At 32.7% G+C, this 95846-nt stretch carries 93 protein-coding genes, 5 tRNA genes, 2 rRNA genes and 1 pseudogene (2 of these 101 only partly in view); 35 read left to right on the forward strand and 66 right to left on the reverse strand.

Annotated elements, in window-relative coordinates:
• The 19 genes from panD to flgB form a co-directional block, all read right to left on the reverse strand.
• Positions 1-303: the 5' portion of an aspartate 1-decarboxylase gene (gene panD, locus C3L23_RS08705; protein WP_127681832.1), read on the reverse strand. It extends 72 nt beyond the left edge of the window; only the first 303 of its 375 coding nucleotides appear in the window; its start codon is at positions 301-303; its stop codon lies off the left edge, out of view.
• A 9-nt stretch (positions 304-312) separates the two neighbouring features.
• Positions 313-648 (reverse strand): ferredoxin, encoded by a 336-nt coding sequence (locus tag C3L23_RS08710; RefSeq protein ID WP_127681834.1) that lies wholly within the window; start codon positions 646-648, stop codon positions 313-315.
• Positions 649-696: 48 nt separating this feature from the next.
• Positions 697-1944: a UDP-N-acetylmuramoyl-L-alanyl-D-glutamate--2,6-diaminopimelate ligase gene (locus tag C3L23_RS08715; RefSeq protein ID WP_127681836.1), complete on the reverse strand. Its 1248-nt coding sequence runs from the start codon at positions 1942-1944 to the stop codon at positions 697-699.
• A gap of 18 nt (positions 1945-1962) precedes the next feature.
• Positions 1963-2331, reverse strand: a complete 369-nt coding sequence (locus C3L23_RS08720) for a hypothetical protein (protein WP_246831063.1) — start codon at positions 2329-2331, stop codon at positions 1963-1965.
• The gene (locus C3L23_RS08725; RefSeq protein WP_127681838.1) at positions 2306-2602 is read right to left on the reverse strand and encodes a NifU family protein; all 297 of its coding nucleotides are present in this window, start codon (positions 2600-2602) and stop codon (positions 2306-2308) included. The genes C3L23_RS08720 and C3L23_RS08725 overlap by 26 nt, the downstream gene beginning before the upstream one ends.
• A 1-nt stretch (position 2603) precedes the next feature.
• Positions 2604-2972, reverse strand: a complete 369-nt coding sequence (gene rplQ / locus C3L23_RS08730) for a 50S ribosomal protein L17 (protein WP_127681840.1) — start codon at positions 2970-2972, stop codon at positions 2604-2606.
• Positions 2972-3964, reverse strand: coding sequence for a DNA-directed RNA polymerase subunit alpha (locus C3L23_RS08735; protein ID WP_127681842.1), 993 nt, complete (start codon positions 3962-3964; stop codon positions 2972-2974). The genes rplQ and C3L23_RS08735 overlap by 1 nt, the downstream gene beginning before the upstream one ends.
• 13 nt (positions 3965-3977) lie before the next feature.
• Entirely contained in the window at positions 3978-4604 is a 627-nt protein-coding gene (gene rpsD / locus C3L23_RS08740; RefSeq protein ID WP_127681844.1) for a 30S ribosomal protein S4, read from the reverse strand.
• A 2-nt stretch (positions 4605-4606) separates the two neighbouring features.
• Positions 4607-4999 carry a 30S ribosomal protein S11 gene (rpsK, locus tag C3L23_RS08745; RefSeq protein ID WP_012663886.1) on the reverse strand — a complete coding sequence of 131 codons (393 nt, stop codon included), beginning with the start codon at positions 4997-4999 and terminating at the stop codon, positions 4607-4609.
• Positions 5000-5009: 10 nt separating this feature from the next.
• Positions 5010-5378: a 30S ribosomal protein S13 gene (rpsM, locus tag C3L23_RS08750; RefSeq protein WP_127681846.1), complete on the reverse strand. Its 369-nt coding sequence runs from the start codon at positions 5376-5378 to the stop codon at positions 5010-5012.
• 3 nt (positions 5379-5381) lie between these two features.
• Positions 5382-5495, reverse strand: coding sequence for a 50S ribosomal protein L36 (gene rpmJ / locus C3L23_RS08755; RefSeq protein WP_041361679.1), 114 nt, complete (start codon positions 5493-5495; stop codon positions 5382-5384).
• Positions 5496-5775: 280 nt separating this feature from the next.
• Positions 5776-7062 (reverse strand): NCS2 family permease, encoded by a 1287-nt coding sequence (locus C3L23_RS08760; protein ID WP_127681848.1) that lies wholly within the window; start codon positions 7060-7062, stop codon positions 5776-5778.
• A 123-nt stretch (positions 7063-7185) separates the two neighbouring features.
• Complete coding sequence (locus tag C3L23_RS08765) at positions 7186-7608, reverse strand: Hsp20/alpha crystallin family protein (RefSeq protein WP_127681850.1); 423 nt, start codon at positions 7606-7608, stop codon at positions 7186-7188.
• 73 nt (positions 7609-7681) lie between these two features.
• Positions 7682-9025, reverse strand: a complete 1344-nt coding sequence (locus C3L23_RS08770; protein ID WP_127681852.1) for a hypothetical protein — start codon at positions 9023-9025, stop codon at positions 7682-7684.
• Positions 9018-9971, reverse strand: a complete 954-nt coding sequence (locus C3L23_RS08775) for a mechanosensitive ion channel family protein (protein ID WP_246831064.1) — start codon at positions 9969-9971, stop codon at positions 9018-9020. Before C3L23_RS08775 ends, C3L23_RS08770 begins: the two co-directional genes overlap by 8 nt.
• 139 nt (positions 9972-10110) lie before the next feature.
• Complete coding sequence (locus C3L23_RS08780) at positions 10111-11766, reverse strand: penicillin-binding protein 2 (RefSeq protein WP_246831065.1); 1656 nt, start codon at positions 11764-11766, stop codon at positions 10111-10113.
• 50 nt (positions 11767-11816) lie between these two features.
• Complete coding sequence (fliE, locus tag C3L23_RS08785) at positions 11817-12107, reverse strand: flagellar hook-basal body complex protein FliE (RefSeq protein ID WP_127681858.1); 291 nt, start codon at positions 12105-12107, stop codon at positions 11817-11819.
• Between the two features lie 9 nt (positions 12108-12116).
• Positions 12117-12614: a flagellar basal body rod protein FlgC gene (gene flgC, locus C3L23_RS08790; protein ID WP_127681860.1), complete on the reverse strand. Its 498-nt coding sequence runs from the start codon at positions 12612-12614 to the stop codon at positions 12117-12119.
• 10 nt (positions 12615-12624) lie between these two features.
• Positions 12625-13059 (reverse strand): flagellar basal body rod protein FlgB, encoded by a 435-nt coding sequence (gene flgB, locus C3L23_RS08795; protein ID WP_127681862.1) that lies wholly within the window; start codon positions 13057-13059, stop codon positions 12625-12627.
• Between the two features lie 120 nt (positions 13060-13179).
• On the opposite strand from flgB, the gene C3L23_RS08800 reads away from it, so the two are divergent.
• Together C3L23_RS08800 and murG are read left to right on the forward strand one after the other, a co-directional pair.
• The gene (locus C3L23_RS08800; protein ID WP_246831120.1) at positions 13180-14316 is read left to right on the forward strand and encodes an FtsW/RodA/SpoVE family cell cycle protein; all 1137 of its coding nucleotides are present in this window, start codon (positions 13180-13182) and stop codon (positions 14314-14316) included.
• A gap of 30 nt (positions 14317-14346) precedes the next feature.
• Complete coding sequence (gene murG, locus C3L23_RS08805) at positions 14347-15366, forward strand: undecaprenyldiphospho-muramoylpentapeptide beta-N-acetylglucosaminyltransferase (protein WP_371264364.1); 1020 nt, start codon at positions 14347-14349, stop codon at positions 15364-15366.
• On the opposite strand, the gene gmhA is transcribed toward murG, so the two are convergent.
• The 16 genes from gmhA to C3L23_RS08885 are packed head-to-tail and all read right to left on the reverse strand — an operon-like array spanning position 15346 to position 29583.
• Complete coding sequence (gmhA, locus tag C3L23_RS08810) at positions 15346-15903, reverse strand: D-sedoheptulose 7-phosphate isomerase (RefSeq protein WP_127681866.1); 558 nt, start codon at positions 15901-15903, stop codon at positions 15346-15348. The two genes, murG and gmhA, sit on opposite strands and share 21 nt — an antisense overlap.
• Positions 15904-15918: 15 nt before the next feature.
• A complete protein-coding gene (rfaE1, locus tag C3L23_RS08815; RefSeq protein ID WP_127681868.1) occupies positions 15919-17349 on the reverse strand; it encodes a D-glycero-beta-D-manno-heptose-7-phosphate kinase in 1431 nt (476 codons plus the stop codon).
• Positions 17342-17773, reverse strand: coding sequence for a four helix bundle protein (locus tag C3L23_RS08820; RefSeq protein WP_246831067.1), 432 nt, complete (start codon positions 17771-17773; stop codon positions 17342-17344). Before C3L23_RS08820 ends, rfaE1 begins: the two co-directional genes overlap by 8 nt.
• A gap of 5 nt (positions 17774-17778) precedes the next feature.
• Positions 17779-18774, reverse strand: coding sequence for an ADP-glyceromanno-heptose 6-epimerase (rfaD, locus tag C3L23_RS08825; RefSeq protein WP_127681870.1), 996 nt, complete (start codon positions 18772-18774; stop codon positions 17779-17781).
• The gene (gene gmhB, locus C3L23_RS08830) at positions 18771-19259 is read right to left on the reverse strand and encodes a D-glycero-beta-D-manno-heptose 1,7-bisphosphate 7-phosphatase (protein WP_127681872.1); all 489 of its coding nucleotides are present in this window, start codon (positions 19257-19259) and stop codon (positions 18771-18773) included. Before gmhB ends, rfaD begins: the two co-directional genes overlap by 4 nt.
• Positions 19256-20137 (reverse strand): lipopolysaccharide heptosyltransferase II, encoded by an 882-nt coding sequence (gene waaF / locus C3L23_RS08835; protein ID WP_127681874.1) that lies wholly within the window; start codon positions 20135-20137, stop codon positions 19256-19258. The genes gmhB and waaF overlap by 4 nt, the downstream gene beginning before the upstream one ends.
• Positions 20121-21125 (reverse strand): glycosyltransferase family 4 protein, encoded by a 1005-nt coding sequence (locus C3L23_RS08840; RefSeq protein ID WP_127681876.1) that lies wholly within the window; start codon positions 21123-21125, stop codon positions 20121-20123. The genes waaF and C3L23_RS08840 overlap by 17 nt, the downstream gene beginning before the upstream one ends.
• The gene (locus C3L23_RS08845) at positions 21106-22374 is read right to left on the reverse strand and encodes an O-antigen ligase (RefSeq protein ID WP_127681878.1); all 1269 of its coding nucleotides are present in this window, start codon (positions 22372-22374) and stop codon (positions 21106-21108) included. Before C3L23_RS08845 ends, C3L23_RS08840 begins: the two co-directional genes overlap by 20 nt.
• A gap of 1 nt (position 22375) precedes the next feature.
• A complete protein-coding gene (locus C3L23_RS08850) occupies positions 22376-23458 on the reverse strand; it encodes a glycosyltransferase family 9 protein (protein WP_127681880.1) in 1083 nt (360 codons plus the stop codon).
• A 10-nt stretch (positions 23459-23468) separates the two neighbouring features.
• Positions 23469-24050: a DapH/DapD/GlmU-related protein gene (locus C3L23_RS08855; RefSeq protein WP_127681882.1), complete on the reverse strand. Its 582-nt coding sequence runs from the start codon at positions 24048-24050 to the stop codon at positions 23469-23471.
• Positions 24051-24058: 8 nt separating this feature from the next.
• Positions 24059-24991 (reverse strand): glycosyltransferase family 9 protein, encoded by a 933-nt coding sequence (locus tag C3L23_RS08860; RefSeq protein ID WP_127681884.1) that lies wholly within the window; start codon positions 24989-24991, stop codon positions 24059-24061.
• Positions 24988-26055, reverse strand: a complete 1068-nt coding sequence (locus tag C3L23_RS08865) for a glycosyltransferase family 4 protein (protein ID WP_127681886.1) — start codon at positions 26053-26055, stop codon at positions 24988-24990. Before C3L23_RS08865 ends, C3L23_RS08860 begins: the two co-directional genes overlap by 4 nt.
• Positions 26052-27110 (reverse strand): putative lipopolysaccharide heptosyltransferase III, encoded by a 1059-nt coding sequence (gene rfaQ / locus C3L23_RS08870; RefSeq protein ID WP_127681888.1) that lies wholly within the window; start codon positions 27108-27110, stop codon positions 26052-26054. The genes C3L23_RS08865 and rfaQ overlap by 4 nt, the downstream gene beginning before the upstream one ends.
• A complete protein-coding gene (locus C3L23_RS08875; RefSeq protein ID WP_127681890.1) occupies positions 27107-27814 on the reverse strand; it encodes a glycosyltransferase family 2 protein in 708 nt (235 codons plus the stop codon). Before C3L23_RS08875 ends, rfaQ begins: the two co-directional genes overlap by 4 nt.
• Entirely contained in the window at positions 27807-28676 is an 870-nt protein-coding gene (locus C3L23_RS08880) for a lipid A biosynthesis lauroyl acyltransferase (protein ID WP_127681892.1), read from the reverse strand. Before C3L23_RS08880 ends, C3L23_RS08875 begins: the two co-directional genes overlap by 8 nt.
• On the reverse strand, positions 28666-29583 hold the full coding sequence (locus tag C3L23_RS08885; RefSeq protein WP_168175736.1) for a glycosyltransferase family 9 protein: 918 nt from the start codon (positions 29581-29583) through the stop codon (positions 28666-28668). The genes C3L23_RS08880 and C3L23_RS08885 overlap by 11 nt, the downstream gene beginning before the upstream one ends.
• 57 nt (positions 29584-29640) lie before the next feature.
• On the opposite strand from C3L23_RS08885, the gene C3L23_RS08890 reads away from it, so the two are divergent.
• The gene (locus tag C3L23_RS08890; protein WP_127681896.1) at positions 29641-31341 is read left to right on the forward strand and encodes an ABC transporter ATP-binding protein; all 1701 of its coding nucleotides are present in this window, start codon (positions 29641-29643) and stop codon (positions 31339-31341) included.
• On the opposite strand, the gene C3L23_RS08895 is transcribed toward C3L23_RS08890, so the two are convergent.
• From C3L23_RS08895 to tig, 9 genes are all read right to left on the reverse strand, one after another.
• Positions 31333-32712, reverse strand: coding sequence for an NAD(P)H-hydrate dehydratase (locus C3L23_RS08895; protein WP_127681898.1), 1380 nt, complete (start codon positions 32710-32712; stop codon positions 31333-31335). The two genes, C3L23_RS08890 and C3L23_RS08895, sit on opposite strands and share 9 nt — an antisense overlap.
• A gap of 71 nt (positions 32713-32783) precedes the next feature.
• Positions 32784-33422, reverse strand: a complete 639-nt coding sequence (locus C3L23_RS08900) for a metallophosphoesterase family protein (RefSeq protein WP_127681900.1) — start codon at positions 33420-33422, stop codon at positions 32784-32786.
• Positions 33419-34129, reverse strand: coding sequence for a protein-tyrosine phosphatase family protein (locus C3L23_RS08905; protein WP_127681902.1), 711 nt, complete (start codon positions 34127-34129; stop codon positions 33419-33421). Before C3L23_RS08905 ends, C3L23_RS08900 begins: the two co-directional genes overlap by 4 nt.
• Before the next feature lie 2 nt (positions 34130-34131).
• The gene (locus C3L23_RS08910; RefSeq protein ID WP_168175737.1) at positions 34132-34944 is read right to left on the reverse strand and encodes a metallophosphoesterase; all 813 of its coding nucleotides are present in this window, start codon (positions 34942-34944) and stop codon (positions 34132-34134) included.
• Positions 34945-35043: 99 nt separating this feature from the next.
• Positions 35044-36519 (reverse strand): YifB family Mg chelatase-like AAA ATPase, encoded by a 1476-nt coding sequence (locus C3L23_RS08915; protein WP_127681906.1) that lies wholly within the window; start codon positions 36517-36519, stop codon positions 35044-35046.
• Positions 36483-37007, reverse strand: a complete 525-nt coding sequence (def, locus tag C3L23_RS08920) for a peptide deformylase (protein WP_127681908.1) — start codon at positions 37005-37007, stop codon at positions 36483-36485. Before def ends, C3L23_RS08915 begins: the two co-directional genes overlap by 37 nt.
• A complete protein-coding gene (locus C3L23_RS08925; RefSeq protein WP_127681910.1) occupies positions 37007-38017 on the reverse strand; it encodes a diguanylate cyclase domain-containing protein in 1011 nt (336 codons plus the stop codon). The genes def and C3L23_RS08925 overlap by 1 nt, the downstream gene beginning before the upstream one ends.
• Positions 38017-38607 carry an ATP-dependent Clp endopeptidase proteolytic subunit ClpP gene (gene clpP, locus C3L23_RS08930; protein WP_127681912.1) on the reverse strand — a complete coding sequence of 197 codons (591 nt, stop codon included), beginning with the start codon at positions 38605-38607 and terminating at the stop codon, positions 38017-38019. Before clpP ends, C3L23_RS08925 begins: the two co-directional genes overlap by 1 nt.
• Positions 38607-39893, reverse strand: coding sequence for a trigger factor (tig, locus tag C3L23_RS08935; protein WP_127681914.1), 1287 nt, complete (start codon positions 39891-39893; stop codon positions 38607-38609). Before tig ends, clpP begins: the two co-directional genes overlap by 1 nt.
• 50 nt (positions 39894-39943) lie before the next feature.
• Between tig and folE the strand changes: the two genes are divergently transcribed.
• From folE to C3L23_RS08975, 8 genes are all read left to right on the forward strand, one after another.
• Entirely contained in the window at positions 39944-40522 is a 579-nt protein-coding gene (gene folE, locus C3L23_RS08940) for a GTP cyclohydrolase I FolE (RefSeq protein ID WP_127681916.1), read from the forward strand.
• A 48-nt stretch (positions 40523-40570) separates the two neighbouring features.
• Positions 40571-41869 (forward strand): flagellar protein export ATPase FliI, encoded by a 1299-nt coding sequence (gene fliI, locus C3L23_RS08945; protein WP_127681918.1) that lies wholly within the window; start codon positions 40571-40573, stop codon positions 41867-41869.
• Positions 41870-41899: 30 nt separating this feature from the next.
• Complete coding sequence (locus tag C3L23_RS08950; RefSeq protein ID WP_127681920.1) at positions 41900-44380, forward strand: EAL domain-containing protein; 2481 nt, start codon at positions 41900-41902, stop codon at positions 44378-44380.
• Positions 44381-44424: 44 nt separating this feature from the next.
• Positions 44425-44502, forward strand: a tRNA-Pro gene (locus tag C3L23_RS08955).
• A 44-nt stretch (positions 44503-44546) separates the two neighbouring features.
• Positions 44547-44623 (forward strand) — tRNA-His (locus C3L23_RS08960).
• A 17-nt stretch (positions 44624-44640) separates the two neighbouring features.
• Positions 44641-44717 (forward strand) — tRNA-Arg (locus C3L23_RS08965).
• 25 nt (positions 44718-44742) lie between these two features.
• A tRNA-Arg gene (locus C3L23_RS08970) sits at positions 44743-44819 on the forward strand.
• Between the two features lie 11 nt (positions 44820-44830).
• Positions 44831-44915 (forward strand) — tRNA-Leu (locus C3L23_RS08975).
• A gap of 202 nt (positions 44916-45117) precedes the next feature.
• Here the strand turns inward: C3L23_RS08975 and C3L23_RS08980 are convergent.
• Together C3L23_RS08980 and C3L23_RS08985 are read right to left on the reverse strand one after the other, a co-directional pair.
• Positions 45118-45981 (reverse strand): BspA family leucine-rich repeat surface protein, encoded by an 864-nt coding sequence (locus tag C3L23_RS08980; protein WP_168175738.1) that lies wholly within the window; start codon positions 45979-45981, stop codon positions 45118-45120.
• Positions 45982-46107: 126 nt separating this feature from the next.
• On the reverse strand, positions 46108-46683 hold the full coding sequence (locus C3L23_RS08985; protein WP_168175739.1) for a hypothetical protein: 576 nt from the start codon (positions 46681-46683) through the stop codon (positions 46108-46110).
• Here C3L23_RS08985 and C3L23_RS08990 point away from each other — a divergent pair.
• From C3L23_RS08990 to C3L23_RS09045, 13 genes and pseudogenes are all read left to right on the forward strand, one after another.
• Entirely contained in the window at positions 46631-48232 is a 1602-nt protein-coding gene (locus C3L23_RS08990) for a type IV secretory system conjugative DNA transfer family protein (RefSeq protein WP_127681926.1), read from the forward strand. The two genes, C3L23_RS08985 and C3L23_RS08990, sit on opposite strands and share 53 nt — an antisense overlap.
• Positions 48219-48617, forward strand: a complete 399-nt coding sequence (locus C3L23_RS08995; protein WP_127681928.1) for a hypothetical protein — start codon at positions 48219-48221, stop codon at positions 48615-48617. Before C3L23_RS08990 ends, C3L23_RS08995 begins: the two co-directional genes overlap by 14 nt.
• A 9-nt stretch (positions 48618-48626) precedes the next feature.
• A complete protein-coding gene (locus C3L23_RS09000; RefSeq protein ID WP_127681930.1) occupies positions 48627-49181 on the forward strand; it encodes a metallophosphoesterase in 555 nt (184 codons plus the stop codon).
• Complete coding sequence (locus C3L23_RS09455) at positions 49138-49437, forward strand: hypothetical protein (RefSeq protein WP_145962128.1); 300 nt, start codon at positions 49138-49140, stop codon at positions 49435-49437. Before C3L23_RS09000 ends, C3L23_RS09455 begins: the two co-directional genes overlap by 44 nt.
• A gap of 15 nt (positions 49438-49452) precedes the next feature.
• Positions 49453-50919, forward strand: a complete 1467-nt coding sequence (locus C3L23_RS09005) for a DUF2779 domain-containing protein (protein ID WP_127681932.1) — start codon at positions 49453-49455, stop codon at positions 50917-50919.
• A 42-nt stretch (positions 50920-50961) separates the two neighbouring features.
• Positions 50962-52197 carry a hypothetical protein gene (locus C3L23_RS09010; RefSeq protein WP_127681934.1) on the forward strand — a complete coding sequence of 412 codons (1236 nt, stop codon included), beginning with the start codon at positions 50962-50964 and terminating at the stop codon, positions 52195-52197.
• Positions 52198-52370: 173 nt separating this feature from the next.
• Positions 52371-54083: a DUF262 domain-containing protein gene (locus tag C3L23_RS09015; RefSeq protein WP_127681936.1), complete on the forward strand. Its 1713-nt coding sequence runs from the start codon at positions 52371-52373 to the stop codon at positions 54081-54083.
• 77 nt (positions 54084-54160) lie between these two features.
• Entirely contained in the window at positions 54161-54529 is a 369-nt protein-coding gene (locus C3L23_RS09020; protein ID WP_127681938.1) for a hypothetical protein, read from the forward strand.
• Between the two features lie 76 nt (positions 54530-54605).
• A complete protein-coding gene (locus C3L23_RS09025) occupies positions 54606-56132 on the forward strand; it encodes a hypothetical protein (protein WP_127681940.1) in 1527 nt (508 codons plus the stop codon).
• Positions 56129-58243 (forward strand): ATP-binding protein, encoded by a 2115-nt coding sequence (locus C3L23_RS09030; protein ID WP_127681942.1) that lies wholly within the window; start codon positions 56129-56131, stop codon positions 58241-58243. The genes C3L23_RS09025 and C3L23_RS09030 overlap by 4 nt, the downstream gene beginning before the upstream one ends.
• Positions 58240-59169, forward strand: a complete 930-nt coding sequence (locus C3L23_RS09035) for a hypothetical protein (protein WP_127681944.1) — start codon at positions 58240-58242, stop codon at positions 59167-59169. The genes C3L23_RS09030 and C3L23_RS09035 overlap by 4 nt, the downstream gene beginning before the upstream one ends.
• Positions 59162-62860, forward strand: coding sequence for a hypothetical protein (locus tag C3L23_RS09040; RefSeq protein ID WP_127681946.1), 3699 nt, complete (start codon positions 59162-59164; stop codon positions 62858-62860). Before C3L23_RS09035 ends, C3L23_RS09040 begins: the two co-directional genes overlap by 8 nt.
• An 85-nt stretch (positions 62861-62945) precedes the next feature.
• Positions 62946-64149 (forward strand): annotated as a pseudogene (locus C3L23_RS09045) (IS256 family transposase).
• Positions 64150-64190: 41 nt separating this feature from the next.
• Here C3L23_RS09045 and C3L23_RS09050 read toward each other — a convergent pair.
• The 5 genes from C3L23_RS09050 to C3L23_RS09070 all read right to left on the reverse strand — a co-directional run bounded on the left by C3L23_RS09050 (position 64191) and on the right by C3L23_RS09070 (position 68567).
• Positions 64191-64445, reverse strand: coding sequence for a hypothetical protein (locus C3L23_RS09050; RefSeq protein WP_127681948.1), 255 nt, complete (start codon positions 64443-64445; stop codon positions 64191-64193).
• Positions 64446-64737: 292 nt separating this feature from the next.
• Positions 64738-65607 carry a phosphoadenosine phosphosulfate reductase family protein gene (locus C3L23_RS09055; RefSeq protein ID WP_168175741.1) on the reverse strand — a complete coding sequence of 290 codons (870 nt, stop codon included), beginning with the start codon at positions 65605-65607 and terminating at the stop codon, positions 64738-64740.
• A gap of 780 nt (positions 65608-66387) precedes the next feature.
• Positions 66388-67209, reverse strand: coding sequence for a hypothetical protein (locus C3L23_RS09060; RefSeq protein ID WP_127681951.1), 822 nt, complete (start codon positions 67207-67209; stop codon positions 66388-66390).
• Positions 67196-68155, reverse strand: a complete 960-nt coding sequence (locus tag C3L23_RS09065) for an AAA family ATPase (RefSeq protein WP_127681953.1) — start codon at positions 68153-68155, stop codon at positions 67196-67198. Before C3L23_RS09065 ends, C3L23_RS09060 begins: the two co-directional genes overlap by 14 nt.
• A gap of 10 nt (positions 68156-68165) precedes the next feature.
• Complete coding sequence (locus C3L23_RS09070; protein ID WP_168175742.1) at positions 68166-68567, reverse strand: hypothetical protein; 402 nt, start codon at positions 68565-68567, stop codon at positions 68166-68168.
• 285 nt (positions 68568-68852) lie between these two features.
• Between C3L23_RS09070 and C3L23_RS09075 the strand changes: the two genes are divergently transcribed.
• Together C3L23_RS09075 and C3L23_RS09080 are read left to right on the forward strand one after the other, a co-directional pair.
• Positions 68853-69956 (forward strand): toprim domain-containing protein, encoded by a 1104-nt coding sequence (locus C3L23_RS09075; protein WP_127681957.1) that lies wholly within the window; start codon positions 68853-68855, stop codon positions 69954-69956.
• A gap of 210 nt (positions 69957-70166) precedes the next feature.
• Positions 70167-71375, forward strand: a complete 1209-nt coding sequence (locus tag C3L23_RS09080) for an ATP-binding protein (protein ID WP_127681959.1) — start codon at positions 70167-70169, stop codon at positions 71373-71375.
• On the opposite strand, the gene C3L23_RS09085 is transcribed toward C3L23_RS09080, so the two are convergent.
• Both C3L23_RS09085 and C3L23_RS09090 read right to left on the reverse strand, forming a co-directional pair.
• Positions 71372-72667: a site-specific integrase gene (locus C3L23_RS09085; RefSeq protein ID WP_127681961.1), complete on the reverse strand. Its 1296-nt coding sequence runs from the start codon at positions 72665-72667 to the stop codon at positions 71372-71374. The two genes, C3L23_RS09080 and C3L23_RS09085, sit on opposite strands and share 4 nt — an antisense overlap.
• 323 nt (positions 72668-72990) lie before the next feature.
• Positions 72991-73365, reverse strand: coding sequence for a rhodanese-like domain-containing protein (locus tag C3L23_RS09090; RefSeq protein WP_168175743.1), 375 nt, complete (start codon positions 73363-73365; stop codon positions 72991-72993).
• Between the two features lie 21 nt (positions 73366-73386).
• On the opposite strand from C3L23_RS09090, the gene C3L23_RS09095 reads away from it, so the two are divergent.
• Positions 73387-75090, forward strand: coding sequence for an ABC transporter ATP-binding protein (locus C3L23_RS09095; RefSeq protein ID WP_127681965.1), 1704 nt, complete (start codon positions 73387-73389; stop codon positions 75088-75090).
• On the opposite strand, the gene C3L23_RS09100 is transcribed toward C3L23_RS09095, so the two are convergent.
• Entirely contained in the window at positions 75068-76165 is a 1098-nt protein-coding gene (locus C3L23_RS09100; RefSeq protein ID WP_127681967.1) for a hypothetical protein, read from the reverse strand. The two genes, C3L23_RS09095 and C3L23_RS09100, sit on opposite strands and share 23 nt — an antisense overlap.
• A gap of 59 nt (positions 76166-76224) precedes the next feature.
• Here C3L23_RS09100 and C3L23_RS09105 point away from each other — a divergent pair, with 59 nt between their 5' ends.
• The 6 genes from C3L23_RS09105 (at position 76225) to C3L23_RS09120 (ending at position 81674) form a co-directional block, all read left to right on the forward strand.
• On the forward strand, positions 76225-76869 hold the full coding sequence (locus C3L23_RS09105; protein WP_127681969.1) for an ABC transporter permease: 645 nt from the start codon (positions 76225-76227) through the stop codon (positions 76867-76869).
• Between the two features lie 142 nt (positions 76870-77011).
• Complete coding sequence (locus tag C3L23_RS09660) at positions 77012-77143, forward strand: hypothetical protein (RefSeq protein WP_256385442.1); 132 nt, start codon at positions 77012-77014, stop codon at positions 77141-77143.
• 62 nt (positions 77144-77205) lie between these two features.
• Complete coding sequence (locus tag C3L23_RS09520) at positions 77206-77346, forward strand: hypothetical protein (protein WP_168175744.1); 141 nt, start codon at positions 77206-77208, stop codon at positions 77344-77346.
• Positions 77347-77435: 89 nt separating this feature from the next.
• Positions 77436-79124 (forward strand): dihydroxy-acid dehydratase, encoded by a 1689-nt coding sequence (gene ilvD / locus C3L23_RS09110; RefSeq protein WP_127681971.1) that lies wholly within the window; start codon positions 77436-77438, stop codon positions 79122-79124.
• A 32-nt stretch (positions 79125-79156) separates the two neighbouring features.
• Entirely contained in the window at positions 79157-80740 is a 1584-nt protein-coding gene (locus tag C3L23_RS09115) for a GGDEF domain-containing protein (protein ID WP_127681973.1), read from the forward strand.
• Positions 80741-80834: 94 nt separating this feature from the next.
• The gene (locus tag C3L23_RS09120) at positions 80835-81674 is read left to right on the forward strand and encodes a nucleoside recognition protein (protein WP_127681975.1); all 840 of its coding nucleotides are present in this window, start codon (positions 80835-80837) and stop codon (positions 81672-81674) included.
• On the opposite strand, the gene C3L23_RS09125 is transcribed toward C3L23_RS09120, so the two are convergent.
• The 5 genes from C3L23_RS09125 to C3L23_RS09145 all read right to left on the reverse strand — a co-directional run bounded on the left by C3L23_RS09125 (position 81671) and on the right by C3L23_RS09145 (position 83904).
• On the reverse strand, positions 81671-82174 hold the full coding sequence (locus C3L23_RS09125) for an ATP/GTP-binding protein (RefSeq protein ID WP_127681977.1): 504 nt from the start codon (positions 82172-82174) through the stop codon (positions 81671-81673). The two genes, C3L23_RS09120 and C3L23_RS09125, sit on opposite strands and share 4 nt — an antisense overlap.
• Positions 82175-82341: 167 nt before the next feature.
• Positions 82342-82914: an AmmeMemoRadiSam system protein A gene (gene amrA, locus C3L23_RS09130; protein ID WP_127681979.1), complete on the reverse strand. Its 573-nt coding sequence runs from the start codon at positions 82912-82914 to the stop codon at positions 82342-82344.
• A gap of 57 nt (positions 82915-82971) precedes the next feature.
• Positions 82972-83253 (reverse strand): EscU/YscU/HrcU family type III secretion system export apparatus switch protein, encoded by a 282-nt coding sequence (locus tag C3L23_RS09135; protein ID WP_246831068.1) that lies wholly within the window; start codon positions 83251-83253, stop codon positions 82972-82974.
• Entirely contained in the window at positions 83228-83698 is a 471-nt protein-coding gene (thpR, locus tag C3L23_RS09140; protein WP_127681981.1) for an RNA 2',3'-cyclic phosphodiesterase, read from the reverse strand. The genes C3L23_RS09135 and thpR overlap by 26 nt, the downstream gene beginning before the upstream one ends.
• Positions 83695-83904 carry a DUF2905 family protein gene (locus C3L23_RS09145; protein ID WP_127681983.1) on the reverse strand — a complete coding sequence of 70 codons (210 nt, stop codon included), beginning with the start codon at positions 83902-83904 and terminating at the stop codon, positions 83695-83697. The genes thpR and C3L23_RS09145 overlap by 4 nt, the downstream gene beginning before the upstream one ends.
• A 104-nt stretch (positions 83905-84008) precedes the next feature.
• Here C3L23_RS09145 and leuC point away from each other — a divergent pair, with 104 nt between their 5' ends.
• Positions 84009-85286, forward strand: coding sequence for a 3-isopropylmalate dehydratase large subunit (gene leuC, locus C3L23_RS09150; RefSeq protein ID WP_127681985.1), 1278 nt, complete (start codon positions 84009-84011; stop codon positions 85284-85286).
• On the opposite strand, the gene pgaD is transcribed toward leuC, so the two are convergent.
• The 5 genes from pgaD to C3L23_RS09175 form a co-directional block, all read right to left on the reverse strand.
• A complete protein-coding gene (gene pgaD, locus C3L23_RS09155; RefSeq protein WP_127681987.1) occupies positions 85283-85747 on the reverse strand; it encodes a poly-beta-1,6-N-acetyl-D-glucosamine biosynthesis protein PgaD in 465 nt (154 codons plus the stop codon). The genes leuC and pgaD overlap by 4 nt on opposite strands.
• Position 85748: 1 nt before the next feature.
• Positions 85749-87014, reverse strand: a complete 1266-nt coding sequence (gene pgaC, locus C3L23_RS09160) for a poly-beta-1,6-N-acetyl-D-glucosamine synthase (RefSeq protein ID WP_127681989.1) — start codon at positions 87012-87014, stop codon at positions 85749-85751.
• A 1-nt stretch (position 87015) separates the two neighbouring features.
• Positions 87016-88935 (reverse strand): poly-beta-1,6-N-acetyl-D-glucosamine N-deacetylase PgaB, encoded by a 1920-nt coding sequence (gene pgaB, locus C3L23_RS09165; RefSeq protein ID WP_127681991.1) that lies wholly within the window; start codon positions 88933-88935, stop codon positions 87016-87018.
• Positions 88936-91137, reverse strand: coding sequence for a poly-beta-1,6 N-acetyl-D-glucosamine export porin PgaA (gene pgaA, locus C3L23_RS09170; protein WP_127681993.1), 2202 nt, complete (start codon positions 91135-91137; stop codon positions 88936-88938). It abuts the gene before it with no gap.
• 139 nt (positions 91138-91276) lie between these two features.
• Positions 91277-91750 carry a rhodanese-like domain-containing protein gene (locus C3L23_RS09175; RefSeq protein WP_127681995.1) on the reverse strand — a complete coding sequence of 158 codons (474 nt, stop codon included), beginning with the start codon at positions 91748-91750 and terminating at the stop codon, positions 91277-91279.
• 98 nt (positions 91751-91848) lie between these two features.
• On the opposite strand from C3L23_RS09175, the gene C3L23_RS09180 reads away from it, so the two are divergent.
• On the forward strand, positions 91849-92808 hold the full coding sequence (locus tag C3L23_RS09180) for an agmatine deiminase family protein (protein ID WP_127681997.1): 960 nt from the start codon (positions 91849-91851) through the stop codon (positions 92806-92808).
• 694 nt (positions 92809-93502) lie between these two features.
• Here C3L23_RS09180 and rrf read toward each other — a convergent pair.
• A 5S ribosomal RNA gene (gene rrf, locus C3L23_RS09185) occupies positions 93503-93618 on the reverse strand.
• A 50-nt stretch (positions 93619-93668) separates the two neighbouring features.
• Positions 93669-95846, reverse strand: a 23S ribosomal RNA gene (locus C3L23_RS09190) (it continues 731 nt past the right edge of the window).

Consider the following 95846-nt stretch of genomic DNA (forward strand, 5'->3'; position numbering starts at 1 on the left):
GAATTCTTTGGCTTCATCGGGCGTCATTGAGGCGTAAGCGATTATAATGATTTTATCTCCGGGATGCACTTTTCTCGCAGCTGCGCCGTTTAGACATATATCTCTTTTGCCTCTTTCGCCTTTAATGACATACGTTGAAAATCTTTCTCCGTTATTGATATTCACTATATCGACTTTTTGTCCAACAAGAAGATTCGCTTCTTCCATAAGCTCTTCATCAATCGTAATGGAACCGACATAATTAAGGTTTGCATCGGTTACCGTCGCTCTGTGAATTTTAGAATAAAGCATTTCTATTGTCATAGCTATTCCTTATGCCCAGAATTCCTCCGGAATTAAATATTCTTTTACTGGATTACCTTCAATTATATGTTCTTTTAATATTCTGTCTATTTTTTCTTTGTCAAGATCAACATACATATACTGACCCGGCTCTACCAGCATTACAGGTCCGAAATTACATCTGTTAAGACATCCTGTAGGTACAATCCAGTTCACCATAGGGTCAATCCCTAGTTCCATCATTTTTTGTTGCGTATACGGAAAAAGATCTTCCTTCCCTTCTCTTACACAGCTAGGTTTTGGAAAACTAGGCGGTCTTTTTACCTGACACATATATATTATATTTTTTGGTTTTGGCATTTGCATATTACGCTCCTTAAATTTTTTGCGACTTATATCATATTTTTCTTTATTTTACAAATTTTTTATTAAACTTTTTATAACTTCCCTGTCGCTGTAATCTACTTTTTTATTGCAATACTGGATGTAATTTTCATCGCCTTTGCCTAAAACCATTAAAATATACCCTTTTTCTTTAGCTAGCTCTACAGCCCTCTTAACAGCTTCTTTTCTATCGGTAATAATCTCAAACGGTTTGCTTTTTATACCCTTTGCGATTTCTTTACATATATCTTCCGCTTTTTCACATCTTGGATTATCTTCCGTAATAATTATATAATCGGCATATTTATCGGCAACCTCGCCCATTAAAGGCCGTTTATCTTTATCCCTGTCTCCTCCCGCTCCGAAAACAACTATTTTTTTGCCTTCTACGGCGCTTAGCACTTTTTCCATTCCGTCCGGCGTATGTGCAAAGTCAACAATTGACATAGGATTTTTCGACACTATTTCCATTCTGCCGGGGACACCCTTGAAATCTTTTAATTGAGAATTGAGAATTGAGAATTGAGAATTAGTTAAAATTTCCGCTGTTTTTAAAGCAAGAGAAAAATTCATTTTATTGAATTCTCCTGCCATTGGAATATCATCAACTATAGGTTTGTCTAAAACATATAAATTGTTTGCATTAACTTTAAACTCATAACCACCTACATCTACTAATGAAAAATTTGAATTCTCAATTCTCAATTCTTCATTCTCCATTCTCAATTTTCCATTAACCACTTTCAGAGCATCATCTTTTAAAAAGCTCTCTTTAACTTTTTTATATTCTTCCATTGTTTTATGAAAATCAAGATGGTCTTGTGAAAACGAAGTCAGTATTTTAGCCGTAAACTCAATGCCCTCAGTCCTTTGCTGAACTATTGCATGCGAGCTTACTTCCATAATGTAAAAGTCCGGTTCGTATTGTACGGCTCTTTTGAGAGTTGTGATTATAGGAGGAGTTGTAAGTGTTTTGATTTCTTTTTTTTCACCGTTTAAATAAAATCCTTCGGTTCCCTGTATTCCTACACTGTAACCCAGCTGATGTAACAGATACCCTAAAACGAATGCGGTAGTTGTTTTACCATTTGTTCCTGTAATGCCGATAAATTTGGTTTTAAGATTTAATGATTTTATAAATTCTGCAGGTGTTAGAAAATTTTGAATATTAACAGCGTATTTACTGTTTTGAGCGGTTTTTAAAAATATTTTACTATCATCAAGGTCCTGTGTGTTATCTGTAATCAATCCGTTTAATAACAGTTTTTTATAATCCATACCAAATTATATCACACATTACTGCAGCAGTGTATTGAAACCTTCGATTAATTCATAATCGCTTATTTTTGAAAGCATATCTTCAAAATAGCTTATTGCGCTGTCTTTGTAGCCGTAATTTAAAAGCATTTCAAAAAATTCCAATAAGTCCTCTTTTGTTTCAAAAACAACTTTTGTAGATAATAAAATATTTTCCAAATCTTCTTTTGTTTTGACAATCTGTTTGACATCGCTAAAAAGTATACCGTTAATTTCTTCAGAATTAAAAGGAGAAGAAGAATCAGTTACGAGCTTTTCCATAAGCTTCATAACTTTTTCATACTCCTTTTTTTCTATTGCAGATTTAAGGAGTTCTTTTAAATCAAAATGAATATTTGACAAGCTCATCCAATTTATCCTCATATCCATGAGGTACGTTCATAACTACAAGTTCAGGGTGTATTTTTTCTTTCAATGCTTTTTCGATACCGTATTTAAGTGTTGCACCGGCACTTGCACATCCTACACAGCCACCCTGAAGCTGTACAAAAACTACAGGTTTTCTAACATCAATAAGCGTTACATCGCCGCCGTCCATCTGAAGCATAGGTCTGACTTCATCAAGTACGCCAGCCACTGCTTCTTTCAGTTCTTCGTTAGAAAAAGGAATATCAGCCATATTATTCTCCAACGAATTCGATTATACACATTTCAGCTGCGTCACCTCTTCTGAATCTTGTTTTAATAATTCTAGTATATCCACCGTTTCTGTTTTCAAACTTAGGAGCAATTTCTTCAATAACTTTTCTAGTAGCCGCTTTTGCTCTTTCGTTTGATCCTAGTTTTGAATATACATGTCTGTGTGTATTAAAATCAGCTTTTTTAGCTCTTGTGATAATTCTTTCGATATATTTTCTAAGTTCTTTTGCTTTTGGAACTGTTGTTTCAATTTTTTCATTTTCGATTAAATCGCATGCCAAGTTTTTAAGAAGCGCAAGTCTGTGCTCACTAACACGACCAAGCTTTCTGTATCCGTGTTTATGTCTCATTAATTCTCCTTAAGTTGTGATAATTTATCTTCGATTGCTTTTTTAATATCAAGCGGCAATGTTTTGTTTAACGGGAATCCGATTTCTTCAAGTTTGTCAAAAATCTCTTCTAAAGATTTAGTTCCAAGATTTTTAATATTTGAAATTTTTTCTTTACCCATAAGTACAAGCTCACCTACAAATCTGATACCTGCTCTGTCAAGAGCATTAAAGCTTCTGCTTCTTAAGTTCAGATTTTCAATAGGTTCAAAAAGTACATTGTAAACTTCGTCAAGCTCTACGCTTTGTGATGTTTTCTGTTCTAATTTAAACTCTTTAGAAAATACGCTGAATTGATTTAAATAATTATTAACGGCATTTTTGAATGCTTCAATCGGACTTATCTGTCCGTCAGTTACTACTTCAAAAATTACCTTTTCAAAATTAGGATCATCTTCAACAAGAATATTTTCAATATTATAAACTACTTTTTTTACAGGGCTGAAATATGCGTCAAGACCTATAAATCCTTCAGGAATTTCATCTCTGAAGTTTTCAACGGCAACAAATCCCATACCTTTTCTGATAATTAAAGTTAATTTAAGCTCTGCCTCTTCATTTAATGTTGCAATATATTCATCAGGTGTAACAACGTCTACTAAATCATTAGCAAGATCGCTGCCTTTAATTTCTTTAGGACCTACAAATACATAATCAACTACTGCTTCATCGCCCTCTTTTATTTTAAATCTGATGTTTTTAAGGTTAATAATAAAACTTGCAACATCTTCAAGCATACCTTTCAGTGAATCAAACTCGTGTTTTACACCTTCTATTTTAAGTGCGATAGGTGCAAAACCGGGAGTTGATGCGATAAGCGTTCTTCTGATCGGATGAGCAACGCTAACGCCGAACCCGGCTTCGAAAGGATATACTTCGATTGTAGCTTTGTTTCCTTCTTCTTTGAAAGAAACATCGCTTGGAATTAAAACTTCTGTTTTTATTTTATTCATTTTTTAGCCCCTATTATTTAGAGTACAACTCAACTACTAGTCTTTCTTCTACCGGAATATTTACTTCTTCTCTTTCTGGAACTCTTTGGAATACACCAACTAGTTTTTCTCTGTCTACGTCAACCCATGGTGCTATACCAGTTTGCTGTGACAGTTCAAGAGCTCTTTGAATTTGTACGTTATTTTTTGATTTTTCTCTAATTTCGATTCTGTCGCCTTCTTTTACTAAATAAGAAGGAATGTTTACTTTTTTACCGTTTACTAAAACGTGCCCGTGTGTTACAAGCTGTCTTGCAAATCTTCTAGTAGATGCAAATCCCATTCTGTAAACTACGTTGTCAAGTCTTCTTTCAAGTAACTTAATTAGGTTTTCCCCTGTGTTACCTTCTTGTCTGTTTGCTTCTTTAAAGAATTTTCTAAATTGTTTTTCTAATACACCGTAATAGAATTTAATTTTTTGTTTTTCTCTAAGCTGTAGGCCGTATTCAGAAATTTTAGTTCTTCTTTGTCCATGCTGTCCTGGTGCATAAGGTCTTTTGTCAAGCGCTGATTTTCCAGCTAATCTTCTTTCACCTTTAAGTTCAAGTGAAACACCTAATCTTCTTTCAATTTTTTCAACTGGTCCTGTATATCTTGCCATCGTTACACCCTTCTTCTTTTTCTTGGTCTACATCCGTTGTGAGGTAACGGAGTTACGTCTTTCATCCAAAGTACTTTAATACCTTCAATAGCACCAACAGTTTTTACTGCAGTTTCTCTACCTCCACCAGGTCCTTGTACTTTAATACCTACTTCTTTAATTCCGTATTCTTTGGCTTTAGCCATTACGTCTTCTACTGCCTGCTGTGCTGCGAAAGGTGTAGATTTTTTACTACCTTTGAATCCAAGCGCACCCGCACTGCTCCAGCATAATGCGTTACCCATTTCATCAGTTACAGTAATCATTGTGTTGTTGAATGTCGCTGAAATATAAACAACCCCGCGACCAACCTGTTTTTTAATTTTTTTCTTTTTAGTTACTTTTCTTTTAGCCATCTCTCACCCTTTATTTAGCTTTTGCGCCAACAGTTTTCTTTTTACCTTTTCTAGTACGTGCATTGGTTTTAGTTCTCTGACCTCTAACAGGAAGTCCTCTTCTGTGTCTTAAACCTCTGTAGCACCCAAGGTCCATAAGTTCTTTAATGTTAAGCTGAACGATTTTTCTTAGTTCACCTTCAACAATATAATTTGACTGAATTTCTTTATTTAATGTAGAAACTTCGTCTTCAGTAAGTTCGTAAACTCTTTTTTCAGGATCAATTCCTGTGTCTTTTAAAATTTTTCTGCTTGTTGTAAGTCCGATTCCGTAAATATACGGAAGTGCATACTCGATTTTTTTCTTTTTAGGTAAGTCTATCCCTGCAATTCTTGCCATGTTTTATCCTTGTCTTTGTTTATGTCTAGGATTTTCACAAATAACTCTTACAATCCCTTTTCTTTTTACCACTTTACATTTAGGGCAAATTTTCTTAACTGATGCTCTAACTTTCATAACTTCTCCTTAAATTTTAGGAAAATACGTTTTCCGTTTAAACGCCCCTTAGGTACAAAGACCAGCTCTTGCAATTAGTCAGCTGCGATTTTGCAAAGTTTGTGAAACAGCTTCACAACTTCACAACCCCACAACTAAACTACTTACTAATTGCAAAACCTCTTTTACGTTCAGGGGGATGGAATTATACCATATAAATATGTTTGAAAGTAAAAAGTAAAAAGTGAAAAGTGAAAAAGAGAAGAAAAAATAGTTCTATTATTTCCTTAATTAAAGGAAATTAAGGATGAACTATAAACATTAAGAGTCCGATTATAGCAATAGAAAGCGTTCCGAGTGTAAGTTTTTCTTTTTCTCCTCTGCATAAAGCCAATATGAAATAAGCTACAAACCCTGCGCTTAATCCTATAGTAATTGAAAAAGTTAAAGGCATTAAAAGTACTGTAATAAATACGCTCACAGCCGTTGTAGTATCAGAAAAATTAATATTTTTAAGCTCACCGAACATTAAAACACCGACCATTACAAGAATAGGATAAATTGCGTTATCAGGAATAGCTTTATATATTGGAAGGAAAAACAGAGTTGTTACAAACAGTAATCCGGTAACTATAGCAGTAAGACCCGTTCTTCCCCCTTCTTCAACTCCTGCTGCGCTTTCAATAAAAGAAGTTGTAGTAGATGTACCGAGAGTCGCACCGATAACTGTGGCAGCAGCGTCTGCCTGAAGAGTTTTCTCAAGTTCTACAGGTTCTTTAAAAAGTCCGGCTCTCATACCGATACCGGCAAGCGTTCCTATAGTATCAAACAAATCCGTAACCAAGAACGTTACTATTACAGGAAGCAGTGAAAGTTTTAAAGCGCTCATAATATCAAAATGAAACGCTATAGGCGCCATACTTGCAGGCATTGAAACTACGCCCTGAGGCATTTGGGCAAGTCCGAACACCCATGCGATAATAGAAGTCACCGCAATTGAGATTATAAAAGCTCCTTTTACCCTGTATGCATATAAAACTGCAGCAACAAAAAAGCCTAAAATTCCTAATAAAACTTCCGGATTATGAATTGTTCCAAGTGCAACAAAAGTAGCTTTGTTTGAAACAATCACACCCATACCTTTAAGTCCGATAAAAGCAATAAACGCACCGATACCGGCACTGATTGCTCTTCTTAAATCATCAGGCACCGATTCAAACACCCAGGCTCTGAAACGTGTTAGAGAAAGCACAAGGAAAATTAAACCGCTTATCATAACTACACCTAAAGCTGTCTGCCAAGGAATACCCATTCCTTTAACCAAACCGAATGTAAAATAGGCGTTTAAGCCCATTCCGACACTCATTGCAACAGGCGTATTTGACCAAAAACCGTTTAATATAGTAGCAATAATCGTCACTACCGCCGTAGCAGTAATCAAAGCATCAAAAGGCATACCGGTTAAACTCATAATTCCGGCATTTACCGGTACAATATACATCATGGCGAGAAACGTCGTAAATCCAGCTCTTACTTCCGTCCCCACGGTAGTATTATGCTTAGAAAGCTTGAAGAGTTTTTCAAACATTTTTACTCCTTGATTAATTTCAAGGAGATTATAACAAATATGAAACTGATATTAAATGGCTACAAAAAAAGTCTTATTTAGTAAGGAATTAAAGGATGAAAGCAGAAGGTGGAAGGTGAAAGATTATTTAATTTCGATTTTTTTACCTTCCGGTTTTTTGCGTCTTGGAATAAATAGTTTCAATACACCGTTTTCATATTTAGCTTCAATATTTTCGCTGTCCGCATCCGCAGGTAATTTAAAGCTTCTTTCAAATCTTCCGAAAAAGCTCTCTATTCTTGTATAGTTTTCTTTTTCTTCTTTTCTTTCAAGTTTTCTTTCACCGGAAATTGTTAAAATACCCTCATTTACAGAAATTTCTATATTTTCTTTATTAACACCCGGAAGGTCTATTTCTAAATAATAACCTTTTTCATCTACTTTTTCATTAACTGCCGGTGTAAAGGTTTCTACTTTTTGAACCGGTCTGTTTGTATTTAATACAGCTCCGAGTCTTCTTTCGATATCTTGTAATTCTCTAAACGGATCGAACACTGTTGGCCACATTGTCCCCTCCTTTTAAAGAATTTTAACATCGTAATTATACAAAATTTACAATATTTTGTCAATAAAGTTGATATTAAAAGACTAATATTTTATTATCCACCTGCCTAAAGTCTCTTTTTTCCAATACTTTTATTTTTCCGTTTTCCAACAACAGTTTAAATACATTGTTTCCTTTTCTGAGATAAACTATAATGTGATACTTATCAGGATATGTAAATTCGCCTTTTTTTATACTGATTGATATATTCTGATTGGTACTGAGCATATCAAATACCGCATGTTTATTATCAAACATACCTTTAAAAAACACTTTTCCGGTATTTTCTTTGGAAAGATTAATTCCTGTCAGGTAATATATTTTTTTGATCAGTTTATTATTTAGAAATTTCGTATTATTGCTGACAATATCGAAAGTGCCTAATTTGTCATATATTTTAACAGTTCCGGATATATCTCCATCTAATATCTGCATAACACCTATATGACTGAAAAACTGTTTACCGTTCATTTTAAATGTTAATTCTATTCTTGAATCGGCAAAACCTTCAAAGTTGTCTCCTTTAAATTTCAAAACGCCGTTTGAAGACTCGTAAATACCGTGCATATCGGTTTTTTCTTTAAAAGGATATAATAAAATCGGCTGCAGTTTGTTTAAATCGAGATTCTCAGCTTTAAATTTAGACTCCCAGTAATCATTAAAAATTCTTCCGTTCAAAATAATATTTCCGATACCGGACTCTATATTTGAATTAAAAGAAACATTATGATTTTTAATATTTAAATCGGTAACGGCCTTAAAATCGGTTTTTATACGGTTTTTATATTCCCCTGTAGTTTTAAAAACCGCTTTATAAACTGAATTATGTTTGTTAATTTGCATATCAGTCTGTCCGCTTACCCATGGATAGTCTATTTTAAGCATATATAAAATTTTCTGCAGATTAAAATCGCTTCCTTTAGCATCCATATCTACTTTATCGTCAATGTTAACTTTAAAATTCATATATCCGTTTGCAAAAAAAGACATACCGTCTATAACAATGTTATTTCTGTCAGTATATATTTTCCCGCTTAAATTCATTTTTCCCTGAAAATAAGGAGACAAATCGCTTAATTTTTGCACATTCCCTTCAAACATAGCATTAAAAGGGAATAAGGCACCGTAAATTTTAACAACATTGTGTCCTTTTTTTGCAACAAGAGAAAAATTATTAACCCCGTAATCCAAATACGTTATTTCCGTACCGGGCATATATTTGTCTATTTTCGTTTCTATTACTTTTTTTAATACGGCACTTCCCACCGGTGTTAACATTAACAATATTAAAAAAATTGCAATACCCATTCCTACCAAAAAACCTAACAATACTTTATATTTTAATGTTTTTTTATGAAATTTTTTAAATCTTTTAAACATTTTCAATCCTTACCGGCGTTTCAATATATAAGCTGTTTGACGGGAAAGCAAATGAAGCACCGTTTTTTTCTACTATTTCTTTTATTTTAAAATTAACATCCTCCCTTATTTTTAAATAATCGTCCCAAACCGCAGTTTTTGTAAAAAAATAACAAAAAATGCTCAAACTGCTGTCCTGATATTCATCGAAATAAATTAATATAGGATCATTATGAATATCAGGATGTTCTAAAAGCGTCTTTCTTATTTCATTGAGTATTTTTTCCATTGTTTCAAGTGTAGTGTCGTATGTAAGCCCTAGACGCATCATGATTCTGCGTCTGTCTCTGCGGCTGAAATTCTCCACATCCGAATTGGCTATTACGGAATTTGGAACTACGATAAGTCTTTTATCAAAAGCTCTGATTTTAGTGGTTCGCATTCCTATATCTTCCACTATTCCTTCGGCACTGCCTATTTTTACCCATTCTCCTATTTTAAATATATTATCCGTTAAAATAGCAATGCCGCCAAAAATATTAGCCGCCGTATCCTTTGCGGCAAGAGCGAAAGCCAAACCTCCAAGACCCAATGAAGCTAAAAATCCGGTAACGTTAATGCCCCAGTCCTGAAGCAGAGCCACAACGCCGACTGTTACAACAAACACCTTTGTTATTTTGATTAAAAAAGAAGCAAGTTCTCTTGAGGCTTTGCCGAATTTGCCCAAAAAACGGTATACATAATCTTCAAACTCGGTAATTATGTTATAAATCATCCAAAAGAGATCAAAAATCAACAGACCCTTTAATACGTGATTCAGCAATGTGCTGTTTATTTCTAAAAAATAAAGCAAAAAATAAATACCCGCTATTATAAATATAAATCTTACCGGCTCTCTTATTGCATTTAAAAATTTATCATCAACTTCAGTTTTTGTTTTAGAGACCAGTTTTTTAAAAAAAGACAAAACAATAAGAGTAAAAAATTTCCTGGCGAACAGAAACAAAAAAAATACAAAAAAAGCTGTTAAAATCTTATATAATGGAAGCGACAGAAACTGGTAATTGAGTATATCAAGCAGAGCTTGAGGAAGATTTTTTTCCATATTAATCCCCTATTAATTTTTCATCCTTCATTATTATAACAATTTTTTTGAATAATGGTACAGCGCTCTGCGAAGCGAAGTAATTCGGAAAAGGGGCTTTAATGTCTAAAAAGGTCACTCCAATGGTATATTTGTGGGTATTGTCATCAGCAAAACCGAAAAATGAAGAATTGTATATTTTTTCATATTTATTATGAACGCTTACGTGTGCGGTACCGGTTTTACCCGCTGTAAAGATACCGTCGATATAAGCGTTTTTGGCTGTCCCTTTTAATACGATTTTTCTTAAAATCCTCAACATTTCATTTGCCGTTTTAGCTTTTAAAACTCTTTTATACGTAGTTTTTACATCGGCAATTTTCGGCGTAACTTCTATTCCGTTATTGTTAAATACGTTATATGCTTTGAGAAGCTGAACGAAATTCACCATAATACCGTATCCGTATGCCGTAGTGGATTTGTATATAGGATACTGAAGCTCCTTCATGCTTCTGATAACACCTTTAAGTTCATAAGGAAGATCTATTCCGCTGTATTCCGAAAATCCGAAACTTTTAAGACCGTTATAAAATTCGCTAGGCGTTAATCTCAGTGCGAGCTGGGACATTACGATATTACTTGAATAAACAAGGGCGTTTTCAGCGCTTAGCCATTGGAAAGGGTCGTCATCCCTTATATACGTTTTTCTCCATTTCGGTTTCCATTTACCGTTATATGCGTTTAATACTTCGTAAGGATTTACCTTTCCGTGTTCCAAAAGGATCGCAAAAGTAATCGGCTTCATCACAGACCCAGGCTCATAAAGATACCTTACGGCGCTTATTTTCATATTCGGTATGTCTTTTTTCGTAATATGGTTCGGATCAAATCTGTTTGAAGACACAATTGCCAGAATTTTGCCGGTTCTTGAATCCATTACGGCAGCCATTACCTCTTTTGCCTGATAAAGAGATTTTGCTTCGTCAAGCAGTTTTTCTATTCTTTTTTGCAAAATCAGATTAATGTTAAGTGTAATATTTTTACCGTTTACAGGATATACTACAACCGAATTTTTATCATAAATTATATTGCCGCTCACATCCCTGTATCCTGCAATCTTACCGTTTCTTTGCGGTTTTAATATATTGTCGTAATATTCTTCGATACCGTTGTCGCCTCTGCCCTGATCCTTAAGGTATCTGCCCAAAAACGGTTCAAACGTATTGCCGTAAGGATATATTCTTTTAAAAAGTCCCTCAACTTTATCTTTCGATACGTATATTACGCTTTCTATATCGTATGCCCTTCTTACACCGTTAAACGAATTAAATACCCTGTAATGATCCAGTATACGTCTGAGATATACCAGCTGCTGTTTCGTTTTTAAATCCACCTTTGCAAGAAGAACTCTTTTTTTATGGGATCTTAATTTTCTGTAAAGAGTTCTTTTGTCAATTCCGGTGTAAATACTGAAAAGATCCACAAACATTCTTTTTTTATCGCTTGATATATAAGCCGGGTTAATATATACGCTGTATACTTTTTCGCTTTTTGCGAGAGTAAAATTTTTTGTTTTAATATTTCCTCTTACAGCGCTTTCTATTTTAGTAATTTTCGGATTAAAATAATTTTTGGGTCTGCTTACGCTGAAAAACAAAAATGCACCGAACAGCGCCATAACAAGAAGAAAAAAGAGAATGTATATTAAAGGGATTTTATTGTTTTTCATTAAATCTGAGTTTTAAGCAGCTCTTTGTAAGCGTTAATGGCTTTGTTTCTTACTTCCAAAACCATTTTCATCTGCATCTCGGCTTTTTGAATTGTAATTGAAGCTTTTGCCAAATCTTCGACATTTCCTGTTGCTATATCGGCCTGCGCTTTATCTGCGTCTTCCATCATATTATTGGTTGTATCTATTTCTTTTTTTAACAGATCTTCAAAACTGCCGTCGGCTTTGTTTTTATTATTAGCAACATTTCCGATACTGCCAGTATTATCAACTTTGTTTATAAAAGCCATTATCTATCCTTAACTTTGTAATATGCTTATAGCGTTATTCGCCATTGATTTGGCACTTTGAAAAGCCGCCACGTTTGCCTGATAAGCCCTTGTCGCTTCTAATAAATCGGACATTTCTATAACCGGATTAATATTAGGGTACGCCACATACCCCTGAGCATTCGCATCCGGATTGCTCGGGTCGTATTTTAATATAGGTTTTGAATCGTCCCTTACCACCTTATCGACAACTACCGTCTCAATAGGAGGTTTTGCAACCGCATTGTCTTCCCCCGACTCATCTAACGGATTTTCATACTGATGAAAATCGGCAGTTTTATCAATTTCTTGATTTAACTGGTCTTCAAAAGGCACCGCTTTAAAGATAACCTCTTTTCTTCTGTACGGTCCTCCTTCCGGAGTTCTGGTTGTATTGGCATTTGCGATGTTTTCGGAAATTATATTAATTCTGAATCTTTCCGCCGAAAGACCGTATCCCGAAATATCAAAACTGTTAAAAAATCCCATTACTCAGCCTTTATATATTTTTACTTGAATCAATTACCGCTTTAAAAATATCTATATCTTTTCTTAACGCCTGAATTGTAGCGTTGTAAGCGATATTGTTTTTTGCCATTTCGGTAGTTTCCACGTCAATATCCACACTGTTGCCGTCGTTTCTCGCCAAATGGCCGTCTCTGTAAAAAACAACCGGTTTAACATCTTCGCTATCGTCAAACCCTGATAAATGCCCCGGTTCTGTTTGAGCCAGTTTTAGTTTAGGCGTTCCATTGTGAATTCCGAATTTCTGATCCACTTCTTCCTGAAGCGCATCTTCAAATCTTATATCTTTCGGTCTGTAATAAGGAGTATCGGCATTTGCAATATTACTGGCAATCATATCCTGTCTTATTTTGCGGTAATGTAAAGACTGCTCTAAGATATCAAAGCTTTTTGATATTTCAAATGCCACATTTACTCCTTTTTATTTTTACAAGCAATTTCTATTCCGTATTTTTATAACTGTTTTTAATATAAATTTTTGTTAAAATTCTATCAATATTATACTTCATAAAGGTTAATTTTGCAAAAAGTGGACTCCCTGATATTCATTATTGTCGGAATCTTGATGTTAATAGGCGCTCTTTTTTCATATTCCCTGCCCGTATATCTCGAACACGCCAAACATTTAAGCGAATACCACTTTGTTGTAAGATACATAGGATTCGGAATACTGGGATTTGGAATAATGGTTTTATTTGCAAAACTTGATCCTGATAAATGGTTTGAGAAAATAGGCTGGTTTATATTAATAACTTCGGCCATACTGGTAATTGCGATGCCTTTTCTTCCTGAAAGCGTCGCGCCTATTATTAACGGCGCCAAAAGATGGATAAAAATCGGCCCTTTTAAATTCGCACCGGTAGAGTTTTTTAAACTAGGTGTGATTTTCTTTCTTTCATGGTCGTTTACGAGAAAAGTTAAAAAAGAGGCAATTCCTTCTTTAAAGGAAGAATTTAAACTTATACTGCCTTATTTTATTATACTTGGAGGTTTTTGGTATCTGATTCTGGCATACCAGTCAGATTTAGGACAGGTAATGGTTATGGGACTGCTGTTTGCGTTTATGCTTTTAATAGCGGGAGGGAGATTTCAGACATTTACCCTTATACTCGCCGGCGGTATTTTCGTATTTATAGCGGCAGTACTGTCCTCCGGATACAGATACGCAAGATTTAAAGCATGGCTTCATTTAATGACAAACAACTTTTTCCCGAATGTAACTGTGGAAAGCAAAATGAGCTACGGACAGGTAGAGCAGTCATTAAACGCTATATACCACGGAGGTATAATCGGCCAGGGAATAGGAAACGGTATTTTTAAGCTGGGATTTCTCTCAGACGTACATACGGACTTCGTATTAGCCGGAATAGCGGAAGAAACGGGCATTATCGGCATAAGCGTAATCGTTATACTGATGCTCGCTCTCGTTTACAGAATATACAAAATAGCCAACAGAAACGAAAAAAAAGAATACCAGCTCTTTGCTTTCGGAGTAGGAACACTTATAATGATTCAGTTTATTTTTAACGGACTTGGTGTAACTTCTTTAATCCCGATCAAAGGTCTGACCGTCCCTTTTCTAAGTTACGGGGGAAGCTCCCTTGTGGCCTTATGCACCGCAATCGGAATGGTTTTAATGATCAGTAAAAAAGCGAAACTGAATTGAGAATTGAGAATGGAGAATTGAAAATTGAAAATTAAAAAAATTGCAATAACGGGAGGAGGAACGGGTGGACACCTCAAAATAGCAAAAGTAATCAAAGAAGAACTCAATAAAAGAGGCATAAAACCAATATATATCGGCTCCACAAGCGGTGCGGACAAAGACTGGTTTGAAAAGGACGGCGGATTTGAAAAAAGCTATTTTTTACCTTCAAGAGGAGTCGTAAACAAAAAAGGGCTCGGAAAAATTTCATCGTTTTTACATATTCTAAAGCTTGCAAACCGGACCAAAAAACTGTTAAAACAACACAATGTTCAGGCTGTTTTCAGCGTAGGAGGATATTCCGCCGCCCCTGCGAGTTTTGCGGCGGTAATGTCAAAAACCCCTCTTTTTATACACGAACAAAACGCACACATAGGCTCACTGAACAGACTGCTTAAACCTTTTAGCAGGAGATTTTTTAACACTTTTCTTTATAACGACCCGTATCCTGTGGAAGATATATTTTTTGATACGGCAAGGATAAGAAACGAACTAAAAACCGTGATTTTCCTCGGAGGCAGCCAGGGCGCTTTGGCGATAAACGACCTTGCATTGAAACTCGCTCCAAAACTAAAAGAAAAAAATATCAGTATTATTCATCAGACAGGCAAAAGGGACTTTGAGAGAGTAAAAAAATTTTACGAAAAAGAAAACATAACAGCGGATGTGTTTGATTTTGACAAACACCTGGTAAATAAAATATCAACAGCGGACTTTGCTATCTCAAGGGCCGGAGCCTCGACTCTGTTCGAACTTGCGGCAAACCTGATTCCGACTCTTTTCATACCTTATCCGTATGCAGCGGGAGACCACCAGTATTACAACGCTAAATTTTTAGCCGATAAAAACGCCGGGTTCGTAATAAGACAAAACGATATTGACATTGAAAAAACAGAAAAATTAATATTTGAAGCCGATCTAAATCAAATATCCGACAATCTAAAAAATATAAATCAAAAAAAGGGAGCGGAAATTATTGTAGATGAAATATTAAAATCCCTTATCGATTAACGCGCATATCATATGCCCAACCATTATGTGCATTTCCTGAATTCTAGGCGTATCATCCGAAGGTATTACAATATTCACATCTCCGGCTTTTGCCATTTTCCCACCGTCTTTTCCCGTAAGGGTTATAACATTACAGCCTGTTTCTTTTGCTTTATCGATTGCGTTTAGCACGTTTGCTGAATTGCCGCTTGTAGAAATTCCGATCAGTACATCGCCTTTTTTCGCTATAGCTTCCACCTGTCTTGAAAATATATATTCAAATCCATAATCGTTTCCTATTGCGGTCAAGGCGGAAGTATCCGTAGTCAGTGCAATACCGGCAAGGCCCCGGCGCTCTTTTTTAAATCTTCCGCTAAGCTCCGCCGCTATATGCTGGGCGTCCGCAGCGCTTCCCCCATTACCGCAAAGTAGTATTTTATTCCCGTTTTTTAACGCATCTACACACATACTTCCGGCTCTTAATATAAGAGGCAGCAGCTCTTGCATTTTTTTTGCCGTTTCTATATGTTCGTCCAAACAGTTTTTTAAAATTTCCATTTTCTATCCTTCAATTCACTTTTCATTTTTCATTTTTTTAATTATATTCGTGGTGCTTTTTCCGTCTACAAAATCTATGAGTTTAACTTCTTTTGCTATATCGCTTCCGACTACAGTTTTGCCTTCGTAGTCTTTTCCTTTCACTAAAATGTCCGGCTTAATCTGTTTTATAAGCTCATATGGCGTATCTTCTTCAAATATAACCACAAAATCCACCACTTCAAGACTGGCCAGCAAATAAGCCCTGTCATATTGGTCGTTTACCGGTCTTTCAGGCCCTTTCAGTCTGCTCACAGAAGCGTTTGAATTTACCCCGACTATCAATTTATCCCCGAGGGCTTTTGCTTTTTGAAGATACTTAACATGTCCCAAATGCAATATGTCAAAACATCCGTTTGTAAAAACAATTTTTTTGTTTTGAGCCCTTAAGTCATTTGCGATATGGGTTATTTTTTCAAAATCCACTATTTTATAATCCACACTGTTGTCTATTCTTCTTTCTGTCTCTTCAATTTCCTCAAGCGTAACGGTTGCGCTTCCAATTTTACTTACTACAACAGCCGCCGCCGCATTTGCAAAATTCATGGCTTTTCTTAAATCTCCACTTTTGCTCAGATAATACCCTAGACTCGCCAAAACCGTATCGCCCGCACCCGTTACATCATACACTTCTTTTGCGATTGTAGGGATTTTTATATATTCATCTCCGAAAAGCGCCATTCCCTCTTCACTGAGTGTCACAAGCAGAAAATCAAGATTCAGTTCTTTTTTGACTTTCCATCCGGCTTTAATCAGGTCTTCTTCAGAATTTATTTCCATTCCGGCAGCAGTTGATAATTCTTTTTTATTAGGTTTAATCATCCATGCGTTTATATATTTAGAGAAATCTTTTTTAGGATCGATTATAAGCTTTTTATTGTTTCTGTTTGCGAGTTTAATTATTTTCTGCGTTAAAGATTTCGTCAAAACGCCTTTTTCGTAATCGCTTAAAAGTATCAAATCTATTTTTTCAATATTTTCATTGAGATAATTTAATATTTTTTCTTCATATTCGGAAGTTATCGGAGTTTTTGTTTCCCTGTCGTATCTTATTACCTGATGATTGCTTGCAATCACCCTGCTTTTTACAATAGTCTCTCTGCTTAAATCCGTAAATATACCTGCGGTATCTATGTTTTTTTCTTTTAAAAGATTAACAAGCCTTTCGGAATTTTTGCCTACTACAGTTGAAACAAGCACATCGCTTCCGAGTGCCAAAAGATTATTTACGACATTTCCGGCACCTCCGAGCCTGTCTTCTTCCTTAATCACTTCCACTACAGGTACAGGCGCTTCCGGTGAAATCCTGTCACTCCTGCCCCACAGATAGTGGTCTATCATAAAATCACCTATTACAGCTATTGTAGGTTTAAGTTCCAAGGTTGAAGGTTGAAGGTTGTTATTCATTATTATCCTTTTTAGAATTAATTAATGCATTAATCATTTTTTCTATTTCCACCGATAAAGTATCAATTGCGTCAATACTTTTAACAAAGCCGAGTTCATTAGCAAGTTCCAACTGCGTTTGTAATTCATACAAAGAACCCAGAGCAATATATAAAAAATATATAAAATCTTTGTTCGTCCCTCTACCTTTTCCCTCTGCAATATTACTTGGAACTGAAACAGCGGCTCTTTTTATTTGAGAAGTAAGCCCGAACTTTTCTTCATCTGGAAACACCATAGTAATTTTATATATTTCTTTTACCAATTTCATAGATTTTTGCCAAACTATCAAATTCCTGTAACTGTTCTTTCTCCCCTTCCTCCTTCTGCCTTCATCCTTTATCCTTACCCCTTTCACTTTCATCCTTGCTTCTTCTCCCTTCATCCTTACTATCTAACTTCCTCTTCATATATCCTGATAATTTCAGGCAGATACGCTTTTATACCTTCTTCCAGTTCAAATCTCGGCTCATAACCTAAATATTTTTTCGTATCTTCTATATCGGCCTGGGTGAAAAACTGATACTGCCCTATGTACGGGTTGGGAATATACGTATCATCCCTTTTTATGTTAAGCTCTCTTTTGAGAATATCAACAATATCCTGAAAGCTCCTGGCTTTGCCTGTGCCTACGTTATAAACTCCGTTTTTATCAGTTTCACACGATTTAATATTCGCCTGAATAACGTCTTCAATAAATATAAAATCCCTGAGTATTTTATCGCTTCCCTCAAACAGTTTGGCACTTTCACCCCTTAAAAGCTGAAGCCCGAACTGAAGAACCATCGATGCCGTTTTGTTTTTAAAATACTCTCTCGGACCGTAAACGTTAAAATACCTTAGCCCTACTATTCTGATTTTATCGTAATATTCTTTTGCAAGATTGTCCATCATCAGTTTACTGAACCCGTATACATTGTTCGGTTTTTCAAATCCCACGCTGAATTTATTGCTGTTTCCATACGTTGCTGCAGAAGAAGCATAAATCATGGAAGCGTTTTTCTTAACGGCTAAATCGCATAAATCCTTAAAAGCATTTACATTCGTATCAATCATTATTTTCTGATCTGCAACCGTAGTATCGGATATAGCGGCTTCGTGGAAAATATAATCAATATCATATTTTTCAAGTCTTGCCAAGTCGTCTTTATTGTTTATATCTCCGCTTATAATAATACCGTTAAATCCGAGCAGGTTTTTAAAATGCCCGAAACTCTTAAGGTTTCCGTTGCTAAATTTTTCTTCACTTCTGAATTTATCAAATACTATAACTTTACAGTTCGGATAGTTTTCCTGAAAATAAAAAGCGAGATTGCTTCCTATAAATCCGGCACCGCCCGTAATTACAACGGTTTTATTATTAAAATTTATATTAGAGTATTTCACAAAAACTCCTTTTTTATTTTTTTAATTATATCATATAAGCTTTCTTCAACTTTGAACGTTTTTTCTATTCCGGCTCGCTTTGCCGCTTCTATATCCCTGTCGCTGTCGCCTATCATAATCGAATTTTTAAGATCAATTCCATATTCTTTAGCCAGATCCAAAATCATTCCGGGTTTGGGTTTTCTACATTCACACTCTCCCGTAATGTCGGGATGATGAGGACAAAACCGGACGTCTTTTATTTCAATGCCTTCTTTTTTAAATTCTTCTTTCATCCATTCAGTTAATTTATAAAAATCTTCTTCATTGTAATAACCCCTGGCTATTCCACTTTGGTTTGTCACTATAAAAAGGGTAAATCCAAGATTTTGAAGCAGTTTTAAAAGCTCAAATATTCCGTCTTTAAACTTAAAATCTTTTATTCTCCCGACATATCCCGTATCGATATTTATAACTCCGTCTCTATCTAAAAACGCCGCTTTCACACAAGCTCCTTTACAGCTTTTAACACATCTTCGGCTTTTATCTCTTTCATACATTCATGATGTCCCAAAGGACACTCCCTTTTCATGCAGGGGGCACACTCCAAATCTTTTGTGACAATTTTGTAATTACTGCTCCAAGGAGACGTTTCTTTGTAATTCGTAGGTCCGAAAATCGCAACTATCGGTACATTATAAGCCGCTGCTATATGCATTGGACCGCTGTCGTTTGTTATAAACAGATCAAGCCCTCCGATATGTTCACAAAGTTCTTTAATAGTTAATTTGCCACATAGATTTTTATAATTTGAAATCGTAAGTTTTTTTTCAATATCCTTTGCTATTTCCTCTTCTCCGGGACCTCCGAATATTATTACGTCATATTTCTCACCCAGGGTATTTGCAACTTTCGCAAATTCCTCCGGATACCATCTCTTTGCGCTTCCGTATGTAGCACCGGGATTTATTCCAAATGTCGGTTTTTGAAAATGTTTAGGCTTATACGGTAAAACAGGCGAATAAACTTCGTTTTTTCCGATTATAGTATTTACATATTTCGAATATTTTTCAACCATATGCCCTGAAAGACTTTTATCAAAATAAAAACTCTTTTTTGCCTTCAATCCCAAAATTTTTGAATACATACTGGTTCTGAAACTGATAAATATATCGGCTTTAGGAAAATTCATAAACTGCCTGAATTTATGTTTTTTATCAATTACAATCACCTCATCAAACCATTCCTTCAAAAACTCAGTCGCTACAAAACTTCCAAAAACTATTGTTTTTTCAGGTTTAAGCTCATCCAAAACGGCTTTTATCGCTCCGCTTGCCATTACGGCGTCACCCAGCCAGGTTGGAGGTTCAATTAATAACTTCATTTATAACCTTAATTGTTTCATCTACGTTTTTTTCTATGCTGTAATTTTTAGATATATCTTTTGCCTTTTTCTTTAATTCATCAAGCTTTTTATTATTATTTAAAAGTTCCTGGATTTTATTTACAATATTATCATCTATTATCCATTCTTCAGGCAATATTTCCCCGCCGCCGCACATATCGGTAGTAAAAACAACATTTTCAAAATTCAATGCTTCTATTATTACGCTGCCAAAAGGTTCATACTTTGTAGGAAATATAAAAATATCCGCCATAGAATAAAACTTATCCACATCGCTTCTCGGACCTGTAAAGACAACTTTATTTTCTATATTAAGCTCTTTTGCATAGCTTTTATACCACTCAATATTTTTTTCTTTTCCCACTACAAAGAATTTAAAATTGCCTTTCAATTTCGAAACAATATCCAATGCCTCTTTAACGCCTTTTCTTTTAAATCCGCTTCCTACATAAAGCAAAATTTTTTCATTATTAATATTAAATTCTTTTTTAAGTTCATCAAAAGGAACTTTTTCTTTTAGAGGTATTCCATTATAAATTACTTCAATTTTTTCAGACGGAACATTATATTCTTCAATAATATTACGTTTTACCATATTAGAAATCGCAATAATTTTTTTAGCATTTTTAAACATTCTTTTTTCAATATAAAGATAAACAAAATGTAAAGGATTTAATTTTGATTTATTTTCAATTTTTAAAAATGTTTTATGAACTCCGTCACCCGCACGGTAAATATCAGGACAAATTACCCGTTCCAAGGAAAAATAAAATTTATTACCTTTAAGCAAACACACTTCAAGATTATACCAGATGATTTTCAGCCAGCTTGATAAAAATTTAGGAGCAGATGTATATTTGATATCAAACTTTATTCCTCTTTTTTTAAGCTCCTCCGAAAGCCTGCTTAAATAAACTTCGGCTCCCCCGAATTTAGAAGACTTTAACCTAAGAAGAGTAATTTTCATTTTTTTCCTTAATATTCAATGCTAGCAACAAGCCGTATAAAAAATAAAAAAACTTAGCTTCACTATCACCAAAGAAACTTCCAAACATCATAGAAACAATAAATCCCAATGTACCTAAATATATAAACAATGCATATCTTCTAATAATTAAATCCTTTGATGTTATGAATAGTTTTTTAGCCAAATATGCATTAAAGAAAATTATATAAACAAATATAATCAAGCCAAATATCCCTAAACCATAAAGCATTCCCAAAAATTCATTATGAACCTGTGCATAAATTCTAATAGGTAAATTTTGAGGCTCATTTTTAAAAACTTCTTTTATGCTTGCACCATACAAAAATCTACCATACTCTAAAGGAACAAATGGATGTTCTTTCCTATATATAATCGCAGACTTCCACATACTAAGTCTTTGCAAAGAAGAACTTTCTATATGTATTTTTTTAAATTCATGCGGCGGCAGTATATATACTTTATGTATATTATCTATATATTGATAAATATTATACCTTTTATTAGGCAAATATTTAGAGATAACAAAATAAACACCTGTTAAAATTACAAAGACTGCAAAAGCCTGTTTAATATTAAATATTCTTTTTAATAACATAGCACTGAATAATATGACAAATGTGGCAACAAATGTTGCTCTGGTCTGATTAGCTATTATTGAAATAATTGCCAGTAAAAACAAAATAATAAAAACTTTTCTGTTATAAAAAAAAGTAAAACTCATAGTAAGCATATATGTGGCCCAAATACCAAACCTTTCACCCCCTCCCGAATCAAGAAGACCTCCTGCACGGTAAGGCCAAAAACCGTGGTGATACCATATATAAATGTTAATTAATGTATGTATAGTTAACACTGCAAGAATAATATAAAAAATTATCTTAATTTTTCTTTCTTCAATATTTAGAAAATAATAAAAACCTGTTAACATAACTATTAAATTAAAAAATATTTCTCCTTTAATTTCTTTTAAAGTTTCAATAATATTTGGAGTATTAAATAAAGATAAAAAAGCTAATAATATAAACAATGCAAATGCTATTATTAATTTCTTGTAATATAAAAGACTAGTTATTTCAAACTTCGGTTTATATATTAAAATAAAACTGACTAAAAAAAGACCAAATGATATGTTTTGGACAGCTGTAAAGTGTGCTATGGGTAAAGTAAATATAAATATAGCCAGAAATAAAATATCTATATTTGTTTTAATTTTTTCAATTATAAACATACTAAGCCTTATATATTTGTTTTTCTATTTTTAATAATATTTCATCAACAGTAATCTGTTTCATACATTCTGGATATTTACATTTTTTATCTACACAAGGTGTGCAGGTTTTTGGTTTTTGAATAAAAGGATGAATATCCAAATCGTAACATGCATTACTCTCTTTAGGGTTACCGGCTACAAACAAGCCGATTGTTGGGGTCTTTACAGCAATTGCAATATGTAAAGGCCCAGTATCGGGAGTTACTAACAAATTAAGTTTATCAATCAATGCTGCAGCTCCTCCTAAAGATAGTTTACCGGCTAAATTTAAAACTCTTTTATCATTAATTCCTCTTTCCACTTCATCGGTTAACTCTTTTTCGTTAGGAGCACCGGTTAAAACGATATTAACATCCGGGTATTTACTCAAAAGCTTTTTACCAAGTTCTACCCATCTTTCATTAAACCATCTTCTGCTAATTGTAGAAGCCCCTATTTGAAATCCTATTAATTTTTTATTTTTCGGCAATACTTTTTCAACTTCTTCTATCCACTCATCTTTTAAAAACAAATCCATCTTGCAATCATTTTCCTCAATCCCAAGCCATTTTAAAAACTTAAGCCTTAATTTAATAAAATGTTCTCCTTCAATTTTAGGTACTATTTTATTTGTATGCCATTTATTAAACTCATTTTTATCGTTTGGAAGTTTAATAATATACTTAGCCCCACTCAAAACGGCAAGAGGAGTCGCTTGAGGCTCATTTGAATGTAATGCCAAAACAAGTTTGGGATTAATTTTTTTTAATTCTTTCAATACTTTAAAAAAATGTTTTGTTTTCCCAGAATATAAAATAATATCATCAATGTAGGGATTATTTTCAAAAAGTTCATAATTTTTAGGACTCATCACTACAATTAGTTTTTTATCGGGAAAATGCTTTTTTAAACTTCTAAAAACAGGCGTACCAAAAAGCGTATCACCAATTGCCGTATTACTGAAACAAACTATTTTATCAATTTCTTCCATTGGAACCAAATCCGTTTTTATAATCTGATTTTCAGGTAAAAAACAGGGAATTATTTTTTTAAAAAGACTCAAAAACGCTCCTTTAAACTCTCTCGCCGATTTTCCTTGCCGGATTTCCGGCATAAATAAAATCTTTTTCGCAATTTTTAGTTACGACGCTTCCGTATCCTACCACAACGTTATCTTCGATTTTTATTCCACTCATAACGCCTACCCTACTAAAAAGCATTACGTTTTTTCCTATAATGGTAGTTTGAGGAATTTCTTTTGATTTATTTACTAAAATATTTTTATTTTTTATTTCGTGATAATGTGAAAAAATATCGTTTTCTCTTCCTATATGAGTATCGTCTCCTATTATAACTTTTCCCGTTCCGTCTATTTTGGTGTTGTTTAAAACGTTGCAGTTTTTACCTATCTCTATATTGCCTATTAAAATGCAATTTTCTTTAACAGCCGTATTATCGCCTATTATAAGTTTTGATTTTTTGTTAGTTCTTACGTTTCTGTAAATTCTTACGTTTTTGCCTATTTTGTTATTAGGCATCCATCCTAAAACTTTTGCTCTTAATTTGGTAATTTTCTTAAACCAGAATCCTAAAATCAACTTATCGGGCAGTTTTGAAAGAATAATATACAAAAAATAAACTAACTCTTTTATCATTTTTTCCCTTATAAATTGTTTTTTATATGTTTAACTATTAAATCGTTATCTATATTTTCGGCGATTTTGCTTTTATCCTGTAATACCAAATCCTTATACCCCCAAGGATGCCATCTGTTAATATCCGAAATTCCGAATAAAGCTATAGTCTTAACTTCTATAGCCGGTGCCAAGTGCATAGCACCACCCTCCAACGTCACAAAAAGTTTAGCCCTTGAAATAAAAGCTCCCAAATCCAAAAAAGAATCCGTCTTTTTAAAAATAACTTTCGTCTCTTTTTCAAGCTTTTTTGCCGTTTCAAAATCTTTAGGCTCTGCCGTTATATAAATCTCTTTATCAAGCTTAGCAAATATATCTTTTAACTTTTCAAAGCTCATTTGATTGTTTTTCATTCTGGCAGAAATATGAAAAACCACAATATCTTTAAAATCTTCATACTTTTTTTTCATCTCTTTGGGGATAAAAAATCTGGTTTTTTCTCCATTATACTCCACATTCAACGGCTTCAAGCAATCAAAACAAAATTCAACTTCGTGATTATTTCTAAATTCTATATGATGAGTAAACTTGTCTCTCTTTTTTTTATCTTTTACCCCTATTCTCATTTTGGCTTTACTGATATTGCTAAACTGCTCAGTTGATGGAGAATATTCGCTTCTAAAAACAACACTTACATCATATTTTTCTTTTCTGATACCGTTAAATATTTTAATTTTTCCAAACAGGGCTTTTAACTTTTCCCCTACTCCGTTTACATGTTTAGGTTTGGTATAAACATATATATTGTCTACAAAAGGATTGTTTCTGATTCCCAAAAAATTATAACTGTTAACCACAATATCGATTTGAGCATTTGGATATTTTTTTCTTAAACCCTCAATTGCAGGTGTTGTACATATCAAATCACCTAGATTATCGTTTCTTATTAAGAGTATTTTCATTTAAGAACCTTTTCATATACGCTAAGCACTTTATTTACCATCGCTTTTTTAGAAAAATTCTCAACAATATAATCTCTGTCTTTATTAAACTGCAATTCTTTATTATAAATTTTTTTAACACCCTCAACCCATTTGTTTAAATCCAAACCGTCAAGCATTAAAAAGTTGTTGTCTTTATATAAATCCATCACACTTCCGACATTGCTGGCTATTATATCTTTTTGCATCATAAGTCCCTGAATCACACTTTGGGGCACTCCCTCTTTAGAATCGGATGTTAACAGCTGCAAATCTATAGCTTTTAAAAATTCGGGCACTTTTGTAATATGTCCTAAAAGTTTTACGTTTTTTAAGTTTAAATCTTTTATTTTCTTTTCTATTTCTTTTCTTTTAGGTCCCTCACCAGCTATTACAAATTCAATATTTTCATTATCTTTAAAATAATTGGCAATATCCAAAAAAAAGTCGTGTCTTTTAAATGAACGCAAAACTGCCACTATTCCGATATAAAATTTATTATCATCCAAACCAAAAATTTTTCTGCACTCATTTGTATCATACTTTTGAGGATTAAATATTTCATCATCTATTCCGGTCGGAATTGACATTATCTTTTCAGGGTTTATTCTGTTATATTTAATCATATCTTCCCTGACACTCTCACCCGTTGTAATAATAAAATCCGCAAGTTCGTTAATAAAATTGGTCCTTGAAGGGTTTATTCTGTTGCTTAGATGTCTTGTTCTTATAAACTTTGCTCCGCTAAGCTTTGCAGCAAGTCCACCAACCCAAGTATCTTTTCCGGAATGAGTATTAATTATATCTATTTTATCTCTTTTTATGATTTTCATTAACTCAAAAAGCGTTTTAAAATCCAAATTACCTCTAAACGGCAACGTATAAACCTTAAAACCTCTTTTTAAAGCCTCCTCTTTTATCCTGCTTCCTTCCCTGCAGGCAAGCATTACATCAACTCCCTGTTCTCTTACACCTTCCATTTCAGAAATTATCCTGATTTCCTGTCCTCCCCATCCGTCAGACCATTCCGTATGTAAAACCCTCACAGTTTCTCCTCAATAATATTAAAAATTTTTTCCATATCAAACTGCATTAAACACTCACTCACTTTACTTCCGTTACAACCGTCTTTTCCGCATGGAATGCAATCCCAGTCATGCTGTATAACCGTATGTTTTCCCATTGTTTGAATTCCGCTTTTTTTCGTATACCCGCTTTCAAACAGATCATTATCCCATGGTCCCCAGTTAAACGCCCCGCTTGGACCGAAAAACGCAACAACAGGAGTATCTACAGCCGCCGCCATATGCATAACAGCCGTATCTACTCCTATAAACAGTTTAGCCCTGCTTGAAAGATATGCAACCTGATTTAAACTGAGTTTTCCGCTTAAATTTATCGGCTTATTTTTACAATAAGATAAAATTTTATTAACTTTTTCTATTTCTTTTTTATCAGGACTCGCCGTTATTACAACTTTTTGACCTTTTTCATATAAAAAATCAATAATATTTGCCATAATTTTATCATCTATACATTTAAATAGCCAACGCGAAACGGGATGAATATGAATAAAATTATCCGGTATTAACTTTTTTACTTTTTCAATATCCTCATTACTCCAAAAAATTTCGACTTTTTTTTCATATATATCTTTATTTATAATCCTTAAAGCATCCAAATTATTCTCAATAATATGTCTCATAAGCGGCGGCTTTGGCATTATAAAATTAAATGCTTTTTTCAACATAATATTTTTATTGACTTTATATCCGATCTTTATCTTTGCATTACTGAATTTTGCTATAAAAGCGCCCCTGTCTCCTTCAGTTGTATTGATCACCATATCATAATTTTTAAAACTTTTTAAAAATTTATATTCTTCAATAAAACGTTTTAATTTCGGAAGAGATTTATAATAGCTTCTATTATATGAATAAATTCTGTTTATATTCGGATTCCCTTTAAGCATGGCTTCCGTGCCTTTATTTACCGCAACATCTATCTGCGCCTCGGGGAAATTCATCTTCAGATTTTTAATTAAAGGAGTAGTTAAAAGAACATCTCCTATATTTCTGAATTTTATAACCAAAATTTTCATTTTTTTCCCTTAATGTATTTCCAAAAAGTATACTGTGAATAAAGCCTTGCGATTACAAATCCGTCCCAGCCTTCCAAAAATCCGAGCTTTATAAAATACAGCTTAAAAAACGTCCATAAAGGAGAAATAAAAGCTTTTAATTTATTCGGTTTCGCCCCAAGCGTTGAATATCTGTTCTGCTTATCGATAAATTCCTCAATGCTTTCATACGCCAGATGTTTCATAGGATTTTTCAAATACCCGATTTCACATTCACATTCAACGCTTTCATGGACTTCTTTTTCGTTAAATTTTGCCTTTTTTTTATTGAAAAGTCTTACGGAATAATCAGGATAAAGCCCTAAACGCTTTATTTCCCTGCCCCAAAAAACATTTATTCTCGGAACATAATACGCGTTAAATTCCGGATTTTTCAATATGGCTTTTATTTCATTTTGAAGTTCAGCGGTTATCCTCTCATCCGAATCAAGCACAAAAACCCAGTCGTTTTTTGCCAAATCGACAGCCTTTTGTTTCTGTTTTCCAAATCCGAGCCATTCCTGAAATTCAACTCTCGCACCCAGAGCTTTAGCCGTTTCACATGTATTGTCACTGCTTCCGCTGTCAAGTATCAAAACCTCATCGGCAAACAAAGCGGATTTAACCGCGCCCTCTATAAATTTTCCACTGTTTTTCGTAATTATTACGACACTCAGCTTATTCATATCTGTCCTCGTAATAATGTTTAAACCTTCTGTGAAACCAATACCATAATTCCGGATATTTTTTAACTTCTTCCTCAATTATTTTAGACTGTCTGTCGACACAGTTTTGGATATCATCACAAACAAACACATCTTTAAAACTTATAACCCATTTATCGTCTTTTTTTTCTGCAAAACCCATAACAACAGGAACTTTCAGTTTTTTACTAAGAAGAGCAGCGCTTGGTGTCTGAAGAACTTTTTTACCGAAAAATTTGGTATCCAACCCTTCTTCTTTAGATGTATTCTGATCAACTAAAATTCCTATGCTTCTTCCGTTTTTTAAATCTCTCATTAAATTTTTAAGAGCGCCTTTTTTACCGTATATTTTTACATTGAATTTTTCACGAATTTTTTTAATTCTTTCGTTCAGTTTCGGATTGTCTATCTCTCTTACAACGGCACTGATGGGAGTCACAAAAGCACCTATTGCCAAAACCGCGATTTCCCAGTTTCCAAAATGTGCCCCTGCAAAAATTACAGGTCCTTTTTGAAGCTCATTTTTCACCGTTTCGAGATTCTCAAATTCAACTTTTTTGGCCAAATCCCCTTTACTCATTTTCGAAAGTTCGATAAATTCAAACAGATTGCTTACGAAGTTTTCATAAACTTTTTCTGCTATTTTTTCTTTTTCTTTTTTTGAAAGAGTATCTCCGTAAGCTAAATCAAGATTGACAAATACTATCTTTTTTCTTTTTGAATCAAATTTATAAAACAGAAACGTCAATAATTTTTTTAAATATTTTTTCATAAAATCAGGACATATTTTTAGTAATTTTTCTAAAAACAGATATCCGTAATAAAACATATTATCAAAATTCATCTGTTCTCTTTATTATATTTTTAACATCCATTTTATCCATTACGTTTAACCTCTTGTTTATTTCTTTGTTTTGAATTTCCACACTTTTAGAATACCTGTTTTCTAAAATTTTATTGTTATAAGTACATCCGTATAAAATAACATTGTTAATATTATTCGCCCAAGCTATAAAACTTGGGCCCGTATCATTTCCGATTAACAAATCACTTTTGTCTATCAAAGCCTTTAAATCATTCAGGTTTAGACTTACGGGTGTGACATTTTTGGCCTTATCGGCTATAAAAAACGCCTCTTTTTTTTCATTTTCGCCTACATACGGAACTATTATATTTTCGTTTTTAAAATATTCAGCAAGTTCTGTCCAGACGTGAAGAGGTGTTTTTTTACACTCCCAGCTCGCACCTATTATAAAAACTATGTTTTTTCTCTCACGGCTTAAATATTCAAATTCCCTGTCTTTGTAAAACAGCAGTTTCGGGTGATTAATCAAATAACCGTCATCTTCCATCTCAAAAAGCTCCAAATATCTCTGAACGGCAAACTTCTTTTTTGATTTTATTTTCTTATCATAAAAAATTGAAGCTATCTTTTCCCTCGGATTTGCGTACCCTATTACTTCGTTTCCTATTATTCTCGCAACCAGAGCGCTTTTTATAAGCCCCTGCAGATCATATACGTTTTGATATGTTTTTTGTCTTAGCTCTTTGTAAATATTCCAAAGCTGCTTTTTATCTTTTTTAGCGGCTCTTAAATTTACAGGCACAATGTTATTAATATAAGGATTGTCTTGTAAAATATCTTTAAATGATTCATCCACCACAAAATCTATTTTTTCTTCAAGTTTTGGCAAAACAACCAAAGAATGTATAATATCACCTAAAGAACTCAGTTTTATTATCGTATCCATTGTTTCCTTTAAATTTTGATAAGATAGTAAAATTATAACAAATGAAAGGTTTAGATTTTGTGGAAATTTATTAAAGAATACCTCCCTTATTATAAACATTACAAAAAAGAGATATTTTTAGCTGTAATCGGGATGATAATGGTATCCGTATCCACCGCTGCCATTGCGTATATTATCAAACCGGTTCTTGACAAAATATTCATTGATAAAAACGAACATCTTTTATACCTGCTTCCGATCGGAATTATTATTATCTACTTCATAAAAGGAGTCGGAAGGTATATTCAGACATATTACGTTACATACATAGGCGAAGACGTAGTAAGACAGATAAGAGACAAGTTTTTAAGTTATATTTTGACGTTTGATATGGATTACTTCAAAAAAACACATTCAGGAGAACTTGTCAGCAGAATAATCAACGATATCAACAGAATACAAAGTGCCATAAGCCACGATTTGGCAAACTTTATAAGAGATATTCTAATGGCTCTGTTTTTGCTGGGAGTTGTAATATACCAAAGTCCCAAACTTGCTTTTTTTGCGATCATAATTATGCCACTTATTATTTATCCGATAGGTAAAATTGCCAAAAAACTGAAAAACCTCTCAAAACAGTCACAGGCCAAAACTGCGGATTTAAACAAACACTTAAGCGAAATATTTAAAAACATCGAGACAATAAAAGCATACAATGCCAAAATATTCGAATATGAAAAATTTAAAGAAGAAAATTTAAGATATTTAAAAATCAATCTTAAAACAGTCAGAACTTCTGCACTTTTAAATCCTATACTCGAACTTATGAACGCAACGGTTGCGGCAATCGTCATTATAGTAGGAGGTCACGAAGTTATTACGGGACAGATGAGTGTAGGTGCGTTTTTTTCTTTTATGACAGCTCTTTTTATGATGACCGAGCCTATCAAAAGAGCATCAAACACATACTCCAACCTCCAAAACGCCATTGCTGCAAACGAAAGGTTAAAAGAAATTTTCCACCTCAAACCTCAGATTGTATCTGGAGATAAAAAGCTTGATAATATAGAAAAAATAGAATTTAAGAATGTATCGTTAAAATACGGAGACAATACGGCTCTTCAAAATATAACCTATACCGCCGAAAAACCTGTGAAAGTCGGCCTTGTGGGTGACAGCGGAGGAGGAAAAAGTTCTTTTGTAAGTCTCATTATGAGATTTTACGATCCGAGCAGCGGTGAAATATTAATAAACGGTGAAAACATGAAACGCTACTCCCTGGAAGACTTAAGAGAAAAAATTGCATATATTCCTCAAAACGTCCATATATTTAACGACACCATTGCTGCAAACGTCGCATACGGCAAGGAAATTGACGAAGAAAAAGTTAAAACCGCACTTAAAAAGGCCAATTTACTGGAATACATCCAAAGCCTGCCTGAGGGTATATATACAGTACTGCATGAAAACGGCAGCAACCTCAGCGGAGGACAAAAACAAAGAATCGCAATAGCAAGGGCCCTTTATAAAGATCCCGATGTTTTAATACTAGATGAAGCGACAAGCGCGCTTGACAACAAAAGCGAAGCGGTTATAATGGATGCCATTAATAACCTCAAAGACATGATAGTGTTCATAATCGCCCACAGACTTCATACAATCGACAATGCCGATGAAATACTTGTTTTCAAAAACGGTAAAATAGAATGTTCAGGGAAAAAAGAAGATCTATTGGAAAAATGCGAAGAGTTTAAAAAACTCTATCAAAAATCATATTAATTTTTCTAAATTATTAATTATTTTTGTAGGAGTCAAGGCATAGTTCGGTTCGTAATTTCCGGCAAGAGAATGTGCCAGACTTCCGTGAATAGCGGCTTTTAAAGGATGCCATCCCTGCGCCAGCAGTGAGCCTATTAGCCCTGCTAGTATGTCTCCGCTTCCGCCTTTTGCCAAAGAAACACTACCGTTCGGATCAATAAACAGTTTTTTATTGTAAGCTATTATTTTATTCGCACCTTTAAGCAGCAACACTACCTGAGGATATTTTTCACTGAATTTTTCCGCCAGTTCAAATCTGTTTGCCTGCACGTCTTTTGTAGTGTAATCTCCAAGGCCAACTATTTTGAGCAGACTAGCAAACTCTTTAGGATGAGGCGTAAGCACGGCTTTTTTATTCAAAAATGATGTTATTTTTTCTTTATAAAACATATCCGCGTCAATAACCATAGGAATATCCAAAGAGATTATATCATCCATTATATCGTCGAAATGGTTATTCATACCCATTCCGAAAGCCAAGGCTGTGAAATTCCCTATTTTGCCTGTCTGCATTATTTCATAAGGAGCATCTACTTTTTCACGGGTTATTATACTAACAAGACCGCATCCGAAATTAAATGCCGCCTGTGAAGCCAGAATTCCGGCTCCGGGTTTATCTCCCACCAATACTCCCAAATGTCCGTATGTTCTTTTATGGGTATTTTGTCTGTTTCTAAAAGGCAAAATAAGATCGTCTTTTTCCAAAACAAAATAACAGCATTTATTTATATATTTAGTAAAACTCACCCCCAGATCGGCTTTTTTTATCACTCCAACATAATCTTTGGCCGCATCGCCGTAAAGAGATATTTTCTCCGCACCCATTGTAATTGTCACGTCGGCTCTGAAAGCCGCAGGTCTTAAATTGCCTTTATCGTCAATTCCCGTAGGAACGTCACATGCTATTTTATATGCCTTTAATTTATTCATTTTATTTACGATTGCAACCAGTTCGCTGCTTAAATCCCTTTTCAAACCGCTTCCGAATATCGCATCCACAAGACAGTCGCAGTTTTTATATACAGTTTCTACATGTCCTCCGACGGCTTTAAATCTCTCTAGCTGAAGTTTGCACATTTCCGATTTTGCGCCAAGAGGCAAATACAGATTAACATGATAATCACCTAGTAAAATTCTGGCAAGAGTAACACCGTCTGCACCGTTGTTTCCGGGTCCTGCCACAATATTTACCGTTAAATTTTTCGGAATTTTTTCATAAATTTCCAAAGCCATACTGTATGCGGCATGCTCCATCAATATATCTTCCGTAAGTTTATATTCTTCATAACACTTCTTATCGAACGAATAGACTTCTTTAAACGCGGGTTTCATATTTACTCCTTAGAGGCATAGAAAGATTTAAAAAGTTTTCCTGCTTTATTGTAACAAGTTTATATTTATTTTCAACAAAGTCCGTATAAAATATCAGCAATTTCAACAGGTTTAAAACCGTTAACTTCCAAACAGGCGTTTATACACCGTTTATCCGCAACCTTATACGAATGAGTATGTCCGTGTATGTTTATATCGCAACCGCAAAGTGTAAAAACTTCTTCAAGAAGATTAGAGATGTTTTGAAATTTTTCATCGTAAGGATTGTCATTAAATACCGGATAATGTGAAAAAAGAACTTTTTTACCGTTAATCTCCTTCACCAGACAGGCTGTTTTTGTAAGGGTTTTTGTATCATACTTATATTTTAAATATTCAAACCAGCTTGTATCAACATCAATTTCTATTCTTATATCCTCTATTACATCCCAGCCTATTGATTTATAAAACTCAATATGTTTTTGTTTGTCGTGATTGCCTTTGATAAGCGTAATTTTACCGTTCAGTTTTTCTGCAAGTTTATATTTGTCTCCAAAAGCCACATCTCCCAAATGCAGCACCTCATCGTTGTCTGAAATATAAGAGTTAAGATATTCAATTAAAAATCGGTCAAAATCCTCATAGCCTTCCATTCTCGCTTTTTGCATTCTCGTAGGCTCATGAAGCAGCATATTTGTATGCCCAAAATGGGTGTCGGATATTATTTTCACTTTAACATTCCTTCTAATTTTTTATATTCATTACAAATTGCATTAAAAACATATTCATTCGGTCTGTATCTGTTATGAAAAAGAATCTTGCAGTTTTCTTTCTTGAAATGTTCCGTATTCCCTCCAAAATCCAAACAGCAATGCAGTGCCATGCCGACTCCGGCACTTCTTGAAATACCGGCAGAACAGTGGATTACAAACTTCAATCCTTTATTAAGCACATTTTTTTTATGTTTATATATAAACCTGGCTATTTTTTCTGCTTCGCTGCCCTCAATCGGCTTGTAAAATAACAAATCTCTATCCACATCCCAAAAATCAACAGTTAAACTGTCAAAAAATTTATCTCTTAAAATTTTATCTATCGGCTTTGCATTAAGATCTTTTCTTGTATTTTTCCTTTTTAGATAATTTTTAAGACTTTTTAGAGTCTTTTTTAATTTTTTCATACTCTCTTTTTGATCTTTGAGAAATATTTCTTTTTTAAATTTGCCTGCACCTATATAAAAAGGAAAGATTAATTCTTGATCGTTAGAATTTAAGAAATTCTCTATTGTCATTATCTGTTTTTTAATAATTTCATATTTATCATCAGGGTTTATAATTGAAATCAGTAGATGCTTTTTAAATTCTTTCTCCTGCAAAAGCGATTCTATCTCTTCTCTTCCGATAATATAGTCTATATATCTGGTTTTTATTGTGCTCATTTTTAATTAACCTTAATAGATTCTATTACGAATTTTTCATTCTCTTCCGGATATCCCAAAGGATTACATATCAGCTCACAGCCGTTAAACTTTTTATACACCTTAGAATGAATATGTCCAAATATCCACATTTTAGGTTTAACCCTCTCAATCACCTCTTCACCGTAAGGCACAAAAAAATATGTATTGCTTATATCGTAAACATTTGATAATACAACAGGCGGCATATGGGATATTATTATATCGGTTTTATCCAATCGGTTGATTTTTTCCAACTCTTTTTCGTATAAAGAAAACACATTAAAATTATATTTAACCGGATAATAATCATACGGAAATACGATTTTGTAACTTTCTTTTCTGTCATATATGTATCTAGCATCATTCATGTATCCGGACCAGTGTTTTACACTGTTTACCTCATACCACAAGCCGCTGCCCCAAAAGGTTATGCCTTTATATTCGACTTTTTGTCCGTCCAAAAAGATTACATTATCTATTTTTTCTACCATTTCTTTAAATTCTTTGAGTCTGTTAAAAGAGTTGTGGTTATATTTCTCCAGATACTTGGAAGAGAGTAAATATAAATCATGATTACCGAATGTAATAAACACTTTTTCATAATATCTGCTTAATAACTCAATCAAATAAACATTATCATCGTTATAATGTCCTATATCTCCTGCAATTACCAAAATATCAAAAATTTTGTTTCTTTTACTGTCAATAAGTTTTTTTGCAAAAGATTGTGTTTTTACTCTGTTAAACCTTGAATAAAAATCCAAATGTATATCGCTTATAATATCAAGAGTCACTTTATTCCTTATTTTCATTTCCATAAATTAAAACAAGTAATTTTATTATAGTATAAATTATTACGATTAAAAAAAATGAATTTCTAATATTATTTTGAGTTAACGTCTTCTAAACTGAAGCGCTTTAAGAAGGTCTTCTTTTTGAATTTTATTTCTTTTGTTTATATTGGCAACGGTTTTGGCAACTTTAAGCAGGTTAAATTCGCTTCTTTTGCTAAGCCCGAAATTACCAATGGCTTTTTTCAGTATCTCGTAAGCGCCGTTTTCAATGTCAAATTGATAATTTTCAGGAAGGTTTGCGTTAAACTCGCCCTTTTGCATCTCAAATACCGTTAAAATTTGTTCAAACATCTTTTTACTTGAAACAGTGTCTTTCGAGTAGTCCTCGGTCATTTGCAGATATATCTCTATCCTGTCATACAGAGGTTCACTGATTCTATTTTTATATCTTCTGATCTCCAAATCCGTACATCTGCACTCTTTATTCGTACTCAACAGATTCCCGCATGGACACGGATTCATAGCAGCCGCAAACAGTATGTCGGTTTCGTATTCTATTTTTGAATTTACCCGGCTGATAAGCACCTTCCTGTCCTGTAACGGAAGCCTTAAATTCTCAAGCACGTCTTTTTGAAAGTGAGGAAGCTCGTCAAAAAAGAGCATTCCTTTATTCGCAAACGCAATCTCCCCTATCTTCGCACCCCTGCTGCCGCCTCCGAATATCGCCGCCTTTGTAGACGAATAGTGAGGCGCCCTGAAAGGTCTTGCAGGTTTAAACGTAACTTCTTTGCCTTCAAGCGAATTATACTTTTCCACTTCAAGTATTTCTTCTAAACTCATAGGAGGTAAAATATATCTCATTCTGCCGATTATCATAGACTTTCCGACTCCGGGACTTCCTTCAAACAGAATATTATGAAACCCAGCCGCAGAAATCAAAGCAGCCTCTTTTGCCTGGTTTTGTCCCAGCACATCTTTAAAATCAAGTTCAAAATTTTCAAGATAATAATACTTTTTGCCGTCTATTTTTATATGGCTGTAGTTAAAACCGTTATTTTCCACCTTTTTAGGCTCAAAATCTTCAAACTCCTTAATATGCGAAAAAGCATAAACTTCAACACCCGGAATTTTGCTCACTTTCTCGGCGCTCTGCAGAGGAATAATCACTTTTTTGGGTTTGAGTGAAAGAATAATAGGAAATATGGAATTGGTATCTTTCAGACTCCCGTCAAGCCCGAGTTCTCCTAAAACCAGATATTCGCTTAAATCAATATTTTTTTTGTGATATAAAATGCTTAAAGCTATAGGAAGATCTAACTGCGAGCCCGATTTTGGCAAATCCGCAGGAGCTAAATTTATCGTAATTTTAAGAGGGGGAAATTCGAAATCGTTATTTAAAAGAGCCGATTTAATTCTTTCTTTGCTTTCCTGAATCGCCTGGGAGCCAAGTCCTACAATAGCAAATCCGGGAAGACCTTTTGTAAACGAACTTTCAACTTCTACTTTTTGGGCTTCAAATCCTTCAAGCGTAGCGGAGTTTATTTTTTTCGTTTTTGTTTTAGCAGTTTTTTCCACTCTTTTTCAAACTTCTTTCTTTTAATATAATCAAGTCTTTCTACAAACAAATGCCCGTCAAGGTGGTCTGTTTCATGCTGGAAAGCAACACTCAGCAAGCCTTCGGCTTCCATAATATGCTCTTTTCCGAATCTGTCAAAAAACTTTACTTTTACGTTTTTGTATCTTTCAACTTCGTCAAAATAATCAGGAACACTCAAACATCCTTCTGTATCTTTCTGCGTTCCGTCCCATGTTAAAAATTCCGGATTTATTACTTCTATTAGTGTGTCTTTACTCTGCTTACCTTCTTCATCGCCAATATCTATCAATAAAGCTCTAATAGGAACAGCCACCTGGATTGCAGCCAGGCCTACGCCGTTTTTAGCTATCATAGTTTCATACATGTCATCCAATAATTTATGCAGTTCCCCATCAAATCTTTCAACAGGCTTTGAAATCTGTTTCAAAACCTTATTCGGATAAGTAACAATATCTAATACCGCCATCAATTTCCTTCGTATATATAATATAAAACGTCGTCTTCCTGAGCTTTTTCCATCATCATCAATGCATGTGAAACCAATACTTCAACATCTTCGTTACTGAGTATTTCTACTATTCCTGCAACTATTTTGATATTAATTTCTTCACCTTCAAGAAAAATAGCAGAATTACTGATAATATCTGAAAGTCTTTCAACCGTTTTACATGCTCCGATTCTGTCCGTATGCTTTAGAAGCATTGCAAAAACACCGTCCCCCAAATGCGCAATAATATCCGTTCTTCTGGATGTTTTGAGCATTATCTTTGCAACACTTCTGTTTAAAAGAATTTTAGACTTTTCAGATTTCAAAGAAGCAAATACGCTGTCTTTCACTTTCAAAACGACTACACTGCTTTTATGTTTAAATTTTTCAATAAGTTTTATTTCTTTTTTCAGTTCTCTTATAAAAAAGTTTTTGTTATAAATACCGTATCTTGCATCAAAAATCGAATTACTCTCAATATCTTTCAAAATTTCTACGTTTTTAGAATATAACTGTTTTATATGGTTAAGCTCATTATCAAGTTTTTCATTTATTTTTTTAAGTCTTTCTTCAAAACCGTTTATAAGTCTTTCAAAAAGTTTCGGATTGGCAATATGTGCGGTTTCGCTTTTATATTTTTCAAAAATATCTTTAATAGCCTGAGAATTTTTATATAAAACTGCAGTATGCTGTAAAAGTTCTTTGGAATATTTAAAAGACTGTTTTAGTTTTTTTTCAATTTCTAAGTCTTTTTCAAGCTCGTTTGTTTCTTCTAAAGTTATATACTCATAAACCTGATTTCTAAAACTTTCCGGTTCTTCATCAAGCATATTTAAAAAATACATTTTATAATAATAAGGTATAGGTGGTACATTTTCTTCAATCATTTTATCAAAAACTTTTTTGGCAAACTCCTCAAGAGGAGAAGAAGGCTCGTTTAAACCAGCAACTTCAACAGTAGAAAATTTATCGTCTTTTTTACTTATCATTAGTTATCTCTTTTTTTTAGTACCTTGTCAATCAGTCCGTATTTAAGAGCTTCTTCCGCACTCATAAAGAAATCTCTTTCTGTGTCTTTTTCTATTTTTCTAATACTCTGACCTGTGTTCTCAGCAAGGATTTTATTAAGTTCTTTTTTCATTCTTAATATTTCTTTTGCATGGATTTCAATATCGGTAGCCTGCCCCTGTGCTCCGCCAAGAGGCTGATGAATCATAATTCTTGCATGAGGAAGCGCAAATCTTTTGCCTTTAGCGCCGCTGCTTAATAAAAACGCGCCCATACTTGCAGCCTGCCCCATACAAATCGTTACAACATCAGGCTTAATATAATTCATTGTATCATAAATAGCCATACCGCTTGTTACCACTCCCCCCGGAGAGTTAATATATAAATAGATGTCTTTTTCCGGATTTTCAGCTTCTAAAAAAAGCATTTGGGCAACAATAATACTAGATACATGGTCGTTTATTTCGCCTTGCAGCATAATAATTCTGTCTTTAAGAAGACGAGAATATATATCGTAAGCTCTCTCTCCTCTTCCGGTTTTTTCAATAACGGTAGGAATTAAAATACTCATTAATTACCTTTTACTTTGTCCTCTAAAAGTTTATTTAGAAGTTTATCTTCAATTAAGTTCATTTTAATTACAGGCAGTAAATTGTTTTCCTGATAATATTTTATCACATCTTGAGGATTTTGTCCCTGCATGATTGCTTCGTAATATAATATCTGAGTAAGCTCCTGATCGCTTACGTCAACACCTTCTTTTTTAGCAATTGCGTCAATAATAAATGTAAGTTTAACTCTGTCTTTTGCTTCAGGAAGCAGTTTTTCTCTAAGTTCTTTAAGTTTTTCAGGATTTTCCTGAAGTTCTTTAATTTCCGCCGGGCTCATTTTTTCAGCTTCATTATTAATCATAATTTCCACTTCTTTTTCTACTACGCTATCAGGTAAATCAATTTCGTATTTTTTTACTAAACACTCAAGAATTTCCTCTTTTTTAGGTGCAAAAGCTTCCGCTTTTTTTCTTTCCTGAATTGAAGTTTTTATCATTTCTTTAAGATCATCTAAAGTTGCATCTTCTTTTGCCATATATTTTTTAGCAAGCTCGTCATTTATTTCAGCAGGAACTTTTTCTTGAATTTCCTGTAAAGTTACGTCAAACTCGGCTTCTTTTCCGGCGATCTCTTTAGCTCCGTAGTTTTCAGGGAAAGTAACTTTTATTTTTTTGCTTTCTCCTACTTTCATTCCTACAAGCTGCTCTTCAAAACCAGGGATGAAAGAGTTGCTTCCGATTTCAAGAGGATACGCTTCTGCACTTCCGTTTTCCATTTTTTCACCGTCGATATAACCTGTGAAATCGATTACACCGATAAGACCTTCTTTTAAAATTCTTTTTCTTGAAACTTTAGTTTCAGCTTGAGCTTCCGCGATTTTTTTGATTTCTTCTTCAACTTCTTCATCAGTCACTTCAGGAACTTCAACTTCAGGAACACATTCTTTATATTCGTCTCCGATTTCAATTTCAGGTCTTGTGAAAACTTTAATTTCAACTTCAATTTTGTCGTCTTTTTTATCAAATTTAGTAACTTCAGGCTCAGCAATCATATCGCTTACACCAAGTTCTTTAACGCCTTTATCAAGCACTTCTCTTATTGCTTCGCTGATTGCGTCTTGTTCGATATCGGCAGCATACATTTTTTTTACTACTTTTACAGGCACTTTTCCGGGTCTGAACCCTTGGATTTTCGCTTTTTTTGCGATTTGTTTAGCAATTTTGTCTTTTTTTGCTTCTAAATCTTGATTTTCGATCACAGCTTTGATTATACTATTAGCAGAATCAATTTTTTTAACTTCTAACATTAAAATCCTTTTTTTAAAGGGTATAATACCAAAAATTTTAAAGGATAACAATGAGCGTTGATTTAGAAAAACTGGAATTGGCAGCTAAAATGATTCTTGAAGCAATAGGAGAAGACGTTAACAGAGAAGGGCTTGTAAAAACTCCTAAAAGAGTTGCAAAAAGTTTCGAATACATCTGCGGCGGATATTTTAAAGACCCAAAAGAAGTACTTAACGACGCACTATTTGAAAGTACAAACAATGAAATGGTGGTAGTAAGAAATATAGAATTTTATTCAATGTGCGAACATCATATTTTACCGTTCTTCGGTAGGGTACACGTGGCTTATATACCTGATAAAAAGGTAGTGGGCTTAAGTAAAATTCCAAGAATGGTAAACGTATTCGCAAGAAGACTTCAAATCCAAGAACAGCTTACAGAACAGATTGCCGATGCCATTATGGAAGTAGTACAGCCAAAAGGCGTGGGAGTTGTGATTCACGCAAGACATATGTGTATGGAAATGAGAGGTGTGGAAACTAAACATTCATATACGTCAAGCAGCGCGCTTAGAGGAATATTCTTAGAGGAAAAAACAAGAGAAGAGTTTTTCAACATTATAAATGCACCTGTACAGACACACTTTTGAGAAGTGAAAAGTGAAAAATTATAAAATTTTTCTCCTTAAAGGAAATAAATGGCTCTTAGCAGCATAAAAGACAAAATCGGTAAAAAACCGCTTTCAAAACCGTTCGGCATTGTCAAAAAAATCAATCCGACAAATTTAGTAGCCACAGGATTAAATCCTTCTATCGGCGATATAGTCAAAATATGTTCCGGAAACCATGAAATACTCGGAATGGTGACGGCCCTTGACGAAAACTCTTTTATAGTTACACCTTTTTCATTTCTTGAAGGCTTTAAAATCGGCGATAAAATTTACATCGACGAAAACGGCATGCAGATACCCGTGGGCGAAGGTCTACTTGGCAGAGTCGTAGATCCTTTTATGAACCCTATTGATGACAAAGGGGAAATATTTTTTGAAAAGAAATATCCTATTATGACTAAACCTATCTCACCTATGAAACGAGGTGTTATTGATGAAGTATTCGAAACAAAGGTCAAAGCAATCGACGGACTTTTAACATGCGGAAAAGGACAAAAGCTCGGTATTTTTGCAGGAAGCGGTGTCGGTAAATCAACTCTTATGAGTATGATTGTAAAAGGTGCGAGTGCTGATATTAAAGTAATCGCCCTAATTGGTGAGAGGGGAAGGGAAATTCCTGAATTCATAGAACATCAACTCGGAGGCGACTTAACAAATACGGTAATAATTGTAGCAACTTCGGATGATTCTGCCCTTATGAGAAAATACGGGGCATTCAGCGCCATGGCAGTGGCTGAATATTTCAAAGATAAAAATAAAGACGTCTTGTTTTTAATGGACAGTATTACAAGATTTGCAATGGCCCAAAGAGAAATAGGACTTGCAATGGGAGAACCTCCTACCAGCAAAGGGTATCCTCCAAGCGCAATTATGCTTCTGCCACAATTAATGGAAAGAGCCGGAAAAGAAAAAAACAAAGGTTCGATTACAGCCTTTTTCACGGTTTTGGTAGAAGGCGATGACACATCTGCGGATCCTATTGCCGACCAGGCAAGATCAATCCTTGACGGACATTTTATTTTAAGCAGAGAACTGACTGACAGCGGTATCTATCCTCCAATAAATATATTAAATTCCGCCAGCAGGGTTATGAGTAACGTAGTTAGTGAAGAACATCTTAAAAAAGCACAAAAATTTAAAAAACTTTATTCACTTTTAAAAGAAAACGAAGTCCTTATCCGTATAGGTGCCTACCAAAAAGGCGTAGATCCTGAACTTGACGAAGCCATTAACAAAAAACAGGCTATGGAAAACTTTTTAAAACAGTCTCCAAACGAACTAATTCCTTTTGATGAAACTTTAAATATCTTAAACAATATTGTATAATTTTTGTAAAATTGTAAATCAAAGGTGATTATGAACTTCCAACAGATTCTTGAAATTTTTAATAAACAGCCGTACGTTGCAGTAATGTTATACAAAGAAAAAATAATTTATGCAAACAAAAAACTTCAGGAACTGTTAGGATATAATCAAAAAGAGATCCTTGAACTCCCTGCGGAAGGTATCTTCCCTCCCGGAAAAACAAGAGAAAAAATTAAAGAAGTGGTTGCCAGGAGGTTAAAAGGCGAAGAGTTCCCCGCGACATATGAACCTTTCGAAGTTTTAAATAAAAACAACAAACGTCTGATGATGAAATTTTTCACTCAAACAATTAAATTAGACGACGGAGATTATGCCGGGTTTGTTTTAGGCATAGACGTCACCGACGAATTTAAAAAAGAATTTTTAATAGATATATTAAAAGAAATAAACCAAACAATAATTACAAAAGAAAAAGAATCTGAAATATATCAGAATATCGTAAAAGCAATTTATACAAAAGGCGGATATGAATTCGCTTGTGCCTCTATCAAGAATCCATCAAACACTGAACTTGAACCAAAATACTGCATTGGAAATTTTGACGAAGAGTTTTTAAATTTCTTAAAAACAATTTTTAAAGCAGATCCTGCTTATACCGACAAATGCATGGCTACAAAATATATGCTTGAAAATAAATTTATGGTTATTAACGACCTGACAAAAATAGAATTTCCGAATAAAAAACTTTTAGACACTCTTTTAAAAAGAAACTTTAAATCCATACTTTTCTTCCCTATTTTTAAAAACAACAAACTTTATTCTTCTATAGGTATCTGCTCTAAATATATAGATGATTTTGACAATATTTCAATTTCTATTTTCGAAGAAGCCAAACAGGACATAGAATTTGCTATAAAAAAAACCGAAAACATTTCATATCTTCGTCTTTTACAAGAAGCCCTGGATAAAACATATTCTTGGGTGTTAATTACAGATGAAGACGCTAATATTTTGTATGCCAACAAAAGCGTTGAAGAAATTACCGGATACAAATTAACAGAACTTTTAGGACAAAACCCTAGAGTATTTAAATCAGGATACCACTCAAACGATTTTTATGAAAAGCTGTGGGAAAAGCTGCAAAATAATGAAGTCATAGAAACAATACTTATAAATAAAGACAAAAACCACAATTTATTTTATTTAAAAGATAAAATAGTACCTATCTTTACACCTGACGGTAAAAAATATTATATTTCTTTAGCAATAGATATTACACACGAAAAAACACTTCAAAATCAGCTAAAAAAAGATATCTTAACAGATTTACCTAACAGAAACGAATTTATAAATTTAATTTCCAATGTTATTTCTGAAGATAAAAAATACGCTTGTGTAATTATAGACTTAAAAGATTTCAAAATATTTAACCAAATAAACGGCAACAGTGCCGGGGATTATTTACTCAGAAGGTTTGCCGATTTTTTAAAAACAATTTTTTATGAAAATGATATTATCGGAAGAATCGGAGGAGATGAATTTGCAGTTTTCATTCAATATAAATCAATAAATGATTTATATTCTATAATACAAAAAATTATTTACAAAGTTCAACATTTATACGAATTTAGAAAAAGAATTTCAATAAATATGGGTATTTCTTTTTATCCTAAAGACTCAAAAAACATCACAGAACTTATTGAAAAAGCTTTTCTTGCATTAGAAATAGCTAAAGAAAAAGGCGATTTTACTTATGAATTTTTCAATCCCGATATTAGCGATAAGATTCTTGAATATTCAGGCATTAAACAGCTTTTGATTGAAGCAATCACTTATAAAAAATTTATTTATCACTTTCAGCCGTATGTAAATGCCCGCACTTTTAAAACAGCCGGCGCTGAAACATTAATAAGAATTAAACATGGTCCTCATATAGTTTACCCCGATGTTTTTATAGATTTCGCAGAAAACAGCGGATATATAAAAGAAATCGAAAAAATAATGTTCCCTAGATACTTGGAATATTTAAAACAAATAAATATTCCACTTTCATTTAATATATCAGGCAAATCCTTAACAGATGAAATGCATATAAAACAGCTCTTTAGTAACATTTCAGATCTTCCGGTTATAATTGAGCTTACAGAAAGAGAAATAGCCGGCAACATTGAATATACAAAAGAAATTTTTAATTTCTTTAAAGAAAAAAATTTTAAACTTTCAATAGATGATTTCGGGACAGGATATTCATCACTTACTTATTTAAAAGATTTACCTACCGATTATCTGAAGATTGATATGTCTTTTATAAGAAATATTGAAAAATCAGACAAAGACCTTGCAATTGTCGAAACAATTATTAATTTTGCTCACAGATTTAATTTACAAACTATAGCCGAAGGCGTTGAAACTGAAAATCAGGTCAAAATTTTACAAAAATTAAAGTGCGATTATTTACAGGGTTATTACTTCGCAAAACCTATGCCTTTTGAGGATTTACAAAAATTTTTAAAATCTCACAAAAATTCTTGACAAAAGATTTTTTTTTACATATAATTTCAGTCCACAAACGCTTACGGAGTGTAGCGCAGTTTGGTTAGCGCACCTGGTTTGGGACCAGGGGGTCGGGGGTTCGAGTCCCTCCACTCCGACCATTTAAGCCACTATAAGTGAGTAGCTTTTGAGCTTCCCACTTGTGGTGGGTGTAGCTCAGGTGGTTAGAGCACCAGGTTGTGGCCCTGGGGGTCGCCGGTTCGAGTCCGGTCATCCACCCCATTGTTCTATCTAATTGAGCGTCCGTAGCTCAATTGGATAGAGCAACGGACTTCGGATCCGTAGGTTGTAGGTTCGAGTCCTACCGGACGCGCCAAACAACTAAAAAGCTCTCAAAATAAGCGCCCTTAGCTCAGCTGGATAGAGCAACGGCCTTCTAAGCCGTAGGTCGCAGGTTCGAGTCCTGCAGGGCGTACCACTTTTCAGTCTGCGGGAGTGGCGGAACTGGCAGACGCGCTAGACTTAGGATCTAGTGCCGCAAGGCGTGGAGGTTCGAGTCCTCTCTCCCGCACCATAAAACCTACCTCAAATTAACGTATTTTCGGGCATTTCAAGCAATTCTGACTATTGAAAACCTGCCCGCAAAACCTACCCTGGAACAAAAGTAATTGCAAATCATCCTTTTTTACATAATACATTTTTTAAAAACCTACCCTAAAAATAATTATTTTTATAGTTACGACTATAATATTTCTTAAAAAAAATTATAAGTAGAACTATAAACTACCTTTTTTGCTTTTCAAAATTCCAGAAAAAAGTAAAGCTTTTAAAACTTCTTTTTCCTCATTATTTTTTACTTCTAAAATTTTTTTATATTTATCCAAAATGTCAATATCTTTAGTCATAAAATCATTATATGCTAAAATTTTTGCCACATATTTTATAGATTTAGTTTTTTGTATCATTGCTTTTAATGAGTTTTTATAATTTTTTAATTCTTTTGTATCTAAGTCATTAACTTTTCCAAGTAAAAAATAAATATCATTAACTTCTGTTTTAGTAAAATATTTAGAATCTATTGATTGCACAATTTTTTTATATGTAAAATTAAAGTCATCACTATACTTAATAGCCATAGATAAAGTCTCAAATGTCTGAATCTTTGCAGGAAGTTTTACGAATTCTTTAAATTTTAAGATATTCTTTTCATCTATTTTGAGTAATATAGCATCTTTAACTACAAACTTATTATGATAAACTGGAAGATTATTATTTTTAAAAAAAACATAAGTGCTAAAATTATGAGGAAATGACGGTACTAGTGAATTAGCGAACCATGGATTTGTTTTAAATGTTTTTTCAAGGTAATCATTTTTCCATCCTCCTATATCTCCATTAAATTTACTTTCACAAAACATATTTTCAAAACGAATTACATTTTTAACATTCCATCTGCTAACATCTCCATTAAACTTGACACTAAAAAACACAAAGTGCATTTCTTTAATCAGAGAAGTGTCAATACAATTTAAATCTGCTTCCCGGTTTGGTTTATCAGGTGTTCCTTGAACCTCAAATATCTCTTTTTTAATACATTCTCTTAATTCATTAAAATCCTTAGGACAATATTTAAAATTCATTTTATATCCTTTTTTTATTGTTGGTATTAATTCTAATAAAAAATAAGACCTTTCCAAAACAAACCCTAACATTCTAAAAACTAGGCAGCTAGGTTAGTGAGGCAAACTTCCAAATACTGCCAAAAATTAAATACTCTTGATAACACTTAAAACTAAATCAATTTCTAATATCATTTTTTCTACATTTATTAAATCTTTTATATCTTTAATTTGACGCTCAAAATGTATCTCTTCAAGAGATTTTGTAAGGAAAGCAGGAGATGTGAATCCAATAAGCCCTCTGTCTTTTTCTTTTTGAGGAAGGAGAGTGTTTTTTAATTCGTTTTCTATTTTTTCCAATATGTTATATTCAGTTTGAGCAGAATATGTAATAAAAGTATGAAGTATTAAATTGCCTACTATTCTCTGACAGTTTATATCTGCATATTTTTTACACAAACCTACATATTTTTTATAAAGTTTATGAAGTTCATCTAATCTATATTCTACTTTTCTTTTATCAACTTCCGATTTTTCTTCTTTTAAAACATTTACACCTTTTAAAAATTCTTTATCGAACGCATTGCTGAATAATTTTTTTATATCTTTATGGTCAGGAAATTCTTTTTGGAGGTGAAATAGTAAATCCGTAGAATTATTTTTTGCTTGTATGGAATTTGCCAAAGCATTTATAACTTTTGAAAACTTTGCTGAACTTCTCATAATCTTTAATTTTATCAAAAAATACTTTCTTTTTTCAACCATACAATTGAATTTAAACTTCTCTTGCAAAAAAATTCAAAAGGAGTTAAAAATGGCAATCGGATTTAATACGGAATCAAATTCAAACGGAGAGAATAAAAAATTACAAATCCCCGTAGATTTCAGACATCGTCTGATTTTAGGAGAGACCGGAAGTGGAAAAACGGCTTCGGTAATTACTCCTATAATGCTTGAGAGGATGGAGAAAAATCACGGGATTTTGGTGTTTGATTTTAAAGGAAACTACCACTATACGATAAAAGCTCTCGCTAAAAAAAAACAAAAATTGCAAAATATAATAGAACTTGGCAAAGATTACGGAAGTTTCACTAACATAATAGAGGGACTCCCCGTAGAGGCTTTAGATAAAATCCTCCGTCCTCTTTTAGGACACGATGCAAAAGACAAATTTTGGGAAGAATCCGCTATTCAGTTAGGTGTGTCCGTTTTAGCTATTATTAAATATATGAACGAACTTGTAAATAATTACAGATATTCTTATTCGTTTAATTCTTTAATAGAAATAGCTTCAGATGCCAAAAATTTAAAAGAGTTTAAAAAAGATGTCAAAAACACCGTAAATAAAATACTTAATTCAAGCGCGGACTATTCAAAAGAACTTAACATCATAAAAACGATAATGGGATACTATAAAATCCTTGATAAAGTCGCCGATGACTTTTCGCTTGATAGGATGGTTGACGATAACGAAAAAACGGTTCTTTTCAGCGTAATCTCAACGCTTGTAAATCCTATTGCTTCTTTAAGAAAAGAGAGTGTCAATATTCCTGAAATAGACATATTAAAAGAGCTTTGCAAAGGCAAAATTATAGTTTTTTCACTTAACGATTTCGATTTAAACGTCCTAAACGCAATAGTCAGCGCAGTGTTTTATAAGATAATTTTGTTTAAAATGAGTTACAAAGACGCTCCCGTAACGATAATAATGGATGAAGCACAAAAAGTGCTTAATAATTATTTTGAGCTTCCTTTAGACGTATTAAGGGAATATAAAGTTGACGTTGTTTTAGCAACGCAGAGTATCGCAAACCTTAAAGAAAAACTAAATTCCGATAAAGTCGAAGCGCTACTTGCGAATTTAACCCATAAAATCTACCTAAACGGCCAAGATATGGAAGTTCCTAAACACCACGCTTACTATAACGGGCAGTATTACAAATTAAACCCTCTTGAGTTTGACAAACTCGATAAGTTCCTGGCTGAAAGAGAATATCAGATGAGTCATACGAAACTCAAAAATCTGCCTTTTTCGCACAATTCCATACCCGTAGTTTATTCAAAACTTAGCGATACGAAACTTTTAATCAAAGACCAAAACCTGCAGGCAATAGGCAAGATGGACTTTTTTATTAAAAAATACAAAAAAGAAGATTTAGCCAAACTTTTCCCGGATATTTTAAAACTTGAAGATGAAATAAATCAAAGCCGTGCTATAGAAGAATATCTTAGAAACGAATCATATAAAGGAGGTGATTATGACTATTATTAAAGCGAACCCTCAAAAGCTTCTTTTAGCTTTTGCCCTAGTGATGGACAGAAACGATGGAAGATTCGACACTAGAGCGGTAGCTTTAGCTTTAAATGAATTAAAAGATTATTTTTTTAATGATTATCCGATATTAACTAAAAGGGATTTTTTAAAGATGCTTAATTATTTTTATAATAAAAGCAGAAATGAAAAAGTTAAAAATATGCAAAAAAGTAAATTTTATAAAAAATATTTCAAATATTTGCTCAAAAAAGGAATTATTGGTATTGTAAAAGAAAACGAAAAATTACAAAAAAACGAAATAGCTATCTGTTTTTTTGCAGACAGATATATATTAATAAATAAAAATTTGAATGAATTTAGATTTTTTAATGATTTGGATTAAGGAGATTTTATGACTATTGACATTATTAGCGACATTCATTTGGATTTTTATGCAAGGTTCAACAGAGTAAAAACGGAGGCTTTTGTAGAAAAATTAATAAAAAGCAAAAGGGATAAATATTTTGAAGTTTTGGTAATTGCAGGAGATATCGGACATTATAACGATGATAATCTGTATTTAATTAAACTTTTAAGTCAATTTTACGAAAAGATTTTCATTACCTGGGGAAATCACGACTTGTATTTACTTTCTTCTCAATATAAGGAAAAATATAACTACAATTCTTTTCATAGACTAAATGAATTTAAAGAAATGATTAAAAGTATTAAAAACGTTACCTTTTTAGACGGACAAAAGATTACATATAAGGGAATTACATTTTGGGGTAGCGGGCTTTGGTATAACGTATCGTCTTTAAAACATTGGACTAATTATATGAATGATTCAAGGTATATCTATGACAGAATAGACGGCTATAAAATAGTGTTACCGTATGACTTTTACCCAATTAAATATAATTTTGACACTTTCAAACTTTATAAGAAAGAATACGAAAAAAATTAAAAGTTTAGACTATGCCGACGTTATTGTTACGCATATTCCACCGATAAAGATTTTTGATAATTCAGATTTAGGTGATAATTACTTTTATGTGGATTACGGAGAAGAAATAATTGAAAAAATTCAACCGAAACTTTGGATTTTCGGACATATCCACGCTAAAACATATAAAAAATTCAAAAATTGTGATTTAATAGCAAATCCTCTTGGATATCCGGAAGAAAATGAGAAATTTGTTTTAGAAAATATTGAAATTTGATAATAAAGGATGAAAATGATACTCTCAAAATCCCAATACATCAGAGCCCTTCAGTGTCTAAAAAGCCTGTGGCTTTATAAAAAAAGACCTGAAATTAGAGTTACCGAAGATAAGAAAGTTTTGTTTGAGAGAGGATATGAGGTTGGAGATTTGGCAAAAAAATTGTTTGATGGAGGGGTGGAAATTGAATTTAATCCTGATAACTTCAAAGGAATGATAGAAAAGACAAAAAAACTAATTAAAAAAGAAAAAATTATTTACGAAGCCACTTTCAGTGAAAACGGGATATTTGCTATGGCGGATATTTTGGTAAAAGATGGTGACGGGTGGAATATGTATGAAGTTAAATCATCCACAAGCGTTAAAGATTATCATATTGACGATGCCTCAATTCAATGGTATGCCATCTCTAATGCAATTAATTTAAAAAAAGCGTTTATTATTCATATAAATAATGAATACGAAAGAAACGGGGAGCTTGAAATTGACAAACTTTTTAAAATCGAAGATATTACAGATAAAGTATTGGAAAAACAAAACGAAATCCCGAAAAATTTAAAAGAAATAGAAAAAATTCTTTCTTTAAATAAAGAGCCTGAAATTTCAATAGGCTCTCACTGCTTTAACCCGTTTGAATGCGATTTTACTTATTACTGCTGGAATAATGTACCTGAAATAAGTGTTTTTAATTTATACAGAATGAGTTTCGATAAAAAGATGAAACTTTACAATAAAGGAATAGTTAATTTAGAAGATGTAGATGAAAACACATTAAATAACATTCAACAAATACAGGTAAAAACCTACAAAGAAAAAAGCATTCATATTGAAAAAGAAAAAATTAAAAACTTTTTAAATAAACTATCTTTCCCAATAAACTTTTTGGATTTTGAAACGTTTCAAGAAGCTATACCGAGATTTGATAGGCAAAGACCTTATGAACAGATTCCGTTTCAGTATTCTTTACATATACTGTATGAAGACGGAAGACTTGAGCATAAAGAGTTTTTAGGGGATGAAAATCAAGACCCGAGAATAGAACTTGTTAAAAACCTGTTAAACGACATAACTGAAAATGGGACAATACTCGCATATAATAAAAGTTTTGAAATAGGAGTTATTAAAAGACTTGCAAAATTTGCACCTGAATATGAAAAGAAGCTCATTGGTCTAATAGATAGATTTGAAGATTTGATTGAGCCTTTTAGAAATTTAGGAGTATATCATTACAATTTTAACGGCAGCTTCTCTATTAAATCTGTTTTACCTGCACTTTTTCCGGATGATGAATCTCTGAATTACAAAAATTTAGGGCTTATCCAAAACGGCGGTGATGCAATGAATACTTATGCAAAACTTCATTTAATTGATGATGAAAAACTTAAAAAACAGATAAAAGATGATTTGCTTAAATATTGCAAACTCGATACTTTTGCGATGGTTAAAATTTTGGGGAAATTAAAAGAATTTAGCAAAAATTGATTAAAACCATTATGTTAAAATAAGGGATGAAAAGGAGAGAGGATGAAAATGAATGAATATATAAATGAACTAAAAAATTGTATTTCAAGAGAGGAGGTTGAGAGATTTTTAGCTGAGTATGAACCAAACAGAAATCCAAATTCAAAACTAAAAGGTAAAAATATTAACCAAAGAGAGTTTTTAACGTATATTTTGGATAATATCGATAAGTTGTGTGCAAGGGAAATTAAAAGAAAAAGAAGCAAAGAGTGGAATAATCCCGGGAGTTTGGCTGCTAAGTTTTTTGAAGAGCTTTTTGGAGACGAATTTAAAAATGAAGTAAAGAGTGAATTTGATATACCTAAGCTTGACTTTTCAAACATTGATGTTGATAGTTCGTCAAGTTGGAAACTTTTTGAAGTTGTAAAGCCTGTTGAAAATTGGGTAGAAAATTTAGAGAATGTATATGATAAAAATCTTTGGGAAAGTCTTTTAAAAGAAGATTATTTTACGGTTTATTTTACCCATATTTTAAATAACGCTGAGGATTATGAAAAATTAAAAAGTTTTTTAAAAGAGAATTTTCAAAATAAAATTGATGAAAAAATAAAAGCTGAAATTGATAAAGCTTTAGCGTTTATGTCAGATTCAAACGAACTGTATAAAACTTTTATTCCTTATGTAATTGACTGGGTATTTGAAGATTTTTACAATCAAAAAAATTATCCAAGCAGTGAGGATGTTTTTAAAAAGTTTGATTTGAAAAGATTTTATGAAAACAGAATTTTTGAGAGATTAATAAATAGTGATTTAGAAAATATTAATCTTTTTATTTTGACTTTAATGACAAACTGGAATTTTAACGCCGAGTTTTATGTTGAATGTAAAAGAACGAGAGGAAATGTTTTTGATTTAACGCTTTTTTATGACGAAACAGAAGCTGTCAAGTTTTTTGCAGATACAGTTTTATTACAAATGGTAAATAATTTGAGTGAATTTTATTTTGTTTTAGAAGATGGGGAATACTGGCAGTTTTCTTATTATTTAAGAAATAGTGAAGAATTAAAAGAGCTTTTTGAGGATGATGGATTTAAGGAAGAAGCGATAAGAACATATTATGACTGGAAAAGTCAAATTCCTTGGAGTATTGTAAATTCGTGTGATGAGCTCAAAGAAATTTTTGACGAAGATGTTTTAGAAGAGATTGCACAAAATGAAGGGTATGATACGTTTGAAGAGCTTTGTGAAGAGTGTTTTGGAAGTGAAGATGATGAAGAAGATGAAGATTGGGTAATTTAAATTTGTGAAAAAAAATGAAAATAGCTTACATAAACGGATTTAACGGACAAAATTCAAACAAAGCCGAATGGCTGAAAAAACACTTTAACGCCACTCACGTTGTGCTTAAAAATCATCTAAATATTGGGGTGTAAAATTATTGATAGGATGTTAGAAGAGTAAAAGGAGAAAAAATGAGTTATTTTAGTAGAACTATAAAAGATATTATTTCTGATATAGATAAAAAAAATATTCTACTTCCAGCTATTCAAAGAGAATTTGTGTGGGACACAGAACAAATTGAAAATCTATTTGATAGTCTAATGAGAGGTTATCCAATAGGAACATTTCTATTTTGGAAAATAGACAATCCACAAGAAAAAGGCGAATTTTATGAATTTATTAGAATTTATAGTGAAAAAGAAAAAACACATAATTTAAAAGCTAATTTAAATCTAGATAAATCTATTTTTGCTGTATTAGATGGACAACAAAGATTAACTTCTCTTTATATAGGTTTATTAGGAGAATTTGAAGTAAAAGAAAGATATAAAAGAAATTATGTAAAGAAAAAATTATATTTAAATCTTTTACATAAAAATAATACCGAAAATATAGAAAAAATATATGACTTTAGATTTTTATCAGAAGAAGAAGTTAAAAAATTAAATAACACAACAGAATATTTATGGTTTGAAGTTGGAAAGATTTTACAATATAATGAAGAAAAGTTAATGAGATTTAAATATAGTTTAGAAATTCAAGATATGGAAAAATTTTTATTAATAGAAACAAACTTACTAAGATTAATGAATGTTATAAATAAAGAACAAGTTATTAACTACTATGAAGAAACAAATGAAGATTTAAATGAAGTTTTGAATATTTTTGTTAGGGTAAATAGTGGAGGAACAAAACTTAGTTATTCAGATTTACTTTTATCTATTGCTACTTCTAAATGGAAAGATAACGCAAGAGAAAAAATTATTGAGTTAAGAAAAGATTTAAATGAATTTGGTTTCAATTTTGATAAAGATTTTATACTTAAATCAGCTTTAATGTTAAGTGATATTGATGTTAAATTTAGACTTAGAAATTTCAATAGTGATAATATGAGAAAAATTGAGGATAATTGGGATAATATAGAGAAATATTTACAATTAGCTGTTGAGTTGGTTAAACTGTTAGGATTTGATGAAAAAAGATTAAGTGCAAATAATGCTGTTATCCCAATAGCTTATTATTTATATTTTAAAAAATATGAAAAAAGTTTTTTACATTCTGATAAATATACAAATGAAAGAAAACAAATCAGAGAATGGTTAGTTAAATCTTTACTAAAAAGAGTTTTCAGCGGTCAGTCTGATGAAGTTTTGAAAGTTATTAGAGAAGCTATAAGAAATAGTCAATCAAATAACTTTCCAATAAATGAAATTAATGAAAATGTAAAAAAAATTAATATAAGTAAAAGTATTGAATTTGACGACGATGATATTGAATACTTATTAAATTATTCTTATGGAAAACCTTTTGCATTTACAATATTGTCTTTAATATACGAAAATATAGATTTCAGTAAAAATATATTTCATATAGACCATATCTTTCCAAAAAGTTTGAAAAATAAAAAGAAAATTTTTAAAGGTTTAGGCATTAGTGAAGAGCAAATCAAAGAAATAAAAGAAAAAATTGACTTGATTCCAAATTTACAACTTTTAAAAGGAACAATTAATCAGGAAAAAAATGATAAAAACTTTAAAGATTGGTTTAATAATTTACCTGATAAAGAAAAATATAAACAAGAACATTTTATTCCGGACATTGAATTAGATATAAAAAATTTTTTGGAGTTTTTTGAAAAAAGAAAAAATTTATTAAAAAGTAAATTGAAAAGTGTTCTATCTTAAAAAATAAATACGACACAATATGAAAAAGTTTTTTTGTTATAATTTTTACCTACTCTAAAAAGGAGAAAGGATGAAAAATGAGTGTGTGGATTTGTAAAAACTGTGGGATTGTAGTTGAAAAAGATGGTTGGCCTCATTCACAAGGTTGTACTAAAGGCTCATCACATTCTTGGTTTAAAATATGCAATAAGGGTAGTTTACAAGCTAAAAAAGAGCTAAGAGCTTTTAGTTGTGCAAATTGCGGAACAGTAGTCTATTGTGAAGGTTCTCCTTATTCTCAAGGTTGTCCTGTTGCAAGTTCTCATTCTTGGTTTCCTATTTGTAACCATACTTCACCAAGCGCAAGTACTTATCAGTGTAGAAATTGTGGAGCTGTAGTACAATGTGAGGGTTCTCCTCTTTCACAAGGCTGTACTAAAGGCTCACACTCTTGGCATAAACTTTAACAAATACCTTTTTGGTATTTGTTTTTTCTTAAATAAGCTCACGTTATTTAGGAAAAAACAAAGTAAAAGGGAAAGAATGAAAAAGGTTTTGTTTATTTTATTGATTGTGGTTGGACTTTTTGCAAATAATTTTGAAAAATACTTTAATATGGCACAAAATTATTACTGGTTAAGTATTGATGAGGGGATAAAAAGCAGTGTGTGGTTTAAAACAAAAAAATATTTAGCTCTTGCCGAAAAAGAATTAAAAAAAGAACCGAGTAAGCAAAATTTAAAAAAATTAAACGCTTTAAAAGACGAGGTAAATACGTTTTATTTAACAAAATACTACACAATGGACGGATATTTTCCGATGTTGAAACTTGTGTCAACTTCGTTTTTTTTATTTCCAAAAAAATCAAGACAGCATACACTGGCAAAACCGGCTGATTTTATTGCCGTGGAAAATGCGTCTGAAAGTTTAACCGACAGGCTTAAAACGGTAGTTCAAAACCATGTGTTTTTTAATTCGTCCAACCCTTATTGGAATGAGATTGCGTTTGAAATATTTAACGCAAACGGTAAATATTACGCACATTTAACGGAAGAACCCAAAGAAATCTTAAGCGATAAAGAATTAAAAAATTTTTACTCAAACAATATTACCCCGGATATTATCAACAAACTTCTTAAATATGTAAATAAATCAAAAGTTTATATTGTAAGAATCGAAAAAACGCCTCTTGAAAAAAACGACATGTATGTCACGGCATACGGGGAAGTTTATACAAAAAACGGATACAATAAAGACAAAAGCAGTATAACTTTCGGATATTCAATTGATGAAAGGGGGAAATGGCCTGTACTTATTTTAGTTCATATTTTGCTTTTGGGACTGGTGTTGTTTCTTACCGCTTATTTTGTCAAAAAAACACAAAACAGAAGTTTATATCTTATCGTCCTTATCGGATTCACAGTAGGAAGGGTGTTGCCTTGGGTAATAGTCCCGAGTATAGAAAGTTTTATGCCAAACGGGGATTTAAACGTTTTATATACCATTTGGTGGGTTGTGTTGGTAGGTATTGCGATAATACTTGCACCTATATATGCCATGGATTTGATATATAAAAAAATACAAAACTACATAAAACTTCCTTCAATCGCCGGTAAAGGCGGGATAATAGGATTAAGTATAAGTGCGGGGGTGCTCGGATATCTTTTTGTGCCTTATATATTTACTTACGGCGATGTTTTAAGCGTTTGGGAAAACCTGTTGTATTTCGGACTGTTTTCATTAGCGGTTCTGTTTTCCGGGTATGTAAGCGGAAAAATATTCGATAAAAGTGATAAAACGGAAGAATATTATATTATCGTTTTTGTAATTACAAGCGCTTTGTTGTTTGTATCGCTTGTACATACGGATTTGATTTGGCTTGCCGTATCAAGTATTTTAACGATAATTGCTTCATTTTTGGTCATTAGAATGAAAAAAAGCGAATTTGTAAAAGAAGTTAAACAAAAATTTGAATCTGTGGAAGATATTGAAAAAGGCTTACATCAGGAAAATTATTATGAATTTGAATATTATAACGATTTGATTCAAAAAACGGGGGTAAAAAAATGAAACATATAGCGCTATTAGGGGAAGGCGGAGTAGGAAAAACTACCACCGCCCAAAAACTGATTAAGGATTTAAAACCTAAAATCGTAATTTCAGGGGAATGTCCAAAAGAATCGAATCCTTATGATTTGTTTTACAATATGCTTGATTCTTTTTTTGAAATAGATTTGTTTAATAAAAGGGAATCCAACGAACTGGTCGACCAGGTATTGGAAATGGCCGGAAGTATTATGTTAGGTCCCATAGCCGGGTTTATGTCAGGTAAAAATGATATGTCAATTTCAAAACAAGATATTTTTATAGCCATTAAAAATAAATTTTGGGAATTCAAAGAAGCCGTCGTTTTTATAGATGACATACAATGGATTGACGATGCAAGCAAGGAACTCCTTAAATTTTTATTTGAAGAGCTTAAAGATAGCGATTTGTTTTTTGTAATAACATCGAGGGAAAAAGAAATATTGGATGAACTCGGTCTTGAAAACGTTTTTGAATTAAAAGGTTTGGATAAAGTCCAACAGTTTGAGTTTTTAAAAAACAATTTTTATCTATCTGACGAAGTGACGGAATGGATTATAAACTGGATAGACGAAGAAAATGCAACTCCGCTGGGGTTGGTTAATGTGGTTTCGAGTTTATACAGAAAAAATTACCTTGTTAAATCGGAATACGGTTATGTTTTCAGTGAAGAATTTAATCCCGATTTACCAAGTGTCCCCGATAATATAAAAGAGGATATTAAAGAGATTTTTGAAACTATGCCGGAATACAAAGAAATACTTTCACTTGCGGCAATAATCGGCAAAGAGTTTGATGTATCCGTTTTAGCTGACGCCCTTGATATGTCGGTAATTAAAATGACAAATCTTTTATATGAAATTTCAAAAAAAACAAATCTGGTTTATGATGTTTTGAATAAAGATAATATTTTTTCTTTTAAATCGCAAATACTGGTGGATGCTATAAAAGAACTCATTAATTATACAGATAAATCGTTTTTGGAAGCAACAGCACCGCAGATTATAAGATTTTACAATCAAATTATAGCCGAGGCAATGGAGGAAAACAATTATTCCGATATTCAAATTGCCAATTTTTATTACGGAGCGGGTAAAACCGTATTACATAAAAATTTCGAATATCAGTTAAAGGCCGCAAGAGCGTGCAAAAATATATTTGAATTTGAAAAGGCCGACAAATATATAGTAAATGCCACGACTCTTCTTCAACTGGTGGATAAAAAAGAGGAAGTGGAAGAACTTAAACTGTTAATTGAGGCCGACAGACAGTTTGTTAGGGGAAATATAGATTTGGATTTTACGAACAGACTGATTGCCAAAACGACCAAAAACTCTTCTGATGAATTAAAAATAGCTACAACCAGAGCAGCTTATAATTCGGGCAGGTTTGACAGAAGCTATTTTGAAAAATGTTATGAACTGGCTGAAAATTATCTTATTCCGAGCGAAAACAAGTATACAAAAGCCGAAGGTTATCATTTTGCCGCTTTAAGTTTGGATAACACTCCTGAAAATAAAGAGAAAAAACATAAATATTTTACGGAGGCACTGAAACTTTCAAAAGACAATAAACCTTTATATTCCCAAATAGCTAATTCTTATGCCGGATTTTTATCTTTTGGTGAAAATCATGAAAAACTGCTTGCAAAAGACTTATTTATTGAAAGTATAGAAATTAAAGAAAACTTACCGGTAAAAGATTTACCGGGACTTGCAAGGGCATACGGAGGACTTGGGAGGCTTTATCTGTTTTGGGACCCTTGCAATTGTGATAAAGCAATTAAATATTTTGAAAAAGATTTACAAATCAGTAAAGAATTAAAAGACGAGTTTGGTATTTCAAACATGTATTCGCTTCTTGGTATGGCTTACAGACTCAAAGGAGATTGTGAAAAAGCAAAAGAATATTATGATAAATCTCTTGAACTCAAACACAATAAAATAGACATATTCGCATCAATATTCGGAAAAATCGCTTGTGGTAGCGGTGAATACGACAGAGCAAAAGAGTTTATAAAAGAATATGGCGAACCGCCGGTATTTACTTATAGCTTCTTAAATGATGAAGATAAAGAAAAATTGGGATTAAAATGAAAATAGTTTTTGACCCGTATAAAAAAGAGGCAGATAAAAATGAAATTTTAATAGGGCTTGGGAACTGCGAAAAATGTATAAACAAAAACGAAAAATTTGATTCATGTGCCGAGTTTTTAGTTCATAATCCAATAAAATACGGCGGGGAAAAAATCGTAATAGAAGATTTTTCTCCCGATACGGTAATTACCATTTATATGTTGATTAACGGAAAAATTCCCAAAAAATATATTGATTACGCTACTAAATGGGAGGTCGGAGAGAGCGATAGGGACGTTTTTAAAAGTTACGGGGTGTTGCAAAACGCTTTGATTAATTCAATTGATGGCAATGAAAGCGTTAAAGTTGAAAAATCACTTGAATTTTTGGATTTTTTAATCAAAAACGATTATGATTTAGACAATATTCCTTCAAATGACAATCCTTTGTATAAACTCGCTTTTAAAAAACTTCAAAATGAATATAAAAAATTTGACGAAACACTTAAAAACGCGGAAATTTACACTTTGAAAATCAACGGAAGAAAAGTTAACGCCGTATTTTTGGATAATGTAAGCGTAACTCCACTCGTTAAACTGCTTCTTCGTCAAAAGTTTGAATTTATAGCTTCGTTTAATGAAAAATATAAAGGCGCGGGAAATGACGTGGTGATTTCCGTCTCACCCGAGAGCGGACTTAATTTAAAAGAGTTGTGGGAAAATATTGAAAAAGCCGAAACCGAAAAATGGCAGGGGAAAAGACCAAGCGACAATCCCAGGAAAATAGTGTCAACAGATAAATGGAACGAACCGTGGTGGGATGATATGGGAAAATACACCCTTATTGCCGCGCCTAAAAAAACAGGGGAGATGTTTGGAAGCAAACTTGATTATGATGAAGTAAAAAGAATAATTTTACAAACTTATAAAGGGGAAAGAGATGAATGATTTAATTGTAAAATATCCGTCACTTGTGGCCAGACCGTATATGATGATAAAAGACGATTTACAAAAAAAGGATATGCAAAGATTTTGGTTTGAAAATACAATAAGCTTTTTGGCGACTGTAGTGGGAGCGGAACTTATTGCATGGTATAAGGAACTGAAAAACAAAGAAGATAAAAGCGAAAAAGAACTTGAAATAATAAAAAAACTTCAAAATCATCCGAGTCTTACAAATGTGGGGCTTGAACATATGAGCCTTGGTAAATGGGTGATGATGTTAAGGGAAACCGTTAAAATTTTAAAAGAATATAATGTTGATGTGGTATGTCCTGAGATACTGGATTTTTACAATAAAGAAAATGAAGCAATTATCAATAAACTCGTAACAATCAGAAACAACGACGCTCACGGAGAACCTATACCAAAAGACAGACTTGAGACCGAACTTTCCAAAAGACAGCAGATGATTGACAAACTTGTTGAAAATCTTTCTTTTTTACAAAATTACAAGCTTTTAATGCCGGAAAAAATTGAGTTTGAAGGAAACAGACAGCTTTATCTCGTAAAAGAGTTTACAGGAAATAATATTATAACTTCAAGAGAGGAACTTTCCTTTAATCCGAGACTCAATGATTTGATTTTAATTAATAAAGATAAATTTGTATCTCTTATTCCCAATATCGTATATTTGGGAGTTGTGGATGAATCAAAAAGTTTTCTTGGAATTTTGAGTAAATTTGTAGATAAAGACAAAAAAATTGCGAAATATTTAAATTTAGAGGGAAGCGGAGAAATTGATTACCGAAACGCTATAGAGTATTATCAAATTGACTTTTTGGAAGAGAGAAAACATTTCGATGAGATATATTCCGACCCTGAAAGCTTTAAGGTTAATTTGGATATTGATTTTAAATTTGAAGACGAAAGTATTTATATTAATCAGGAAAGTTCTTTTAAATTAATTATTGATAATAAAAAATCAACGGACCTTGAATCACTGCAAATAAAATTTGAAATTCCGGATATTATGAAAATAACACATCTGCCGGAGAATATAGACAATTTAAAAGATGCAAGCATAATCAATAATCAGTTAATTTTGGAATTTAATAAAATAGGTGACGAAGTTATAGAAATTGAAGATATAAAATTCACAATCGATACACAGGGATTCTTTACCCTAGAAAGAGGTATCGCAACATATAAATATTATAAAACGGTTGCCGAAAAAGATGCGGATATTTTGACAACGGAAGAGATAGAATTCAGTGGCGGAAGTTTAGAGGTTATAAATCCTGCAAGTAAAGATAAAATAGTCCCGGTTATTAATGTTTATAAAAGATTTCTCGATACTGAAGGGAATGAAATAGAACATATTAAAATCGGAGAGGATTTTATATTTGAAGTCAGAATCAAAAACATCGGTTTTTCAAGCGCAAAAGACGTAATAGTGGATGTTTTGTTTCCGGAAGGGCTTAATCTGAAAAAAGGAAAGGAAAGTATCAGAATTTCACAGTTAAATCCGCTCGAAGAGAAAATCTTTCAGTATGTGTTTTATTCCAAAAAACCGAATATTTATACAATTGCGATGCAAAACGTACTTTATTACGATTTAAATAAAAAAAGATATTTTACGCAGTGCAGTGACGAACAGTTTATAATAGTAAGAAGCGATTTACTTAAAGAGTTTAAATTCAAAATTGAAGAATTTATAGAAGATTTATATATAGATGAAAACGAACAAAAAGAGATTGATAAGCTTATTAAAGAGGCTGAAGAAAAACTTGGGATTGACGGAAAAAGCTTTTACAAAGAAGCGGAGTTTGAAGCTGTCAGAAATATTGTTAAAGAGATTATTGAAAAAATAGCTTCAAAAAAACAGCTTACAATTAATGAAAATATCTATCTAGAAAGTAAAAGGGACAGCAAATTTACAGGTGAAAAACCAAGAAAATTTTTGGTTTATTCGGTAGGAGAATTTCCGTTTTTTGCAATAAATCTTGACGATTTGGAATTTTACGGACTTGAAACGAATATAAATAAAAGATTTGACAAAATTCAAAGAAAACTTGCAAGGGTAAATTCGGCTTTTGGTGTATTAGAACATATGGTTGATTATGAAACAGTCAGAAGCAGTGAAGAATACGGAGTTCCGTTTTTTAACCAGTGGATTAATATGATTCTTTCTAAAATTGAAAAAGAGTATCTTTTATGGAATAAAATCAGAAAAGAGATAGAAAAAACGTTTGATATAGAATTGAAATTCGGCTCCGGTGATATGTATACCAGTGATTTGAAATTTCATCTGTTTATGCAAAGAAGCAATCCTAATACGTATTATTTTAAAATTACGGCTAACAACAAATTTAAAAAATATATTTCAAAAGCGGACGTATATCTTTTACAAAATATAAACAAAGAAAATAGAAGTTACACAGAAGAGCCTGAAAGACTTTCTCATTTTTGGATTATTACGGATAAAAAAACAGTGAATCCGGCAATAAAAATGAAAGTGAAAAATGAGAGCGATATTCCGAAATTCATAAATAAAGCAAAAGAGCTTTATAAGGATGTTTTATATACGGAATCCCTTTATCTGGTAAGCGAATTTGAAAACGAAGAGTTAAATGAATTCGTAAAAGAATTAAATAATAAAGGATTTTATTTAAAAGAAATAAATGATTTCGGTAAAAAAATAGGAATATTTAATTTTGAGGACAATTTAAGCAAAACAGAATCAAAAGATGCAATTTCTTATTTAATACCTGTAAGGAAATGGTTTGACATTGCCATTAAAACATATTTTGATATAAACGACCTAAAAGATTACGTATTGGTTCAAAGATTTACATGGTCGGGAAGCGGACCTTTGTATATGTTAAAGGTTAAATCTCCAAGAGAAGAGATTTTAACTAAAACACTTGATTATATATTAAAAGTTTCTGAGAATTACAGTAAAGATAAACTGTTCATATGGCCTGAACCTGTTCAAGGTGAAATCATTAATAATTTTGCAAAAGTGGAATATGGGATGTTGACTGTATTTAAAGCAATAGCTGAGGGAAAAACTAAAGTGAATGAAGTAATTGAATATTTTCCTGAAAAAGAGGAGTTTAATTATTTTTTAAAAAGGCTGAATCAATTGGAAAATCAATATAAAATAAAACCGCCTTTATATATAGAAAATAATAAAGTTAAATTGTATGAAGAATATTTGAATTCATTTGAGAATATCAAAAAAATCAATCCTGATTTTCTAGTTGGTGAAGGAATAGGATATTATAGAATAGTTTCCTTAAAATTACTTCCATTATTGAATGTTAAATTAAATATAGGTGATTCATGGGCTGAAAGGTATATAAAATTGAATAACAGTGAAGATATTAAAGCTGTTATACCATATATTAGCTATAAAAAAGGTTTAACTGTAATAGCTGGAATGGAGTTTAAAGGAGTGAAAGAAAAAGAAGAATTTATGGATTATGCAAAACAATTTAAGTTTGATACTGAAATGGATATATTTTACGGAATACGCTCAAATGACCCGAAAATCGAGCTAAAAAAGGAACTTTCCATTAAAAATATAGAACAAAACAAAGAAATGTTGGCAAACGAAATAAATCACTTTTTTAAAGAAATGGATAGACTTTTGAAAGAAAAGTTTAATGTGTCTATTTTTGAATTAACAAATTGAGGGGACTATAAGAAATTCCGTGTCAATGAGACTGTTAGAAATTCCGTGTCAGTCTAGATAAAATAACAAAGAAGAAAGGACTGAAATGGAAAAGTTTGATTTTGAAAAAGCTGTTAAGGAGTTACTTTCAGGTAAAAAAATAGGAGGTAAAGACGGAGTATTGGCTCCGCTCATAAAAGAACTTGTAGAAGCTGCACTTGAAGCTGAGATTGAATCCCACATAGCAGATGAAGTATTGCAAAGTAAAAAACAGAAGAAACGGTTACAACAGAAAAACAGTAAAATCTTCAAGCGGTGAATTTGAACTTGCTACTCCAAGAGACAGAGAAGGAAATTTTGAGCCTCAAATAGTAAAGAAACATCAAACTACAATCAGTGACGAAATAGAAGAAAAAATTTTATCCATGTATGCTTTAGGAATGAGCTACAGGGATATTAAATCTCATATAGAGGAGATATATCAAATATCCATTTCAACAGCTACAATCAATACAATAACGGATAAAATTATAACCAAAGTCAAAGAATGGCAGTCAAGACCGTTAGAATCAATTTATCCTTTTATTTTTATGGACGCAATTCATTATAAAATCAAAAACAACGGAAAATATATAAGTAAAGCAGTATATACGATATTGGAAGTAAATTTACAAGGTAAAAAAGAGATATTGGGATTATATCTCAGTGAAAGTGAAGGAGCGAATTTCTGGCTTTAGGTTTTAAGTGATTTAAGCAACAGAGGTGTTAAAGACATACTTATTGCAAGCATAGACGGTTTAAAAGGATTTCCCGAAGCCATTAACTCAATATATCCGAATACAGAGGTTCAGTTATGTGTTCATCAGATAAGAAATTCTTTAAAATATGTGGCTTCCAAAAACCAAAAAGAGTTTATGAAAGATTTAAAAAAAGTATATCAGGCTGTATCTAAAGAACAGGCCGAAACTGAACTTGACAGACTTGAAGAAAAATGGGAAGACAAATATCCAATCGTTATTAAATCATGGAGAAACAAGTGGAATAATCTTTCTAATTATTTCAAATACCCGGAATCCATAAGAAAAGTAATATATACCACCAATATCATTGAATACGTCCATAGACAATTCAGGAAACTCACTAAAACCAAAGGTGCTTTTCCGAATGAAGACAGCTTATTGAAATTACTCTATATAGGTATTCAAAATGCCCAGAAAAAATGGACTATGCCGATTAGAAACTGGAATCTGACACTCTCTCAGCTGGCTATTTTCTTTGAAGGAAGATTGGATGATGCTTTAAATCTATGATATAATTTCCTTAGCTAACACGGAATTATGAACGGTTTTACCTAATAATCTGATTGATTTATATATTGTTTTACAAAATGATAAACATGATAATATTTAATTTCAAATTCAATATTATATTCATACAGCATAAAATTTATTATTGTTACTATATGTTTAATCTCGAATTCATCTTTTATTAAATCTCTAATAAAATCTTGCAATACACTACAAACGGTAATTCCCCATAAGTGACCTTCAAAATCCTTTAAAATCAACATTCTTTCAATAAACTGTTTATTGGATAAATGTTTCATAACCACTCCTTTTATCTCTTTTATATATATTTATATCTTTTAAGAGCAAAAAATTTTAGAATTTAATAAAAATATGAAAAATTTTTGATTTTTAATTCAATTTCGTTAAATTTTTTTAAATTTTATTTAATTCCGTTTAATTTCATTTAAGTTTATTAAATTATTTCAAACATATAAGAGAGTGTCTATTCAAGAAGAGAAAAATTTCAATGTTATTTAATAAAATACAAATAAATACAACAAATTTAACTTTTATTAAACATATAAGGAAACATATAAGGCAAAAAATGCCTTATGTTGTATATGCAAACGCAAATAAACTTTTAGTTTTTTCTGCTTCGTCAATCAATCTTTGTTTTTCTTTTTCCACAAAAAAACGCATTTTTTTACCGTTCCTAACTTTGTTAACCGCTTCCTCTAATTCAAAAACTCTCTTACGATATTTATCGTCTGCGGCAACTGCTTTAATCTCAACTGTACGTGCACTAACACACGGAAAACATCCAACTCTCTCCATTCCTAACTCTGTATATAAAGGATTCAATTTAAGACCGTTTTGTTTTATATAATTAAACACCTGTTCTTTTGTCCAGGTAAATATAGCATTCCAATAAATTACTTTAAATCTATGCTTCTCTATTTCAAAATTTTTAACATTAAAAATATCGTATCTTTCTGCACGTCTATCACTTTCTTCTGCCCTGATTCCCTGGACAATAATAAAATCTTTTCCTGCTTTTTTCCCTTTTTGTATATAATTTTCAAATAACCATTTTTTAAAAGGAATAATTTTCAGTTCTTTCGTACAAAATCTACTAACTAAACCTCTTGGAATCCTTTTTTTTCGCACGCATAAATTCTTCATACCTTCAGTTTCAATACGTTCAATTTTTAATCCCAATTTTTTTTCAATATAAGTTAAATATTGATAAGTATATTCATGCTCCCATTTTGTATCAAAAAAAAGGATACGGATTCGGTTTTTTTTGTTATACTTTCGTATATGGTTTAAAACAAATAAAAGGACAGCTGTGCTGTCTTTACCTCCACTAAACATGATAATAAAATCCCCTACAAACTCTTCTAAATTTACATTTACTGTTTTTTCTTTTTTGATTTTTTTGGGGGGCTCTTTTTCTTGTAAATTAAATAGTGTTTCCATTGTCACTCCTTTTAATTTTTCTAATTTTTTTGTCAAATTATTTGACAAAAGTATCTGACACCAAAACAAATAAGCTCTGTACTTCACAAACATCACTCGATATATATTTTTTTATATATCGGTTGGCAAAATTCTCTTCTATACAAAAGAATCTTACCGTATTTTGAACATAAAAGTAAAGCAAATAATTTGACAAAAGTCCGCAGTTATGGTGTTTTGTCAATTATTTTGACATTGAAAATGAACTAATGGATATTTAAAAAATAAAAAATTAATTTGTAAAATTTTTCAAAAAATTTTTTTAAAATTTACATCTGGTTTAATTTTTTTAAGTCTGTTTAATAATATTTAATTTTGTTTAATTCTTTTAAATTTCATTAAAAAACATTAAATTCTTTCAACTATATAACAGAATGTCTATTCGAAAAGAGAAAAAATTTAATGTTATTTAACAAAATACAACAAAATTTATTTTTCTTAAATAAAATATAATAAAATTGGATTGAACGATGAAAACCGAAACGGAACCTAAAGGAGCGCACCTAAAGCCTCAATAACCGCTCTTTTTTTTCTTTTCCCCTTTTGCTATATATACTTATTAATACTATGGCGGACATAAAGTCCGCCTATATAGTATCTATATTTACTATAAATACTATAATATCTTGAACCGACCATTTTATCTGCGTTTTTGGAAAATTTTGTCACCCATTGTTTCTCACAATATTACCCGCAATTTCCCATACTGTCCCCTCTCATTTTCCTTTGTGGAAAAAAAAATCATCGAACTTTGTTTAATCTTTTTTGCGCCAAATCTGTCCTTACCCACATTTCTTCTAGTTTATCGTATTTATATGTAGGAATATCAAAATTTTTATGCAAAACGTTAAATGCTTTTTTTATTTTTTCACGTTTTTTTCTTTTGTCCATATTTGTATTATTGAGATTAAGTATATCAAACAACAAATCTTCTCTATATTTTTCCCGCCATTTTAATAATTTTCTACCGTTTACATTAAATTTAGTTTTAGACCCCTGCATAAAAGCATATAAAAGTATTGCATATTCAGTTCTTCCTGTTAATTCTTTTTCCAATATTAAAAAGTTTCCTAGATTCACCAAGATGCCTTTGTTTATAACTGTTTCTATAAACTTTTTATTTGCAAAAATTTCAATTTCTTTATAATCGTTATCATATTTAACATCATATATATATTTTGTCATACGGGCTTTACCGTTTTTCGTAAAAAACAAGTCTACTTTAGATAATCTTATTATACTTTCTAGAAGCGTTTTTCTGTTAATTTTTTTATTAAGAACCCCTCTTTCTTTTACCAGTTTAACCAAATCAAATTTCTTTACGGCTGCTTCTTTTCCGTCAACTTCAATTATATCCCAATCTTGTTTTGAATATTCTTTGATAATAAACATTAATGTTATTAAATCATACGTATTAAGCGATTCCGGTGCTTTTGCTTTAAAAACCACATTACCCCACTTTCTCTCAATTTCCATTTGTTTTCTTTTTCTAGAGGGAAGAAAAGGTAAAAAATGCAGCGTTCTATCATCTAATTTACTTTCAAGATTTTTAATAAATTTCATCGTCGTCACCTTCAAATTCAGTACAATTACAAACATCCAGCACTCCATCAAAACCTTTAACTAAATAAATATCTTCGGGAATCGCTGCATAATTAACTTTGGCAAAAGTTACTTTTACAAAATGTTTTCTCATTTCTTCCTGAATTCTTAATTCTTTTGCCTCATCCTTACTTAAAACACTCATATTAATTAATAATCTTGCATTATCCACTAGTGCACTAGCCCCGCGCATTGCAGTTTGTCCATTTGATTTTTCCAAAATAGCTGTCTTGTTTTGATGATGCAATAAAAGTATAGTTGTACCCGTTTTATTGCAGATTTCTTCTAGTATTTTTAGTATCTCAGACATCTTAGCGTTATTATTTTCATCTTCTCCATGTAATCGGCGAAACGTATCTATAATAATTAATCTTGATTTTTGTCCTAATTTCAGCAATATATTATATGCTTTATCCTGTAATTCACCATCCTTATATAAATTAAAATTTTTTCCATAAAGCCCGTATACCATTAAATTTTTATCAATCGATTGCAAAGCTTTATATCCATTTGCTTCGCCAAACTCTCTTATAATTTTTCTACTGATTTTTTGTATTCTGTTTTCCAGAATTTCTGTTGGGTCTTCCAAGTTGAGATAACAAACAATTCCTCGCTGGTGTGAATTGTTTATTACTGGAATAAAATTGTAAGTTTTTGTTGTATCCGCCAAGCTAAAAGCAAGATGTAAAGCAAGCATACTTTTTCCAGTACCACCTGCGCTGCTTATAAAACCAATAGTCCCGCTCTTTAAACCCGTAAACACAAAATCCAGCGGTGGCAATTCTTTTTTAAATATATTTAATACCGATAAAGGCTCAGTCCCCTTTTTTTGGATATTTTTATTTTGTGAATTTTCAATGTGTTCATTAACAACATTATTTTTGAATAAATTGTTGTTTCCGCTCATCTTATCCACCTTATATATCCAATATAAAATATTCTCTTATTTGATTCATGTCTTTGGATTCTGAGCCTTCATCAACATTATTTAAATTAGAAACTTCCAATTCTTCAAGCCAATCCTGAGTATTACTTATTTTTATACTTCTTTTTTCGGTTTTAAAGTTTGTTATTCGGTTTTGTAAATTTCTCAATTTTTTAGGATTACCACTTATACTTAGAAAATCCCAAACATTTATTTCCTTTTCAGCTTCAAATCCAAAAGCCGCCTCGGCTTCGGAAAACCTATTCAAAAGTTTATTCTCTAGCTTTTCATACAGATTCAACCCTTTTTTAAAAGTTTCATCATCAACCTTTACATCATATACCTCAAAATTTTCCAAACATACAGTTTGCATTATTACTCCTTTTCTACTCAATTATAATAAAAAAGTCGCATATAAAACTTATAAAAAACTCCTCGAAATTCCCGTAATATCGGATTTGTCAATATAATTGACAATTTATATGAAGTAATGAAAGTTTTGTATGCAGAATCAATATTTTAAAAATTTTTCAAAAATTTCTTTTTTAAGACTTCTAAATAGCTTTTTTTTACATTTTCTCTTGAATTTAGCTTAAACAATATTTTTTTTTAGATTTTTTATAAGAATTAAATAAAAAGCGAGCTCTAACAATATAAATATATTAAAAAGGAGTTTACTATGAAACAATTTGATGATAACTTTTTGCAATTCATCAGAGATAATATTCCGGTAGAAGATATTTTGGAAAATATATTTAACTTTCAAAAAGATATACAAAGAAGTTCAATTAACTCACAGGTATATCTCACAGATAAAGGAAAAAAGATTATTACATTTCATAAAAATGGAGCTAATGCCTGGTTTACACTTAATGGAGTCAAAGGAGACAACATAAAACTTGTACAATTTCTCGAAGATTGTGATTTTGTAACAGCTGTAAAAAAACTTGCTGATTTTTACAACATAAATCCCCTAAACTATAACTATAGTTTTATTAATCTTAATAAAAAGCCGACTTTACAAAGAGCTGTTGAAAGAAAAGAAAAAATTAAAAAAGAAATAGCGGAAGCTGAAAAAAATTCTAAAAAAGCTATCGAGAATTATAAAAATCTTAGAATAAACAAGCACTTCACGAACGATATTCGTGGCATTTCAAAAGCATTACTAAATTATTTAAGAGATAATAATAAACTTAAATTTTATAGAACTGATAAATATGCAACCATTAAAATACCTCTATATTGTAACATCGATGACATATGTGGGATTCAGGATATTTACAAAAAGAACAATTCATGGCGGAAAATTAACCATGGAAAAGCCGGCATTTATTATACGGGTAATCTTGATAAAATAAATGCATTAGTATTGACAGAATCTTTTTTTGACAGTTTATCAGCTTTACAAATAAAATTTTTTAAAACTATTAAACATAACCCGTACTATGATTTAAATACTTTAAATTCGGACTTAGCAACCATTTCAATAAACGGCTCATTAAATAATTTAAAAAAAGAAGCTATCCTTGATGTAATAAAAAACTCCCCGATGCTTAAAACAATAATTTTTGCATTTGACGATGATAATATGGGACAAAAATACACTTCCGAAATAAAAAATCTTTTAGAATCCAAAGGGTTTATAAATAAATATTCAATGAAACTTGTAAAATACAAAGGTTATAAAGACTTTAATGAATATCTGCAGGCAATGTATAATCAAAATTTAATCCATAGTTCAAAATTTAAAAAAGAAAAAAAAGTTGCTGAAATAACACGTTAATGAAATCTTTTGTTAAATCTATGTATAAATGATTTTTCCATACCCTACCTATATTTGTATATCATTGAAAAAGCCTTATTATAGGCATTCTCTCCGTATTAAATTCTTTTATTCTTTCAGAAAAATTTATCATTTCTTCTGAAAAAACGATTGACAAAACACAAACAAAAGTGTAAAATGCATTTAACATTTTTAAGCAAAGGGCATTAAATGGATTTTACAAAGTTTTTCAACGAACAGTTAGAGCTTATAAACAGATTAGATTTAGAATTTAAAAGAATCGTTTATGAGTTAGTAGATATTGAAAATAATAAACTTATCGCACTTCTTGGACAAAGAGGTGTCGGAAAGACTACTATTCTTCTTCAAAAATTAAAAGAGATAAACAGCGATAACGCTCTTTACATTTCGGTTGACAATCCTTATTTTTCCACCGTAAATCTATATGAGTTTGCCAAAAAGTTCGAGCAATACGGGGGAGAATATCTTTTTATAGATGAAATTCATAAATACAAAGACATTGCCTCCCACTTAAAAGCGATATACGATATGACGAATCTAAAAGTAATTGTTTCAGGTTCTTCTTTACTTCAAATCTATAAAGAAGCGGATTTAAGCAGACGGGTTTATGAGATAAAAGTCCCGGTATTGTCTTTTAGGGAATTTTTGGAAATTAAAGGTTATAAATTTAATAAATATTCAATAGACGAAATAGTAAATAATCATATTGAAATTGCTAAAATTATCAACTCACAAATTAAGCCTCTTAAATTTTTCAAGGAATATTTAGAATTCGGCGCTTATCCGTTTTTTTTAGAAGGTATTAGCTCTTATAAACAAAAACTTTTAAATATTTTAAATTACATCATTGAAGTTGATTTACCTTATACCGCAAATATCTCGTATGCAAATATCGATAAATTAAAAAGACTCATTTACCTGCTTGCCCTCTCCGTACCTTTTACGCCGAATATCCAAGAATTATCCCAAAAAACAGGAATTTCAAGACCTTCTTTGCTTGAATATCTCTATCTTTTGGAAAAAAGCGAAATTTTAATAAACCTTCATTTCAAATCAAGAGGCACGTCAAAACTGCAAAAACCAGATAAAATCTATTTAAACAATACAAACCTTATAAGAGCCATTACGGATAATTCAAATATAGGGAATGAAAGAGAGACGTTTTTTGTAAATCAGATTAAAAGTTATTTTTTAAATAAAAAAAGTTTTTTTGATGAAAATATCGTTTTGGCAAAAAACGGAGACTTTATCGTAGGAAATTATACGTTTGAAATCGGAGGAAAAAATAAAGATTTTAAACAGATAAAGGGGATTGAAAACAGCTTTATCGTCAGCGACGATATTGAAATCGGATTTAAAAATAAAATCCCTCTATATCTTTTTGGGTTTTTATATTAAAAATCAAAACGAATTACACCGTCATCTTTTTTATTTTTAGCAGTTATAATAGATTCCCATTTTTCAAGCAAACTACGTCTTTGTTCTACATAATCAGTCCTAGTATAAATTTGTGCAACGCTGTTTTCGGTTTTATGCATAAGCTGAGTTTCCACAATCAGTGGGTTTTCACCTTGTTCTTTAAGAATTGTTGCAAAACTGCTTCTAAATCCATGAGAAGTAGTTTTATTACCGGATAATTTTTTTAAATGTTTATTTACACTGCTTTCTGTAATTTTATTACCGTTACCGTTTTTGAATATAAAACCTTTTTTTGTTTTATCGTATTCATATAATTTTTCCAAAATTTTAAGAGATTCCTCGGCAAGAGGCAGTTTAAAATCGATTTTTGTTTTTGTAATTTCTTTTGGAATATCTATTATTTTATTTTTCCAATTGACATATTCCCATTTTAAAGAAGATGCAGTTCCATATCTTAAAGCAGTAAACATTAAAAACTGCATCAGACTTTTTGTTGTTAATTTTATATTACGGTAATTGTTTGTTTCCTCGTATGTTTCAAGTTCACATATATTTTTATACAACTTTTGCAGTTCCTCAGGATTTGTAATTGCACGAAAATGAGTCGTTTCGTTTTTACCCACAACTTTTTCAATAACATTATTATCTATGAAACTCACAGGATTATTCGTTATATTGTAATGCAAAAACAAAGATTTATAAAAATTACGAAGTAAACGCATTAATTCCTTGGCTGTTTCGGATTTATTTTTTGTAGTTTGAGCTTTTTTGTTATTTTTATTTAAGTTGTGGATATTTTTTAATAGATTGTTAATTATATCCGTATGCTGCATTGTACGGACATCCAGTTCACCGAGTGCAGGTATTATATAATTGCGAATTCGCCCCTGGTCCCTTTTGTCTTCGCTGTTGTAATATTCTTGAATAATATTTTTAAGCAGATATTTTTCGGAATCTTTTAATTTTTTTTGTATGATTTCTTTGTCTTTTTTACTTTGTTTTTTTGCTAATTCAGCCCGTATAACTTCCCTTGCCTCACTAAAACTTTTATCCGTTATTTTAGCTTTTAGTTTTTGAACTACTTGTTTTGCTTCCGTCAATGTTATATTGTCTATATTATCAATGGTCCCTTCAATTTTCTTTTTATCTTTTTTAATTACGAATTTAAAAACTTTGCTTTCTTTTTGAACATAAACATAAAGATTCTCAGCAACTTTTATTTTTTCAACTTTTCCACTGTATTTTAGTTTTCTTAATTCTCGGATTGTCATGATTCCTCCTTTCAGTTTTGGTATGGTGCGTTTTTCAACATAAATAATTATAATAAAAAACCTACCCCAAAACCTACCCTGAAGCAAAATTTTTCAAAATTTCAATAAAAAATAAAAAATTCATTTTTGTTGTCAAATAATTTTACAAACCCCATAATATCGCTATTTATAAAACATTAAATTTTTAATAAACGAAGAAAAAATGAAGTATTGAATTCAAGATTTGAAGTTTCTCTCCCGCACCACTTTAAAAATTATCTTATTTAGTGTCTGACACTTATAAGTATAATATTTTTATTTTATTCTAATGATTTTTACAATATTTATTTAAACTCTTTATGAAGCATATCTTTCATAAGATAAAACATACCTCCTTCCAAATCAATCACCTGCATACCGTTTTTTTCTAAAATTTCAGCAACTAATTTACTTCTATGACCGGTTCTGCAAATAACAGCAAATTTTTTAATTCCGTGCAGTTTACGCAAAAAATTTGAATTTACCCGTCCGTATCTGTCAAAAAAAGTATCTTTAATAGCTCCCGGAATTACACCTGTCTGCATCCATTCATCAGGTGTTCTTATATCCACAATAGGAATATGTTCCGCTATTAATTTCTTAATATTAGCAACTGTCGCAGGCATCGACTCAAAACCAAATACCAAAACCGCTGCAAATAATAGTATAATTTTTTTCATAAAAACTCCTAAAGGTAAAAATTGTATACGTTCAAACATCTGATAAAAGAGATCAAAAAATATAAAAAAGAATTTATTACGGCTCAAATTATAGCATTAATCGCTACAATTATCTCCATTCCCATACCTATGCTTATGCCGCTTCTAATCGACGAAGTTCTGCTTAAAAAGCCCGGAATATGGGTTGAAAGCATAAGTAAAATATTCGGCAGCTGTTCGCCGTTTTGTTACGTTATAGTCACTTTGAGTATAGTTTTGATATTAAGATCTCTTTTTGTCGGGCTGAATGTAGCACAAACATATTTTTTTGAAAAAATAACAAAAGATATTACCTACAAAATCAGAATAAGAGTGCTGAACCACTTAAAACACCTCTCAATAAACGAATACGAAAACCTGAAAACAGGAGATATAGCCAGCCGTCTTATTAGTGACGTAAATACGGTTGAAGAGTTTTTGATCAAATCGGTATCCCGATTTGTAATCTCCGCCCTTACCCTTATTGGAGTTGCAATAGTTTTACTTATTATCAACTGGAAACTAGGGCTTTTTATTTTGATACTAAATCCTTTTGTAGTTGTGCTCTCGGGTAAAATAGCCAGAAAAGTCAAAAAATACAAAACCGAGCAAAACCGTTCTATTTCAGTATTTCAAGAAGCGCTTATAGAGACGCTGGAGCTTTTTGAGCAGATAAAGGCCTACAACAAAGAAAATTTCTTTTTTAAAAAACTCTTTGTCCTTACAAAAGAATTAAAGCAAAAAGCCTTTGATTTCAGCTATAAAGTCGAAGCGTTTAACAAACTGAGTTTTTTAATATTCCTGATAGGATTTGAAATATTCAGAGCCGCAGGAATTTTAGCCGTAGCCTACGACAACCTGACAATCGGGCTTATGCTGGCGGTTTACAGTTATCTTTGGTTTATGATGACTCCCATTCAGGACATTATTTCCATCCAGTACAGCTATTTCGCCGCAAAAGCCGCGCTTGACCGTATAAACGAAATGCTGACATTAACAAAAGAGCCGAAGTTCCCTCATAAACAAAATCCTTTCAATAAACCGGTACAAATAGACATCCAAAACATCTCCTTCAAATATAATGAAAGCGAATGGATACTGAAAAACGCTTCGGCTAGCATTAAACCGAATAAAATCACAGCCCTTATCGGTGCAAGCGGAGGCGGTAAAACTACACTTGCCAAAATAATAGCCGGATTTTTCATTCCTAATGAAGGAGATATCAGGTACAACGATGTAAGTTTCAAAGAAATCGGACTTGATAAAATCCGAGAAAACGTAAGTCTGATACTGCAAGAAACAAGACTCTTTAACGATACACTTTTATTCAACCTGACCCTTGGAAAAGAGTTTGAAGAAAATGAAATATGGAAAGCCCTGAAACTAGCCGAGCTTAAAGATGTTGTAGAAAACTGGCCTGAAAAACTGAACACCTATGTCGGGAAAAACGGAGTTAAACTCAGCGGCGGACAAAAACAGCGCGTTGCAATAGCAAGAGCCCTGCTTCATAAGCCTAAAATTATCATACTCGACGAATCAACCTCGGCACTTGATATAGACACAGAAGAGAGGGTTTTCAAAAACATTGAAAGTTTCTTAAAAGAGAGAACTTCGATAATTATAGCCCACAGAGCTGAAACCATTGCAAAAGCGGAAGATATTATTATGATTAAAAACAGGGAAATTATAACCCTAAAAACCTCTTAGCGTTTTTAAGTTTTTTGGTGTTGTTTTCCACCCACTGCCTTATCGTTAGGTGAGGCGGCTGCTTCTTTCTTTTTTTGTATGCTTCACTGAGTATTGCATAAAACGGATGGTTTTGATACTTTTCCTTAAACTCTTTTAGCGTTCCCTCAAACGAATCTATTATTCCCAACAGATCTTTTTGCAGATTATCGTATTTTTCATTAAATCTGTCGTGTATCTCTTTTACAAACTCATATTTTTCGCTTTTGGGATTCAGTATTTCAAACAGTTTTTTTATTTCACCGCTCAGCGTCATCTGGATGATATTATGTTCTTTGATATCTCCAAGGATTTTATGTCTTTTTAAATATTCGTCCGTTTTAACTTTTACAAATTTCATATCTTCAAATATCAGAATCCAGCCTTCTTTGCTGACACATACGCCTCTATTTTTTATGTATTCGCTTAAAGGTTTGTTTTCACATATACAGGCGTATTCTATACCAAACTTATCCGCCAGTTTTTCAAAATCAAGCAGATACTTGCCTTTTTCATCCCTCACCTGCGTAAGAATCAGAGCCTCTTTTTTATAATCCATTACAACCTGGGATTTTTCGGAAATATACTCAAACATCGGAAAAAGTCCGTTATCAAAACAGTATTTCACAAACTTTTTTATATTTTCACTGTTTTCATAAATTTCCTGAGACCTCAACGCCTGATACGAATCAAATCTGAGCTTACTTTTAAAACAGACTTCTCTTCCGATTATAACGGGATGAACGAATGTACCGTCTATTTTTTCGCTGACTTTTATAACTTTTTTATCTTTCAAGTCTTCTTCCATCCATCCGGGAGCCTGATTCAGCTCAAAAAACTTATGAATAGCCGGAAATCTTTTCCACCCGTTTTCCTCTTTTACAAACGTAATGCCCCTTAATTCCCATGCGTTAAATTTTTCAAACTCTTCGAAATTTCCCTGTTTATAGTGATATACGGCAATTTCTCTGTTTTTATACGTAAAATTTTTACAAAAAAACTGTTTAGAATTTGATACTATATTATCACATTCATCTTTACTCGGTAAATAAAACATAAACTGAAACCTTTAATATTTTTTAGTATAATTATATCAAAGAAACCAAACGGAGAATAATGGTTAAAATAGAAATTGACAAACACTTGGCAAAAATCGCCGGCACTGTTGATAAAAACACAATTACTGAAATTTATTATCTGTTAAAAGTAAAAAATATGATAATAGATTTAAGCAAAGTAAAATCTATAGATTACGAAGGAGCCCTGTTTTTAGCCGAACTTTCAAAAAAGAACACTCTTACAAACATAAATCAAAACATTAAACCGTTGTATGAATTCGTTTTACAGAATATAAAAAATCTAAATATTATTGAAGACAACAGAACCCTTTTATTTTATGCCCGTGAGTATATAAAAGAGATAGCCGTTTCGATAAAAGAAAACGGTATTAATTTTTTACTGTTCTTTGGAGAATTTATCTATTTTTTACTTTTTCTTATTACACATCCGTGGAAATTCAGATTCAAAGAAACGGCCGCCATTATCGTTAAAGCCGGAGCGAATATTTACATCGTAGATATGCTTGACATTTCGATTTTCAGAGAGCTGGCTCCGCTGATTGCCGCTATCGTAGTAGCCGGAAGGAGCGCATCCGCATTCAGCGCCGAAATGGGAGTCATGAAACTTACAAAAAAAACAGTTCTAACAACAAACCAAAAAGTTACTATCAGGAGGTTTTTACGAATCCGTATCAGGACTTAACATAGCATAACCTATTAAATACATGGGTATTAATATCGGAAGCGTTACAAAAATAACCCTTAATCCAAATAAACCGAATTAGGTAATAGTAACGTTTGGAGCCGATAAAAGCATAACCCTTAGAAAAAACTGCTACGCGGTATTGGAGCTTGAAGGAATAACGGGACTAAAATATATAGAAATAGAAGGTGGAAGCAAAAACTCTCCAAGCAATATAATATTCAAAAAAGCGACTACGCCAAAAAGACCGGAAGAAATAAAAAAGCGAATATAAATCTCAAACTTTACATTACCAACGCCGTACATGTTATAAGCAAAAACAAATCTTATGTAATTTTGGATAGAAAAGCTTACGTTAATAGCAAATCAAAAGATTTTTATTATAAAATTCCATGTAAAAAAAATGCAAAAAGCGCAGTAGAAGCGTTTAACAGCGCGGTTAAATTGTTTGAAAAAGACCTCATAAACTGGCTGTAGTCTTTTTCCGTCAAATTGCCGCTGTTTTAACTATTCTAATATTATTGTAATAATTTTGTGATAAAATAAGGAAAAAAAGGACAATACAAATGAGAAGTGATGAAGTAAAAAAAGGATGGCACAGAGCCCCTCACAGAAGTTTATTCAGAGCTACAGGACTTAAAGACGAAGATTTCGACAAACCGTTTATCGGTGTTGCAAACTCGTTTATAGAAATTATTCCGGGACACTTTTTTTTAAATAAATATGCCGAAATCGTAAAAGACGAAATATGGAAAAACGGATGCGTTCCGTTCGAATTTAACACTATCGGAGTTGACGACGGTATAGCTATGGGACATGACGGAATGCTTTATTCGCTTCCTAGCCGTGAAATTATTGCAAACTCTATCGAAACAGTTATGAATGCCCACAAACTTGACGCGCTTATCTGTATCCCGAACTGTGACAAAATTACTCCGGGTATGGTTATGGGTGCGCTTAGAGTCAACGTACCTACTATATTTGTAACAGGTGGACCTATGAGATCTGGTCATTTATCAGACGGAACGCCTGTAGACCTGGCTACGGTATTTGAAGGACTGGGCAAATTTGAAAAAGGAGAGCTCAGCGAAGAAAAACTTTATGAACTCGAATGCGTAGCATGTCCTGGAGGAGGAAGCTGTTCAGGTATGTTTACGGCCAACTCTATGAATACGCTTATTGAAGCTATGGGTATAGCTCTTAAAGGCAACGGAACTGTTTTAGCCCTTACACCCGAAAGGGAAGAGCTTTTAAGAACAGCCGCCAGAAGAATATGCGAACTGGCCAAAAACGAAGAGCTTGGGGAACAGTATAAAATAAGAAACATCATAAACGAAAAAGCCATTCACAACGCATTTGTAGTGGATATGGCAATGGGAGGAAGCACAAATACCGTTTTACATACTATTGCAATAGCAAAAGAAGCAGGAGTTGATTTTGACCTGCACAAACTTAACGAAATTGCAAAACACACATCACACATTGCGAAAATTTCTCCTTCACTTCAAACTGTTCACATGGAAGACATCCATAAAGCGGGCGGTATGAGCGCCGTTATGAAAGAGATCAGCAAAAGAAGCGACACGATTCTATACCTTGATAACCCAGTAATAGAAGGCGGAACGGTAGAAGAAAGAATTAAGGATGCAAAAGTATTAGATACAAGCATCATCCACCCTATAGAAAAACCTTATAGCAAAGTCGGAGGACTTGCTATTTTATTCGGTAACCTTGCAGAAGAAGGATGCGTGGTAAAAACAGCCGGTATTACGGGTGAGAAAAAATTCAGAGGAAAGGCCGTATGCTTTAATTCCCAGCAAGAAGCGATTGACGGCATCACTTCAGGAAAAATAAAAGAAGGCGATGTAGTGGTAATCAGATACGAAGGTCCGAAGGGCGGTCCAGGAATGCAGGAAATGCTAGCACCTACAAGTCTGATTATGGGTATGGGTCTTGGCAACAAAGTAGCGCTTATTACAGACGGAAGATTCAGCGGCGCTACAAGAGGTCTAAGCATAGGCCACGTTTCCCCTGAAGCTGCAGAAGGCGGAATGATAGGTCTTCTTAAAGACGGAGATATTATTGAAATAGATGTTGATAATTTCTCAATAAATGTAGATTTATCACCTGAAGAAATCGAAAAAAGAAAAAAAGAGTTTACTCCTATTAAAAAAGAAGTACCAGGCAGATGGCTTAAACAATATAGAATGCTAGTAACTAACGCAAGCAACGGTGCAATATTAAAAGCCGAATAATTTTTCCTCCTTTTGAGGATTAAAGGTAACTATTGAGATTTAAAATATATATTTCAATTTTTGTTATGTGCTGCATCGTAATCGGTATTTCCGTTTATTATACTAATCAAAGTACAAAAATTTTAATTGAAGAAAAAGCAAAAGAAGTTTTTAAAACCAGAACAAAAGAATATAAAGTAATATTAAATGATAAAAAAAATTTTCTTAATTCCTTTGCAAAATTTTTGAGTACTTCTAAACCGGTTATTGAGGCTTATCTTGAAAACAACAGAACAAAACTGATAAATTTCGTAATGCCTTTATACAAAAATCTTCATGCTTCAGGATTATTAGAAGAGATTCATTTTTTTAAAAGACCAGCTATAAGCTTCGTTAATTTCGCAAATTTAAAAGCTTATAATATTGACGTAAGCAAAGCCAGAAGAGATATTGTTTGGGTCAGCACTTCGTTTACTCCTTCTACGCATTTTTACGTATGCAGGCTATATCCCGGATTTAGAGCCACTTATCCTATAATTTATAAAGACAGACTACTTGGAAGCTTATCGTTTGGTATTCATATTAATACTTTTGCAAAACTATTCAGACAGCTAGGCGTAAAAGATATTAGCATATATTTAAATAATAACATTTTAAAAAATTCCCTTACATCAAAAAGATATATTTTTTTTAAAAATCTGCCTTCATATAAAAACTGGAAAATCATGGGAAATATTTACAATATAAAACTCAGCCCAGGTTATGAAATAAAAAACGGCTATGTATTCACTAAAATCAAAATAAATGATTTTTTCAATCATACAATGGCATATTTAATTATAAAAGACGATATTTCTACAAGCATAAACGTATTAAAAACAAGAACTTTAAATAAACTCGCTTTAGAAATATTCAGTTATTTATTTATATTTATAGTAATATTTATTTTATTCAAATGGCTTTTTGACAAATTAAACGAAATGAACTATATTTTATCTCTAATTAAAAATCAGAAATTTAATCAAATTCCAAAAAAAACAGTCCCAAAAGACGAATTAGATAAATATAAAAACAATCTAATAGACATGGCAAACGATATAAAAACTTATATTTCTCTTTTGACTCAAAAAGTTGAAAAATATTCAGACAAAGCATATAAAGACGGCTTGACTGATATATTCAACAGAAGATTTTTAGAAGAAAAAGGAAATGAACTGTTTTTAAAATATAAACTTTCAAAATCTCAAGTCGGTATTATAATGCTGGATATAGACAACTTCAAAAAAATAAACGATACTTACGGTCATGATATAGGAGATTTGGTTTTAATAACACTTGCACAAAAAATCAAAAAACTTATAAGAAAAGAAGATGTTTTTATACGATACGGAGGAGAAGAGTTTATATTAATTTTACCTAATTCAAATATACACAATACATATAAAATTGCAGAAAAAATAAGACAGGCAATAGAAAAAACCGTTATTGATATAGGCGAAAAACATCTTGAGTTTACAATCAGCCTGGGAATAAGCGAAATACATTCGGATGACGAATCAATATATGACGCCATTAAAAGAGCGGATATCAATCTATACAAAGCAAAAAGAAACGGCAAAAACAGAGTCGAGTTTTAATAATTAGTTCTTTTAATAATAAACCGTATTCTTTATGTATCTGATTTTCAAAAAAAGAATGTTTTTTTATATAATTTCTACAAAAAGAGCATATATGAAACAACTGATAAATTCGGCTTTAAAAACTGCCGTTTTAATTATTAAACTTGTTATACCTTTTTATTTACTTGCAGATATACTTATCTATTTCGGCATCTTGCAAAAAATTTCTTTTATATTCGAGCCGATAACATCTATTATGGGATTAAACCCGGAAGTATCGTTATCCATTGCCGCCGGAGTTTTGTTTAATCTATATGCCGCAATCGCTTTCGCTGCCCCTCTCGGACTTACACCGTATGAATGGACAATTTTAGGACTGTTTTTAGGAATTGCACATGCCCTTCCCGTAGAAAATACCATTATGAAAAAATTAAGCATGCCTCACTGGTATTCAACTGTTCTTAGAATAGGTGTGGGTATATTGGCTGTTCTAATCTTAAGAGCTCTTCCGATACACATTGAAGGCAAAACCCTGCAAAAAGAGATAAGCCTGCCTCATTACAGCTCATTTTGGGACATGACAGGCACATCATTATATAATGCTTCTATTTTAGCTTTAAAAATTATTATTTTAATTACGATAATTATTTTTATAATGCATTTTATTAAAACAAAAATTTTTAAAAATAAAAATCTTAGCGCGTCCTTTTCCGTTATTACAGGAATAATTCTGGGAATAACATACGGTGCAGGTATACTTATAGCCGAAAAAGACAAATTAACAAAAAAAGAGCTTTTATTCGTAGGGACATTTCTTATGATTGCCCACTCTTTAATCGAAGACCCTCTACTTTTTGTACTGTTCGGAGCAAATTTTTGGGTTTTAGTCGGAATAAGACTGATTTTGGCGGTTATACTTTCTTACATAGCGGTTAAATTTATAAAACTTTAAACATATATTTCTAATTTTTTGGATTTATCAAAAATTTTATCAAAAAGCTCTTTTGCTTTTTTGACCTCATCAAGCGTAGCTTTTATCTGCTTTAATATATCATCAAACGTATTTACAGCTTCATGTTTTACCGCATTTAAATGATTTTCATTTTTTATTTTCGGAAGTACTGATTTTAACATCTGAGCGGTATTTGTCATAACCTTTTCATTTGCTTCTTTTTGTTTTATAAATTTTTCAAAGAGAGGTTTTATCTTTTTGAACGTTTCGGCTATTTCTTTTTTATCCTGTTCGCTTAATCCGTTGCCCTTATAATGAAACTCATAACCGTATTCATGCTTGAGCGTAAACTCTTCCGATTCAAAATTTCTGCCCTTTTTATATGAACTTGCAGCTTCAATCGAATCGTACATTTTAAGTTCAATTTGATCTCCGTCGCTTGTAACAAAAGAAAAATCAAAACTTGCCGAATTTAATCCGTACCTGTCAATATTTATCATACTGTCTCCCTCTTATTTTAGTCTAAATCGGCAAAATTATGCAATTAATAAAATATATCCAACATATAGTTCACAAACAACTATCATGTTTATGTCTGTCACTTTTCCAACTTGCCTGCTTTATATTTTTGAGATTTAAAATCCCGAAAAAAGTTTTCCGGGAAATATTATTCTTCCTCCTCCACTTCAACAGCCTGATACGTGTAAATTGTCGGATGATACATCAAACAGTCTCCCGGTAATCTCGCTTTCATACAAAGATGTGCAAAAAACAGCTCAAACGCCGGCAATTCTTCCCATACACTCGGAAGGAATGTTGCCTGATGATTCGCAAGCTGTAAGATAACCCCGTCAACTCCTGGGCGTATTTTTCTCATCAGATCTTCTTTATCCTCATATTCAAGTTTTTCAGGTATTGTAAGTACACTTACTTCTATTTTAACCCTTTCAAACTCTTCCGGAGTCAGCGGAGGAAATCTCGGATCTTCAAAAGCCGCAGCTTTAGCATTTGCTACAACATCGTCAATCAATGGCCTGTAAGGAAGGATTGATCCTATACATCCTCTAAGATTACTCCCTCTTGGTTTGTCTTTCATTTTAAGCGTAACAAAACACGCCCTCTTTTCTGCTAAAAAAGGATATTTTTTTATCCATTCTTCTTTATCAATAAGCTTTTTTCCTTCAAATTCTTCTAAAATTGACATTCTCGCAAGTTTCAACAGTACTCTTAAATCTTCCATTTTCCCCTCCTTATATTTTATATATTATATCATATTTCTTTAGTCAATTTAACTAAACTATTTGCTCAGTTGCGCTTTTTCCTCAAGTTTATAAAGCCATATAAAGACATCTACTACCGCTTGATACATTTTAGGAGGTATCTCCTCTCCAACCTCCACATTCAAAAGCATATCCGCAAGAGTTTCGTTTTGAAAAAGAGGCACATCGTAAAGTTTGGCTTTTTCAATTATTTTTCTTGCAAGCTCTCCTTTGCCTTTTGCAATTACTTTCGGAGCGTTTTGTTCATAAGCTTTATATTTTAACGCTACGGCTTTATTCATATTTGTAGATTTTTTCATATACGGGACCTTTTTTTGTAAGTGTGGATTTATAAAGATACACTTCAAGAGGTACTTCAAACTCAATGTTTTCCCATTTTTTAAGTTCATCCCAAAACTTTTTGTCTTTAATGTTTTTTATTCTGCAAAGCGTTATATGAGGTTTAAAAGGCTTGTCGTTCGTTAAGCCAAACTTTTCATTAATCTGTCTGTTTATATCATCGTCAATATCGGCTTTTAAATACAGTACCCGATCGCCAAAAGTTCCTATTCCTTTAACTTTTAACTTTTCATTTTTAATTTTTAATTTTGTTTTATATTTCTCAGGCTCATCATCACCTATAAATTTATGGGTCAAATGTAAATTCCACCCTTCAACCCACTTACCCTCAACATATTTTGAAAGCGAATTTTTAACAGCCCCGTATATCGGGAGCTGCACAGGTGTAGCTATAAAAAGTCTCATTTTAAAAACTTTAAAACAATACTAAACAGTACGCTTAAAACAATACTTATAATGATTGAAGATGTTATAGGAAAATAAAATTTAAAATTTCCTTTGTCTATTACGATATCACCCGGAAGTCTAAAAAGAGGAAAACCTTTAAACAGATACAAAATAACGCCTATTAAAATAAAAATCAGACCTATAAATATAAAAATTTTTGCCATTTTTTTCCTTTTTTAAACTTATTGCCTTCTTCCTTTATCCTGTATCCTTCAACCTTTTTTTAATTATATCAAATTAGCTATAATTTCATTAAAAAAGGACCATTATGCCTATGACAATAACCGAAAAGATTTTTGCAGAGCACATAGGCCGCGAGGTTAAACCCGGTGAAATTATTATGTGCGATGTGGATATGACTATCGGAAACGATATTACAACACCTATTTCAATCAGAGCTTTTAATGAAAGCGGTGCCGAAAAACTTGCAAAACCTGATAATTTTGCAATCGTTTTAGACCACTTTATCCCGCCAAAAGATATTGCAAGCGCAAATCAGGCTAAAATCAACAGGGATTTTGCATATAAACACGATCTTAAAAACTTTTTTGACGAAAAAGATATGGGAATCGAGCATAGATTACTACCTGAAAAAGGTCTTGTAATTCCGGGAGACGTTATTATCGGTGCGGATTCTCATACCTGTACACACGGCGCTCTAGGAGCTTTTTCTACGGGTATGGGTTCTACCGATATCGCATTTTGCATGATTACAGGTAAAAGCTGGTTTAAAATTCCTGAGAGTATCAAAGTAGTATTTAAAGGCGAAAGACAGCAGCACGTATACGGAAAAGATCTGATCTTAGAACTTATCAGAAGAATAGGCGTTGACGGAGCATTATACAAAGCTCTTGAATTCACGGGAGAAGTTATTGAAAACCTTCCAATGGATGACAGAATGAGCCTTTGTAACATGGCTATTGAAGCGGGAGCTAAAAACGGAATTGTCGCATACGACAAAATCACTGAAGCGTTTTTAGAAGAAGTTAAAAAATACAATCCTTTAAGAAGCGAGCCTAAAATCCATTATTCAGATCCTGACGCAAACTATTCTCAGGTAATTGAAATAGACGTAAACAAACTCGAACCTCTTGTAGCGTATCCTTTCCTTCCAAGCAACGGCAAACCTGTAAGCCAGGCGGTTAAAGACGATATCGAAATCGACCAGGTATATATCGGAAGCTGTACAAACGGAACGCTTAGCGACCTTAGAATTGCAGCCGAAATCCTTAAAGGCAAAAGAGTACACAGAAGAGTAAGATTGATCGTAACCCCTGCAACTCAGAGAATTTACAAACAGGCTGAACACGAAGGAATCCTTGATATCTTAATTGACGCCGGCGCTGTTGTTGCAAATCCTACATGCGGTGCCTGCCTTGGCGGATATATGGGTATTCTCGGTGACGGAGAAAGAGCCGTAGCCACTACAAACAGAAACTTCAGAGGAAGAATGGGAAGCAGAAGCAGCGAAGTATACCTAAGCAACTCCGCAGTTGCGGCTGCAAGTGCGATTGCAGGTAAAATAGCCGATCCTAGAGAAATTTAATTTCTCTTTTTATATTCTTTTATACTAATTCCTCTATCCGTTTCTTCAATATCAAATTTAATATATCTTGAGTTTTTCCATTTTTTTAAATCAGCAATATTTATTTTAAAATATTCAGCTATCTCTTCATCTGTAACTTCAGGAATCGGTTTTCTTCTGTGTAAATTACCATAAGTTATCTTATTATACAGTGCCCAAGATATAAAAATAACTCCAAACGCAAAAATAGTAAAACTGTTTTTTATTAAAAATTTTACAATTTCTTCATATACATCCATGTTAAAAACATCTTCGCTAAATACATGAATCTCAAACAAAAGCCATAATATCAAAGCAAATAGCGGCCTGAATATATAAATTAAAAAAGCCCAGAATAAAAAAGTAATTATTTTATCCCTTGCTTTAGCAGTTTTATTTAAAAATTCAGGATTTTCTATAATAATTTTATCTGTATTCAACATTTTAATCTCCTATACCTCTGTCCGGACTGTCCCACACTGCCCTTTTGCCTTTTTCTTTAAACATAGCTTTTATAAATCCGACTGTTGTCGTAAATACATTTATTATCCAAAAGGCAAAAGGATACCAGATTATCCAGTAATAATACCTGCCTACACCCTTTTCATATTTTGAATCGATAAAAAGACTTATAGCAAACTGCAATAAAAAAGTAATTCCTAAAAAAGTACCGTAAATTGACGGAACTAAAGTAGGCACTTTCATGCCTTCGGGCATATTTATGAAATGACCCAATATCCATATAATTAATGTAAAAATTGCAGAATATGCCCATATTAAACTTAAAAAATATTCCGCATAAATTCCCCACATTCTTCTGCTTTTGTAATCAAATATATTTTTAAAATATTTTTTCAATACCTCAGCTCCTCCCTGGGCCCATCTCAGTCTTTGTTTCCAAAGCCCCTTCATTGTTTCCGGAACCAGCATCCAGCAGATTGCATTCGGTTCATATCTTATATTCCAGTGATTAAGTTCTAATCTCCAGCTGATATCAATATCGTCAGTTACCATATCCGTATGCCAGTAGCCTATTTTATGGATTGCCGATTTCCTGAATGCAACTATCACTCCAGACACGGTAAATACTCTTCCATAAATTCTCTGTGCTCTTTTTATTATACCTACAATTGCCGAAAATTCTCCAATCTGTATTTTTCCAAGAAGAGAAGATCTGTTTCTAATCCTCGGATTACCGGTAACGGCTCCCACTCTGGGTCCGTTTAAAAAATGTGACATCATCCATGTAATGGCATTCGGGTCTAATATAGCGTCACCGTCGATACATATCAGATATTCTCCGTTTGAAATCATTGCCGCAGAATTTAATCCTATAGCTTTACCTTGGTTTTTTGCGAATTCGATAACTCTTATATTTTTATGTTTACTTTGTATATCTTTTAATATTTTTCCGGTGTTGTCACTGCTACCGTCATTCACGGCTATAATTTCAAAATTCGGATAATTGGTTTTTAAAAGATAATCAATAGTTTCTTGTATATGATTTTCTTCATTGTAACAAGGCACTAAAATACTTACCAACGGATATTTGTCCAGTTTTGGAGGACTGTCAGGATCTGTACCTCTTTCCCAATGAAAATAATAATACACAGCCCCTATCATCCATATGTAAGCCATAAAAAGAGGATAATAATAAGAATAGTTTATAAGCTGTTCTATTATTTTTATAAAAAAATCTGATGTAAACATATTATTTCCTCTCAAACGGATACTGCTGCAGCGACATTACCGAATAAATCGTTCTGAATTTCGGCTGGTTTTGTAAAAAATCATCCGGATAATAACCGTAGTTTAATATACCGTTTATCTGCAACAGTTCCATTTGACTGGCTAAAGTTTTTGATTTTATCATTCTGTTTTCTTTCCAGTTCTTGCTTTGTAGTTCAAAGACGGATTTTTTCACTCCGTCTTTATATTTTTTTACGTCTTTGATTAATTTCAAAAGCCACTGATCTGCATTTTTGGCGTTTTCCATATACGGCATCGCCATTACTGCCGTATAATCATAACTGTTTAAAAATTTTTGAAAATTTTGTGCAAACCAGGCTTCACTTTCAGTATGCATTATCACCCTTGCATAAATATTTCTTGCAGTTTTCACCTCTGGTCTATATATCTGCACTTCTTTTTTCAACTCTATGGTAAATGCTATCAGTGAATCGGTTTTAAAATCCGTCCATTTTTTAAACAACAGTTTATTCTGTCTTATTTTTGCTATTGAATCAGGAAAACCGTTTTTCATATAAACTTTCAAAGCGGCACTGCTTGCATCTTCATAATCCGTAAAAAATCCGTCATCATGAAACAAAATACCGTTAAACGAGGTGTATTTTGCCAAATCTTCATATATTCCCTTAATTATCTTCCTTGAATCGACGTCAAATATTGAAAGTCTCTTATAATATTTTTTATTTATAAAACTTTTTTTCGTTACGGGATCATAACTTTTTACATAAACACCTTTATTTCCCAAGTTAAAAGCGCTTACCGGCAGCCAGGCATAAACATCAACACCACATCTTGTCATTAACTGCCAGGCAACCCTGTTAAAAAGATCCGCCCTTACAGGCATATATCTGTTCGGAAAATAAAGGGCATTGGCCACACCGTCTCCGTCAGGATCGGCAAAAGCCTGAAGATATACCGTAGTGATTTTATAAGCTTTAATCCTGTCTAAAAGCCTGCCTAAATTTTTTTCCTGCTGAACCGGTTCGGGATCATATATATAATCCAAATCCACATGCACAACCCTTTGAATTTTCTTTGCATTCGGTTTATCAATAGTCCAAACTATGTCGTTTAACTTATCTGTTGAAAAAATCAGTATTCTTCTTAATCTGTCTAAATCATTTAACGTATTAGAACCGTCATCTAACGTAAAAGCGATATCCATACCTAATTTCTTGGCTATATTTAAAGCTATTTCATTATATTCTCCAAACGGCCATACAATTACTCTTGGTCTTTTTCCGGTTTTTTCGTATATCAATTCGCTATTTTTTTCCAAATCTTTTTTTATTCTTTTTTTATAATGTACATCACTTTCATATGTTTTAGTTTTTGGATCATATATCCTGCTAGTTACCGCCGGTTCTTTATTTCCTTGAGGATTGGCCAATACACCGTAATGTAAATTATAAGTATGGGAAGCTATTTCCACAAGTCCGGAATCACTCATCTCTTTTATCTCTTTCCAGCTTAGAAGAAGACTTCTTTTTTTTAGTTTGTTTCCGTATAAAAACTTTTCACCTTTTTTAGCTTCAAGCCATTTACCTACAACACCCAAAACTGCAGGATAGTTATACGCTTTCAAAATCGGATACACTCTGGTGTAGAAACTTTGATAAGCATCGTCAAACGTTAATAAAATTGCTTTTTTAGGAAGTTTTTTAATTCCTTTTTTCGCCGCTATCAAATCATCAATACTTACAGGATGATATCCGTGGGCACTAAGCCAGTTTAACTGCTGCAAAAATTTAGCCGTGGAAATAGTCATAATATCAGGATCTTTAGGGTTATCTTCTACATTATGATAACAAAGAACCATAAATTTATCTCCCGCATAAAGACTGACAATATAAATCAAAATAATCAATATCTTTTTAAACATTTAAAATCTCCTATCAAGGGAAAAATAAAAAGATGTGTCATACTCTATATCCCCGTAATAATTTTTACTTCTGGTAATTCCGTATATTAAATTAAAGCTATCTCCTATATCCCATCTATGTTCGTATCTGATCACCCATACCGGATGAGAGGAATAATTTTCAATCCAATAATTCCCTATACTGATTCCTAAAACATGTGAAAAAGCGTATGAGTATCTTCTGTAAAGATGCCAAATATTTTCAAAATCAACGCCTATATATCTGTCTCTTTCCGGATTAAAATAAACAGCGTCCTGTTTTGTATTTGAAGATACAGCGTATGAAAAAGTCGTATTCAGTTTATAATAAGGACCGGTAACCAGTCGTTCATAATGAGACAAACTTATACTTCTTCTTATATTGGAATCGTTAAAATCCATTTTTTCAAATTCAATATCCGTCTGTCTGCTTTCACTGTTTCTATAAGTTAACACAACATCAAATCTATTGGCATAAATATTATTTTTTAAAGCTCTTAAAGGTGTGTTTTGAGCATAACTTTCATATTTGCCGAATAGTATCCATTTATCAGTAAAAAAATATTTACCGTCTATAAACCAGCTGTTTTTGTTTACATTTTTATTTGTCACGATACCGATATTAGAAGTTAAATTACTTTTTTTGTATTCTAAGGCTAGTCCGAGTCTTTTATATATTTCTTTGCCCTCTTCCACTGTTCCTTTTGAATAATATCCCAAAAGGTAAACTCTGTAGTTGTAATTTATAGGTTTAGAATATAATTTTGTTTCAACATGATAATAATTATTACCGTAATTTATACCGTTACTCGCCCCGAAAACAGCTTCAACTGTCAATTCATATCTGTTTTTATATATATCAAAAAGTTTTTTTGCTCTTTGAACCTGTAGATCTTCCGGATATTTTTTATATAAGCCGTTAATTATTTTTTCACTTTTTCTAAATTTTTGAATATCCAGCAGCGCAAGGGCTTTTATTAAATTTGCGCTTTTGTTTTTTGGATTATACGAAATTGCAAAATCACACTCTTTTACAGCTTTCCTTCCCCATCCCCTGTCTTTATAAACACTTGCCAATGTTGCTCTAAGGTCTACATTAGCAGGCGCAATACTGCACATTTTTTCAAATCTTTTCTGGGCTTCATTCATATAATCAGCAAAATATCTTGCAAGAACCGCCGCAGTGGCACTGTCAACTTTATTAGGATTTTCAAATTTTCCTTTAATCCATGCAGGCTGATTCACATTAACTTTATCAATCCATTTAATTGCTTTATTTAATTTAAACATTTCCACATAACAGTAAAAAACCCCTAATTTACTTTCAAAATCTTTAGGATGTTTTTTTAATACCTCCGTATAATATTTTAAAGCTTTTTCAGGTTTTTTATTGTATAAATAAGCATCCGCTGCAGCACTTAACGTATAATAGGGAATATTTATATTTTCTTTTTTTAGTTTTTTATATTCTTTAATAACTTCTTTCATATAATATCTGTCCCTGAGTGCCACAATTTTGTCAAACCTGGCTTTTAAAATATTAAAATTTTCATTTTTCATTTTAGTTTTTGAATTTGAAATTAAACTGTCGAGTTTTTTCAGAGCTTCATCAGTTTCTTTAAACCTGTTTTTATTATCAGGCAAATTCATTTCACCCCATCTTATTTTGAAAGCAATCTTATCTTCTTCTAACCTATAGATATAATTTTTATTAAATATTTTTGGATTTTTTTCCATATATCTGTACGCCAAATAAGGCAGTCCCAGCATATCCAGCATTCTTACAAGACCCCTTAAAGCATCATTACATTTTGGGTTTAATTCAAGCGCTTTTTGATAATTAACAAAAGAATCATAATATCTGCTTTCATTTTCTAAAATATATCCTTTTAAAAAATAGTAATAATAATTTCTTTTAATTCCTTTTAAATAATATGTGGCGGTTTTAGGTGTTTTATTATCTACCAATGATAAAATCAGTCCGTATTTACAGTTTATGTTTTTACTGTTTTGAATTAAACACAGCTGATAAAAATAAACAGCCTTTTTATATTGTCCGCTGTTTCTCCATATTTTGGCAATATATTCAAAATTTTTATCTGAAAAATTTTGATTATCTATAATTACCGCTTCTGCTTTTATAAAGATAAAACATAAAATTAGTAATAAAACTATTTTTTTCATAAGTTAGAACCTTTTTAATTATATATTAATGTCTATTTAATATATATTTAATATATTGTAACACATTTATATTTTTTTTACCATGACAAAAAAGCTCATAATCCGATAATTGTGACAAATAAGAAGAAAAGAAGGAAAGTTATTTTTGAAGTTGAATTTTTACAGGCCCCAAATGCATTGCGTTAGTTACTAATCCTCCGCTTTTAATCCATGCTTTGATTCCGCCTTTTAAAACATATACGTTTTTAAAATCATACCATTTATACAGTGTTGCTGCCGCCAATAAAGCTCTGTGCCCTGTTCTACACACAAATACGTATGTTTTATTAGGCTTTAACCTTCCTTTTTTAACACCTGCGTATAATACTCCTCTTGGCAAATTTATAGTTTCAATATAATCAATCTGTCCCGCATTCCACTCGGCAGGTTCTCTTACATCCACTATTTCAAAATTTTTATTGTTTTTCATCCAGTTTTTAAGTGTTTTTACCGTAATAAAATGATTTCCTACAACTTTAACAGCTTCAGCTTTTTGGGCTTTTACTCCGTTTAAAGGATTATATGCAAATAATACACCTACACTTAATAATCCTGCCAATAATAATTTTTTCATTCTTTTTCCTTTTTTTGAAAATAATAACCAAATAATAAGCTTACTGCATTGACAACGGTCAATATTAGATAAAATTATAAAAACTATAAAGGTATCTAATGGATTATTTGATTCCAGAATGGGAAAAACAGGAATTTGTCCAGCTGGTTTTTCCACACAAAAACACCGACTGGGCGTGTTGTTTGGAAAAGGCGATAAATACGTTCACCGAAATAGCTTATGCCATCGCTAGGTATGAAAAAGTTCTTATCTGTTATGAAGACGAAAATACTGTTTCACATTTAAAACATAAAAATTTTATTTTTAAAAAAGTAAAAAACAACGATACCTGGGCAAGAGACTTTGGAGCCATAAGTGTAAAAACCGATAATGAAGTTAAACTTCTGGATTTCAAATTCAACGGATGGGGATTAAAATTTCCGGCAAATTTTGACAATCAAATATCCCGGCAAATTTTCAATATTCACAAAAGCTACAATTTTGTACTTGAAGGCGGAAGCATAGATACAAACGGCAAAACGCTTCTTACAACTTCTAAGTGTCTTTTAGAAGCGAACAGAAACTATCCGTTATCAAAAGAAGAAATAGAAACCTTTTTAAAAAAAGAACTTTTTGTAAATGAAATTATCTGGCTAAACCACGGTTTTTTGGAAGGTGACGATACCGATTCGCATATAGACACTCTGGCAAGATTTGCAAATGAAAACACTATTCTTTACTGCAAATGTGAAGATAAAAACGATATTCATTATGTAGAACTTACAAAAATGGAAAAAGAACTTAAAAAAACCGGCTTTAACCTAATTCCTCTACCGCTTCCCGAGCCGAAAATATGGGATAATCACCGACTGCCTGCAACTTATGTCAACTTTTTAATAATAAACAATGCGATTCTACTGCCCGTATATGAAGACAAAAACGACAAATACGTTTACGATATGTTTTGCGAAATATTTCCACAGAGGGAAATCCTCCCTATAAACGCAAACACACTTATAAAACAGCACGGCTCAATTCATTGTATAACAAAAGAGTATTTTTCAGACACTTTGAAATAGGCCTAGTATTTTTTCTTTGAATTATATTATTCCGCAATTGTTTTTACACCGCCACAAATGTTAACACTAAGACCAAATAATTTTTTATTAATAACTTATAACTCAGGAATAAAGTTCTAATTTAAAAAACAAATGGATGTATATTAGATGCAACAATATACTTGTCTCTAATTTTATTATAGGATTTCATTTAATCAGCAATATAATAAATAAAATTTTTTTTAATATAATATATTAAGAATCCTAAAAAAATAACATTTATAAAAAAAGTAAAATATAAACCTACAAATTTTGTAAAGACATATTTCAATTGATAAATATAAAAGCACGATAATAACGTCAAATATTATGAGTATTATAAAATATAATTTTTATATAATTATAACATTGCTTATTATAACATTGCTTATTTTATTATGTAATTTTTATTCACTAATGTACATATACATAAGTAGTTATATAATTAAATTTAAAACTTTAATAATAACTTTATATTCTGTATATGTTGAATAATAAAAACTTAATATTAATAAGTTAATTAATAACTATTATATCAATACGCAATATATATGAGATTTAATTGTATAAAATAAAAAAAGGATTAATAAAGCGCCAGACCCTATTGGTAGTAATTTGAAAGAGCTGATTGATATGATGAATTGGCAGCTTCGGGATTTACAGTATATACTATAAATCCTAGCGGGGACCTACTTTCCCACACCTGAAAGGTGCAGTATCATCAGCGCTGTAGGGCTTAACTGCCAGGTTCGGAATGGAACTGGGTGTTTCCCCTACGCTTTTCCCACTAGGATTGATACTATATACTGAAAGTTAGCTGTTAAAAGTCTTGTCCATCACCGCAAGTAAAGCCAATCGGGTTATTAGTACTGGTCAGCTCAACCCCTTGCAGGGCTTACACCCCCAGCCTATCAAGCAGGTAGTCTTCCTGCACCCTCATGGGAAGGCTCATCTTGGAGTGGGCTTCCCGCTTAGATGCTTTCAGCGGTTATCCCTTCCGAGCTTGGCTACCCAGCACTGCCCTTGGCAGGACAACTGGTACACCAGTGGCTCGTCCAACCCGGTCCTCTCGTACTAGGGTCAGCTCTCCTCAACCTTCCTACGCCCACGGCAGATAGGGACCGAACTGTCTCACGACGTTCTGAACCCAGCTCGCGTACCGCTTTAAATGGCGAACAGCCATACCCTTGGGACCTGCTCCAGCCCCAGGATGCGATGAGCCGACATCGAGGTGCCAAACCTCCCCGTCGATGTGAGCTCTCGGGGGAGATCAGCCTGTTATCCCCGGGGTACCTTTTATCCTTTGAGCGATGGCCCTTCCACTCAGAACCACCGGATCACTAAGACCGACTTTCGTCTCTGCTCGACCTGTTTGTCTCGCAGTCAGGCTGGCTTGTGCCTTTACACTCTTCTGACGATTTCCAACCGTCATGAGCCAACCTTTGTGAGCCTCCGTTACTCTTTAGGAGGCGACCGCCCCAGTCAAACTACCCGCCAGGCACTGTCCCCCAGCAGGATTACTGCTGCGGGTTAGTAGGCAGGATATCCAAGGGTGGTATCTCAAGGGCGGCTCCACCCGAGCTGGCGCCCGGGCTTCATAGCCTCCCACCTATCCTGCACATGGATATCCCACCTACAATGCCAAGCTGTAGTAAAGGTCCACGGGGTCTTTCCGTCTTGCCGCGGGTAGGAGGAATTTTCACCTCCACTACAATTTCACTGGATCCCTCCCTGAGACAGCCCCTCACTCGTTACGCCATTCATGCAGGTCGGTATTTAACCGACAAGGAATTTCGCTACCTTAGGACCGTTATAGTTACGGCCGCCGTTTACCGGGGCTTCGGTTCACCGCTTCGCCTTACGGCTAACGGATCCCCTTAACCTTCCGGCACCGGGCAGGCGTCACACCCTATACTTCCTCTTGCGAGTTAGCAGAGTGCTGTGTTTTTGGTAAACAGTCGGCAAGAGCGCTGCGCTGCGACCCCTTTCGGCTCCACCCGCAGGGGGCTTCACCTACTCGGGGCACACCTTATCCCGAAGTTACGGTGCCAGTTTGCCGAGTTCCTTAGGGAGGGTTCTTCCACGCGCCTTAGAATACTCATCCCGCCTACCTGTGTCGGTTTGCGGTACGGGCTACTAATAGCTCAAACGCCTTAGAGGCTTTTCTCGGCACGACGGCATCACCGATTCTCTCTCCGTCCCGAAGGACTTTGAGAGCCTGTCAGGTCTCGGAGTATTGTCAGACGGATTTGCCTATCTGACCTCCTACACCCTTCGAGCCACTATTCCATCAGTGACCTCGGTTAGCCCTATGCGTCCCCCCTTCGGCTCGCTATTAGTAGGTAACGGAATATTAACCGTTTTCCCATCGACTACGCCTTTCGGCCTCGTCTTAGGTCCCGACTAACCCTACACTGACGAGCATCGTGTAGGAAACCTTAGGCTTTCGGCGAACAGGATTCTCACCTGTTTTATCGCTACTCATGCCTGCATGCTCACTTGATGCCGCTCCACTGCTCCTTACCGGTACAGCTTCGACGCTGACATCAACGCTCTCCTACCACTCCAGTCCAACTGGAATCTACGACTTCGGCGGATAGCTTTAGCCCCGTTATATTTTCGGCGCTCCCCCGCTCGACCAGTGAGCTGTTACGCTTTCTTTAAAGGATGGCTGCTTCTAAGCCAACCTCCTGGTTGTCTAAGCAGGAAAACCTCCTTTTCCACTTAGCTATCACTTGGGGGCCTTAGTCGGTAGTCTGGGTTGTTCCCCTCTCGACATAGGATTTTATCACCCTACGCCTCACTGCCAAGATTCCACCGTAGGTATTCGGAGTTTGACAGGGTTTGGTACAGCTGTGGGCCGCCCTAGCCCTATCAGTGCTCTACCCCCTACGGCTACGTCTTGACGCTGCACCTAAATGCATTTCGGAGAGAACCAGCTATCACTGAGTTTGATTGGCCTTTCACCCCTATCCACAGGTCATCCGAAGGCTTTTCAACGCCTACCGGTTCGGTCCTCC

The sequence above is a fragment of the Nautilia sp. PV-1 genome (genome assembly GCF_004006315.1).
Lineage (GTDB): Bacteria > Campylobacterota > Campylobacteria > Campylobacterales > Nautiliaceae > Nautilia > Nautilia profundicola_A.

Coding starts and splice junctions, on each gene's coding strand:
- C3L23_RS08720 (WP_246831063.1), bottom strand. CDS start 2,331: ATGAGCTTGTCAAATATTCATTTTGATTTAAAAGAACTCCTTAAATCT.
- ilvD (WP_127681971.1), top strand. CDS start 77,436: ATGAGAAGTGATGAAGTAAAAAAAGGATGGCACAGAGCCCCTCACAGA.
- pgaD (WP_127681987.1), bottom strand. CDS start 85,747: ATGTTGAATACAGATAAAATTATTATAGAAAATCCTGAATTTTTAAAT.
- C3L23_RS09000 (WP_127681930.1), top strand. CDS start 48,627: ATGACTATTGACATTATTAGCGACATTCATTTGGATTTTTATGCAAGG.
- C3L23_RS09015 (WP_127681936.1), top strand. CDS start 52,371: ATGAGTTATTTTAGTAGAACTATAAAAGATATTATTTCTGATATAGAT.
- C3L23_RS09010 (WP_127681934.1), top strand. CDS start 50,962: ATGAAAATGAATGAATATATAAATGAACTAAAAAATTGTATTTCAAGA.
- waaF (WP_127681874.1), bottom strand. CDS start 20,137: ATGAAGTTATTAATTGAACCTCCAACCTGGCTGGGTGACGCCGTAATG.
- C3L23_RS08980 (WP_168175738.1), bottom strand. CDS start 45,981: ATGAATTTTAAATATTGTCCTAAGGATTTTAATGAATTAAGAGAATGT.
- C3L23_RS08840 (WP_127681876.1), bottom strand. CDS start 21,125: ATGAAAATTACTCTTCTTAGGTTAAAGTCTTCTAAATTCGGGGGAGCC.
- tig (WP_127681914.1), bottom strand. CDS start 39,893: ATGTTAGAAGTTAAAAAAATTGATTCTGCTAATAGTATAATCAAAGCT.
- C3L23_RS08710 (WP_127681834.1), bottom strand. CDS start 648: ATGCAAATGCCAAAACCAAAAAATATAATATATATGTGTCAGGTAAAA.
- flgC (WP_127681860.1), bottom strand. CDS start 12,614: ATGGGATTTTTTAACAGTTTTGATATTTCGGGATACGGTCTTTCGGCG.
- C3L23_RS09180 (WP_127681997.1), top strand. CDS start 91,849: ATGGATTATTTGATTCCAGAATGGGAAAAACAGGAATTTGTCCAGCTG.
- C3L23_RS09090 (WP_168175743.1), bottom strand. CDS start 73,365: ATGAAAAAAATTATACTATTATTTGCAGCGGTTTTGGTATTTGGTTTT.
- C3L23_RS08985 (WP_168175739.1), bottom strand. CDS start 46,683: ATGAGAAGTTCAGCAAAGTTTTCAAAAGTTATAAATGCTTTGGCAAAT.
- C3L23_RS08895 (WP_127681898.1), bottom strand. CDS start 32,712: ATGAAACCCGCGTTTAAAGAAGTCTATTCGTTCGATAAGAAGTGTTAT.
- fliI (WP_127681918.1), top strand. CDS start 40,571: ATGGCTCTTAGCAGCATAAAAGACAAAATCGGTAAAAAACCGCTTTCA.
- pgaC (WP_127681989.1), bottom strand. CDS start 87,014: ATGTTTACATCAGATTTTTTTATAAAAATAATAGAACAGCTTATAAAC.
- C3L23_RS08715 (WP_127681836.1), bottom strand. CDS start 1,944: ATGGATTATAAAAAACTGTTATTAAACGGATTGATTACAGATAACACA.
- C3L23_RS09040 (WP_127681946.1), top strand. CDS start 59,162: ATGAATGATTTAATTGTAAAATATCCGTCACTTGTGGCCAGACCGTAT.
- C3L23_RS09035 (WP_127681944.1), top strand. CDS start 58,240: ATGAAAATAGTTTTTGACCCGTATAAAAAAGAGGCAGATAAAAATGAA.
- C3L23_RS09060 (WP_127681951.1), bottom strand. CDS start 67,209: ATGAAATTTATTAAAAATCTTGAAAGTAAATTAGATGATAGAACGCTG.
- rpsK (WP_012663886.1), bottom strand. CDS start 4,999: ATGGCTAAAAGAAAAGTAACTAAAAAGAAAAAAATTAAAAAACAGGTT.
- C3L23_RS09105 (WP_127681969.1), top strand. CDS start 76,225: ATGGTTAAAATAGAAATTGACAAACACTTGGCAAAAATCGCCGGCACT.
- C3L23_RS09145 (WP_127681983.1), bottom strand. CDS start 83,904: ATGGCAAAAATTTTTATATTTATAGGTCTGATTTTTATTTTAATAGGC.
- gmhA (WP_127681866.1), bottom strand. CDS start 15,903: ATGGAAATTTTAAAAAACTGTTTGGACGAACATATAGAAACGGCAAAA.
- C3L23_RS08925 (WP_127681910.1), bottom strand. CDS start 38,017: ATGATAAGTAAAAAAGACGATAAATTTTCTACTGTTGAAGTTGCTGGT.
- C3L23_RS08880 (WP_127681892.1), bottom strand. CDS start 28,676: ATGAATTTTGATAATATGTTTTATTACGGATATCTGTTTTTAGAAAAA.
- C3L23_RS08905 (WP_127681902.1), bottom strand. CDS start 34,129: ATGAGCACAATAAAAACCAGATATATAGACTATATTATCGGAAGAGAA.
- rfaE1 (WP_127681868.1), bottom strand. CDS start 17,349: ATGAATAACAACCTTCAACCTTCAACCTTGGAACTTAAACCTACAATA.
- fliE (WP_127681858.1), bottom strand. CDS start 12,107: ATGGCTTTTATAAACAAAGTTGATAATACTGGCAGTATCGGAAATGTT.
- C3L23_RS09075 (WP_127681957.1), top strand. CDS start 68,853: ATGAAACAATTTGATGATAACTTTTTGCAATTCATCAGAGATAATATT.
- C3L23_RS09025 (WP_127681940.1), top strand. CDS start 54,606: ATGAAAAAGGTTTTGTTTATTTTATTGATTGTGGTTGGACTTTTTGCA.
- C3L23_RS09100 (WP_127681967.1), bottom strand. CDS start 76,165: ATGTTTTATTTACCGAGTAAAGATGAATGTGATAATATAGTATCAAAT.
- C3L23_RS09135 (WP_246831068.1), bottom strand. CDS start 83,253: ATGAAAAAATCTACAAATATGAATAAAGCCGTAGCGTTAAAATATAAA.
- amrA (WP_127681979.1), bottom strand. CDS start 82,914: ATGGAAGATTTAAGAGTACTGTTGAAACTTGCGAGAATGTCAATTTTA.
- rpsD (WP_127681844.1), bottom strand. CDS start 4,604: ATGGCAAGATATACAGGACCAGTTGAAAAAATTGAAAGAAGATTAGGT.
- C3L23_RS08765 (WP_127681850.1), bottom strand. CDS start 7,608: ATGTGGCCAACAGTGTTCGATCCGTTTAGAGAATTACAAGATATCGAA.
- folE (WP_127681916.1), top strand. CDS start 39,944: ATGAGCGTTGATTTAGAAAAACTGGAATTGGCAGCTAAAATGATTCTT.
- rpsM (WP_127681846.1), bottom strand. CDS start 5,378: ATGGCAAGAATTGCAGGGATAGACTTACCTAAAAAGAAAAAAATCGAG.
- clpP (WP_127681912.1), bottom strand. CDS start 38,607: ATGAGTATTTTAATTCCTACCGTTATTGAAAAAACCGGAAGAGGAGAG.
- C3L23_RS09120 (WP_127681975.1), top strand. CDS start 80,835: ATGAAACAACTGATAAATTCGGCTTTAAAAACTGCCGTTTTAATTATT.
- C3L23_RS08855 (WP_127681882.1), bottom strand. CDS start 24,050: ATGATAAAAGAGTTAGTTTATTTTTTGTATATTATTCTTTCAAAACTG.
- C3L23_RS09030 (WP_127681942.1), top strand. CDS start 56,129: ATGAAACATATAGCGCTATTAGGGGAAGGCGGAGTAGGAAAAACTACC.
- rpmJ (WP_041361679.1), bottom strand. CDS start 5,495: ATGAAAGTTAGAGCATCAGTTAAGAAAATTTGCCCTAAATGTAAAGTG.
- C3L23_RS08990 (WP_127681926.1), top strand. CDS start 46,631: ATGGAATTTGCCAAAGCATTTATAACTTTTGAAAACTTTGCTGAACTT.
- C3L23_RS08875 (WP_127681890.1), bottom strand. CDS start 27,814: ATGAATAAGCTGAGTGTCGTAATAATTACGAAAAACAGTGGAAAATTT.
- C3L23_RS08820 (WP_246831067.1), bottom strand. CDS start 17,773: ATGAAGGGAGAAGAAGCAAGGATGAAAGTGAAAGGGGTAAGGATAAAG.
- C3L23_RS08845 (WP_127681878.1), bottom strand. CDS start 22,374: ATGTTTATAATTGAAAAAATTAAAACAAATATAGATATTTTATTTCTG.
- leuC (WP_127681985.1), top strand. CDS start 84,009: ATGCCTATGACAATAACCGAAAAGATTTTTGCAGAGCACATAGGCCGC.
- C3L23_RS09050 (WP_127681948.1), bottom strand. CDS start 64,445: ATGAAACATTTATCCAATAAACAGTTTATTGAAAGAATGTTGATTTTA.
- rfaQ (WP_127681888.1), bottom strand. CDS start 27,110: ATGAAAATTTTGGTTATAAAATTCAGAAATATAGGAGATGTTCTTTTA.
- C3L23_RS08760 (WP_127681848.1), bottom strand. CDS start 7,062: ATGTTTGAAAAACTCTTCAAGCTTTCTAAGCATAATACTACCGTGGGG.
- C3L23_RS09080 (WP_127681959.1), top strand. CDS start 70,167: ATGGATTTTACAAAGTTTTTCAACGAACAGTTAGAGCTTATAAACAGA.
- C3L23_RS08725 (WP_127681838.1), bottom strand. CDS start 2,602: ATGGCTGATATTCCTTTTTCTAACGAAGAACTGAAAGAAGCAGTGGCT.
- C3L23_RS09085 (WP_127681961.1), bottom strand. CDS start 72,667: ATGACAATCCGAGAATTAAGAAAACTAAAATACAGTGGAAAAGTTGAA.
- C3L23_RS08770 (WP_127681852.1), bottom strand. CDS start 9,025: ATGTTTAAAAGATTTAAAAAATTTCATAAAAAAACATTAAAATATAAA.
- rplQ (WP_127681840.1), bottom strand. CDS start 2,972: ATGAGACATAAACACGGATACAGAAAGCTTGGTCGTGTTAGTGAGCAC.
- C3L23_RS08885 (WP_168175736.1), bottom strand. CDS start 29,583: ATGGATACGATAATAAAACTGAGTTCTTTAGGTGATATTATACATTCT.
- C3L23_RS08780 (WP_246831065.1), bottom strand. CDS start 11,766: ATGGCGCTGTTCGGTGCATTTTTGTTTTTCAGCGTAAGCAGACCCAAA.
- C3L23_RS09005 (WP_127681932.1), top strand. CDS start 49,453: ATGATACTCTCAAAATCCCAATACATCAGAGCCCTTCAGTGTCTAAAA.
- C3L23_RS09055 (WP_168175741.1), bottom strand. CDS start 65,607: ATGGAAACACTATTTAATTTACAAGAAAAAGAGCCCCCCAAAAAAATC.
- thpR (WP_127681981.1), bottom strand. CDS start 83,698: ATGAGACTTTTTATAGCTACACCTGTGCAGCTCCCGATATACGGGGCT.
- pgaB (WP_127681991.1), bottom strand. CDS start 88,935: ATGTTTAAAAAGATATTGATTATTTTGATTTATATTGTCAGTCTTTAT.
- pgaA (WP_127681993.1), bottom strand. CDS start 91,137: ATGAAAAAAATAGTTTTATTACTAATTTTATGTTTTATCTTTATAAAA.
- def (WP_127681908.1), bottom strand. CDS start 37,007: ATGGCGGTATTAGATATTGTTACTTATCCGAATAAGGTTTTGAAACAG.
- C3L23_RS08995 (WP_127681928.1), top strand. CDS start 48,219: ATGACTATTATTAAAGCGAACCCTCAAAAGCTTCTTTTAGCTTTTGCC.
- C3L23_RS08860 (WP_127681884.1), bottom strand. CDS start 24,991: ATGAAAATACTCTTAATAAGAAACGATAATCTAGGTGATTTGATATGT.
- C3L23_RS09020 (WP_127681938.1), top strand. CDS start 54,161: ATGAGTGTGTGGATTTGTAAAAACTGTGGGATTGTAGTTGAAAAAGAT.
- C3L23_RS09175 (WP_127681995.1), bottom strand. CDS start 91,750: ATGAAAAAATTATTATTGGCAGGATTATTAAGTGTAGGTGTATTATTT.
- C3L23_RS08735 (WP_127681842.1), bottom strand. CDS start 3,964: ATGAATAAAATAAAAACAGAAGTTTTAATTCCAAGCGATGTTTCTTTC.
- C3L23_RS09065 (WP_127681953.1), bottom strand. CDS start 68,155: ATGAGCGGAAACAACAATTTATTCAAAAATAATGTTGTTAATGAACAC.
- C3L23_RS09125 (WP_127681977.1), bottom strand. CDS start 82,174: ATGATAAATATTGACAGGTACGGATTAAATTCGGCAAGTTTTGATTTT.
- C3L23_RS08950 (WP_127681920.1), top strand. CDS start 41,900: ATGAACTTCCAACAGATTCTTGAAATTTTTAATAAACAGCCGTACGTT.